We start from the raw sequence: 81,834 nt of genomic DNA on the forward strand, positions 1-81,834 counted from the left end.
GCGCCAACAAGCTCGAAAGCCTCTCAGCGGAGCTGGCAGCTTCTAGAGAAGCCACCAAATCCAGTCAAGCTCTTTTTCAAAAGAAACAGAAGCTTTTCCGGAGCCGAAATACTTGGAACACCTTGCGGAGTTCTTTGCATTTCGAGGAGCGCGGCTTCTAGCGAAACCGAATTCCAAGGTCAACCAACTTTCTTCTTTTTGTTTTCTTGGCGGCCAGGCCGCTTCAGAACGCAAAAGATGACCGGGACGCGCCAGACTGGAGCGCCGTAAGTCAGAAGAGATTCGATTGAGGCTGCGGAACCTATCGAACCACCATCAGAAACGCAAGCCCCGAAGGCCAAGGTTTCGTACGGCGGGCGGTGGCCCCGAAGCGAGGGGCGGCTTCTAGAGCCCCCTTCCCGGCCCGGCAAGCGCTGAATCCCCGATTCATCCCCAGGCGCCGCATTCCTCTGTGCATGAACTATGTCACGCCGGACTTGCACGCCGCCCTCGCCTCGCTCAGAAGGCTGGACGCGCTTCAGGCGCGAGGCCGTCCAAACTGGCCCGCCTCCATAAGGTGACCAGCGTCCATGCTATCCCAGAAGGCGCGCTATGCCCTGCGCGCGATGATCGAACTGGCCCGAGCCAACACCCAGGTCACCGCTGGGGAGTTGGCGGAACGCGCCGATGCGCCGCGCAAGTTCCTAGAGGCCATTCTTCTTTCGTTGGCGCGAGAGGGCCTGGTGATCAGCCGGCGGGGCAAGTTCGGCGGCTATGTGCTGGCCCGCCAGCCCGAGACGATCAGCTTCGCCGAGATTATCCGCCTGGTGGACGGCCCCCTGGCCCTGGCGCCCTGCGTCAGCCGCACCGCCTTCCGCCGATGCGAGGATTGTCGCGATCTGGCGACCTGCGCCCTGCGCGAGGCGTTGCTGCGCGCCCGCGACGCCACGGCCGCGGTGTTGGAAGGCTACAGCCTGGCGGATGCCGCCCAAGGCGCGGGCGCGGAGCTGATCGAGGGTTGAGCCTCTCTATATACAGCGGAGCATCTATATAGAGGCGCGCATATCCAAGAGACCAACCGCCTCCATAAGCGCCCGCGTCGCTTGCTCGCCCGCGACAAGCGCAAGGCTTCTAAATCAAATGTTTAGAGCGTGAGATAAGCTGAAACCGGTTCCGACTTTCAGCCTCACGCTCCAGGCGGATCAGCCCGCCGTGATGTAGGCCTTGAGTCCGTCCGCCTCGGCCTGAGCCTCGTGGATCTTGTACTTCACCAGGTCGCCGATCGAGATGATGCCCGCCAAGCGTCCGCCCTTCACGACCGGAAGGTGACGAATGCGGCGGTCGGTCATGCGCTCGAGCAGGGCTTCCACCGTCTCGTCCGGCTGGGCGAAGATCACGTTCGCGCTCATGCAGGCGCTAATCGGCTTGGTCAGCGCGCTGGCGCCTTCCTTGGCGATCACCCGCACGATGTCGCGCTCGGAGACAATGCCCACGACCGCTTCCTTGTCGTCGACCACCACCATGGCGCCGACCTTACGCGTATGAAGCAGCGCCGCGGCGGCGCCGACGGTCTCCTGGGGGGAGGCCGTGAACACGAGATCACCCTTGTCTTTCAGGATCTGAGAAACCAGCACTGCGCGTCTCCCTATGTTCTTATGGAACGAGGGTCTCGCAAAGCGTGCGACTGATCAATGGGGATTGACCCCGCGCGGGATATTTCCCGCCCAGGCCGCGAACGGGCCGATCAAGATCGCGCCCGCGACGAAGCCCACGAGGTGCGCCTCCCAGGCGATCTCGCCCGCGCCCATCGACAATAGGGTCCCGGTCACCGCCATCACCAGATTGACGATCAGCCAGCCCAGCCCCAACGAGATGACGCGCGGCCCCAGGATGGGCCCGACGCGCCCAGGCGTGTCCATCACCCGCGCCGCCGCGCCCATCAGGCCCGAGACCGCGCCCGACGCCCCGATCACCGCGGCGTCGGAGTCCGGATGAATCGCCGCGAAGCCGATCCCCGACAGGACTCCGCACGCCAGGTAGAACAGGCAGAAGATTCCCCCTCCCCGGCCGTTAAGTCCCAGCAGCCGGGCGACCGGCGCGCCGAAGGCCAGGGCGAAGGCGGCGTTCATCAGCGCGTGGACCCAACCGCCATGCACGAACATCATCGTGACGACGCCCGTCCAGCGCCCCGCCCAGAAGTCCTTGGGAACGAGGGCCAGCGACACCACGGTGGCGCCGTCCATGCGCAATAGAAGAATGAACGGCGCGAGGATCGAGGCCGCCGCGAGCACGGCCGGCCAGGGCGCGTTGAACACCGGCTCCTTCGGCGGGACCTGTTCGGGGCGTTCGGACGGGGCGTCGCTCATGGTTCCAACTTAGGGCCTCGCGCGACGATTCGAAGCCGATGGCCAGCGATTAACCAATTTTTCGAGACCTTGGGTCTACAGGTCAGTCTGTATCTTTTTGGCACGAGTGTTGCTTGACGCCCCGTGTCGACAGTTCGCGGAGCCTTTCATGGCCTGGCATCGGAATAAGCATAAGCGCGTCACGACCGTCGTCGCCATCGTCGCGCTCGGCGTCGGCGGCGCGGCCGCGGCGCAGACGATGACCACCAATTCGGCGTCGATGAACGCAGGCTATGGCCGCACCGCGGGCCAGGAAAATCGCATGGTCGAGTATTCGACCCGCGACGCCAACGGCAACCGGGTGATCGTCGACGGCATGATGCTGACCGGTTCCGACCAGAGCGTCTATGCGACCAGTCGCGCCACCGGGGCGCTGGACGCCTATGCCGGCGCGGGCGGCGTCGGCGGCTATGCCGGCTCGACCGCGATCGGCAACAACCTGACGGTCGTCACCCAGGGCAACTACAACACGGTGATCGTCAACTCCAACCAGGTGAACAACGGCGCCGTCACCGCCGGCTCCAAGGTGGTGAAGGGCGGCGTCGGTCAATGATCATCCAGCGCACAGGCCTGGCCCTGGCTCTGCTGGCCGCCACGGCGCTCAGCGGCTGCGGCGGCGTGCCGACGACGGCCTCGACGGCTGGCAACTACGCCACCCCGATCGGCAACGCCCCGGTCACGGCCAATCCAACCGACTATTCCCCGGCCCTGGTCTGCCTGAACCAATACGCCCGCGCCAACCACGTGGCCGCGCCGCGCATCGCCATCGGCCGCATCGCCGACTACACCGGCAAGGAAGAGTCCGACGGCTCGGGCCGCAAGATCACCCAAGGCGCCTCGCTGATGGCGTTCTCGGCCTTCGCCAAGGCCGGCATGCCGATGGTCGAGCGCTTCGACACCTCGGTTTCCGAGTTCGAGCTGAAATACGCCAACAACAAGCTGATCTCGGACAATCCCAATCCGCGCGCGGACATGCCGGCCGACTATCGCAAGATCCTGGCCGGCCAGGTGCCGGGCTCGGACTTCTATGTCGTGGGCGGGATCACCGAGCTGAACTTCAATATCCGCTCGGCCGGCGCCGACGCCTATGCCGGCGACAAGGACCCCGAGGGCGTGAAGGGCAATTTCCGCCGCCGCTCCTACATCATGAACGTCGCGCTGGACCTGCGGATGGTGAACACCCGCACGCTGGAGGTGGTGGACGTCATCTCCTATCAGAAGCAGGTCGTCGGACGCGAAGTCAGCGCCGGCGTCTTCGACTTCCTGGGCACCACCCTGGTCGACCTGTCGGCCGGCCGTGGAGCCCTGGAGCCCATGCAGCTGGCGGTTCGCGCCCTGATCGAACGCGCCGTCGTCGAGATGGCCGCCAACCTCTACGGCATGCCCGGTCCGCAAAGCTGCCTGCGCTATGATCCGCTGGGCGACGGCACCGTGGGCCAGACCGGCGCCTTCACGCCGGCCTACAACAATACGGGAACGAACAATGCGCAGACCCGCGAAGACCCGTCTCGCTGGAACGCTAGCCGCGATCCCGATATCCGTGATGCTAAGCGGGGTCGCTACTAGCCAGACGACCGCGCCCAGTCCGATCCTGAACAACCAGATCAATCTGGGCGAGATCTTCTCCGAACAGGCTCTCAACGTGCAAACGGTCACCGACGGCGTGACCGCCTCCACGACGGCCCAGGCCAACGGCGTCTCGATCGGCGTCGCCAACGCCGACGCCTCGGCGACCTCGAACCAGACCAACCAGGGCGCCGTCTATGCTCACGGCGTCGTCGGCATAGCCGCCGACGGCGGCGCGGCCACGACCGTCAACACGACGGCGGCGGGCAATTCCGGTACGATCGGCGCCGCGAGCGGCACGATCTCGGCCTTCGGAGTCCAGGTGAACAACGCCGCCGTCACCGCGCGGGGCCAGATCGAGGCCGGCGACGCCCAGGCCAAGGACGTCTCGGTCTCGACCCTGGCCATGGGCAACACCCAGGGCGTGAGCCTGGACAACGGCGCGGCGGGGCTACGGCTCAGCCAATCGAACACGGCCAACACGCTCGCGGACGGCGGCGCCCATGTGGGCGCGGTCACCGGCTCGATCTCGGTCAGCGCGACCACGGCCGGCAACAACATCAATATCAGCGGCGCCAACCAATCGGCCTCGCGCCTGATCACCGACCAGGCCAACACCGCCGACGTCACCCAGGCCAGCAAGTTCACGGCCTATGGCTCCAGCTATCTGTCGGCGACAACGGCCACGGCCACCGGCAACACGCTGTCGGTCGCCAACGAAGGCCCGCTGACGGACCTGACCTCCAACCAGTGGAACACGTCGTATGTGCGTGGCCAGGCCGAGGCGACCTCGTACCAGTTCGGCGGCGCCCAGACGAACGCCTACGCGGTCGGCAACGCCTCGCAGGTGGTCAATCTCGGCTCCGAACTGGCGCTGAACAACACCCAGACCAACGACGGCGGCGGCGTGGAGGCGATCGCGACCTTCGGCGGCCAGGACGGCTACGACGCGACGACCACCGCTACGGCGATGGGCAACGCGGTCAGCGGCACGGTCTGTTCGCGCTGCAACGGCCGCATGACGGTGAACAACAACCAGGTCAATAACGCCGACGTCGGCGCCAGCACGACGACCAACAGCTACTCGCCCGGTCGGCAGGTGACCGGCGTCTCGACGGCGGTCGGCAACAACGCCGGCTTCTACGTCCGCTCGCCCAGCGGCAACTGACCGCGCTCCGCCCAGGTGACACGAGCGCCTAGTCGCGCTCTATCATGGACGCGCGATCGCTTCGCGGCGGACGGAGGGGGCCCATGTACGAGAAGATCATTCTGGCGTTCGACGGCAGCCACGAAGCCAGGACCGCGCTGCGGGAAGGCGCCTTGCTGGCCCGGCGGTACGGCTCCCGCGTCTGGCTGCTGTGCGTGCTTTCCGACAGCTCGGCGATCACCATGGCCGAGGGCGTTCATCCCGGGGCGGCCGACCAGTTGACCGCCGCGAGCGCCACCCTGGTCGAGGAAGGCCTGGCCAAGCTGAAGGCGTTCGGGCTCGAGGCGACCGGCCATGTCGTGCGCGGCGACCCGGCGCCGATCATCAGCGCCTTCGCGCGCAAGGTCTCGGCGGATCTGGTCGTGGTGGGCCACCGCAAGCGCAGTTTCCTGGAACGCTGGTGGAGCGGCTCCTCGGGCGCCTATATCGTCGATGACGTCGACTGCAGCCTGCTGGTCGCCCGCCGTCCGATCAGCGACGCGGAGTTCGCCGCCGAGATGACGCGCCTTTCGGCCGAGTTCGCCGCCGGCTGACCCTTTCGCCCGCGACGGCGTCGCGGACGCGGCGGGCTTAGGGCCTGGAGCAGAGATTTTGGCGTTTCCTCGAGGCGCGCCCTGCTATACGCCGCACCTCTCCAAGACATTCCGCCGCCGCGAGCGGCGTCGAGAAGTATTTAGACGATCATGGCTCCTCCCGCCCGCGCGCCCGTACTCGCCCTCAAGGACGTCCGTCTCGCCGACGGCGCCAAGCCCCTGTTCGACGGTGTCGACCTGGCCCTGGAGCCGCGCGTGCGCGCCTGCCTGGTCGGCCGCAACGGCGCGGGCAAGTCGACCCTGCTGAAGATCCTGGCCGCCCAGGGCGTCGAGGCGGACAGCGGCGAGCGCGCCGTGCAGCCCGGCGCCAAGGTCGTCTATGTCAGCCAGGAACCGGACATCGTCGGCGAGACCCTGCTGGACTACGCCACCGCGGGCGGCGCCCAGGACTACGAGGCGCAGGCGGCCCTGGCCGACTTTGGCCTGGATCCGAACAAGAGCGCCAAGGGCCTGTCGGGGGGCGAGACCCGCCGCGCCGCCCTGGCCCGCGCCTTCGCCGAGCAGCCCGACGTGCTGCTGCTCGACGAGCCGACGAACCACCTGGACATCTTCGCCATCCAGACCCTTGAAGACGAACTGGCCGCCTCCAAGTGCGCGGCGCTAATCGTCAGCCACGACCGGGCCTTCCTGAACCGCGTCACCGAACGCTGCTTCTGGCTGGAGCACCGCAAGATCCGCCGCCTGGACAAGGGCTTTTCCGAGTTCGAGGCCTGGGCCGACTCGATCATCGCCGCCGACGCCGAGGAGGCTCGCCGCCTGGACAAGGTGCTGGAGCGCGAAAACGCCTGGCTGGCGCGCGGCGTTCAGGGCCGCCGGGCGCGCAACGAGGGCCGGCGCCGCGCCCTGCTGGCCCTCCGCGCCGAGAAGAAGGACCGTCAGAGCGAGATCCGCGGGGCGATGACCATGGCGGTCGAGTCCTCGGGAACCTCGGGCAAGCGCGTCGTCGAGGCCAAGGGCCTGACCAAGCGCTTTGGCGAGCGGACGATCGTCGAGAACTTCTCCACGCGCATCATCCGCGGCGACCGCGTCGCCCTGGTCGGTCCGAACGGCGCCGGCAAGACCACGCTGGTCAAGCTGCTGCTGGGCGAGCTGGCCCCGGACGCCGGCGCGGTGCAGCTGGGAACGAACCTGGAGGTGTCCTACATCGATCAGGCCCGCATGGCGTTGTCGGACAAGATCACCGTCTGGGACTTCCTGACGCCGGGCGGCGGGGACTCGATCATCGTGCGCGGCCACCCCAAGCATGTGGCCGGTTACGCCAAGGAATTCCTGTTCACCGACGCCCAGCTGCGCCAGCCGGTCACCAGCCTGTCGGGCGGCGAGCGCAATCGCCTGCTGCTGGCCCGCGCCCTGGCCAATCCGACCAACCTGATGGTGCTGGACGAACCGACCAACGATCTGGACATGGACACGCTGGACCTGCTGGAGGACCTGCTGGCCGACTTCGACGGCACGCTGATCCTGGTCAGCCACGACCGCGACTTCATCGACCGCCTGGCCAGCTCGACCATCGCCCTGGACGGCAAGGGCCGGATCGTCGAGACGCCCGGCGGCTGGACAGACCTGATGGACCAGAACCCGGACTTCTTCAAAGCCACCAAGAGCGGCGCGACGTTCGCGCCGGTGTCGAAGTCCGCCCCGGCCGCCCCGCCCGCGCCCCCGAAGAAAAGCGTCAAGCTGTCCTACAAGGACCAGCGCCGCCTGGAGGAATGCGAGGCCCTTATCGCCAAGAGCCCGGCCATCATCGCCAAGCTCGAGGAAACCCTGGCCGATCCCAACCTCTACAGCCGCGACCCGGCCGCCTTCGACAGGACCATGAAGGCTCTGGACAAGGCTCGCGCCGATCTGGAGCAGGCCGAGATGGAATGGCTGGAGCTGGAAGAGAAGAAGGAAAGCCTGGCGGGCTGACCCCGCGATCTCGGCGCGAACCTGCGGCGAAACGCCACAGCCGGCGATAGACCGGCAACGAAAGGCCCGAGGAGCGTATTGGTAAGCGCGCCAGCTTCATCGTCTGATTGAAAACTGGCGATGGTGTCGCGACGTCTCCCGGTCCCCCGGCGTTCGACCGCGACCCCATAGGTCACCGCCGAGCACGGGCGGAAGGGTTTGGGGGACGAAAGACGATGCCAAACGCGCTGGCGCGCCAGGAACTGAGACGGCAGAGCGTTCTGCTGCTGAGCCTCTCGGCCGCCATCGTCGCCAGCCTCGTCTTCAGCGATTACCTGACCCGCACGCCCCAGGGCGTCGCCGCCTTCTGGCCCGCCAACGCCCTTCTCGCGGCCGGCCTGCTGGCCTTGAGCGGTTCGCGACGGCTGTCCCTGACCCTCGTGTTCGTGGTGTTCCATCTGGCGGTCGGCCTGCTGGTCGGCGACACGCCCGGGCGCGCCCTGCTGTACACGGGGATCGACACCTTGGAGGCCCTGGCCGTCTGGCTGCTGAGCCTGCGCATCGGCGGCGGCCGCCATCGCATTCGCTCGATGCGCGCCCTGGCCCTGCTGCCGGCCGTGACCACCCCCGTCGCGGCGGCCTCGGCCCTGCTGTGCGCGGCCATTCTGACCGGCGCCTCAGGCGAGCCATTCAGAAAGGACCTGATGGACTGGTTCCTCCGGGACGCCCTGGGCCTCGCCGTGGTTCTGCCCGCGGCCCTGGTGCTGATCGACGCCGAGCACCGACGGGCCTTCCGCAGCAACTGGCGCGAACAGTTCCTGCTCATTTTCGCGGTGGCCGCCGTCACCCTGCTGTGCGCGCATCCCGTGTCGGGAGCGCCGCCGTTCCTGATCTTCCCCGTCGCGCTCGTGGCGGCTTATCGGCTGGGCGCGCGGGGCGCGGCCATGGCCTCGCTGGTGATCGCGGTCATCGTCATGCCGTTCGTGATCAGCGGCTCGTCCCCGCGCTTCAACGCGGTTCTGGGCCCGGTCGCCCAGGTGCGCACGGTGCAGGTTTTCCTGGCCGTCCTTTTCTACACTTGCCTGGCCGCCGGCCTGGCCCTGGCCCAGCAGGACCGCCTCAAGCGCCTGCTGGTGCGTCGTGAGCTGTTGACCCGCGCCGCCCGCGCCCGAGCCCAGGCGGCGACCGAGGCCAAGACCGAGTTCCTGGCCACGATGAGCCACGAGATCCGCACGCCGCTGAACAGCGTGCTGGGTTTCGCCCAGCTGCTGGCGACCCGCGACGACCTGCCGCCGGACGCCCGCCGTCAGGTCAACCTGATCGACAGCGCCGGCGCGGCCTTGCTGACGGTGGTCGACGACATTCTGGACTTCTCACGGGTCGAGGCCGGCCTGATCGAACTGCTGCCCCGCCCCACCTCGGCCGCCGGGCTGCTGAGCGACGCGGCCGCGATCATCGCGCCGGAAGCCCGCGCCAAGGGGCTGTCGATGAATGTCGAGGTCCACGACCCGGTCGGCGGCCTGCACGAACTGGACGCGGACCGTCTGCGCCAGGTGCTGATCAACCTCCTCAACAACGCCGTGAAGTTCACCGAGGAGGGGCGGATCGACGCGCGCCTCTCGGTCGAGCCCGGCGAAGCGGAGGATCGGCTGCGCTTCGAGATCATCGACACCGGCGTCGGCATCGAGCTCGACAAGCAGGCCCTGCTGTTCCAGCGCTTCTCCCAGGCCGACAGCTCGATGCGGCGGCTGCACGGCGGGGCGGGCCTGGGCCTGGCCATCTGCCGGACGTTGGTCGAAGTCATGGGCGGCCGGATCGGCGTCGACAGCGTGCCGGGACGGGGCTCGTGCTTCTGGGTCGAACTGTCGGCCCCGACCGCCGAGGAGCTTCCCCTCCCCGAGCGCCCCAAGGCCTCAGCCCCGGGCGGCGCCAAGATCCTGATCGTCGACGACCATCCCATCAATCTCGAGATCGGCCAGACCCTGCTGGCTCAGGTCGGCTGCGAGGTGGACGTCGCCGAGAACGGACGGGAAGCGGTCGAGCGCGCCCGGCGGGGCGACTACGACATCATCCTGATGGACATCCACATGCCTCAGATGGACGGCTTCGAGGCGACGCGCGCGATCAAGGCGCTGGGGGCGCCGGCCAGCGACGTCCCGATCATCGCGATGAGCGCCGACGCCCTGCCTCGCCAGGTCGAGCGCTGCTACGCCGCCGGCATGGTCGATCACATCGCCAAGCCCATCCAGCGTGACGCGCTCTACGCCAAGGTCGAGCGCTGGCTCAGAAAGCCGGGCGCGGCGTCCCGCGCCTGAACGGACGTCTTCCCGCGAACGCCGTGATGTCGGATTTGCGGTTCTGGGTTGGAAGAGCCCCCAACGCTGCTTACCTTGGCCGCGAACAAGGGGAACGCTCCATGCGCCGCCGCGCCTTCGCCGCCCTGGGCCTGATGGCCTTCATCGCCGCCTGCTCGCCCGCCCCCAAGAAGGACGCCGAGCCGACCGGCCTGACCAAGCTGAAGCTGGCCACCGACTGGCGGGCCGAGGCCGAGCTCGGCGGCTACTACCAGGCGCTGGCCACCGGCGAGTACAAGAAGCGCGGCCTCGACGTCGCCCTGGTGCAGGGCGGCCCGGCCGTGAACGTGCCCCAGCTTCTGGCCACCGGCGCGGTCGATGTCGGCGTCGGCTCCAACAGCTTCATCGTCATGAACCTGGCCAAGGAGAACGCTCCGGTCAAAGCCGTCGCCGCCTTCATGCAGAAGGACCCGCAGGTCCTGATCGCCCACCCCGGCCAGGGCGTGAACGGCCTGGCCGACATGAAGGGCCGGCCGATCCTGCTGGCCGACGCCTCGATCACCGCCTTCTGGGTATGGCTGAAGGCCAAGTACCATTTCACCGACGATCAGGTGCGCAAGTACAACTATTCGTCCGCGCCCTTCCTGGCCGACCAGCGCGTGATCCAGCAGGGCTACGTCACCAGCGAGCCCTATCTGATCGAGAAGGAAGGCAAGGAGAAGCCGGCGGTCTTCCTGCTGGCCGACAACGGTTATCCGGCCTACGCCTCGATGGCCCTGGTTCCGGACAGCCTGATCGCCAAGAACCCAGCGGCGGTGCGGGCCTTCGTGGAGGCCACGGCGGCGGGCTGGAAATCCTATCTCTACGGCGACGCCAAGCCGGGCGACGCGGCGATCCTGAAGGACAATCCGGAAATGACCCAGGACGTCCTCGACCAGGCCCGCGAAAAGATGCGGTCCTACGGTATCGTCGGCAAGGACGGCGAGATCGGCCAGATGAGCGACGCGCGCTGGGCCGAGTTCTTCAAGGTCGCCGCCGACCAGGGCGTCTATCCAAAGGACATGGATTACAAGAAGGCCTACACGCTGCAGTTCCTGCCCAAGGCGCAATGAAGACCCCCATCGCCAGCCTCAACGCCGTCGAGGTCGACTACGCCCGGGGCCGCGCCCTAGGACCGGTCGACCTGAGCCTCGCGCCCGGTGAGATCGTGGCCTTGGTCGGCCCCTCTGGCTGCGGCAAGTCCACGGCCCTGCGCCTGCTGGCTGGGCTGGAGGCCCCGACGCGCGGGACCGTGACCCGAGCGGCCGGTCGCGGCGAGACCTCGGTCGTCTTCCAGTCGCCCACCCTGGCCCCGTGGCTGTCGGCGCGGGACAATGTCGCCTTGCCGCTGGCGTTGGCCGGCGTGGCCAAGAAGGATGCGCTGCCGGCCGCCGACCAAGCCCTGCGCAAGGTCGGCCTGGGCGCCGCGCTGCGCGCGCGCCCCGCTCAACTGTCTGGCGGGATGGCCATGCGGGCCTCGCTGGCCCGCGCCCTGGTCACCCGCCCGCGCCTGCTGCTGCTGGACGAGCCCTTCGCGGCGCTGGACGAGATCACCCGCCGCGCCCTGGCCGACGACGTTCTGGCCCTGACCGACGAGCTGAAGCCCGCCGTCGTCTTCGTGACCCACAATGTCGAGGAGGCGGTCTATATGGCCGGCCGGGTGGTGGTCATGTCGCCTGGCCCCGGCCGCATCGTCGGCGAGATCGCCATCGACGGCCCCGTCGCGCGGCCGCCCGGCTTCCGCGCCACGGAAGCCTTCCGCGCCGCCGCCGAGGCGGTCTCGACCCTGCTGGCCCAAGCCCCGGAGGGGACGGCGTGAAGCGCGTTCTGCCTCCGCTGATCCTGATCGCCGTTCTGCTGGGCGGCTGGGAAATCGCCTGCCGCGCCCTGGCGGTTCCGCCCTATCTTCTGCCCGCGCCCAGCGCGATCGCGACGGCCTTCGTCGGCGCCTGGCCGCTGCTGCTGACCTCGGCCTGGACGACGCTCTCGACGGCGCTGGTCGCCCTGGTCATCTCCAGCCTGATCGCGTGCGCCCTGGCCCTGGCCGTCAGCCTCAACAGCCAGCTGGAGGACGCCGTCCGCCCGATCGCCGTGACCTTGCAGGTCACTCCGCTGGTCGCCATCGCGCCCTTGGTGACGATCTGGGCCGGCATCGACCATCCAGGCCGAGCCGTGACGGGTCTGGCCGCCGTCGTCGCCTTCTTCCCGATCTTCTCGGGCGCGCTCACGGGCCTGAAAGCGGCGGACCCGGATCTCGCCCGCCTGTTCGATCTCTATAGCGCGACGCCGTGGCAGCGGCTCGTCCGCCTGCGCCTGCCCTCGGCCGTTCCCGCGCTGCTGGAAGGCCATAAGGTCGCGACGGGTCTGGCCGTGATCGGCGCGGTCGTCGCCGAGTTCGTGGCGGGGTCCGGCGGAACCCAAGGCCTGGCTTGGCGGATCCTGGAGGCCTACAATCGCCTGCAGACCGCGAAGGTGTTCGCCGCCGTGCTGACCCTGGCCATTCTCGGCGTCGCCCTACACGCCCTGATGGAGCTGGCGGAGCGTCGTTTACTGCGCGCCTGGCGGGGTCGTTAGGCCAAGATTAAGCGGCCACGGGTATCATAGATATCCGTAGGAGCCGTAACTTGAACCGCCCCATGCGCGTCGTCGCCATCATCGCCGCTCTCGCCTGCGCCGCCACCGCCGCGCACGCGCGGGACGGCGCGCGCGAGAGCCGCTACGGCCCCGCCCCCGATCGCGCGCCGACGCCCGTCGGCGCCCAGGGCCCAGGCTTCACCGGGACTCCCTATGGCGGCGCCTTGCTGGGGTGGTCGGGCAAGCGGGAAGCCATCGCGCCGGTCGCCGTTCAGCAGGCCGTCCAACAGCCTTGGTGGGCGCGCCAGGGACAGGCGCCAACCGCCGCCCAGCCCATCGCGTCCCCGCCCCCGCCGGCCGTTCAGGCCAACGCCGCGCCGCCGCGCGCTCTGCCGCGAAGCCTCTACGACATCACCCCGACGCCGCCGGCCTATCCGTCCGCGCCCGAGGCGCAGCCCGCGCGGCAGGTCGCCTCGCAGTCCGGCCAGCTGACGGCCCGCACCTATTCCGTCGGCCGGCAGTTCGGGATGCAGCCGGACCCCATACCCGCCGCGGGCCCTTCGCGATTGGTCCTGATCGCCGATCCAGGCGGCGCCACGAAGGGCGCGTCGGAGGACGGCCCGCGCGACGACCGCGACTGGCCAGCCAAGAGCGAAAAGGATGGCCCGCAATGAGCGCTCTGCCGATGACCACGCCACAAGAGGCCATTCCGTCGCGCCTGTACGACCTGATCGCCCTGGCCAACGAACCTTCCAGCATCAAGCGTCGCGAACTCCTGCGCGGCGTCACCGACCTTTTCTTCCAGGGCGACAACCACAACCCGGTCGAGATGGGCCTGTTCGACGATGTCATGAGCCAATTGGCCGGCGACATGGAAGAAGCGGTCAAGGCCGAGCTGGCCCAACGCCTGAGCGAGGCGCCCTCCGCTCCTCGCGGCCTCTCCCGCGCCCTGGCCTCGGATTCGATCGCCGTGGCCGAGCCGATCCTGCGCGGCTCCAACACCCTGACCGACGATGACCTGCTGCACGTGGCCCGCACCCAGGGCCAGGACCACCTGCGCGCCATCTCCCAGCGAACCAGCGTTTCCAGCGTCGTGTCCGACGTGATCGTGGAGCGCGGCGACGACCACACCCTCGGCGTCCTGCTCCGTAACGAGGGCGCGGTGCTCTCCCGCGCCGCCCACGAAACCGTGGTGGACCGCGCCGCCGCCAATCCGGCTCTGCACGAGGCGGTCATCGACCGACACAGCCTGCCGGTCGACCTGCTCAACGAAATGTATTTCATGGTCGAGGCGCGTCTTCGCGACCGGATCATGGAAAAGAACGCCGAAATGGACCCCGCCGTGCTTGAGGCGGCGCTCTCCGCCGGCCGCAAGCGGGTCGCCGCCCAGGACGGCGCCTTGCCGCCCGACTTCGCCGACGCCGAGAAGGAATTCCGCGCCTTGCGCGCCAAGACGCAGATCTCGCCGCAGCTGCTGGCCAACATGCTGCGCGGCAAGAAGACGACGCTGTTCCTGGTCGCCCTGTCCGACCTGGCCGATGTCGACTTCCACACCGCCCGCAAGATTCTGGAGCGGCGCGAAATGGACGCCCTGGCGGTGATCTGCAAGGCCGCCGACTTCGACCGCTCGCTGTTCCTGACCTTCGCTCTCCTGATCCTCGAACCCTCGGACCAGGTGATGGTCAAGGCCAAGACCTATGGCGAGCTGTACGCCGCCTTGCCGCGCGACGCGGCCCTGCGCACCATCCGCTTCTGGCGCCTGCGCCGCAACACGGGCGATGTCGCCGCCGCCTGACACCGCGACGGATAGGGCTTAAAGCCGCCCTCCTCACGCCTTGCGTGCGCCACGCCGGACGGTCAAGGTGCGCGCCTTGTCTACTCCTGCCCTGGATTCTCGATGATCAGCGCTTCGCGCTTGGCGCTCGTCGCCGCCGCCGGCTTTTCGCTCGCCGCCTGCTCCCATCTTCCCAAGCCCGCCATGCCCTTCGTCAGGAAGGGCGAGACCTCGGCGCCGGCGCCCCGGTTTCCCGAAGCCCCGCCCGTCGCGGGTCCCAAGCTGGCCGCGTTGAAGCCGGGTCATTGGGCCCAGGAACTGTCGGATCTGGCGCCCGATCCGGCCTGGCGCTTCGGCGTGCTGCCCAATGGGATGCGCTACGCCATCCGGAAGAACGCCACCCCGCCGGGCCAGGCGTCCCTGCGCCTGTGGTTCGGCGCCGGTTCGATGATGGAGGCCGACGACCAGCAGGGCCTGGCCCACTTCCTGGAGCACATGGCCTTCAACGGCTCCAAGAACGTGCCCGAAGGCGAGATGGTCAAGATCCTGGAGCGCCACGGCCTGGCCTTCGGCGCCGACACCAACGCCCAGACCAGCTTCGACGAGACCACCTATCAGCTGGACCTGCCCAAGACCGACAACGATACGGTCGACGCCACCCTGATGCTGCTGCGCGAGGCGGCCGGCGAGCTGACCATCGCGCCGGACGCCGTCGACCGCGAGCGCGGCGTGGTGCTGTCGGAGGAGCGGACCCGCGACACCCCCGGCTATCGCGTCGCCATCCAGACTCTGTCGGCGCAGATGGAAGGCCAGCTGCCGCCCAAGCGGATCCCGATCGGCAAGACCGACATCCTCAAGACCGCTCCCGCCCAGAAGATCCGCGACTTCTACGAGGCCTACTACCGCCCCGAACGCGCGGTGCTGGTGGCCGTCGGCGATTTCGACGTCGACGCCATGGAGGCCAAGATCAAGGCCAAGTTCGGCGACTGGGCTGGCAAGGGCCAGCCGGGCAAGGACCCCGATGTCGGCCCGGTGATGAAGCGCGGCGAGACCGCCAAGCTGATCGTTCAGGCCGGCGCGCCTTGGTCGGTGCAGATGACCTGGCTGCGCAAGCCCGACGGCTTGATCGAGACCAAGGCCCTGGACGAGCGAGACACGCTGGAGAACCTGGCCTTCGCGGTGCTGAACCGTCGCCTGCAGGCCATCGGCCGCTCGGCCGAGCCGCCCTTCATCGCCGGTGGAGCCTTCAAGGGCGACCAATATGGCGCGGTGCGCGTCACCACCTTCGGCGCCACGGCGCAGCCCGGCCAATGGAAGCAGGCGATCTCCGCCCTCGACGCCGAGCAGCGCCGCGCGGTGCAGTACGGCGTGCGCCAGGACGAGCTGGATCGCGAGATCGCCAACATGCGCGCCGGCCTCGTCGCCGCCGTCGCGGGCGAGGCGACCCAACGCACGCCGGCCCTGGCCAACCAACTGGTCGGCACGCTGAACGACGGCGAGGTCGTCACCTCGCCCAGCCAGAACCTGGCCGCCTTTGACCAGATCGTGAAGGGCCTGACGCCCGAGCGCGTGTCGGGGGTGCTCAAGAGCGCCTTCGCCGGCTCCGGCCCCCTGATCGTCGTGGCCGCGCCCGAGAACATCGAGGGCGGCGAACCGGCGATCCTGAAGGCCTATGACGAGGTCAAGGCCCAGCCCGTGACCCCGCCCGCCGCGCCGGGCGTGACTGTCTGGCCCTATTCCAGCTTCGGTCCGACCGGCGAGGTGATAGAGCGCAAGGAGGTCACCGACCTCGACACCGTCTTCGTGCGCTTCGCCAACGGCGTGAAGCTGACGGTCAAGCCGACCAAGTTCCGCGACGACCAGATCCTGGTGAAGGTCCGCACCGGACACGGTCTGCTGGACCTGCCGTCAGATCAGCAAAGCCCGCTCTGGTCGGGCGCGGCCCTGGTCGAGGGCGGCCTCAAGCAGATCAGCGCCCAGGACATGGAGCGCGTCTTGACCGGCAAGATCATCGGGGCCTCGCTGGGGGTCGAGGATGACGCCTTCGTCCTGAACGGCCGCACGCGTCCGCAGGATCTGGAGACGGAGATGCAGGTGCTGGCCGCCTACGCCACCGAACCCGGTTGGCGCCCCGAGGCCTTCAATCGCGTCAAGACCAGCTACGGGACCCTGCACGACCAATTGCAGACCACCACCGGGGGCGTGCTGGGCCGCGACCTGGGCGGACTGATGCACGTCGGCGACAAGCGCTGGACCTTCCCCTCGCGCGAGCAGATCGCCGATACGTCGCTGGACCAGCTGAAAGCCGCCGTCGCCGAGCCGCTGGGCAAGGGAAACCTGGAGATCGTCATCGTCGGCGACACCACGGTCGAGAAGGCCATCGCCGCGGTGGCCGACACCTTTGGCGCCCTGCCGGCCCGTCCCGGTGAGCCCGAACGGCCCGACGCCCGAAAGGCGCCGTTCCCCGAGCCGTCGAAGACGCCGGTCGTCCTGACCCACAAGGGACGAGCCGATCAAGGCGCGCTGTTCATGACCTGGCGGACGGACGACCTCTTCGCCAATCTGCAGCGCTCGCGAGATGTCTCGATCCTGGGCCAGGTGCTGCAGCTGCGCTTGATCGACGAACTGCGCGAAAAGCAGGGCGCGACCTACTCGCCCAACGCCTCGTCGACGGCCAGCGTCGTGTTCAAGAACTGGGGCTATCTGGCCGTCAGCCTCGAGGTTCCGCCCGAGAAGCTGGACGGAGCGGTCGAGTCGATCCGAAAGATCGCCGCCGACCTGCGCGAACACCCCATCAGCGCCGACGAGCTGGAGCGGGCCAAGAAGCCGCGCATCGACTCGATCGAGAAGGCGCGCGTGACCAACGAATACTGGGCCGGCGTCCTGTCGGGCGCTCAGGACGACCCGCGCCTGCTGGACGCCACGCGCTCGGTGCTGGCCGGCCTGTCGCGCGTGACGCCCGAGGACGTCCAGAAGGCGGCCAGGACCTATCTGGGCGACGACAAGTCGTGGCTCCTGCTGGTGAAGCCTGAAGCGGCGGCCACGGCGGCGGCGAAGTAAAAAAAGAAGGCCCCGCCAACCGGCGGGGCCTTTTGCTTTCTATCTACCGACTATCTACCGACTTCCCCGGCGAAAGCCGGGGTCCAGATGGACGAGCGAGAGGTGGGTCTAGAAGCTCCGAGCCTCTCCAATGATCCCCGGCGCCTTGAGATCTGGATCCCGGCTTTCGCCGGGAAGATCGGGGTTTGTGCGTCCTAGTAGACCACCCCGCCCACGCCGCCATCCAGGCTGAAGCTGGTGGAGAGGCTCTGGCGCTCCTGCACCGTCTCCTCGCGATAGGCGGTGTAGGTCTCGGTGGTGATGATCGTCAGGATCTTCACGCCAGCCCCGAAGCGACGCAGCAGCGAGCGTTCGTTGCAGTCACGGGCAGGACGCTGCGGACGGCAGGCGATGCTGGCTTGGCCCTGGCCGGCGCCGGCGTGTGGTACAGCGCTTCGTTCTTCTGGCAGATGAAGGTCTGGCCGGCGCCGCCGGTCGAGATGTCGACCTGTCCCGCGTAGTCGGCGATCACATACTGCATCCGCGCTCCGGCGATGCAGCGATAGAGCTCGCCGTCATAGGCGTCGTCGATGTCGCGATCGGGCGTCACCTGCGAGGCCGGGTGCGGCACGTCGCGGTCGTCCAGGCAGACGGCGCGGATGATCACCCGGCGCGTGCGGCTGCGGGTGGCCTGATAGGCGTCGCGACGCAGTTGCCCGCCGCCCTCGACGTTCAGGCCTTGGATATAGCCGGTCGCCATCGGGCCGGAATAATAGCCCCCGTGGGTCCCGCCGCCGTAATAGATGCTCGTGCCGCCGCCCGCGCCGGCGCCCGCCGATGACCCCGCGTTCGCGCTGGCGGAGCCGCTGGCCGAGGCGTTGGCATTGGCGTTCACATTGACGTTGGTGTTGGCGTTGACGACCACCGTCGCGCCGATGTTCACGTTGACGCCGGGAATATTGACGTTGTGGCCGCCTCCCCCGCAGCAGTTGCCGGGCGGCCTGGGCGGGGGCGGCGGCGGGGCGCAGCAATTGCTCGACGGCTTGACGCAGTTGCAGTCGCCCGCCAGGGCCACGCCGCCGAAAAGGGCGCCCGCCAGCAGCGCCCCAACGGCGATCAGCCAGGTCCGCAAGGTCAATTTCGGCGCCCTCATCGCGGCGTTTCCCTTCACATCGGGTCGTTCCGCTTTTCGTTAAGCAAGAATCGGGCCGAGGCGCCGTCCCGGCCGGCCTGCGCCAGAATGGGACGGTCGAGCCTCTGGCCCGGTTCTCCCAGCAAGCTCCGTGCGGTCGAAAACAGCCGCGAAGAGCCCGCCAGGGGACGACGATGTTCCATCCAAGCACGGAACGGTTGATAGACTATTGGCGCGACAAGAAGGGCGGATCCGCCCTGCCCAGCCGCGCGGACATCAATCCGGCGGAGTTCCTGGAGCTGCTGCCGCAGGTGTTCATCCTGGGCCGGGACGGCGGCAAGCTGCCCTTCCGCCTGGCGGGGGGCTTCGTCTCCGAGCTGCACGCTCGCGACCTGCGCGGTCAGGACGCCCTGTCGCTGTGGGCCCTGGCCCATCGCCTGGAGCTGAAGAGCGCCCTGGACGTGGCCCGCAAGCGCCGCACGCCGGTCGTGGTCACCGCCGACATCCGGTCGCATGGCGTTCCCAGCGTCGGCATGGAGGTGCTGTTCGCGCCGCTGCGGGGGGCCTCGGGCGAGACCGATCGCTTTCTGGGCCTCTACCAGCCGATCGCCATGATGGCCCGCCTGATGGGCCGCCCCGCCTATGAGCTGGGCGTTCGCGAGATCCAGCCCCTGGGCGAGAGCAACGAGGACATGCCGCGCCTGCGCCTCGCCACGCTGGACGGGCGGCGGATCGCTTAGCGCCCCGTTTCGTCCAGCCGCCGCCAAACCTCACCCGGCAATTCCAGCCGGGCCGCGCCCATCAATTCGTCCAGCTGCTTGACCGAGGTGGCGCTGGCCAGCGGCGCGGTGATCGCGGGATGGGCCATGATCCAGGCCAGGGCGACCTGGGCCTGGGACGCCCCGACAGCCTCCGCCGCCTCGTCCAGCGCCGCCAGCACCGCCCGCCCCTTGTCGTTCCAGTAGTCGCGCCGGATGGTCGCCGCGCGCGCCTTGCCCTCGAAGTCATCCTCGGTCCGGTACTTGCCGCTCAGAAACCCCGCGGCAAGACCATAGAAGGGGATGATCCCCAGCCCCTCGGCCTGGGTCAGTTCGGTCATCGCGCCCTCGACCTGATCACGGTCGACGAGATTGAACTTCGGCTGGATCGTCTCGTAACGCGCCAGCCCCTTGGCCTTCGACGTCTCCAGGCTCGACGCCAAGCGCTCCGGCGAGAAGTTCGAAGCGCCGATCGCCCGCACCTTGCCGGCCCTCACCAGACGATCGAAGGCCTCCAGGGTCTCGTCCTGCGGGGTGTCGGCATCGTCGCGATGCGACTGGTAGAGGTCGATATAGTCGGTCTGGAGGCGCTTTAGCGAACCCTCGACCGCCGCCTCGATATTGGCCGCCGACAGGCCCGGCTGCTTGGGCCACATCGCCACCTTGGTCAGGATCAGCACCTTGTCGCGCTTGCCCGACGCCTTGAGCCAACGGCCGATGACGCCCTCCGACTCGCCGCCTTCGTGCCCAGGGACCCACGCCGAATAGACATCGGCGGTGTCGATGGCGTTGAAGCCGCCATCGACAAAGGCGTCCAGCAGGCGGTGCGAGGTCGCCTCGTCCGCCGTCCAGCCGAACACGTTGCCGCCGAACACCAGCGGCGCGGTCGAGAGGCCGGAGCGGCCGAGGGGACGATGCCGCATTTTTCGATCTCCTACTCCGCCGCCACCGCGCGGCCGTCCTCGAACACCGGAACATCCTGCGGCGCCAGGGTCGCCTTGCCCCGGATCAGGTCAGAGGCGCGCTCGGCGATCATGATGGTCGGGGCGTTGGTGTTGCCGCCCACCAGGGTCGGCATGACCGAGGCGTCGACGACGCGCAGACCGGCGATGCCCTGCACCCGCAGCTGGTCGTCGACCACCGCCAGCGGATCGCCGGCCACGCCCATGCGGCAGGTGCCCACCGGGTGATAGATCGTCTCGGCCTTGGCGCGGATCCAGGCGTCGAGGTCGCCATCGGTCTTCACGTCCGCGCCAGGCGCGTATTCGGCATCGCGATAGGGGTCGAAGGCGGCCTGCGCCACGGTCTCGCGGGCGATGCGGACGCCCTCGCGGATGGCGCGCCGGTCCTCGTCGGTGGACAGGTAGTTGGCCAGGATGGTCGGATCGGCGAACGGATCGGCCGAGCGCAGCCCCACGTGACCCCGGCTCTCGGGCCGCAGCTGGCAGACGTGCAGGGTGAAGCCGTCCTTCTCGACCACGACCTTGCCGTGGTCCTGCATGATGGCCAGCACGCCGTGGATCTGCAGATCGGGCCGGTCGAGGTCGGGGCGAGACTTCAGGAAAGCCCCGCTTTCCAGGAACTGCTGCCGCCCCAGCCCCTTGCCGAAGATCATGTAGTTCAGGCCAACGCCCAGCTTGTTCAGGCCCTTGTTGGCCGAATAGGCGGTCTTGAGGTTCTTGGCGGTCCACGAGACGCAGACGTCCAGGTGGTCCTGCAGGTTGGCCCCGACGCCCTTGGCTTCGTGGATGACCTCGACGCCGTGCGGCTTCAGGTCGTCGGGCGCGCCGATCCCCGACAGCTGCAGGATCTGCGGCGACTGCACGGCGCCGGCGCTCAGCAGCACCTCGGCGTCGGCATAGGCGATCCGCTTCTCGCCGCCCTTGCCGACCACGTATTCGACGCCGATGGCGCGCCGCTTCTCGATGACGATCCGGGTCGTGCGCGCCTCGGTCACGCAGGTCAGGTTCGGACGCGACAGGGCCTGGGACAGATACGCCATGGCCGCGCTCCAGCGCTGGCCGTCGCGGATCGTCAGGTCGTAGGGGCCGAAGCCCTCCTGCTGGAAGCCGTTGAAGTCGCGGGTCGTCTTGTGGCCTGCTTGGCGCCCCGCCTCGATCAGAGCGCCATAGAAGGGGCTATCGCTCTCGCCCTTCGACACGTGCAGCGGCCCCTGGTCGCCATGATAGGCGTCGCCGCCGCCGTGGTGATGCTCCGAGCGCTTGAAGTAGGGCAGCACGTCGGCATAGGACCAGCCGGTCAGACCCATCTGCCGCCACTGGTCGTAGTCGCGCGCGTGGCCCCGGATATAGATCATCCCATTGATGGCCGAGCTGCCGCCCAGCCCCTTGCCGCGCGGCCACCAGAGCTTGCGGTTGTTCAGGTGCGGCTCGGCCTCGGTCCAGAAACCCCAGTTCTGGTCGCCCTTGTCCTTGATCAGCTGGCCGACGCCCGCCGGCATCTTCACCAGGATCGAGGTATTCTTGCCGCCGGCCTCCAGCAGCAGGACCTTGATATTGGGGTCCTCGGTGAGCCGAGCCGCGAGCGTACAGCCGGCAGAACCGGCGCCGATGATGACGTAATCATAGCGTTCGCTGGCCATGGCCGGGACGCCCTCCCTCGAAGGTTATCATTGTTCAGGCAGAGAGTGATCCGGCTTTGGCCTCAACGCAAGGCGCCGACATACCGGATGATCGCGGCCAGACCGGTAAAAAGCCCGCGGTCCGGCGAGTTGCGCGTTCACACTCAACTCAAATCGCGGTAATGCTACCTATGGACGAACCTAGACCCGGTTCGCCCTCGCCGTCCCGTCGAGAGGCCGACGCCTCGCCCGGCGGGTCCTTCTCGCGTCGACGTGCCCTTCGCGCGAGAAGCGGGAGCGTCGCCCGCCCACCCCCCATGCGGCGGGCGGCGCTCCCAACGGGTCCCTAAGCCGGCGCCTATCCCTCGACCGCCGTCAGCTCGCGAGCATAGCGCTTCCAGTTCTCGACATAGTGCAAGGCCGAGCCTTGCAGGACCTGGGCGTGATGTTCGGAAACCTCGCGCACCACCTTGCCGGGCGCGCCCATCACCATGGAATTGTCCGGAATCTCCTTGCCCTCGGTGATCAGGGCGCCGGCGCCGATCAGGCAGTTCCTTCCGATCTTGGCGCCGTTCAGCACCACCGCGCCGATTCCGATCAGCGAGCCATCGCCGATCGCGCAGCCGTGCAGCATCACCATGTGACCAATGGTCACGTTCGCGCCGATGGTCAGCGGAAAGCCAAGATCAGTGTGGAGCACAGAGCCGTCCTGAACGTTGCTATTTTCGCCGATCGTGATCGGATCGTTGTCGCCACGCACCACCGCGCCCCACCAGATACTGGCATTCTTCTTCAGAATTACATTCCCCATCACGCTGGCTGTTGGCGCGATCCAGTATTCGTCTTGCGACGGCAGCGTCGGCGCCACGGCGCCCAGGGAATAGACAGTCATCCGTATGCCTCGTTTTCTTGGGCGCCATTTTCAAATTAACGACCCCGAAACCATGTTCGGCCATTGTAGTCGTGCGATTCGAGAGGGAAACATTCCCTGGCGGGAACCATTATCCTCTTGGAACGGGTCGCGAGCGCTTTTGCTCGGGATCCCCCGCGATCGAAGACGAGGTGTCGCATTTGGCGTTTCGGCGTACAGCACCGCCTATCGCAAGCTCCACCGAGCCGCCGGGCCGCGCACCCGACTTCGTTTCTATTCAGCTCACCGACAAGGACGACGCCTCACGGGCTCGTCCTTTTTTCATGCCTGCATGGAGGCTTTGATGACCAAGCGAGCCCTGAAGCGGATGGCGCGCGAAGGCGCGTACGAGATGACCGGCCCGAGCGACGACGCCAAGGTGCGTCGCCTGCCGGTCGATCACCGCGGCGGGTGGTCCCCTCTTCCCCAGGATGGGGGCGCGAGGGGCGATAGTCGGGATCAGAGCTACCTCAAAACGATAAAACCGAAATCGCCCGGCCAGGCCCAGTTGATGGAAGCCATCGACGAGAAGAACCTGGTCATGGCCCTGGGGCCGGCCGGCACCGGCAAGACCTACATCGCCATCTCCAAGGCCGTCGAAGCCCTGGAAGCGGGCCGCGTCAGCCGCATCGTCCTGTCGCGTCCCGCCGTCGAGGCCGGCGAGTCGATCGGCTATCTGCCCGGCGACATGGAAGACAAGCTGGCGCCCTATCTGCGCCCGCTCTACGACGCCCTGACCGATCGCCTGTCGGTCAAGCGGATGCGCGCCCTGATGGCCGAGGGCGCGATCGAGATCGCTCCGGTTGGCTTCATGCGCGGCCGCACGCTGAACAACGCCTTCGTGGTGATCGACGAGGCCCAGAACTGCACCTACATGCAGCTGAAGATGCTGCTGACGCGCCTGGGCTGGCACTCGACCATGGTCGTCACCGGCGACCCCAACCAGTCGGACCTCTTGCCCGGCATCTCGGGCCTTGCCGAGGTGGCGAACAAGTTCGAAGCCGTGTCCAACATCGCCGTGGTCCGCCTGGCCGACCGCGACATCGTCCGCCATCCTCTGGTGGCCGAGATGCTGGGGGTTCTGTGATTTAGCGACAACGGTTTGAACTGAACACTTGAGTTAGGGGCGGTCGGGCGTGCAAGGTCCGGCCGCCTTAATACTTTTTTGGACATGTTCATGGCCGACTCGACCGCGCCGCGCACGGAATTGACCCTTCGCGGGATCATCCTCGGCGTTCTGATCACCCTCGTCTTCACGGCGGCCCAGGTCTATCTGGGCCTGAAGGTCGGTCTGACCTTCGCCACCTCGATCCCCGCCGCCGTCATCTCCATGGCCCTGCTGCGGGCGTTCAAGTCGGCGACCATCCAGGAAAACAATATCGTCCAGACGATCGCCTCGGCGGCGGGCACGCTGTCGTCGGTGATCTTCGTGCTGCCCGGCCTGCTGATGATCGGCTGGTGGGCGCATATTCCGTTCCTGCCCACCTTCGGCGCCTGCGCCGTCGGCGGCATTCTGGGCGTGATGTACACCATCCCGCTGCGCCGGGCTCTGGTGACCAATTCCGACCTTCCCTACCCCGAGGGCGTCGCCGCCGCCGAGGTGCTGAAGGTTGGCACGGGCTCGCGCGAAGGCGCCGCCGAGGGCAAGGCCGGCCTCGTCGCCGTCTGCCTGGGCACCATCGCCTCGGCCCTGTTCGCGGCGGTCGCCGCCGCCAAGATCTTCGCGGCCGAGGTCGCCGGCTACTTCAAGGTCGGCAAGGGCGCGACCGGCCTGGGCGCCTCCAGCTCGCTGGCGCTGATGGGCGCGGGTCACCTGATGGGCATCACCGTCGGCATCGCCATGTTCGCGGGTCTGGCCATCGCCTGGGGCGTGCTGGTGCCCATCATGACCACGATTCACCAGATCCCCGGCGCCGACGCGGGCAAGCACGCCCTGACCGTCTGGAAGACCGAGGTGCGCTTCATGGGCGCCGGCGTCATCGGCGCGGCCGCCATCTGGACCCTCGGCAAGCTGGTCGGCCCGATCTGGAGCGGTCTGGTCTCTTCGCTGGAAGCCGGCAAGGTCCGCAAGGCCGGCGGCGACGTCCCCCGCATCGAGCAGGACATGCCGATCACCATCGTCGGCCTGATCTCGCTGCTTCTGCTGGCCCCGGCCGGCTGGTTCCTGGCCCAGTTCCTGGTCGGCGGTCCCATCGCATCGGAAACCGCGCCACTGGTCGCCATCGGCATCGGCTACGTGCTGATCGCCGGTCTGCTGGCCGCCGCCGTCTGCGGCTACATGGCCGGCCTGATCGGTTCGTCGAACAGCCCGGTCTCGGGCATCGCCATCCTGACCGTGCTGGGCGCCTCGCTGATGGTCGGCGCGGTCGGTCGCGGCGTCATCGGCCCGGACGTCACCAAGGCCTTGGTCGCCTTCGCCCTTTATGTCACCACCGTCGTGCTGGCCGTGGCCGTGGTCGCCAACGACAACCTGCAGGACCTGAAGACGGGCCAGTTGGTCGACGCCACCCCGTGGAAGCAACAGGTTGGTCTCGTCATCGGCGTCGTCGCCGGCGCCGTGGTCATCCCCTTCGTGCTGGAGCTGCTGAACCTGTCGAACGGCTTCGCGGGCGCTCCGAACCTGAACGCCGTCGCCAAGGACCCGCTCGCGGCGCCCCAGGCGACCCTGATCTCGACCCTGGCCAAGGGCGTGCTGGGCGGCGACCTGAACTGGAGCCTGTTGGGGATCGGCGCCCTGATCGGCCTGGGCCTCGTCGCCATCGACGAAATTCTTCGCAAGACCAGCGCCGGCCGCTACAGCCTGCCCGCCCTGGGCGTGGGTCTGGCGATCTACCTGCCGAGCACCGTCACCGCCCCCGTTGTGGTCGGCGCGGTGATCGGCTGGGTTTACGAGAAGCTCGTCGACCGCGACAGCACCAGCGAGGCCGCCAAGCGGATCGGCGTGCTGATCGCCTCGGGCTTCATCGTCGGTGAGAGCCTGTTCAACGTCGCGCTCGCCGGACTGATCGTCCTCACGCAGAAGGGCGAGCCCCTGGCCGTTCCCTTCGCCCCGTCGGAGCATGTCGGCATGATCCTGGCCCTGATCGCCGCGGCGGTCATCGTGGCCTGGCTCTACAGCTGGGCGCGGTCGGCGGCGAAGAAGACGGCGGAGGCTTGATGACGGATGTTGAAGGTCTGGGGTCGCCGCTCCGCCTTTAACGTCCAGAAGGTGCTCTGGCTGGTGGGGGAGCTTGGTCTTCCCCACCAGCACATACCCGCCGGCGGCGAGTTCGGCGGGCTGGATGATCCCCACTTCCGATCCCTGAATCCACATGGCCGGGTCCCGGTCATTGACGACGACGGCGTGGTCGTCTGGGAGTCCCACGCCATTCTCCGCTATCTCGCCGCGCGATATGGCCCCGCCTGGTGGCCCTATGATCCAGCCGCTCGCGCCGAAGCGGACGGCTGGATGGACTGGGCCCAGACCGCCTTGCAGCCTGACTTTCTGACCGGCGTCTTCTGGGGCTGGTATCGAACGCCCGAAGAACAACGCGACGTCCACGCCATCGAGATCGCACTCGCCGCCTGCGCGCGTCATTTTCGATTGCTGGATCGGGTGCTGGCCGACCGGCCGTTCCTGGGCGGGGCGGCGCCGAACCTCGCGGACATCCCCGTCGGAACGCACCTCTATCGCTACCATGAACTCGAGATCGACCGGCCGGACACGCCCAACGTCGAGGCTTGGTACGGCCGCTTGCGCGAACGCTCCGCCTATCGTCAGGCGGTCATGGTTTCGTTCGGCGAGATGGAGGGGCGGCCGACCTACTGAGCTCCCGCCAGGATCGTGAACACGACCTCCCGGCGCCCGCGATAGCCCAGCGACTCGTAGAGCCCGATCGCCGTCTTGTTGTCGGCGTAGCTATGTAGGAACGCCTTTTCGCCGCGCGCCAGGATCTTGGCGGTCACCTCGCGCAGCAGCCGGGCCGCGTAGCCCTTGCCGCGATGGTCGGGATGCACGCAGACGCCGCTGGCCTCGGTGTAGCCGTCGGGCCGCATTCGCTCGCCGGCCATAGCCGCCAATTGGCCATCGACCCGGACGCCGATGAAGTCGCCCAGCTGGTGGGTGCGCGCGAAGAACGGGCCAGGTTTGGTCAGGGTCGCCAGGGCTAGCATCTCGGCGGCGTCGGCGTCGCCCAGCGACAGCATGTCGAAGGCGACGTCCCAGCCCGGGGCCACGCGCTCGGCGACCATCTGCAGGCAGACGGCGCTGGACACGACCTCGGTTCCGGGAACCGGCGGCGGCGCGCTGGGCTCGATCAGGCCCACCGTCCCGCGCGCCCGCGTCAACGCCCCCAGGTCGGCCAGGCTCTCGGGGCTCTCGTCCGCGGTCCCGGCGAAGAGGCCGAAGTCCGGATCCATCCTCAGGGCGCCGCCATGGTGAACCGCCAAATGGCTCTGCCGGCCGGTCAGGGCGGAATAGGCGGGGCGGTCGAGGACGTGGGCGCTCATGCCGCCATTCAAGCGGGGCAATAGGCCGCGATCAACGCCTTGATCGCCCCCACCACCGCCAAGGCCGGTTTGTCGTCGCCGTCGAACATCTGGCTGGAGGTGAAGACGCCTTCGATCAGCAGCATCATGGCGTCGCCGAGGGCCTTGGGGTCCGAAGCGCCCATCTCGGTCGCCTTGGCGCGCAGGCGCTCGCGAAGCTCGTGCTTATGCGCCTGGGCGACCTGGCGGCCAGCGTGCTGGCGGTCGGGATATTCCACGACGGCGTTGGAGAGGTTGCAGCCGCGATAGTCGTCGCCGCGCGAACGTCGGGCCAGGACCTCGAAATAGGCGATCATCTGCGCCTTGGGATCGTTCGGATGCAGGGCCTCGGCCGCCTCGAACCGCGCCCAGAAGCCGGTCTCCACCTCGCGCAGCACGGCGGCGACCAGATCGTCCTTGGACTTGTAGCTGCGATACAGGCTGGGCTTGGTGACGCCGGCGCGGGTGACGATCTCGTCCACGCCCACGGCCCGAATGCCCTCTCGGTAGAACAGCTCGCGCGCCGTGTCGAAGATGCGTTCGGCGGCGCGTGGAGCGGGTCCGTAAGGGCCTTTGAGAATTTCTTCTGGCGTTCTGTCGGTCATGTCGCTTGACGATGTTACTTACCGGTACGTATGTAGCTGAACAACCCCGTACCGATCGGTTACATTCCGAAGAGATCGAGAGACGACATGCCCGCCGCAAGCCGCCGCCCCTTCGGACAGAATTACGCCTTTGTCGTCGCCGGCGCCATTTTCCTCGCGCTGCTGGCGGCCGCCGGCCTGCGCGCCGCGCCCGGCGTGCTGATCCTGCCGCTGGAGAAGGCCTTCCACTGGGATCGCGCCTCGATCTCGACGGCGGCGGGCGTCGGCATCTTTCTCTATGGACTGACCGGTCCGTTCGCGGCGGCGCTGATGCAATCGTTCGGCGTGCGGCGGACCGTGACCCTGGCCCTGCTGCTGATGTCCGTGTCGACGGGGCTGTCGGCCTTCATGACGGCCTCCTGGCAGTATGTCGCCACCTGGGGCGTCCTGGCCGGGCTGGGCAGCGGCGCGGTGGCCATGGTGCTGGGCGCGACCGTGGTGAACCGCTGGTTCGTCGCCCAGCGCGGCCTGATGCTAGGTCTGCTGACCGCCTCGACGGCCACCGGCTCGCTGATCTTCCTCCCTGGCATGGCCTTCATCGCCGAGCACGGCGGCTGGAAGCCGGTCGTGATCACTGTCGCGCTCGGCTGCCTGATCCTGGCGCCGGTCATGTGGCTGTTGATCCCCGAGCGTCCGGCCGATGTCGGCCTCCAGCCCTACGGCGCGCCCGAAGACTATGTCCCGCCAGCGCCGATCCACGCGGGAAGCGCCCTGACCTATGCGTTCGGCGCCCTGGGACGCGCCGCCAGGACCCGAACCTTCTGGCTGCTGTTCCTGGGCTTCTTCATCTGCGGCCTGACCACCAACGGCCTGGTCGGCGTGCACATGATCGCATTCTGCGGCGACCGAGGCCTGCCCGAGACCCGCGCCGCCGGCCTGCTGGCGCTGATGGGCCTGTTCGACCTGTTCGGCACCACCGCGTCTGGCTGGCTGACCGACCGCTACGACAGCCGAAAGCTGCTCTTCATATATTACGTTCTGCGCGGCCTCTCGCTGATCTACCTGCCCTTTTCGGACTTCTCGATCGTCAGCCTGTCGGCCTTCGCGGTGTTCTACGGCCTGGACTGGATCGCCACCGTGCCGCCCACCGTGCGCCTGGCCACCGAGGCCTTCGGCGAGCGCGACGGTCCGATCGTGTTCGGCTGGATCGGCGCGGGCCACCAGCTGGGCGCGGCGACGGCGGCCATCGGCGCGGGGATCCTCCGCGCCAGCCAAGGCCAGTATGTGGAGGCCTTCATCATCGCGGGCTCGGCGGGCCTGGTCGCCGGCGTCGCTTCGCTGATGATCCGCCGCAGGGCCGCCGCGGCGGTGGCCGTCCCAGCCTAGAGCGTGATAGCCGAAAGTGTGAGCGGTTTCGGCGGTTATCACGCTCTAAATATTTGATTTAGAGCGCGTTCGAGCGGTTTAACCGCTCACACTTAAACCTAACGCGCTCTAGTTGACGGCGAAACGGCGGCGGCGCGGACCTAAGCCCGCCTCCGCCGCCGTCTCTGTTTCAAGCCAGAAAGGCTGAAGGCCTACTCCAGGTCTTCGCCCAGGATGGCCATCTCGAACATGAACGAGCCGTCCTCGTCTTCGTCCTGGAAGACGACGCCGATGAATTCGCCGGCGACTTCGACCTCGGCCGAGTCCTTCTGCTTGGGGCGCGGCTTCACCTGGATGTGCGGGTTGCCGAAGGTGCGCTTCAGGTGCTTTTCGATCTTGGCGATGGTCGTGGCGTCCACGGGAAGTCCTCGTGCTTGGCTGGAGCGCCCGGGGCGCTGATCGACGCGAAACTAGCGCCCGCCGCGAGAGTCGCAAGCCGCTTGCGGTGGAAGAGGTGTGGACGCGCCCTCGGCCAGCAGCCAATCGCGGAACGCCAGGGCCCGCGGGCTGCCCCCCTCGATCGGCGTCAGGGCCACGATGCGGGACCGGCCGGGAATGAATCCCAGCGGCGCGACCAGGCGGCCGCTGGCCAGATCGCGCTGTACGAAGGCCCATGGCCCGATGGCCACGCCCAGACCGGCCGCGGCGGCCTCCAGCATGTAGAAATAGTGGTCGAACTCCTGCTCGCTGGCGGGCGCGGGCAGATCCTCGACCGCTAGGCCGAGCGCCCAGTCCGACCAGCTCTCCACGAAAGTCCGGGTCAGCAGGCGCGGCAGGGCGAGGACCTCGGCCAGGTCCATGCCGGCGCGCGCCCGTTCCGGCGCCATGACCGGCCCGTGGAAATGGTCCATGAACGGCGTGACCTCGGAATCGTCGGAACGATCATCACCGATCGGGCGCATCCGGATGGCTAGGTCCACGCCGTCGGCCTTGAAGTCGAAGGGCCCGTTCGACTCGGCCACCCGCACCGGGATCTCGGGATGGGTCGCCTGAAATCCCGGCAGGCGCGGGATCAGCCACTTCATCGCGAAGGTCGGCAGACACGACACGACCAGCGGGCGCGGACCGTCCGGGGCGCGGCGCGGCGAGGCGGCGGCGATCTGGTCGAAGGCGGGGGTGAGCGCCTGGGCCAGCTTCAGTCCCGCCTCGGTCATCCGCAAGCGCGAGCGCGGCCCTTCGGTCAGGGCCACGCCCAGGTGGTCTTCCAGCTGGCGGATCTGGCGGCTGACCGCGCCGTGGGTCACGCACAGCTCTTCGGCGGCCAGGGTCATGCGACCGTGCCGACCGAACGCCTCGAAGGCGCGCAGGGCGTTGAGCGGCGGCAGCTGTCGGCGGGCCATGTGAAGAAACCTCACAGAGACCTGTCCGATAAGTCGTTATTCGAAGCGGCGCAACAAAGGGATAGTCGCGTCCATGCCCGCGCCAGCCCCCAGACGCATCACCCTTCCCCAGGTCCTGACCCTGATGGCGATCTGGACCGCCGTGATCTACGGCCTGACCAACGCCAAGCCACGCGCCGAACGGGAACGCATTTCGTTGAAAAGCAGGCCCGCCGCCGTCGCCTGCGCCAAGCAAGGCTGATCGAGCGGAACAAGATTGTGGAGAACCGACCCCAGATAAGGGTCGGGCCCCAGCGGCGTCTCGCGACTGGGGCCCGTGTCCGCCCACTAGGTCGGGGGGGCGTAGGGGGGCGGACCCTGCATTAACGTCACGGCTCGAAGGCGGTTCCGCGCTACTGGGAAGGCGTGAGCTTTATCTCGAAGATTTTCGGCCATAGCTTGCCGGTGACGAAAAGGCGGTCGCCCTTCGCGTCGTAGGCGATGCCGTTCAGCACGTCGTCGCCGTTGCCGCTGGCCCCCGCCGCCTTGGCCAGGCCCGCCAGTTCGATCCAGCCGGTGACCTGGCCCGTCGTCGGATTGATCCGGGCGATGCGCGTGGTCTGCCAGACATTGGCCAGCAGTTCGCCCTTCACATATTCCAGCTCGTTGAGATTGCGCACCGGCACGCCGTGGTCGGTCACCTCGATCCGGCCGGTCTCCTTCAGGGTGTCGGGATCCAGGAAACGGATGAACGAGGTGCCGTCGCTCATATACAACCGCTTGTCGTCGCGGGTCAGGGCCCAGCCCTCGCCCGAATAGCTGAACTCGCCGATCTTCTCGAAGGTGTCGATGTCGTAGATGAAGCCGACCTCGTCGGTCCAGGTGAGCTCGTAGAGCCGCTTGCCCCAGTCGACGATGCCCTCGCCGAAATAGCGGCTGTCGACGATGCGTTCGGCCTCTGAGAAGCCCGTCTCCAGATTGACCTTGCGGATCAGCGACCGACCCTTGAGGCCCGTGCTCTCGTACAGAAAGCCGTCGCGATAGAAGAGGCCCTCGGTGAAGGCCGTCGTGTCGTGGGGATAGGCCTTGACCAGCGTGTAGCCGCCGACCGGCGCGGACGCGGCCTGGGCGCAGCCGGTCAGGCCCGCCGGCGCGACCAAACCCAGGCCAAGAACGACGGCCGCCAGCAGGCCGCCCAAGCTGCGCCGAAGAAGGGTCACTCAGATCTCGTAATTGTCGTGCGCATAGACGGTCTCGGCCAGGGTATGATCCATGGTCTTGGCCGGCTCCTCGCAGGTTGGGCAGTTCACAAGGCGAGCCGGCACGCCGGCCGCCGTGCAGTGCGCCGGCACGGGCCGCAGGACCACCGAGCCGGACGCCACCTTGGCGTAGTCGCCGATGGTGATGTTGCCCAGCACCTTGGCCCCCGCGCCCAGGAGCACGCCATTGCCGATCTTGGGATGGCGGTCGCCGCGCTCGGCGCCGGTGCCGCCCAGGGTCACGCCGTGCAGCATCGAGACGTCGTCGCCGACCACCGCCGTCTCGCCGATGACGATGCCGGTGCCGTGGTCGATGAAGACGCCCTTGCCGATCCGCGCGGCCGGATTGACGTCGACCTGGAAGATCTCGCTGGCGCGGCTCTGCAGGTAGAAGGCCAGGGTCTCACGGCCCTGGTTCCACAGCCAGTGCGATACGCGATGGGTCTGCAGGGCCAGGAAACCCTTGAAGAACAGGAACGGCTGGACATAGCCCTTGCAGGCCGGATCGCGCTCGAACACAGCCCGCAGGTCGGCCTCGGCGGCTTTCACCAGGGACGGGTCGCTGTCGAAGGCGTCGGCGGCGAACTCGCGCGCCGTCATCGCCCGCATCTCCTGATCGCCCAGCTTGCGCGCCAGCTGGAACGTCAGGGCGTCGGCCAGGTTGTCGTGGCTGAGGATCACCGCGTTGAGCAGCGAGGCCAGGGCCGGTTCGGCCTTGGCCGCGTGCTCGGCCTGATTGCGCAGGGCGACCCATACAGGGGTGTCGGTATCCGACGTCACCACTTCGAGGTGCTTGGCCATCGGGCTCTCCCTTCCCAGCTGGCTTACTCATAGAGCATCTTCAATGAAGATGCTCCTACTCAGAGAATGAGAGCGGCCAGATCGGCCGGCAGTTCACCTCGGACCGCCATATGGTGTGTCCGGAGCAAGAGCGCCACCGTAATTGCGTCTGGCATATGGCCGGCCACCGCCGCGTCCAGCGCTTCGCCGAACGGAACACGGGCCACGGCCAGGTCCTCGGTCTCGTCGGGCGCCGTCACGGTCGGCGAAAGATCCATAGCCAGGAAGCCATAGGCGACCTCGTCGGTGACCGAGTTGGAAAGCTCCATCCGCAGGATCTGGCGCCAGTCGGCCGCCTGGAGCCCCACCTCCTCGGCCAGTTCGCGCTTGGCGCCGTCCAGCGGGTCCTCGCCGCGCGGCGCGCCGCCTTCGGGGACTTCCCAGCTATAGTTGGCCAGCGAGAAGCGGTTCTGGCCGACCAAGGTCACCGTGCCGTCCTCGTGCAGTGGCAGGACGCCGGTCGCTTGGTTCTTGAACCCGATCTTGCCGTACAGCGCGGGTCGACCGGTCGGCGCGATGGCCTGATATTCCGTGAGCGTGATCCACGGATTGTCGTAGACGACCTTGCTGGACGAGACGCCCCACGGCTTGCCGTGCGGCTTCAGCCAGGCGGGTTTGCGGTCGGGGTCGTCGGACATCGGCGCCATCCCTTGTCGCGGCCGGGCCTCGGCCATAGGTGTGCGCCTTACAGTGTTTCGGAGAGATCGTCTTGGCCGGTTCCGTCCCCCCGCCCCCGAGTTCGGCGAGACCCTGCCGCTCGAGGCTTCGCCCGAGGTCGTGGCCTTCCTGGCCCGGCGCCGTTCGGCCAGCGCCATGAGCTTGGCCGCGCCCGGCCCCGATCCCGAACAGCTTTCCGAAATTCTGCGTCTGGCGGCTCGCGTGCCCGACCATGGCAAGCTGGCGCCCTGGCGGTTCGTGATCCTGCGCGGCGCGGCCAAGGACGCCTTCGCCGAGCGGATTACCGCCCTGGCCGACAGCCAGGCCAACCCGGCCAAGGCCAACGCCGCGCTGCGCAAGCTGACCCGTCCGCCGGTGTGCGTGGCGGTGATCTCGCGCTTCATCCCCGGCGACATTCCCGAATGGGAGCAGCGCCAGAGCGCCGCGGCCGTCTGTCACCAGATGCTGCTGGCCGCTTCCGCGCTAGGCTGGGGCGCCAACTGGATCACCGACTGGTACAGCTACGATCCGCGCGCCACGGCCATTCTGGGCCTTGCGCCGGACGAGAAGGTGGCGGGCTTTGTCTATCTCGGCACGTCGACCGAACAGCCGCAGGAGCGGGTGCGTCCCGACGTGGCGGCGATCACCACCGAATGGAGCCCCGCCTAGGCGTTCCGCGTTCAGACCCTTCGGAGAAGGAGGACGCGATGACACGCAGGGACCCTTGGACCAGCCTGGCCTTCGACACATGGGCCCTGGGAATCGAGGCGTCGTCGGTGATCGGCTTGAGGATGCTCAAACTCGCCGCGGGCGGCGCCGAGGCCCAGTCCGAGGCTCAGCTGATGATCGGCGAGAAGGTGGCGGCGGGCATGGCCCTGCCCATGTTGGCGATGACCGGACAGTTGGGCGCGTCGCCCCCGGCAATCGCCAAGGGCGCTCTGAAGCATCTGCGGAGGAAGGTGCGAGCCAATCGCCGAAGGCTGACCCGGCTCTAGGATCTCCGCCCCCAGTTCAACCCCGGCCGCGATAAGGCTGGACGCCTTGGTCGGGGACCCAAAGCCCCTCCGGCGCCGGGCCGGTCTGCCAGAAGACGTCGATCGGGATGCCGCCGCGCGGATACCAGTAGCCGCCGATGCGCAACCAGCGGGGCTGGGCGACCTCGACAATCTTGCGTCCGACCTTGACCGTGCAATCCTCGTGGAACGAGCCGTGGTTGCGGAAGCTGGTCAGATAGAGCTTCAGCGACTTGCTCTCGATCAGCCAGTCGCCGGGGGCGTAGTCGATCACCAGGTGGGCGAAATCCGGCTGGCCGGTGACGGGGCACAGCGAGGTGAACTCCGGCGCGACGAAGCGGGCCAGATACAACACGTCATGCTGCGGATTGGGCACGCGCTCGAGAACGGCGGCTTCGGGGCTGGCGGGCGCGTCGACGACGCGGCCCAGCTGGGTGACGTTGAGATCGGTCATCGCCGCGATTTAGGCCCGACGAGCCCGAGAGACAAGCCGCGCGAGGCTCGCTACAACATCCCAAACAAATGTTTGGGAGAGCGACATGTCGGGACGGGACTTCGAAGGTTTCACGGTGGTGATCACCGGCGCGTCCACGGGCCTTGGCCGCGCGATCGCGGTCGAGGTGGCCCGGCGCGGCGCGGGTCTGGTGGTCGTCAACTACGCCCGTAGCGCCGAGGAGGCCCAGGAGACCGCGCGCCTGGTCCAGGCCGAAGGCTCCAAGGCGGTTCTCGTGCAAGGCGACGTCGCCAAGGACGAGGACTGCCAAAAGATCGTCGCGGCCGCCGCGCCCACCGGCCGCATCGACGCCCTGTTCAACAACGCCGGCATGACCAAGTTCGCGCCGAACCACGCCGACCTGGACGCGGTGAACGCCGAGGACTTCCTGAAGCTCTATTCAGTCAATGTGGTCGGCGCCTTCCAGATGGTCCGCGCGGCGCGCGCGCTGCTCGAGGCCGCGCCGTCCCCCGGCGCGGTGGTCAACACCGCCTCGATCGCCGGCGTGATGGGCAACGGCTCCTCGGTGCCCTACGCCGCCTCGAAGGGGGCGATGACCACCATGACCTTGTCGCTGGCTCGGGCCTTGGGACCGCGCATCCGGGTCAACGCCGTCAACCCCGGCTTCATCGACACGCCCTGGTTCAAGAACATGCCCGAGGACTCGATGGAGCGCTTGCGCGCCGGCGCGGCGGCCGCCACGCCGCTGAAGGTGGCCTCGACCGCCGAGGACATCGCCGGGGCCGCGGTGTTTCTCGCCTCGCCGGCCTCGCGCCACATCACGGGCGAGACCCTGCTGGTCGACGCTGGCCTGCACCTCGGCGGCGCCAGCCTGAGTATGCGCTAAACGCCACAGGACAAGCGGGTTTCGCGAAACCGCCACCTGTGGCCGCGTTGCGTACATATTGAAGCAAAATCGTCACACTTCGCCCAAACTTTGTGCGCCCGCTGCCCTAACCGCTGGCGCTTTTCCCCTCCGGATTGCAACTAAAGACGGGTCGACAGCTAATTGGCTGGGGACGCGACGCGTTTGCAGACGCGGTCTCGGGCGCTGGGCCAACCAGAGCCTCGACACAGAAAAGGGGATAGGACTATGAAACTGCTGAAGATCATGCTGGCCTCCGCGGCCGCCACGGTCGCTCTGAGCGGCGCGGCCATGGCCGACGAGCTGAAGCTGGCCTACAACATCGGCGTCACCAGCGATTACGTGTTCCGCGGTGTCAGCCAGACCCAGGAAGACCCGGCGGTCCAAGGCGGCGTCGACGCCACCTACGGCATGGGCTATGCGGGCGTCTGGGCCTCGAACGTCGACTTCGGCTCGAAGAACCCGTCGACGGAAGTCGACTTCTACGCCGGCGTGAAGCCGACCGTGGGCGACACCAGCCTGGACCTGGGCGTCATCTACTACAGCTACACCAAGGACAAGGGCCTGACGCCCGGCGCCTACAGCTACCTGGAACTGAAGGCCGCCGCTTCGCGCACCTTCGGTCCAGCCACCCTGGGCGCGGCCGTCTACTACTCGCCGGAATTCCCGGGCAAGACCGGCCACGCCACCTATGGCGAGCTGAACGCCTCGGTGCCGGTCGCCAAGAAGCTGACCCTGAGCGGCGCGATCGGCCGTCAGAACATCCAGAAGGCTTCGGACTACACGACCTGGAACGCGGGCCTCACCTACGCCATCAACGATAAGCTTTCGGCCGACGTCCGCTACTCGGACACCGACGAGCACTCTTTTGGCAAAATTTATGGCAGCCGCGTGGCGGTTAGCTTGAAGGCCGCTTTCTAAGCGCCAAGGCTTAGCAAGAAGACGAAGCCGCCCTGGCTCCCCCGGGGCGGCTTTTTCTATGCCAGATCGCCCCTCTATGTCCCGATAAGCTCGGCCGGCGCCTTGGGCGGCCGCATGACGAGCACCGCCAGGAAGATCACGGCCGTGACGCCGGCGAACAGCTGGAAGGTCGGCGCGAAGCTGCCCAGGCGGTCGCGCATGGCGCCGCCGATGAACGGTCCGGCCGCCGACACGGCCCCGACCAGGCAGGTCAGGGAGAACAGCTCCAGGTTCGACTGGCGCCCATAATAGTTCAGCAGCAGCACGGTCACGGCCAGCACGGTCAAGCCAAAGCCGACGCCGGTGCCGATCGCGTACAGCAGCATCACCGGCGGCGTCGCGGCCTTGGACAGCGCCAAGAGGCCCGCGACCAGCATCCCTTGCGCGAAGACCAGCAGCCAGCGCGGATCGACGCGGTCGCCCAAGGCGCCGCCGGCCAGACGCGCCAGGGTCTGCATCAACGATTCCAGGCTCAGCATCTTGGCGGCCAGGGCCCCGGCGGCCACCGCGCCGACGCCGGCGGCGACGCCCAGCTCGGTCAGGTGCGTCACCGACAGGCTGGCCACCGTCACGCCGACCAGCAGGTGGCTGAAATAGGCGGCGACCAGGATGTAGAACTGCGGCGTGCGCAGGGCTTCGGCCACGGTCCATTCATAGGGCGTGCGATAGACCCTGGCGTTGGCCGGCGCCGCGCGCGCTTCCTGCTCGACCTCCAGATCGACCTCGTGCGCGGCCTTGGCCAGCCAGGCCGAGCCGCCGACCATCAGGGCGCAAACCAGGCCGAAGACGACCGCCAGCACCGCCTGGGTCAGCCAATAGGCGCGCCAGTCGTTGTGGCTCATGCCCATCAGGGTCAGCACCATCCAGGGTCCGGCCGCGCCGCCAAGGGAGCCGAAGGTGAAATAGATCCCGAACGGCAAAGCCCGCTTGCGAAACAGCGAGGACAGCACGTGCGTGCCCGGGATCAGCGCCGCCATCTGGAAGCCAACCCCGCACGCGGCGGCGCCGACATAGTAGCTGGACAGACTCTGGGCGTTGGCCAGACCCACGAAACCGCCCGCCAGCACAGCCGCGCCGGCCAGCAGGGTCGCGCGAACGCCGATGCGGCGGATCAGGATGGCCGGCAGCCACGATGACGCGCCGGTGAAGACGCCCAGCACCGAAAAGCCCGCGAACGCCTTCTCGAAGCTCCAGTTCAACTCGCCGATCATCGCCGGCAGCACCACGCCCAGCGAGCCATAGGTCGAGGCGGTGATCAGAAAGAGCAGCAAGCTGAAGCCCGCCAGCAGCAACCAGGGGCGAAAGCGGTCTTGGGTCTCGGTCATTGAAATCCTTCTCCTCCCCCGCGCGGCGGGGGAGGTGGCGCGATGCGAATACGCATCGTGACGGAGGGAGCGTCGCGCGGCGGTCGCGCCCCCTCCACCGCTTCGCGGTCCCCCTCCCCCGTTGCGCGGGGGAGGATGAAGCCGGTCATGGCCCGCATCAGAACGTCCGCTTCAGGGTGGCCCGCCACTCGCGCCCCTTGCCCGGCAGGGCGCCGAGGTTGGCGTAGGTGTCGGCGTCGGGCGTGAAATAGACCTTGTCGAACAGATTATCGATGTTGATCGACACCGTGTAGGACCCGCGCGTCACATATGCCGACGCATTGACCAGGCTGTAGGCGGGATAATGCACGGCGTTCTGCACCGTGCCCGCCGTGCGGCTGGTGTGGCTGACGCCCAAGGTCGCGCCGGCCTGGCCCCAATCACGGGCCTTGCTGGTGTAGGTTCCGTACAGGCTGACCACGGACTTGGGGATCAGGGTGTAGAGGTAGTCACCGCTCCGCCCCGGCAGGCTGGCGAAGCTCCACACCACATAGGACCCGCCATAGGCCTGCTGGCCCGGTACGCCCGCCGTATAGGCCGGGATGTATTGGAACGACGTGTCCGGCCCCTTCACCTCGGTCCGTTGGCTATTGCCGGCGAAGGTGAACGACAGACGCTCGGAGGCCAGCCAGCGAACCTCGACCTCGACGCCCTTGGCGCGCGTGCCCTGGACCGTCGGCGGCGAGATCGCGCCGGTCACCTGGGTGCGGTTCTGGCGATAGGCGGCCAGCGAGCCGATCAGGGTCCCGCGCAACAGCTGGACCTTCACGCCGGCCTCGGTCAGGTCGGAGCTGGACAGCCAGGAACCGTCGGCGATCAGGTTTGGGGCGACGTCGCCCGCCTGGCTCATCTCCAGCGCGGCGGCCTTGGCATAGCTGACATAGGGCATCAGCCCGATCGGCAGCCTGTAGGTCGCGCTGGCGCTATAGGTCGCCTTGTCGCGATGGTCCTTTTTCAGGCCCGACGGGACATAGCTGAGAATGCCCGTGTCCTGGCTCTCGACGCTGTAACGATCCCAGCGGCCGCCCAGAACCAGGTTCAGCCGCCCGACGTCGATGTCGGAGGTGACGAACACCCCGGTCTGCTTCCAGCGCGAGCGGTTGTCGTTTTCCCACTGGAGACCGCCGGGATCGTTGTCGAAAGGGCTGTCGATGGTGTCGGTGGGCGTCGGACCGAAGCTGATGTCGCGACGGTCCAGGGCGATCAGGCCGCTGTTGAAGCTCTCGCGTCGCCGGCCTTCGAACCAGCGATGCGAGCCGCCGACCAGCGCCTTGGCGCGGACCCCGCCCAGATCGGTCGGGAAGGCGTAGGTCACGCGCGCCTCGCTGACCTTGGCGTCGGTCGTGGCCGGATAGCCGTAGCTGACGAAGCGGCGGTTCTGAAGGCGGTCGTGAAACAGCTGCAGCTTGATGGACCGATCCCCGCCCAGGTCCTTGGCCAGGTCGAAATAGAGGGTCTGGGTGTTGGTCCGCGAGAAGTCGGCCGGGCTGATATAGACGGTGCGGCGGTCCAGCTTGGTCGTGCCCACGCCCGTGTCCAGGGTGTGAATCGCGTCGGTCGTCGGGAAGCCGTAATAGGGCAGATAGAGCGCGCTGGCGTAGGGGTACTTGCCGATCTCTCCCGGCGACAGTCGGCCGTTGTGATCGGCGTCGATCAGGCTGGTGTCCCGGCCCGTGATGTAGACGCCGTGGTCGATCAGGTCCTGGGTCAGACGGTTCCAGCCAGGCGTCTGCACGTCGCCGTCCGAGTGGTAGACCATGCCGCCGACGGCCGTGCTCCAGCCACCGCCCAGGTCGAAGTCGGACGACAGCTCCAGCGTCTGGTGACGCGGATAGACGCCCTTGTAGTAGCTGTGGCTGTCCTCGGCCTCGCCATAGACAAAAATGCCGCCCCGCGCCTGGCCCAGGGTCACGGGCGCGCCGAACTGACCGGTGACGAGCTTCTTGTTGTAGTCGCCGACGGTGGCGCTCACCTCCCCTTCCGGCTCGGCCAGGAGGCGGCCCTCGTCGCGGGCGGACTTAGGGATGAAATTGACCAGCCCCCCGACCTTGCCAGCGCCATAGACCGGGGTCGGCGGGCCGCGCAGGATCTCGATGCGCGAGGCCCCGCCGATCGGAGTCGAATAGGTCCCGCGGTTCTCCACCCGCTTGAAGCCGCGGAAATAGTTCTCGGCCAGGGTGCCGCGAATATTCAGCGACCCGGGCACGCCGTAGAAGCTGGCGGTGTTGGTCCCTGGCGAGACCTTGGTGACGCCGTCCAGGGTCAGGACGCCGTATCGTTCCAGCGTCACGTCACTGACGAGGCTGGCCGAGCGGGGCGTCTCGATCAGCGGCTTGGCGATGCCGAACACGGTTTGGCTGGGCTGCCTTTCCAACAGGCCCGCCTTGTCCCGCGCCACGATCACCACGGCGTCGACCTGATCGGCGACCTGATCCTCGGCGCGCGCGGCCGTGGCGATCGAGAGGCTCAGCACACTGGCGGACAGCAGGGCGATCTTGGACGGCATGTCTTCGGCTTTCCCGCGCCGTCCGGACGGGGAAGCCGGGCGGTCGCGTCGCCGATATCTGGTGACGGCTTGATCTTCGTCAAAATGCCTTCTGACATTTTAGACCAGATTTTGAAGCCTCTGTGGCGGGAAAGCAGCACGTGACGCTACGTCCGGACGACGTCAGGTTTAGGTAGGCGCGGAAGAGCGGCGCCGCGAAGGCTTCAAGCGGCCCCGACGTGCGGCCGGGTCTGGGCCTCAGGCTGGACGTTCAGGATCTTGAGCATCGCGGCGCGAGAGGCCGCCGCGTCGCCGCCGGCGATGACCCGGGCGACCTGCCGGTGCTCCTCGATCTCGTCCAGCAGCTCCTGCTCGGTGGCGCCGTTGAACGAGAACACCCAGAAGCGAGCGGCCTTGTGCTGCAGGGGGATCAGGATGCGGGCCAGGGCGAGATTGCCCGAGGCCCGCGCCACCAGGGCATGAAAGCGCAGATCCATGGCCACCAGGGCCGGCAGATCGCAGGTCCGCGCGGCCGCCTCCCCCTCGGCGAACACGTCGTACATGGCCTGGGCCTCGGCCTTGGAGGCGTTCCGCGCCGCCAGGCACGCGCAGTGCGGCTCGATCAGCACGCGGGCTTCGTAACCCTGGCGCAGCTCCACCAGATCCAGCGGCGCGACCATCGTGCCCGAGCGGGCGCGGCGGATCACAAGGCCTTCCAGCGCCAGGCGCCCCAGGGCGTCGCGCACACCCGCCAAGCCCATGTCGTAGCGCGCGGCCAAGGACTGCTCGTCCAGGCGCGCCCCGGCGGGCAGCTCGCCCAGGATCAGGTCCAGCAGGATGCGCTCATAGACCTTGGTCTTCTGCAGCTCCGGCGCCCAATCCTCCAGCCCCGAGGAATTGGCGACGTCCAGCACCAGCGTGCGCGCGGAATTCAACGAGGGCGAGACCATGAGCGATCCATCAGCGACCATCGCTGATAGGTAATGTGAAATTTCAGACATGACTAGGCGGATCCCGCCCCTAAGGGGCGGAACTCAAAACCTAGAACGCCGGGATCACCGCCCCGCCGTATGTCTTCTCGATGAAGGCCTTCACCTCCGGCGAGGTCAGGGCCGCGGCCAGTTTCTTGACGCGCGGATCGTCCTTGTTGTCCGGACGTCCCACCAGATAGTTCACATACGGGCTGGTCTTGTCCTCGATGATCAGGGCGTCCTTGCCGGGGTTCAGCTTGGCGTCGAGGGCGTAGTTGGTGTTGATCACCGCCAAGTCCACCTGATCCAGCACGCGCGGCAAGGCCGGCGCCTCCAGTTCCTTGAACTTCAGGTTCCTCGGATTGCCGGTGATGTCCTTCAGGCTGGAGAGCGCGTTCTTAGGGTCGCGGAGGGTGAGGACGCCGTTCTTGGCCAGCAGGATCAGCGCCCGCCCCTCGGTGCTGGCGTCGTTGGGGATCGCCACCGTCGCGCCGTTCGGGACCTCGCCGATCGTCGTCCACCGACGCGAATAGGCGCCGATCGGCTCGACGTGCACGCCCTGGATCGCGACCAGGTTCGTTCCCTTGTCGTGGTTGAAGCTCTGGAGATAGGGCAGAGTCTCGAAATAGCTGACGTCGATGCGCTTTTCCGCGACCTGGGTGTTGGGCTGGACGTAGTCGTTGAAGACCTTGACCTCGATCTTCAGGCCCTCGGCGGCCAGCTTCGGCTTGATGAACTCAAGCACCTGCGCGTGCGGGATCGCCGTCGCCGCCACCGTCAGGGTGTCCGGCGCGCTGGCCTTCGGCGTCCGGGGACCGCAGGCGGCGAGCGACATCGCGGCGAGGCCGAGAACGAGGAAAGCACGACGAGCGGCCATGAAAGGCTCCGATAAGGCGATCTGACGGGTAGGCTTTTGCCCTGATACGCGGCGAGCCGGAAATCAGATTTCCTGGCGGCCTCGTCAGTCGAGACCACGCCCTTCTAGGAGCACGGGCCGAGGGCGAAGGGAGATGCCCCTAAACGTCGTCGTTCGCCGCCTCCGGGACGTCGGGCGGACCGTGGATGATCCAGCTGACGACGAAGTCGGGCTTGTCGCCGGCCAGGCTGGTCACGCCTTCCGCCGCCGGCTGGATAGCCGAGGTCTGGGGCGGCAGAGTGTAGGTGTCGCCGTCATGCTCGCCCATCAGGTCCAGAACGACGCCCTCGTCCTCGGTGGCGTCGATGACCACGCCGAAGAACTGCTGGCGCTCGACCACCTCGCCGTCGTCGTCGAGGAAGGTCAGGTTCATCAGCAGCGTCTTGCCCAGCAGCGCCTCGGCGAAGACGGGATCCCAGTGGAGATCGATGGGTTCGTCGGTCATTTGTGGGACACCTTTCGCACCACCGCGTCGCCAATCATCTGCAGCGCCTGGACCAGCACCAGCATCAGCACGACGGTGACGACCATCACGTCGGTCTGGAAACGCTGATAGCCGAAACGGATAGCCAGGTCGCCCAGCCCCCCCGCCCCGACCACGCCGGCCATGGCCGTGTAGGAGACCAGGGCCACCGCCGTCACCGTGCCGGCGGCGACCAGCCCCGGCAGCGCCTCGGGCAGCAGCGCGTTCAGCACGACCTGGCGACGCTTGGCGCCCATGGCGAAGCTGGCCTCGATCACGCCCTTGTCGACCTCGCGCAGGGCCGTCTCGACAAGGCGGGCGAAGAACGGCGCCGCGCCGACGACCAGAGGCGGAATGGCGCCGGCCACGCCCAGCGAGGTGCCGACCAGCGCCACGGTCAGCGGGATCATCACGATCAGCAGGATCACGAACGGCACCGAGCGCAGCACATTGACCAGCAACGACAGCGCGCCATTGGCCAGCCGGTTCTCCAGCATCTGTCCTCGGCCGGTCAGGAACAGGATGACGCCCAGCGGCAGGCCCAGGACGATGGTCAGGACCAGCGAACCGCCCAGCATGGCCAGGGTGTCCAGCGTGGCCTGGCCGATCTCGCTCCAGTCGATGTGTTCCATCACGCGCCCTCCCCGCTCGACAGGTCGTCGACGCGCACGCCGGCCGCCTGGAACCGCGCGATCGCCGCGCCAACGTCGCCGCCGGTCAGGGCCAGGGTCAGCTGGCCATAGGGCGTCTCGCGAAGCCGGTGGATTCGGCCGCCCAGGATCGAATAGTCGACGCCGGTGGCGCGGGCGACCTCGCCCAGCACCGGCTTGTAGGTCGCCTCGCCCTTGAAGGTCAGGCGCACCAGGCGACCGCCAACGCCCGGCGCCGCGGCGGCCTCGCCATCGGCTTCGCGCACAAAGCGCGCGGCGGTGTCGCTGGCCGGATGCAGGAAGACCCGCTCGACCGGCCCGGTCTCGACGACGCGCCCGGCCTCCAGCACCGCGACGCGGTCGCAGACGCGGCGGACCACGTCCATCTCGTGGGTGATCAGCACGATGGTCAGGCCCAGTTCGCGGTTCAGGCCCGAGATCAGGTCCAGGATCTGCTCGGTCGTCTCGGGATCGAGCGCGCTGGTGGCCTCGTCGCACAGCAGGACCTTGGGATGGGTGGCCAGGGCGCGGGCGATGCCGACGCGCTGCTTCTGACCGCCCGACAGCTGGGCCGGATACTTGTCGGCGTGAGCCGTGAGCCCGACCCGATCCAGCAGCTCGGCCGTGCGGGCCTTGACCTCGGCGGCGGGACGACCGGCCAGCTTCAGCGGGAAGGCGACATTCTGGGCCACCGTCTTGCCCGACAACAGGTTGAAGTGCTGGAAGATCATGCCGACCCGTCGGCGCAGGGCGCGCAGCCCTTCGACGCCCAGGGCCGCCACGTCGTCGCCGTCGACGATGACCTTGCCGCCGGTCGGCGTCTCCAGGCCGTTGATCAGGCGGATCAGGGTCGACTTGCCCGCCCCCGACGCGCCGATGACTCCGAACACCTCGCCGGCGGCGACGGAGAGAGAGACGTCGCTGAGCGCGGCGTGACCGCCGGCGGCGTAGGTTTTCGAGGCGTCCTGGAAGGTGATCACGCGGCCAAGTCCAACAGGGTTTCGAGCGACCCAAGGCCGCGAGCCGCCCGATTTAGGCGCTTGGTCGACAAAGGTGAAGGGAAACCGCCTCGGTCACTCCACGCGGCGCGGGTCGGCCGCGATCACCTGCCCGATTCCCTCCAGCAGCGCCGCCATGGTGACCGGCTTGGCGACGTGCAGATCCGCGCCGGCCGTCAGGGCGTCCTGCCGATGTCCGGCCATGGCGTTGGCGCTGAGCATGATGATCGGCGTGCGTCGCCCGCCCGCCTCCTGGGCCCGGATCGCGCGGGTGGCCGCCAAGCCGTCCATGACCGGCATCTGCATGTCCATCAGCACCACATCGTAGCGGCGCGCGGACACGGCCTCGACCGCCTGCGCGCCGTTCTCCACCACGGTGACGGCGGCGCCGTAGGGCTCGAGCATCAGCTGAACCACGCGCTGATTGATCGGATGATCCTCGGCCAGCAGCACGCGCAAACCCTCGGCCTGAACGCCGGGTTCGGTCGGGTCGTCCTCGCCCCCGACCACCTCGGCGCGATGCAGCGGCAAGACCACGCGGAACAGACTGCCCAACCCCGGCTTGGACCGCGCCGTGATCTCGCCGCCCATCATCTCGACCAAGGTCTTGCTGATCGACAGCCCAAGACCAGATCCGCCGAACCTCCGCGTGATCGTGCTGTCGGCCTGGCTGAAGCGCTGGAAGATCATCTCGGCCTTCGCCGCGTCGAAGCCGACCCCGGTGTCCTCGACCTCGACGCACAGACGGGAGGCCTGGCCGGCGCCCTGGTCGGCGACGTCGATACGGACGGCGACCTCGCCGCGATCGGTGAATTTCACGGCGTTCGACAACAGATTGCTCACGACCTGACCGATCCTCACGCTGTCGCCAACGAAGCCGCCGCTGGCGGCCGCCCCACGTTCGACGCGAACACCGACCCCTTTCTCCTTGGCGCGCAGGCGCGTGACGTCCAGCAAGCCGTTCAGCACGGCGTCGAGGTCGAAGACCCGCGGCTGGAGGGTCATCTGACCGGCCTCGATCTTCGAGACGTCCAGGATGTCGGAGACCAGCCGCTCCAGGGTCTCGCCGGAGCGCTGGATCAGCGCGACCATCTCGGCCTGCCGCGGGGTGAGCGCTGTCTCGCCGAGCGCCGCGGCGATGCCGATGACGCCGTTGAGCGGCGTGCGGATCTCGTGGCTCATATTGGCCAGGAAGTCGTTCTTGGCCTTGTTGGCGGCCTCCGCGGCGTCTCGGGCCTCCGCCATCTCGGCCTCGATCCGGCGACGCTCGGTGACGTCGCGGGCCACGCCGAACACGAGGTCGCCCCTTCGCCGCGCGCGCCATTCCAGCTGGCAGTAGGACCCATCCGCGCGGCGATAGCGGTTAACTAGGCCGTTGACGTCGCCTTCGCTCTCGGCGCGGTCCATGTTGGCGCGCGTGGCCTCAATGTCGTCCGGATGCAGCAGCGAGAGCAAGGGCGCCCCTTGCAGGGTCTCGACCGGATGGCCCAACAGGGTCTCCCAGGCGCGATTGACCTGGACGAAGCGTCCGTCCAGGTCGCGAATGCACATCAGGTCCGCCGAAACGTCGAAGAAGCTCGAGAGATTCTGCGCTGTCTCCATGGCCTGCTGGGCCGAAAGGCGCGCGCGCGCCTCGCTGGCCGCCAGCTCTTCCTCGGCGCGGCGCCGGTCGATGGCGATCGCCGCCAGCTGCGCGGCCGCCTCGATGAAGGCGATGTCCTCCTTATTCGGTTTGCTGATCTGGCGATGGTAGATCGCGAAGGTGCCGACCACGGCGCCGTCCAACGCCCGGATCGGCTCGGACCAGCACGCCGCCAGGCCCGCCTCCGCCGCTAGCTCCCGGAAGTCGGTCCAGAGCGGATTGGACTGGATGTCGTCGACGGTCACCCGCCGCCCCAGATAGGCCGCCGTGCCGCAGGAACCGACAGACGGGCCGATCTCCAAGCCTTCGATGGCCTTGTTGTAAAAGTCCGGCAGGCTGGGCGCGGCCCCCAGCGTCAGCCTGCGGCGTTCGGCGTCGAGAAGAAGCACGCTGCAGAGGATCTCGGGGTCCTCGGCTTCGACCGCCTGGACGATGGCCTTCAGAGCCAGTCCCAGCGGCTTGCCCCCGGCGATCAGATTCATCGTCCGCCGAAAGGCCCGATGGGCGGTTGTGCGACTCATACTTGTGTCTCCCGGTCGCCGACCTTGCCATCAGCGGCGAAGGCGGGCGATCCGGCCGAACAACACCAAGCCGACGAAACCGCGCGGCATATTGGCGCGGCGATGACCCCGGGGCGCGCTCGCTTCCCGGGGTCCCTCCACGCAGGGCGCCTTACTTGGCGTCGCGTTTCGGCGCGTTCTTCACGTACTTGTCCATCCACTGGGTCATTTCCCACAGCGTATGCTTGGTCGATTCCAGCGCCCGATAGCCGTGCGGCTCGTTGGGCAGAGTCACATAGCGGACCGTCGCGCCGGCGCCTTTCAGGGCGGCGTAGAAGCGCTCGCTCTGGATGGGGAAGGTGCCCTGGTTATCGTCCGCCTCGCCATGGATCAGCAGGATCGGGTCCTTGATGTTCGGGGCGTAGGTGAACGGGCTCATCTTCGTGTAGGTGTCGGTCGCTTCCCAGTAGGTGCGCTGCTCGGCCTGGAAGCCGAAGGGCGTCAGGGTGCGGTTATAGGCACCCGAGCGGGCGATGCCGGCGCGGAAGAGCCGCGTATGGGCCAGGAGGTTGGCGGTCATGAACGCGCCGTAGCTGTGGCCGCCGACCGCGATCCGGTCGCGGTCGGCCACGCCCAGCGCCACCACCGCGTCGACCGCCGCCTGGGCGTCGGCGACCAGCTGCTCGACATAGGTGTCGTTCGGCTCGGCGCCATTCCGCCCGATGATCGGGAACGCCGGATTGTCCAGCACCGCGTAGCCCTGGGTCAGCAGGAAAAGATGGCTGATGCCCGCCGGTCGGGTGAAACGGTTGCCCTCGTCCACCGTCTGGCCGGCGACGGCGGCGTCGGTGAACTCGGCGGGATACGCCCACATCAACAGCGGCAGCGGGCCGTCCTTGGCCTTGTCGTAGCCGGCCGGAAGATAGAGCACGCCCGATAGCTTCACGCCGTCGGCGCGCTGATAGGTGATGGTCTGCTTGGTCACGCCCGCGAACTGCGGCGCGCGGTCCGGGAAGGCGGTCAGCGCGCGAGCCTTGGCGCCGGCGGCCAGGGCGTGGACGTAGTAGTTGGGCGGATCCTTGGCGCTCTCGCGGCGCGTGATCACGCTCTTGCCGGCCTCGTCGGCCAGGGCGATGGGCTGCTCGTAATAGGCGGCGCCCGATTGCCAGAGCCTGCTCACCTTGCCATCGGCCAGAGCCATGCGGCCGATGAACGGGAACTCGCCCTTGGCCGAGGCGCCGTCGCCGTACACGAAGACCGCCTTGCCGTCGGGGGTGAAGTGAAGGAGGGCCTGGCCCCGCGCGTCGCGACGGACCAGGGCCTCGCCCGGATCATTGTAGCGATCCTGATAGTTGCGCTCGAGCAGCAGGCGGCCGGTTCCGGGCTTGGCGGGATCGATGGCGATGCGCTTTTCCATGCGCGTCTGCCACCAGCGACTCTGCACCAGGGCGAAGTCCGGACGGCCCCAGGTGACGCCGCGATAGCGTTGGTCCAGGTCGATCAACTTGGTCGGGCCGGCCGAGAACGGCGCGGCCAGGGTGTAGACGCTGTCATGGATGGCGACCTTCTTGCGCGGCTCGCCGCCGTCCTGGGCCTCGGCCCAGACCAGGGTCGCCGGGGCGTCGCCGCGCCAGTTGACGGACCTCGGGCCGGTCGGGACCGCATCGAAGGCCGCGGGCAGGTTGTCGCCCAGGGGACGGTCGGCCACCATTTTCACTGGCGCGCCGTCGAGGGTCGTGACCACGATCTCGGTCGGGAACAGATTGGCCGGCACAAGATAGCTGTAGGGCCGCTTGAGCCGGTTGATCAGCAGGTATTGGCCGTCGGGCGAGATCGACACGCCCGAGATGATCCCAGGCTTGCCGACGGCGCTGGTCTTGCCGTCCAGCGACACCCGCGTCAGCTGCGAGGTGAAGTAGTAGTCGAATAAGGCCTCGTCATGGGCGTTGGCGAGCAGATCCTGATAGGTGCGGATCGCCGCGGCGCGGCCCTTGGACTCCTGGATCGTGGGTCCGGTCGGCGTCGCGGCGGCGGCCGGCGGGGCGCCGCGCCCGTCGACGATGGTCTGGACCATCAGGCCCGACCCGTCCGGCAGCCAGTCGAAGCCGGCGCCGAAGGTGGCGTTGACCACGGGGTCGGTGACCTTGCGGGCCGTGGCGGTCTTCACATCGGCGACCCACAGCTCCAGGCCCGTCTTGGCGTCCATGACGAAGGCCAGCTTGCCGCCGTCCGGCGACCAGCTGGGTCCGAAGAAGCGCGCGCCGGCCGGCAGGCTCACGGGGCGCGACTTGCCGGTGGCGACGTCCTCGAACGACAGAGCGTTCAGCCAGTTGGCGCGCGCCTCGATCGGCCCGTTGTTGCGCGGATTGATACGGTAGCCCGCCAGCCGCAGGATCGGCTCGGAGACCGCGGCGATCGAGGGCAGGTTCTCGCGGCCGAGCTGAGCCAGCACCTTGCGGTCGGGGCTTAGCGTGACGCCGGGCGTCGGGGCCGAGTCGAGGATCTGGGCGATCGGGGCTGGCGGCGTCTGATAGCCGTCGGCGGCGAACGCCAAGCTGGTCGAAAAGGCGGCGAGGGCCACCGAAGTCGCCAGCGCCAGCGCGCGACGACGGCAGGAAGACTGGAACATGATACGCGAACCCCTTGCTTGCCCCACGCCGCCCTCTCGCCGGCGACGCTCAATCATGGCGAAATTAAGCCCATCCCGTCCGCCAAGGAAACCGGAACGGTAGCCCTACGGCTGACGCACCACCTGGCCGCCCTTCATCACGAACACCGGGTGCTCCAGCAGGGTGACGTCGGCCAGCGGATCGCCGCCGACCGCGATGATGTCGCCATAAAGGCCGACGGCCACCTGGCCGACATCCTTGGGACGGCCCAGAGCCTCGGCGGCGGTGATGGTCGCCGACTGAATCGCTTGCAGCGGCGTGGCGCCATAGCGGACCATGACGGCGAACTGCTTGGCGTTGTCGCCGTGCGGATAGACGCCCGCGTCGGTGCCGAAGACCATCTTGACCCCGGCCTTGAGCGCCTTCTTGAAGTTCTGGCGCTGGATCTCGCCGATGTCGCGGTCCTTGCGCAGGTTGTCCTCCAGCACGCCGTTCTTCTTGCCTTCGGCCTGGGTGTAGTCGGTGTTGTAGATATCCATCGAGAAGTAGGTCCCGTGCTGGATCGCCAGCTTGATGCCCTCGTCGTCGACGAGGCTGGCGTGCTCGATGGTGTCGATGCCAGCGCGGATGGCGTCCTTGATGCCGGCCGCCCCGTGGGCGTGGGCGGCGACGCGCAGGCCGGCCATGTGGGCTTCGTCGGCGACGGCCTTCATCTCGTCCAAGGTCAGCTGCTGCTGGCCCGGCTCGTCGCCGTGCGAGAACACCCCGCCCGTCGCGCAGATCTTGATCACCTGGGCGCCGTACTTCTTCAGCGTGCGCACGGCCTTCCGCGCCTCGTCGGGGCTGTCGATGTTGTACGGGCCCTTCTGGTCCATCGAGGGCGGGAAGAAGGTCGAGTCGCAGTGCCCGCCGGTCGCGCCGATCGCGTAGGTGGCGGTGACGATGCGCGGACCCACCACATAGCCCGCGTCGATCGCCTCGCGCAGGCCCACGTCGTCGAAGGCGTCCGAGCCGACGTTGCGGATGGTGGTGAAGCCGGCGTTCAGCGTCTTCTTGGCGTTGGCGGTCTGGACCACGCTCCAGAACCGGTCGCTGTACTGCAGGCTGTTGTAGCCGCCGATCTCGGCCAGGGCCGAGATGTGGGTGTGCATGTCGATCAGCCCTGGCAACAGCGTCGCGCCGGGCAGATCCACGACCTTCGCGCCCGCCGGAACGGCGTCGCCCTTCTTGCCGATGCTGGTGATGCGGCCATCGGTGACGATCACCAGCGGGTTGTCGACATACTTGCCGCTGGCCACGTCCAGCAGGCGCGATGCGCTGACGGCCTCGACCTGGGCGGCGCTGGCCGCCGAGCCCAGAGCCAGACCCAAAACGAGCGCGCTGGCCACGATCCCCTTACGCATGGTGTTCCGTCCCCATCCTATTGAGCACGGCGACGCTATCACGCGGTCGGGGAACGTCGAGGTCTATTGCGGGACCAGGCTGGAGCCGCCTTGCATCGTCTGCTGCGCGCGCTGGACGTTGCTGCGTTCGGCCTTGCGCTGCTCGGCCGTGGTGCAGACCTTCACCGGGAAGTGGCTGCCGGTCGGGGTCTCCCGATGGCAGATGATCCCATCGTCCTTCTTCTTCTCGACGGCGACGGGCTTGGGCTGGACAGCCGTCGCGTCGGTGGCCGTCGACGCCGGCGAGGCGCTTTGCGCGTGGACTGGCGCTGTCAGAATCAGGGACAGCACGGCGGCGGATGCGAACAGACGCATGACGACCTCGAGTTGGAACGGAGGCGCGATAGGGCGGACTTGGCTTTAGAGGGTCAAGTTAAGATGTCTTCACCCGCGATGAAGTCGGGCATCGAGCCGCCGCCCCGTCGCCGTCGCGCCGGGAGGGCTCAGGCCGGATTGAGTTGCATCCGGACGAAGCGGCGACGCTCGCGCTCCGCCTGTCCGGTCCCATCGGCGGATGAGACGTGGTTGTCGATCAGCGGATCGGGCGCGGCCAGCCGCGCCAGGGCCAGGGGCTCGCTCAGCGTGATCTGCACGCCGTCGATTTCCACGCCATAGGGAACGAGGCTGGCCAGGGCGCGTGAAAGGTTCTCGGGCGTCATGCCCAAAAGCGACGCCAGACGCCGCTTGCGACAGGGCAACCGCAGCGTCGGCCCGCCGCCCTGGCGCTGCTGCTGGGTCAGCAGGTAACTGGCCAGACGTTCCTGCGCCCCGCGCAGCCTGTGGTTCTTGAAGGTTCGGACCAGGCCGCTGAAGCAGCCGGCAAGCTCCTCCGCCACCGCGCGCCCGAACCCCGCGTCGCGGCCCAGCGCCTGGCGGACGGCCTGACCCGGGATCGCCAGCACCGCGCTGGAACTCAGCGCCCGCGCGGTCACCAGGTTCGGCCCGCCCAGGACCGCCGACGCCAACATCAGGGTCGCGGGCGGTTGCAGCAGGGCAAGATCGGCCTCGCGTCCGTTCCACGCGCCCTCCAGCAAGATGGCGCCCTCCAGCAGAAGGTACAGCTGGTCGTCGCTCTCGCCCTGCGCCGCCAAGAGTCCGCCGGGTTCGAGATGGGCGATGGCGGCCTCGCGGGTCAGAAGCGCGAAGGTTTCGGCCGAAGCGCCGTCCAACAGAGGCAGTCGCCGGATGCGGGGCAGATCGATTTCGGTGCGGGTCATGGGCGGCCTGCTGACGATGACCGCCATGCTTGTGTCCGTTCGCGGGCCAAGGCCTTGACTCTGGTCAATCCGATCGAAGGTTTCCGCGGGCGCCGATCGCGCTCTCAGCGCTCGGGATCGGCCGGTGGCTTGTCGTCCAGATGGTCGTAAAGGATGCGGGCGGCATCGCCCTCGGGGTCGTCGTACTGGCCCGCGTTCATCGTCCAGAGAAACGCGGCCAGGCCCAGCGCGCCCAGACCGATCGAGGCCGGCGCCAGGATGAGAATGATGTTCATGCCCGTCTCCCCAGACGCGGACGCGCCGCGTTCAGCAACACCGCGATCGACGACCCCGACATGGCCAGGGCCGCGACGAACGGATTGACCAGCCCCAGCACCGCCGCCGGAATGGCGACCAGGTTGTAAAGGCCCGAGAAGCCGAAATTCTCCAGCGCGCGACGCCGAGATTCCCGCGCCGTCTCGACGGCCTCGACGACCGCGCCCAGGCCTTCTCCGGTGAAGACCAGATCGGCGGCCGTCTGCGCCGCGTCCACCGCCGCGCCGGGCGCCATGGACACATGCGCCTTGGCCAGGGCGGCGGCGTCGTTGAGCCCGTCCCCCACCATCAGCACCTTGCGGCCCTCGCTCTTGAGACGGTCGACGATCTCGGCCTTCTCGAACGGCGTCAGACCGGCGCGCCAGTCGCTGACGCCGAGCGCGCCAGCCACGTCGCCGACGGGTCCGGCCAAGTCGCCGGACAGGACTTCGACCGACATCCCGAGCCGACGCAGGCGCGCGATCGTTTCGGCGGCGTCGGCGCGAGGGCGGTCCTCGAAGACGAAGCGGATCTTCAGGTCGCCCTCGAAGCCGAACCACAGTTCGGTCTCCCGCGCGTCGCCGCCGCGGACGCCGACGAACGCCGCGCGGCCCAGGCGCGCCCGACGCCCGTCGATGACGCCCTCGACGCCCTGGCCGGCGGTCTCCACGCAGTCGACGGCCACCGGTCCCGCCCCCGCCGCCGCGCTCAAGGCGCGGGCCAGCGGATGGCGCGAGGCGCGCGCCAGCGGGGCGGCCAAGGCGACGAGTTGGTCGGGCGCGCCGATCAGGGCGGGCTTTCCCTCGGTCAGCACCCCCGTCTTGTCGAAGACCACGTGGTCGGCCTCGGCCAGGCGCTCCAGCGCCGCGCCGGACTTGACCAGCACGCCCTTGCGGAAAAGGCGGCTGCTGGCGGCGATCTGAACGGCCGGCACGGCCAGGCCCAGGGCGCAGGGGCAGGTGACGATCAGCACGGCGGCCGCGCGCAGCAGCGCCTCGCGGACGCCCAGGCCCAGGACCCAGCCGCCGACGAAGGTCAAGGCGGCGGCCGTGTGGACGACGGGCACATAGAGCGCCGCCGCCTTGTCGGCCAGGCGCACATAGGACGAGCGAGCCTGGGCGCCGGCCTCCATCAGGCGGGCGATCGCGGCCAGGGTCGAGTCCTCGCTGCGCGCCGTGGCGGCCATCACCAGACGGCCCGACAGGTTCAGCGCGCCCGCGTGAAGACGCGCGCCCTCGGCGACCGGGACCAGGGCGGTCTCGCCGGAGATCAGGGCGTTGTCCAGTTCGGAGCGGCCGGCCTCGACCACCCCGTCGACCGGAACGCGTTCGCCGGGCGCGACCACCAGGCGGTCGCCGACCTTGACCTCGGCCACGGGAACGCCCTGTTCGACGCCGTCGACCAGGCGCAGCGCCACCGGCGCCTGCAGCGCCAGCAGATCGCGCGCGGCCGAGCGGGCGCTGGCCCGAAGCCGGTGGTCCAGATAGCGACCGATCAGCAGCAGGAACAGCAGGGTCACCGCCGCATCGAAATAGGCGTGCTTGCCGCCCAGCATGGTCTCGGAGTAGCTGACGATCAGCGTGAGGATGACGCCGATCGAGATGGGCACATCCATGTTCGCCTTGCCGCGCTTCAGCGACGCCCAGGCCGAACGGAAGAACGGCCGGCCGGCGAACAGCGCGCACGGCGTCGCGACGATGGCGGCCATCCAGTACATCAGCGTCAGCGTCGAGGCGTTCAGCTCCTGGCCAAACAGCCCGGCCCACGCCGGCACCGTGAACATCATGACGTTGCCGGCCCCGAAGCCGGCGACCCCCAGGGCGATCGCCAGCTCCTTGCCTTCGCGATCCTGGGCCGCGCCGGCCTCGGCCGGATCGAACAGGCAGGCGCGATAGCCCAGCCCCTCGACAGTCTCGACCACGCGCTCGGGATCGGCCTTGCCCGGCTCCAGGTCCACGGCCAGCTTGCCCGTGGTCAGGTTCAGGCGCGCGGCGCTGACGCCTGGCATGGCGCGCACCGCCTTCTCGATCTTGCCGATGCAGCCGGCGCAGCGCGCGCCGGTGACCAGCAGCTCCAGCCGGCCGCGTCCCGCGTCGTCGCGCTGGACGAAGGCCTCGAGATCGCGATGCAGCGCCAGGCCCTGGCTCATGGCGTCACCAGCCTCGTCTCGATCTCGACCATATCGCCCGAATTGCGGGCCGCGCCGCGCAGGTCCCAGGCCCCGTCAAGACGCGCCGGCGCTTCGTAGCGCCCCTGCCCGATCGGGCGGAAGTTCAGAACCTGACGCCCCGTCTCGGTGGCGGGACGCTCCAGCACGCCGGTCACCGACAGATGATCCAGGGGTTTACCAGCGCGATCCTCGACCGTGACGACCACGCTTTGGCCGCCCGCCGTGCTGACGCCCGTCTTCCAGCCCAGCGCCGTTTCGCGGCGGCGCTGATCCAAGGTCTTGTTGAAGGCCAGGCCCGCCTCATAGGGGTTGGAGGCGACCTCGCCCGAGAAGGTGCTGTAGGCCTTCACCATGAACACGGTGTCGACCCCGATCACCACGCCGAAGAACAGCACGACGGCGATCAGGACATGCCATCCCGTGATGCGGCCCTTTTCAGGCCCGGGCTTGGCCACGGAAGAGACGGCGGCGGTCATTGTGGGTTCGCGGCTCCTGAGAGGAAGACGGTCTTGGCCTCGGCGCGGATATCGCCCGCGCGAATGACGAAGCGTGCGGGAACGCTGGGCTCCAGCTCGGCGTCCTTGGGCGCGGTGACGAACACGCGCACCGGGACGACCTGGTCGGGCGGGACGACGATGCTGACATGCTCGCCGACGGTGCCGGGCTGACTCAAACGCGCGCCCTGCACGCCCTCGAACGAAACGTCGTAGCGCTGCTGGACATAGGTGCGGTTGGCGATCTTGAGCGTATAGCCATCCCTCACCGCCCCATCATGCATCCGCACGAAGATCGGATTGCGGTCGCGAATGACGCCGAGATCGGCCTTGGGCCGGTCGATCAGCGACCACAGCGTCAGGCCGCCGACCACGGACATGGCCAGGGCGTAATAGACGGTCCGCGAGCGGATCGGCTTGTAGACGGCCTTTTCGCCCTTGGTCCGCGCGCACACCGCCTCCTCGGAGTCATAGGCGATCAGACCGGTCGGCCGACCGACCTTGACCATCATCTCGTCGCAGGCGTCGACGCAGAGGCCGCAGTTGATGCATTCCAGTTGCGAGCCGTCGCGGATGTCGATGCCCATCGGGCAGGCCACCACGCACTGATTGCAGTCGATGCAGTCGCCGCGTCCCTCCCAGCTCTGCCCCTTCTTGTGCGGCCCGCGGGTCTCGCCGCGATAGGCCAGATAGGTCACCTGCAGCGAATGGTCGTCCAGCATGGCGCCCTGGATACGCGGCCACGGGCACATGTAGGTGCACACCTGCTCGCGCATCCAGCCGGCGAAGATGTAGGTGGTGCAGGTCAGAAGCAGGCACGACACATAGGCCGTCATCGGCGCGTCGCCGGTCCAGAAGGTCCGGATCAGGGTCGGCGCGTCATGGAAATAAAAGATCCACGCGCCGCCGGTGCCGAAGGCTATGGCCAGCCAGACCAGGTGCTTGCCGGTCTTGCGCCAGATCTTGTTGAAGGACAGCGGCGCGGCGTCCAGGCGCATCCGGGCGTTGCGGTCGCCCTCGAACAGGCGCTCGACCACGATGTAGAGATCGGTCCACACGGTCTGCGGGCAGGCATAGCCGCACCAGAGCCGGCCAAACAGCGCCGTCACCAGGAACAGCGCCAGGGCCGCCATCACCAGCAGGCCGGTGAAGATATAGACCTCCTGCGGCCACAGCTGGATGTCGAAGAAATAGAAACGCCGGCCGGTGAAGTCGACCAGCGCGGCTTGCTGAGGGAAACCCTCGGGGCGATGCCAGCGGATCCACGGGGTGACGTAGTAGACCGCCAGGGCGGCGATCAGCAGCGCCCATTTGATGGCCCGCCACTTGCCATGGACCAGCTTGGGATAGATGGGCTGGCGAGGCTTGTAGAGATGACCGTTGGCCTCGCCCTTCCCCTTCGCCCGGGCGGCGGCCGAAACCGCCGTCCGGGCGTCGGATCTTGGACGCGTATTATCGATAACTCGAACCATCGGGCTTATTGACCGCCCGCGTTGGAGTGGACGTAGACGGCCAGGGCCTTGATGGTTTCAGGGCTCAGGCGGCCGCCCCAGGTGGGCATCACCCCGCCGTTGCCGGCGAAGATCTGTCCGCGGATGGACGCGCGATCCGCGCCGTACAGCCAGTCGGAGTCGGTCAGGTTCGGCGCGCCGACTTGCTGATTGCCCTTGCCGTCCAGGCCGTGACAGGCCGAGCACTGGGCCTCGAACAGAGGCTGGGCCCGGGCCACGGCGGCGGCGTCGGCCGGCCGCTTCGACAGGTGCACGACGTACTCGGTCAGGTCGTCGATCTGGTCGGGCTTGAGCAGTTCGTCACGACCGAAGGCGGGCATCTGGGACATCCGCGCGCCCTCGACGCCGGTGCGGACGCCGTGGGTGATCGTGTACTGGATGTCCTCCAGCTTGCCGCCCCACAGCCAGACGTCGTCGCGCAGGTTGGGATAACCCTTGCCCCCAGTGCCGCCGATGCCGTGACAGGTGGCGCAGTTGTCGCCGAAGACGGACTGGCCGACCTGCTGGGCGTAGGCGTTGAGCTTGGGATCCTTCTCGATCTGCTCCAGGCTGGCGGTGCGCAGCTGAGCCGCGCCTTCGCCGCGCTTGATATCGAGCGCCTTGAGCTCCTTGGTGACCTCGGCTCGGTCGGACTTGTGCAGCAGGCCCTTGGTGTAGCCGTGCAGGCCCGGCCAGGCCGGCATCAGGATCCAGTAGACGATCGCGAAGGCGATCGTCCCGTACCAGACCCACAGCCACCAGCGGGGCAGCGGGTTGTCCAGCTCCTTGATCCCGTCCCAGCTGTGGCCGGTGGTTTCAACGCCCGTAGCGTGGTCGGTTTCGCGTTGGTCAGCCATCAGACCAGCTCCTCGTCGTCGAGCGGAATGCGCGCGGCGTGTTGGAATTCAGCCTTCTTGGAAGGCTTCAGGGCGTAGAGGACGCCCGCCAGGAAGATCAGGCCGAAGTAGATCAGCCCGCCTTGCTGCGCGAAGCGCGCCACGGTTTCGTAGCTGAGGCCGCTCATCTTTGGTTCTCCGGAGCCTGGGCCTTGTACGACTTGAAATCGACCATGGTGCCCAGCATTTGCAGGTACGCGATCAGGGCGTCCATTTCGGTGATCTTGTCGGGATTACCGTCGAAGTCGCGGTTGACGACCTTGGCGCCATAGCGGGCGCGCAGGCCCACCGCGTCGGTGGAGAACGGATCGGCCTGGGCCTCGAGATCCTTCTTGGCGTTGGCGATCATGTCGGCGGTGTAGGGCACGCCCACGGTGTGGAGCGCCTTCATCCGATCGACGATGTCGCTGTAGTCCAGCTCCTTTTCGGCCAGGAACTTGTAGGGGGGCATCACCGACTCCGGCACCACCGAGCGCGGATCGGTCAGGTGGTCGCGGTGCCAGCTGTCGGAGTACTTGCCGCCCACGCGCGCCAGGTCGGGACCGGTGCGCTTGGAGCCCCATTGGAACGGGTGGTCGTACATGCTCTCGGCGGCCAGGCTGTAGTGGCCGTAGCGCTCGACCTCGTCACGCAGCGGGCGGATCATCTGCGAGTGGCAGAGATAGCAGCCTTCGCGGACATAGATGTCGCGGCCGGCCTGTTCGAGCGGGGTGTAGGGACGAACCCCCTCCACCTTCTCGATCGTGCCCTGCAGCCAGAACAGCGGGGCGATTTCCACGAGGCCGCCGATCGAGACCACGAGGAGGATGCCGACGAGGAGCAGCAGCGAATGCCGCTCGAGCTTGGCGTGTTGTTTCCAGAGAGACATCGGAACCTCAGGCGATCGCGGTTGCGGGGGCGGTCGACGCGTCGTCGGCCAGCTCGGCGGCCAGATCGGCCCCGGATGCTTCGGGAGACGGGGTCGCGATCGTCTTCCAGACGTTGACGATCATGATCAGGGCGCCGGTCAGGTACATCAGGCCGCCAACCGTCCGGATGACGTTCTCGATGTGCTTGGCCGAAACCGTCTCGATGAAGCTGTAGGCCAGGAACCCTTGCGGCGTGTATTCGCGCCACATCAGGCCTTCCATGATGCCCGACACCCACATCGCGGCGATGTAGAGCAGGATGCCGGTGGTCGCGATCCAGAAGTGCCACTCGATCATCTTGGTCGAGTACATGGCCTTCTTCTTCCAGAGCCACGGCACCAGGCAGTAGACCGCGCCGAAGCTGATGAAGCCGACCCAGCCCAGAGCGCCGGAGTGCACGTGACCAATGGTCCAGTCGGTGTAGTGGCTGAGCGCGTTGACCGCGCGGATCGACATCACCGGACCTTCGAAGGTCGACATGCCGTAGAAGGCGATCGAGACGACCATCATGCGGATCACGGGGTCGGTGCGCAGCTTGTCCCACGCGCCCGACAGCGTCATCAGGCCGTTGATCATGCCGCCCCAGGACGGCATCCACAGCATGATCGAGAAGGTCATGCCCAGGGTCTGCGCCCACTGCGGCAGGGCCGTGTAGTGGAGGTGGTGCGGACCGGCCCAGATGTAGATGAAGATCAGGGCCCAGAAGTGCACGATCGACAGGCGATAGCTGTAGACCGGACGCTCGGCGCGCTTGGGCACGAAGTAGTACATCATGGCCAGGAAGCCGGCGGTCAGGAAGAAGCCCACCGCGTTGTGGCCGTACCACCACTGGGTCAGCGCGTCCTGGACGCCGGACATCACGCCGTAGGACTTGTGGTTCAGCAGGCCGACCGGAACGGCGGCGTTGTTGACCAGGTGCAGCACGGCGATGGTGACGATGAAGGCCAGGTAGAACCAGTTGGCCACATAGATGTGGGGTTCCTTGCGCTTCCAGATCGTGCCCAGGAAGACCAGCAGATAGGCCACCCAGACGATCGTCAGCCACAGGTCGGTGTACCATTCGGGCTCGGCGTATTCCTTGCCCTGGGTCGCGCCCATCAGATAGCCGGTCGCGGCCAGCACGATGAACAGCTGATAGCCCCAGAACACGAACCACGGCGTGATGCCGCCGGCCAGACGCGCCTTGCAGGTGCGTTGGACGACCCAGAACGACGTCGCGATCAGGGCGTTGCCCCCGAAGGCGAAGATCACGGCCGAGGTATGCAGCGGACGCAGCCGGCCGAAGTTCAGCCATCCCGCCTCGGGGAAGTAGAAGATCCTCGGCCAGGACAGTTGGGCCGCGATCACGACGCCGACGAGAAGGCCGGCCGCCGCCCAGAACATCGTGGCGATCACACCCGCCTTGATGACGTTGTCGGAATAGCGGTCGGGCTGATCCCGCAGCTTTCCGCCCGACAGGCCGGAGGCCAGGGCGAAAGCGGCGAGGACGCCGGCCAGGGAGATGGTCTCGGCTTGGAGCCTGAAAATCGGGTCATGCGTCAGACCGGCGCCTAAAATCGCCAGAAACGCTCCCAAGACTGAGATGATGAGAAGAACGCTCGACCCCGCTGGGGGACTTGCGTTGACTTTGGACGGGGCGGACATGCGGACTCCGTGCGGCGAACCTTGCGCCCTGCGTCTCACGTCCCCGATGGCCCGGCTTTGATGCGCATCAAAGCCGGGGTTGCGATCTGGAGCGATCCTGTTGATCGGTTCAGGAGCATTCCATGTTGGCTAGGTCTCAAGCGATCGCGCGCGTTCTCACCCCCGCCGTCGGCGCGACGGCGTTGGTCAGTTGGGCGATCGCGGTCGGTCAGGCGGTTCCGCGATTGATGGCGGGCCCGATCTGCAGTTCGCGGACGGACAGCTGGTCCCTGGCTGGCCACTGCCCGGCCTGCTTCGCGGCGGTGGCGTTCACCGTGCTTTTCGTGGTGCTGGCGGCGGCGACCCCGCGCGTGAACGCATCCGCCGCAGCCTGCGCGGCGGGCCAACGTAAATAGCCTTACGCGCGTTCGTCCGCCGAACGCCGTCGCGCGAATCGCGGCAAGTTGCTCCCGACGCCGTCGGCGATCCGGTCCGCTTGTCGCGATTGTAAAAGCGGTCCTGTCCAAGAGATCTCAACGCCAAACGCATCCAGGCTTGGCGCCGAAAGGCGTCGGTGCTCTCCTATAGGATGTGGCGCGTTGACGGACTCACACGTGGGGAGAGGCGCTTTGCCGCAGCCGGACGGACGTCCTGTTCAGAGCTTCGACCAGAAGAACACCCTGCTCGAGGCCCATGCCGCGCGCGTGAATGGGGCCGGCGATCCCGCCCTCGTGCTCCTGCACGGCTTCGGGACCGACCAGACGATCTGGGGCGCGCTGACGCCCCGTTTGCCGCCGGCTCGGCGGATCGTCCTCTACGACCACATGGGCAGCGGCGCCTCGAACCTGGCGCACTATGACCCCGCGCGTTACGCGACCCTCGAGGGCTACGCCGACGACCTCGCGGACATCCTGGAGGCGCTCGATCTGCGCGACGCCACGATGGTCGCCCATTCGGTCTCGGGCATGATCGCGCTGCTGGCCAGCCTGCGCACCGATCGCATCGGCCGCCTGATCATGATCGGCGCCTCGTCGCGCTACCTGAACGACGGCGACTACGAGGGCGGCTTCGAGCGCGCCGACGTCGAGCAGCTGCTGGACCTGATGGCCCTGGACTTCCAGGGCTGGGCGCGGACCCTGGCGCCTCAGGTGATGGACCAGCCCGAGCGGCCGGGCCTGATCCAGGAGCTGGTCTACAGCTTCAGCCGCTCCAATCCCGAGATCACGCGCGGCTTCGCCCGAGCCACTTTCATGTCCGACCACCGCTCGGCCTTGGGCGCTTGCCGGGTTCCCACCCTCGTGCTGCAGGCCAGCGCCGACATGGTGGTTCCTCTGGCCGCCGCGCGCTTTCTCGCCGACGGCATCCCGAACGCGCGCCTAGAGATCATGGCGACGCGCGGCCACTATCCGCACCTCAGCGCGCCGGACATCGTGGCCGAGGCCATCGCGCGCTTCCTGGCGGAGACGGAGGCTTGAGCCCAGGCGACGGAGAAACCCTGGCGCTGACGGCGCCGGTGGGACTTTTCGAGGCGGATCGCGACATGATCCTGCGCCAAGTCAATCCGGCCATGACCGCGATGACGGGCCGGGCGCCGACCGATCTGGCCGGACGATTCTTCCGCGACCTGCTCACCCGATCGTCTCAGTTGATCTACGCGCTGAAGGCCGAACACGCGCTGGTCGGTGCTGGATCGGTCCAGGAGATTTTCCTGGAGCTCGCCCACACCGACGGACGGCCTCGTCCCGTGCTCCTGACCGTTTCCGCCGACGGCGACACGCGGCGCGGGGTGCTGTTCGCCGCGCCGGAACGACGGGCCTACGAGTTGGAGCTGGTCGCCGCGCGACAGACCATGCTCGAAAGCCTGAAGGCTTTGGAGAGCGCCAACGAAAAGCTCGAGCAACTGGTCGCCGACCGCACCGCCGCCCTCGCCCAGCGCGACCTGCTGCTGCGCGAGGTCTATCATCGGGTGAAGAACAATCTTCAGGTCGTCGACGGCCTTTTGCTGCTGCAGTCGCGCAAGCTGGCCGATCCGGCGGCCCTGGCGGCGATCGAAGGCCTGCGCAAGCGTGTCTATGCGATCGGCCTCGTGCATCACCAACTGATGGGATCGGCCAATCTGAAGACCTTCGATGTCGGCGCGTTTCTGCGGGATCTCGTCGCCCATCTGCAGAAGGGGGCGCCTGACAGCATCGCGCTGCGCATCGACGCGGCGCCCCTGAACGTTGATCTTGACTTCGCCGTCCCCCTGGGACTGCTGGTCACGGAACTGACGACCAACGCCCTGAAGCACGCCTTCCCCAGTGGCGCGGGCGAGGTTCGGGTCGTCTTGGAAGCGCCAGCGGAGGGAGAGGTCGTGTTGCGGATCGCCGACAACGGCATCGGGTTTTCCGACGCGACCGGGACCCCGACGCCGTCGCTGGGGCTGACGATCGTCAATGGCCTGGTGCGCCAGCTTCACGGACGCATCCGCGCCGTCCAGGACAACGGGGTCGCTTGGGAAGCGCGCTTCCCAGCCCCGGACGCGGCGTGACCATGCTGCACCGCGACCGCGTCCTGATCGTCGACGACGAATTCATCATCGCCCAGACCCTTTGCGTCTATGTTGAGGACCTTGGCCTGACGGTCTGCGGCACGGCCGCCTCCGCCGACGAGGCCGTCGCCCTGGCCGTGGACCAGCGGCCCTTCATCGTGCTGATGGACATGCGGCTTCAAGGCGACCGCGACGGCGTCGACGCCTCCCAGGAGATCCACGAGCGGGTGGGCTCCAAGGTCGTCTTCATCACCGGATCGAGGGAGCCGGCCACCCTGGCGCGGATCGAGGGCGATCATCCGTCGGCCGTGCTCTTCAAGCCCATTTCGGAAGGGCAGCTGGTCGCCGTGATCCGCCGGCTGCTCGAGGAGGATCCTGGCGCTTGACATTAAATCTACCTAGGTAGATTTATCGCTCATGGCTCGCGCGCGATCTCTTTCGACTCATGCCCGCACGGTGTTGGCCGCCCTGCTCGAAGCGGGCGGCGCGTGGTCCCACGGCTATGATTTGGCGCGTCGCGCGGGAATCAAGTCCGGGACCCTGTACCCGCTTCTCATTCGGCTTGAGTCTCAAGGCTATCTCGAAGCCGAGTGGCAGCAACCCGCCGAGGGCGGTAAGCCGCCTCGGCACGCCTATCGGCTGACCGACGAGGGTCTGCGGCTGGCCCGCGACAACCCGGTTCAGGCCGCGCCGCTGCCGTCTCTCGCCCAGGCCTCGGAATCATGAGGCCGCGGCGTCGCCTGGCCGTCCTGGTCTGCGATCTGCTGGCCGCCAGCCTGCCCGCGCCCAATCGGGATTGGGCGCGCGCGGCCAGGGCCGAGGTCGCGGCGATCGATGATGACGCCGAGGCTCTGGCCTTCGCGCTGGAGACCCTCTGGGGCCTGGGCCTCGCGGGCGTGCGATGCCGGCTTCTGCAACTCGCGGTCTGGGTCGGCGGCTGCGACCGCGAGGACCAGGCCATGGTCCGGCTAGGCGGTCTCGACAGAGCCCGACTGTGGCCCCGCGCCCTCGGCGTATTCAGCGCGATCGGCGCGGGAGCCGTGGGCCTGGCCTATCTGGCGGCGGCGGGCGCTCCGGGCCGGTATCTGGCGATCAACGTCGCCGCGCTGCTGGTCGGGCTTGCGGCGCTGGCGATCGTCGGAAGACTCCTGTCGACGAAGCGGGCCCGATCGGAGTCCGTCATGCTTTGGCTGGGGCTGACGCTGTTTGGCGTCGCGGCTTACGGCGTGGGACTAGGCGGCGCCACGCGCTGGCTGCGGCTGGGCGGCCTGGCGGTGCAGCCCAGCCTCGTCATCCTGCCGATGATGACCGTCAGCTTCGCCCGATCGCGGACGACGGCGGGAACCCTGGCGATGGTCTTGGCCGCCGCCGCGCTGGCGCTGCAGCCAGACCCCGCCATGTCCGGCGCGCTCTGCGCGGGCCTCGCGGCGGCTCTGGCGCTCCGCCCCGACCGGCTCGGCCTGATCGCCCTGCTGGGCGGCGTGGCGGGTTTCGACGTCGCGGTGACTCGCGCCGAGGCCCTGCCCGCGACGCCGTTCGTCGACGATGTTCTGACGTCGGCGTTCGAGCTCCATCCGCTGCTGGGGCTGACAGTGCTGGGCGCGACGGGCCTGCTCCTGACCCCAGGCCTGCTGGGCGGCCTACGCGATGGCCGAGCGCAGGCCGCCTATGGGGCGTTCGGCGCCGTCTGGGGCTCGACCTTGGCCGCCGCCGCCATCGGTCCCTACCCCACCCCCGTCATCGGCTACGGCGGCAGCGCGATCATCGGCTATCTGCTGAGCCTGGCCATGCTGCCGCCCAAGGTCCCCTGGCCCGCGGGGGCGGACATCAACGCCGCCGTCGACGAGCCGACGCCGACCAATCTCCACCCGCGCCTGTCGGCCTCTTAAGGCCCCAAAGCCAGGGTCCCCGCCGCGCACGATTCAACCGCGAAATCCGCGCGGATCGCGGCCCCGCGTCTTCCCCCTCCCCCGAAAGGACTAACTCGTGAAAGCACCTCGCCTCGAAAAGCGGGCTCGCTACCTGCTGTCCGCGCTCGCGGTCGTCGCCCTGCTCTGGTTAGGCTGGACCGAACTGACCCGCACGCGCGGCGACCAGAAGGTCGTCTTCCAGCCGGCCGCCAAGACCTGCGGCGTCGACGGCCCGCTGCGCTATTGCGTCTACCGGGCGGTCGGCGGCGTGAACGGCGACATCGTCTATCACCTGCACGGGCGCGGCCTGGACGAAGGCGTCTGGAACGACGACACCTATTTCACCGCCATGCTCCAGGCGCGCTGGCAGGCCCAGGGCGCGACGGCGCCGACGGTCGTCACCCTGTCCTACGGCCCCACCTGGCTGCTGACCCCGAAGGGCGGCAAGGCCGACAGCGGCCTGCTGGACGACATGATGCGCCGGTTGCCCGCCATCGAAGCCCGGATCGGCCAGCCCCGGCGACGAATGCTGCTGGGCGAGTCGATGGGGGGGCTGAACGTGCTCGTGGCCGGCCTTTCGCACCCTTCCGAGTTCGCCAAAGTCGCGGCGCTTTGCCCGGGCGTCTATGTCGACTCGCCGTTCGCCAGCCTGCCGACCCTGGCCGCCGCCCTGCGCCGCACCGGCGCGAACCCGAAGATCGCGTTCGGCGTGCGAACCCTCGCGCGAACCTATGTCGCCGACGAGGCCGAATGGCGTCGCGTGTCCCCGCTGGCGCTGATCGACCAAGCCACGCCGCGCTATCCCAAGCTCTACCTGTCCTGCGGCCTCTACGACGCCTACGGCAATTTCGAGGGAACCGAGCGACTGGCCCGCGCGGCCCGCGAGCACGGCGTCGAGACCGAATGGACGCCCCTGTATGGCGGCCACTGCGCGACGGACGTCAACTCGGTCGCGGACTTCCTGCTGAGGTGAGTCTGGTTTCAATGGGCCATAGAAACCGGACAAATAGGCCTAACCTTCAGCGGTTTAGAACATCGGAAAGAGCCTAGATCGTGATAGCCGAAAGTGTGAGCGGTTTCGGCGGTTATCACGCTCTAAATGTTTGATTTAGCGCCTTATTCTTCCGCTCGAATGATTCCGTTCGAGCGGATAAGGCTCTAGGCCGCCTCCGAAGACGCGATCTCATGATCCTCTGATAGCTTGAAGACCGAGACCTTGCTCATGAGACGGCTGGCCTCGGCGCGAATGGAGTGGCTTGCCGCGGTGCTCTCTTCAACCATCGCGGCGTTCTGCTGCGTGAACCGGTCCATCTGATTGACCGCGATATTCACCTCGTCCAACCCACTGGTCTGTTCAACGGCCGACCGGGCGATCTCGGACACCAAGCGGGAGACCTCGCGGACCTGATCGACGACCTTGCCCAGGGCCGCGCCGGTTTCATTGACCAGATCGGCGCCCAGCGAGACTTGCTGGCTCGAGCTGGAAATCAGACCCTTGATTTCCCGAGCCGCGCCCGCCGACCGCTGGGCCAACGCGCGCACTTCCTGGGCGACCACGGCGAAGCCCCGTCCGGACTCCCCGGCGCGCGCCGCCTCGACGCCGGCGTTCAGCGCGAGAAGGTTCGTCTGGAACGCGATCTCGTCGATCGTGGCGATGATCAGTTCCATCTGGCGCGCCGAGGCTTCGATGCGCCCCATGGCGTTCACGGCTTCGATCATGGTTTGCCCGCTGCGCTCGACATCGCCATGAGCGATGTCCACCGCCGTCTTGGCCTGACCCGCGCCCGCCGACGTGGCGCGAACGGTGTTGGTGATCTCGTTCAGCGCCGCCGCGGTCTGTTCCAGGCTGGCGGCCTGCTGCTCGGTGCGATGGGCCAGCTGATCCGCCGCGCTGCTGATGTCGCGCGCGCCTTCGCTGAGGCTTCCGACGCCGCCCGATATCTCGGCGATCAGATTACGCAGGCTCTCCAAGGTGGTGTTGTAGTCGCTGCGCAGCTTTTCATATTCCGCCGGAAAGACGGCCTTGATCGGCATCGACAGGTCGCCTCGCGCCAAGCGCTCGAGGGCCGCCGAGAGACCTTCCACGACGAGGCGCTGTTCAGCCGCGACCGCCTGGCGGCGCGCCTCTTGCTGGCGACGCAGATCCTCGGCCTCCTGGCGCTGCACGATGGCGTCGCGCGCCGTGTCGGCTTGAGTCTTGGCGGAGCGCTGGAGCGCCAGCAGGGCGCGATTCACCGCTTCGGCGGCGCCGGCCGAACCCAGGTCGTCCCCATGCTGAGCCGCGAATTCGGCCTTTCGAACCCCGACATAGAGAATGCCGACCACTTTCCCGTCGCTCAGAATGGGCTCGTAGATCGTGTAATAGGCCTCGCCCAGGATTTCCGCTTCGCCGCGAAACACCTTGCCTTGCTTCAGCACGGTCTCGATGACCTTCTCGGCCGTGAGGCGCGTGCCCACCGCGCGAGACCCGTCTGGCTTCAGGACGTTCGTGGCGATCCGAAGATCGCCCAGGAAAACGGTCGCCGTGCCGCCGGCGCTCTGCCGAACGGAATCGACGATCTCGACGTCGTCATTGATCCGGCGCTGACCATAGTACAGGACGCCATTGACCACCCGGGCTTCACCGCACTCGCGCAGGGCGGTCTGAAGAATCTGCAGGTTCTTATCCAGGCTATGCTGCGCCAAGGTCAGCATTTCGGCTTCGGTCGCTTTTTCAGCGGTCTCGATCAGGGTCGCCGCGATCCTGTCCAAGGACGCGTTGCCGCCCACGACGCCCGTCGAGAACCGCCGCGCGACGACCAGCAGCGCGGCCGTGGCGATCGCCGCCGCGGCCAGGCCATAGGGTTCGCCGAACCCGAGTTTCCGGGCGGCTAGGGGGACCAGAACACACACGCCGACGCCGAGCGCCATGACGGCCCCGGACACAACTCCCGAAAAGGAAGAGCCCTTGTCCTTTCGGCCGACCGTTTTCGACATGCGTCCCCCCACAGAGCTTTTCACCCCGAGCCCTCGCTCAAAGAGATCCAACCGCGATTTGAAGGCTCAGTTTGATGTATAGTGGTTAATAGAGCAGTTAAGAGGAGAGTGTCAGATTGCCACACCGGGAAATTCGAGCCCACTTTGAGTAATATGGACCACCAAAGCACCCAGGATTGCAAGATAGACTCACGCCAACCGATACGACCAAAAATCCGAAAATCTGTTTATTTTTACAGACCTATAGAGACTTCCGGATACGGACTGGTGCCGACTTATAGGCCGGTGTTCCGCTGAATTGATCTCGGTCCTCTAGGACGATGACCCGATTGACCTCGGGATAGTAAGCGGCAATGGATCCCGCCGGGAGATCCTTCGAAACCACTGTGAATCCAGAAACGCAGCGCTCAACGCCATCGTCCGGCGTGAAGGCAGCAACTATATCAACCTTGTCACCCTGCTTCAGGCCCAACGCATTTTGGTCTTCGGGAGACATGAAGACGACATCTCGACGCGAAAAGACGCCGCGATATCGATCACTATTTCCATATATCGTCGTATTATATTGATCGTGACTGCGGATAGAGCTCAGGAGAAGCACAGACGGGTCGCCGCGCCGGGGGTCCTCGCCGTCGGCCTTGAAGGCGGCGAAGTGCGCCTTGCCCGACGCGGTCTTCCAGTTCCGCTCGGCGTGCGGCAGAGGCAGACGGAAGCCGCCCGGCTGGAGAACCCTGGCGTTATAGTTAGCGAAGTCGACCGGGAAGACCGCCTCGATCAAGTCCCGGATCCGGCTGTAGTCGGCGACGCACCACTCCCAATCGACCGGATGATCACCCAGGGCGGCCTTGGCGATGCCGGCGACGATGGCCGGCTCCGACATGAGATGCTCCGACGCCGGCGTGTTCGTGCCGCGGGAGGCGTGCACCATCGCCATGGAATCCTCGACCGTGACGGCTTGAACGCCCGTGGCCTGGACGTCCGACTCGGTGCGCCCCAGGCAGGGCAGCAGAAAGCTCTCGCGGCCGAAAAGCAGGTGGCTTCTGTTGAGCTTGGTGGCGATGTTGACGGTCAGATCAAGCTTCTGAAGCGCCGCGTGCGTGACTTCCGGATCCGGGGCCGCGGCGGCCAGATTGCCGCCCAGGCTGATCAGCGCCTTGACGGCGCCGCTCCGGGCGGCCGCGATCATCTCGACCACCGTATGGCCATGAGCGCGCGGCGATTTTAGCCCAAAGACGCGATCCATCGACGCCAGCAGCGCCTCCGACGGCTTCTCGGCCACGCCGACCGTTCTGGCGCCTTGGACGTTGGAATGGCCGCGCACGGGACAAATGCCGGCCCCGGCGCGCCCGATGTTGCCGCGCATCAGCAGAAGATTCGCGATCTGCTGGATCACGCTGGAACTGCTGCGATGCTGCGTGATCCCCATGCCGTAGCAGACGATCACCGATTTCGCCCGCCGATAGATCAGCGCGGCCTCTTCAAGCCTGGCTCGCGTCAGGGCCGAGACGGCTTCGATCTCCGACCACTCCAGGGCTTCCAGGTGAGCGCGCAAGGCGTCGAAGCCAAGCGTGTGCTCGGCTATGAAATCGCGATCCAGGAAGCCCGGGCCCCCGCTGGCGATATCCGCCCGATCGGCTTCCAGCAGCGCCTTCATGATCCCCTGAAGGGCCGCGCCGTCGCCCCCAACGCCAACTTGGTAGTAGTGGGAGGCGATGGGCGTCGATCCGCCCGTCGTCATCTCCACCACGCTCTGCGGCGAGGTGAACCGCTCCAGCGCCCGCTCCTTGAAGGGATTGAACACGACGATCTTGCAGCCGCGCCGCGCCGCCTCCCGCAGGGTGCTCATCATCCGCGGGTGGTTGGTGCCGGGATTATGCCCGAAACTGAAAATGGCGTCGCAAGTCTGGAAATCGTCGAGACTGACCGAGCCCTTGCCCATGCCGATCACCGGCGGCAAGGCGACGCTCGTCGGCTCGTGGCACATGTTCGAGCAGTCGGGGAAATTGTTGGTCCCAAAGGCCCGCCCCATCAGCTGGAACAGGAAGGCCGCCTCGTTGGACGCGCGGCCCGACGCATAGAACTCGGCCTTGTTGGGATCATCGAGCGCGCGCAAATTCTCGCCGATGCGCGCGAACGCGGTAGCCCAGTCGATCGGCACATATTTGTCGGTCGCGGCGTCGTAGACCATCGGGTGAGTCAGCCGGCCGAAATCCTCCAGCGCGTGATCGCTCCACGTCCGCAGCTCGGAAACGGTGTGCTGGGCGAAGAAGTCCGGCGTCACGCGCTTGGGCGTCGACTCCCAGGCGACGGCCTTGGCGCCGTTCTCGCAGAACTCGAAGGACGACGTGTGCTTCGGATCGGGCCAAGCGCACCCTGGACAGTCGAAGCCCTCGGGCTGGTTGGCGCGGAGGAGGGTTTTCGCCCCGGCCAGGACCACCTCCTGCCGATTGAGGACGCTGGCGACGCTGGCCAGCGCGCCCCAGCCGCCCGCGGCCTTGTCGTACTCCCCGACCCCTTCCACGGAAGACGTTTGCGACTTCGCGGCCTTTTGCTCTTCGGTCATCGTTCAGCCCGCTGCTCTTCTTCTAGGATCGATGAGTGTTCGAGTATGCCTGGAGGCCAGGACGGGGAACTCGCGACAATCCGTCGCGGATGGGAGAACACCTCGAAGCCGTCCTCGCGCACGACGGCCGCCAGGGTTATGCCGGCCGCCTCGGCCATGCGAACGGCCAAGGCCGTGGGCGCGGAAACGGCCGCGATGAAATTGGCGCCCATGGCGGCGGCCTTTTGGACCATCTCCACCGAGACCCGACTGGTCAGCAGGACAACCCCCTCGGCCGTCTCCCCAGCGCGCGCCAAGGCTCCCGCGAGCTTGTCCAAGGCGTTATGGCGCCCGACATCCTCACGCACGGCGACCAGGCCGCCGACGGGCCGCCACAGCGCCGCGGCGTGAGCGGCCCGGGTCGCCGCGCCCAGCGCCTGCGCCCGCGCGAGCCCCGTCATGGCGGCGATGAGGTCGTCGGCGGTGACCGAAAGATCGCCCGTCGGCGCGAGCCTCGGCGGCCGCATGGCCTCCTCAAGGCTTTCAATTCCGCATAAGCCACAGCCCGTCGGGCCGGCCAGCCGACGTCGGCGCGCCGTCAGAAGGCTCTGAAGTTCGGGGGGGAGCCATAGGCGAGCCTCAAGGCCGAAAGCGGTCTCGACCACCTCGAGCCGCTCCACATCGGCCGGCGACGAGATCACGCCTTCGGTCAGGCTAAAGCCGATCGCGAAATCCTCGACATCGTCAGGGGTCGCCATCATCACGGCGTAGGTCGAGGCGTTGTGAACGATCGCGATCGCGGTTTCCTCGGCCAGGCGACGCGGAGCGCGCGCCGTCTCGCCAGCTCTCACGCGCAGCGGCTCCGAGTCGACGGTCGCCGAGAACCGCCGGGGCGGCTCAGCGGCCGCCATGGTCGTCGCCCTAGCCCGCCGCGACACCCCAAGGCCCCTTCCCGACCGCGATATGGCCCAGCACCTTGAAGGTGACGGGGTCCACCAGCGTTATGTCATTCGAGGATCCATTGGCGGTGACCGCCAGCTTCCGGTCGGGCGAAACCGCCAAGCCCCAGGGCCGAGGCCCCACGGCGGCGGACGCCACGACAGACTCTCCGGAAGCGTCCAGGTCGACCCGAACCAGCCGACCACCGCGCCCGGTGGTGACCAGAATGGTGTGATCGTCCCACTTGACCACGCCCATCGGCCGATCGGACTTGGGCAAGGCGATCGTCCGAAGGCGCTTGGCCGCCGCGAGATCCACCACGCTCAAGGAGGCGTCGTTTTCGCCGGGCACGACCGCCTTTGTATCGTTCACGAAGACCGCGTTGCGCGGCCGCGCGCCGACCTCGACCCGCGCCACGGCCGCCAAGGGCTGCCCGCGAAGGATCGAAACCGTATGCTCCTCCTCGGACGTCGCCAAGATCGTGTCGCCTTTGGGCGAGACCGAGAGGCCTTCGGGTTCGCCGCCCACGGCGATCTCGGACAGGATCTCTCCGCCGCGCGAAATCACCAGCAGCTTGCCGGAATCCTCGCTCGCGACATACAGGCGTTCGCCGTCCGGGCTGATCGCGATCTGCTCGGGATCGGAGACGCCGCGCAGGGTCTTCACGACCTGACGACTGGCCAGATTGATGACCACGATCCCATCGGCGGCCTTGTCGGGGGGCGGCAAGGCGGACTCGTCGACGCCAGGCCCACCGATCGGCGAGCCGCTCACCGCGACATAGAGGAAGCGCTTGTCGGGGCTTATGACCAGACCGCGCGGGCGCTTGCCGATGGCCATCCGGCCAACTTCGCGCCGGGTCTCGGGATCGATGATGCTGACGTCGCCCGAACGCTCGTTGGTGACATAGATCAGATAGGCGGGCGCCGCTGGCGACGACGGCTTCGGGCCGCAGCCGTAGGCCGACAGCAAAGCCAGAGCGCTGATCAAGATCTTACGCATTTCCAAGCCCCTCCCCATGACGCCGCCCCGTTTTCAGGGCTTGGGCGTGGATTTCAAAGCACTGATCAAGGCGCCAAGGCGAGCCTCGAGGACGGCGGGTTGCCGACAAATGACCGGCAGCATCTTCTGCCGATCCTCGAAGATTCGCGTGTCCCATTCGGCCTGCTCCTCGAGCGCCGCCTTGCTGGCCTCGACCGGCGCGCCCTTCGGCGCTTCCAGCTGGGCGTAGCTGCTTTCGATGCGCGTCGCCAGCAGGGCCTGCCGAGCGTTGAAACGCTTTATGCCCACGATGATCGAATGCCGTTCGGCGTCGATCGTCTCCACCAAGCCCGCGGCGACGAGCCCGCGAAACGCCGCCGGACGCGTCGCGAGGGCGGAGAGCCGCGCGACGGCCTCGTCCTGCGCGACCCGTCGCGGCGCGACGTCCGAGACCAGCGACGCGACCTCGGCGTTCGATCGCCAGGCCTCCGACGCGACCGGCTGCTTCCAGTAATCGGACAGCTCAAGCTTGGCCTTCGGCTCGACGTCACAGGGCCATCCCGCATCGGTCGAGGCGGAAGACTGGGCCCAAGCGGGCCCCGCCATCAACAAAAGCCCGGCGGCGACGAAACCGATAGGTCTCATTTCACGGCGTCCGGCTTCTTGAGATAGGCGATGATATTGGCGCGATCGGCCGCCGAGGGCAGGCCCGGGAAGATCATCTTGGTGCCCGGCACGACATCTTGCGGCTTGGTCAGATATTTATCGAGAACGGCGGGCGTCCACGTGACGCCGCTGCCGGCCATCGCGGTGGAGTAGTTGTAGCCGGCGAGCGTTCCCGCCTTGCGCCCGACCACGCCCGCCAGGCTTGGCCCGATCTTGTTCTTGCCGACCTCGACGGTGTGGCAGATGCCGCAGCGGGCGAACGTCGCCTTGCCCTGGACCGGATCCCCGGCCGCTTGAGCCGCCGCGGTTTCCGCGCCCAGAAGACCTGAAGCCAGGCCCGCCAACGCGATAACGCCCAGCTTGCGCGCCGACGCGAGGCCAAAGATCGCGGTCGTGAATTTCATGGTCTCACTTCGCTCCAGGATTGAGAATGGGCGGGATGCCCGAGATTTCAAAAGCATCGGAAGTCGGCCTCGACCTGCGCCGCGCGCAGACGATCGACCACGTCCTTCAGCGCGGGCGTTTCTCGAAAGAGGCTGGCGGCCTGGCCCGTGGCCTGGCGCATGCGCAGGATCGTCTCGGCCTGTTCGTAGGTCTCGAACGGCACGACCGCCGCGATTGTGTCGATGCTGCAGGCGCAGCGCCGAAGCATGTCCTGCGTCTGCCCATTGGCGGCCATGCAGCCCAGGACGTAGTCGGCCGACACCTCGGTCGGATAGCCATTGCCTTGAAGAGGCTTGGCGGCGGGCGCCGCGACGGCGATGGCGGCGATCATGAGGGGCCAGATCATGGCTTGGTCTCCGGGATCGGCAGCAGCGGGAAGTTGTAGCTGGTCAGGATCTGGGCGATGGGCTCGCGGTTCGCGCGGATGAACTGCTCCACGCGACGCTTCCATTTCGGCTCGCCGAAGCGCACGGACATCCCGATGTCAAAGACGAGGGGCGGCTGTCCAGGACGCGCCGCCAGCTGTGTCACGCGGAATTGCCCGGGGCGCAGACCCGCGAAATACCCCCCGATCGGCCCCCAGATCACGACGGCGTCGACCTTCTTGTCGGCCAGATCCTTGATCATGCGCTCGCCGACCGAATCCAGGCGCTCATCGACGACGAGGTCGTAGACGCGAGCGGTATCCATCAGCCCCGCCGCCAGGACGAGGTCGGCGCCCGGCGTCAGGGACTGCACGCCGACGCGCTTGCCGCGCAGGGCCGCGTCGCTGAGGTCGGACGCCGCGATGTTATCGGACGACCGCGTCACCACGACATAGCTCGAACGATAGTAGGGAATGGTCGACTGGGCGGTCTCGAGGCCGACGGCGGCGCCCATGACGATGTCGCAGCGCCGCGCGTTCAGGGTCCGGCGATAGAAGCCGATCCCGCTGGGGAACCAAGTATACTGGACCTCGACGCCCAGGTCCTTGGCGAACAGCGCCGCGATCTTGTTCTCCACGCCGTCGCCGTCTTCGCTGGCGAACGGCTTGGATCCCGGGCTGGCGCAGACGCGCAAGGCCGTGCGATCGAGCGCCTCGACCCGATCCGCCGCCGAGACCAACGACGGCGTCGTCAGCATCAGCAGCAGCCCGAGCGCCGCGAAGCGAGAGACCTTGGGCACGGCTACAGGCCCAAGCAGGCGTTTTCCGCCGCGGCGACATCCGCCGGCTTCTTGGGTTGCGGCGAAGGCCGACCCCGACCGAGCTTGTCGTCGGAGCGGGCCTTCAGATAGGTGTAAATGTCTTCGGCGAAACACATCACGTTCGGGTCGGCGCCGAACGCGGGCATCGCGAGATTTCCGTTCTGACGACCGTTGACCAGGACCTCCATGAAGGCGTCGTGGTCGAGCGTCTTGAGGGATTTCGTAAGGTTCGGCGCGAAGGTGCCGCCGAGGCCGTCGAAGCCGTGACACACCGAACAGTTGCCGTGATACCGCTTGTAACCGCTGAACTCCGGCCATGACGCCGTGGGCGCGCTCTGCGCCGCCGCGTCGGCCGTCGCCGCGGCCTGCGGCGCGCGCGCGAAACTTGGATTGGCTCCCGACAAGAAAATCAGCGCCGTCGCCGCGCTAGCCGTCAACTTCAGAAAAGGCTTCATGACGCTCCCCAACTTCACAAGAACCAAGCAAACGGCGACCTCTCAAGGATCGCGAAGACCCCGCGCGTCGCCAGCCGCGACACGCGGGGCAAGGGTCGAGACCTAGGGCAGTTCGAACACCGTCAAGGCGCCGCCCAGGTTGGTGTATTGGGACAAGCTGCGGTAAGCGCCGACCGCGCCCAGGCCTTCCTGGTCGCCCGACAGGCCCGCGGCCATGCCGATGGCCGCCCAGCCGCCGACGCCGGAAAGCACCGCCACGTACTGCTTGCCGTTATAGGTATAGGTGTTGATGTTGCCGATGATGCCCGACGGCGTCTTGAACTTGTAAAGCTCCTTGCCGGTCTTGGCGTCGACCGCCTTCAGATAACCTTCCATGGTGCCGTAGAAGACGATGTCGCCGGCCGTGGCCAGGGCGCCGCTCCAGACCGAGAAGGGTTCCTTGGCTTCCCAGACGACCTTGTTGCTTTCGGCGTCGAAGGCCGCGAAGCGACCGAGGTTCGTCTCGCCCTTCGGCGGGAACATGGTCAGGTTGGCGCCCACATAGGGCGACCCCGCCACGTAGGCGACCTTGGTCGGCTCGTAGTTCATGCAGACATGGTTGCCGGGGATGTATAACAGGCCGGTCTTCGGGCTATAGGCGGCCGGTTGTTGGTCCTTCGAGCCAAGCGCGGCGGGGCAGACGCCCTCGGTGACCACATCTTCGCCATTCCCCTCGGTCGAGTACTTGGCGACGCGTTGCGGCAGACCGGTCTTGATGTCGATGGACGAGGCCCAATTGACGGCGGGATCGAACTTCTCGCCGCTGATCAGCTCGCCGGTCACGCGATCGAGCGTGTAGGCGAAACCATTGCGGTCGAAGTGGACCAGGAGGTTGCGCGTCTTGCCCTTGATGGGCTTGTCGACCAGGATCATTTCGTTGACGCCGTCGTAGTCCCACTCGTCGTGGGGCGTCATTTGATAGATCCACTTGGCCTTGCCGGTGTTGGCGTCGCGCGCGAAGATCGACATCGACCAGCGGTTGTCGCCGGGGCGTTGCACCGGGTTCCAGGCGCCGGGGTTGCCCGAACCGTAGTAGATCAGGTTGGTCTTGGGGTCATAGCTGGTCCAGCCCCAGGTCGTGCCGCCGCCGAGCTTCCACTGGTCGCCCTTCCAGCCGGCCATGCCGGAGTCCTTGCCGACCGGCTTGCCCATCGACGTGGTCTTGACCGGATCGATCAGGGTGTCGGCGTCGGGTCCCGACGAATAGGCGCGCCAGATCAGCTTGCCGGTCTTGAGGTCGTAGGCCGTCATGTGGCCGCGGACGCCGAACTCGCCACCGCTGTTGCCGATCAGAACCTTGTCGCCCACGACGAACGGCGCGGCGGTGCCGGTCTCGCCCTTGGTGGGATCGCCGTTCTTCACCGACCAGACGACAGCGCCGGTCTTGGCGTCGAGCGCCACCAGAGTCGTGTCGGCTTGATGAAGGAAGATCTTGCCATCGGCGTAGGCGACGCCGCGGTTGACGGTGTCGCAGCACATCACCGCGATCGTCTTGTTGTCCTGCTTGGGCTCGTAACTCCAGGCGATGGCGCCGTTACGAGAGAGGTCGAGCGCGAAGACCTTGTTCGGGAACGGCGAGTGCACGTACATCATATTGCCGATGACGAGCGGGCCGCCCTCGTGCCCGCGCAGCACGCCCGTGGAGAAGCTCCAGGCGACGCGCAGGTCCTTGACGTTGTCCTTGTTGATTTGAGCCAGCTCGCTGTAGCGCGTGCCTGAATAGTTCCCCAGCGGCATCACCCACTGGTTGGCGTCTTTTTGCAGCGCCTGAAGCTCATCATTCGCGAACGCGGCGGATGCGGTGGCGGCTGAAAACGCCAGGGCCAAGGCCAGACGTGAAAAGGTTCCGTTTCTCATGAGCGTTTCCCTAGATCGGTTTTTTTCTGATCTACGCCAGTACAGTTTTACTTCACCTCAGTCGTAACGCCGTGGCCCGCAACCACAATACCCCCCTTCGGTGGCATTTTGCCGCAGACAAGAATAAAGCCGGAAAAGTCTAAATTTCCAAAAGAGTAAAGGAGACCCTAAAGCTAGCTTCGCGCACCATGGATTGCACGAATCAAGCGCTCACAACTATGAATTTATATTCATGTAGGATGTAGCTTCTAGAAACAATGCACAAGGTAAATACAATGTGAAAAAAATTCAAACTTTGGATCAGGTAAAAATTACAAAATTAATATAAATTTCAAATCGAAATAATGGTATGCTTTATATTTTCAATCTTTAGTGAATTCAAGATCCACCCCACCCTCCCTAATATGAGTATCCGATTCCCATTCTCACGGTTCGCGGCGCGTCGAGGCCAGCTATGCCATCCACCGTGCGCGAAACCTCGACATTCTTATCCAACAAATTATCGGCCGCTAGATAGATCCGCGCATGAGGCGTGGGCCGCCATTCCAGGCGGGCGTCGATCTTGGCGGCCGGCGACAGGACCCTGCTATTGAGATCGTCCTCGAACCGTTTGCCTTCGTAGGTGACGTCCAGATCCAAGGAGAGCTTGGCGGCGAGCGGCGCGGTAAGCCCCGCCGTGGCGCTCCAGATCGGCGCCTGCGCAGGACGCTTTCCTTCCAGCTGAGGCGCCAGGCCAGCGCCCACGACCCGGGCGTCGGTGACCGCGAAAGCCGCTCTTAAGACAACGCCGGCCACTTCGCGCCGAGCTTGCCCCTCCACCCCGACAGCCTCGATGGCCGATATGTTGAGGCGCTGGCGCAGGACCCCGCCGGCGGGAATGAAGCCCGCGCGGGGGAAGGTCCCCGGTCCAACGCCGATCGTGACATTGGCGATCGCGTCCTCGATGCGGTTCCAGAACACCGTCACCTCGCCTCGGCCCGTCGCGCCGTCGCGCCCAAAGCCGAGTTCAAGGCCCTTCAGCGCCTCGGGCTTCAGGTTCGGATTGGATTCGGTCACATCGTTGCCGACCCGAAAGGGCCGGTGGAGTTCGTTGAGGGTCGGAGGCCGAAATCCGCTGTAGGCGGCGGCCCGCAAGGTCGCGCCGCCCTCCAGCGTCTTGCGCGCGCCCAGACGGAAACTCATCAAGTCGCCTTGCCGATCGGCGGGCGTCTCGTTGAGGAGAAGCGCGCCGGTGATCAGCGAGCGCTCGACGCGGTAGCCGCCTCGGCTCTCCCAGTGATCGGCGCGCAACCCGCCGGCCACGAGCCAGGTTCCCGCCTGCCAGGCGCCGTCGACATAGACCCCGGCCACGGAGGTCTCGCCGCCCGCCGTGCGCTGACTGTTGTACGCGCCATTCAGATAGCGAAACCGCTCGCGCTCCTCGCCCTTGTTGCGTCGCGCGTCCGCCCCGACTTCCCATTGCAGCGCGCCGGACTGAAGGCGGATAGCCAGATTGGCGCCCTCGCCGACGGCCGGCGTCCTGTCCTGGCTGTTGGCGGGCGTCGTCGAGGCGCGATTGGCGGCGACCGCCACCGAGCTGTTGAAAAGATCGCTGGCCTGACGCCAGACCTGCAGCCGCCAGCCCGGACGACGGCCTCGCGGAGCCTGGGCCAGGGTGGCGCTTAGAATATCGCCCGAAGCGTTGGCGTTGGCCCCAGCCAAACCCGCGCCGCGCTTGTCGTCGAACGTGCTGGCGCGGACCGACAGGGTTCCCAGCCCGGTGGGCGCGTCGACCCGCACGGAAGCGCTTCTTGTCGTCAGGGAGGTCTTGGTGTCGGCCGCGCCCCGAGCGGGGCCTCGCACCGGCGTGTACCCATCGGAGTCCTGAAAAGACAGCGCGCCATACACCTGGGCCTGACCCAGCTTGACCACGCCGTCGCCAGAAGCATCGACCTCGCCGCGTTGCGCCCGCGCCAGTTCGAACGCCCCGCCGGCGTCGCGTTCGCGCAGGCTGATGACGCCCGTGAGCGCCCCCGCGCCATAGGGCCCCGCGCCCGCGCCCCGGACGATATCGGCGCCCGAAACGGCGGACGGGGCCAGCTGCGACCAGATCACCCAGCCGCCGAAGGGATCGTTTAGAGGAACGCCGTCCAGCAAGACCAGCGCGCGACCGGCGCCAGACGGCGCGATGCCACGCAGGCTGACGCCCTGGGTCGTGGGATTGGCCGAGAGACTGGAGGTGCGCCGGAACAGCGACACGCCGGGCGTGGCGGTGATCGCTTCGTCAACGCGGGACGCCCTGGCCAGATCTTCGCCATCAACCCGCGCGATCGAGAACGCCGCGTCCGCGAGCGGCGCCGGTAAACGCGCGGCTGTCACGACCACCGCGTCGACGGGCGGCGGGATGTCCAGAGGCATCGGGTACTCCACATAACGACGCTATTTGGTAGTTCGATTTCAGACCGCTCTCAAAGCGTGAGAATGTCGCACCCTGGCGGCGCGGAGGTGTGCGTGAAGAGGGCATCAGCCGCCCGTCACGGACATGTGCCGCGCGAGGGCGGGCTTTCGGTCGGCGATCTGGAACGCGTGCCCCAGAGCCTTCGCGCCGATGGCCTCTAGGATCGCCTCGCGCAGCGCCCGATCGTCCTCGCTCGTTCGCAGCACCGCCCTGAGGTCGCTTGCGTCTTCCCGGCCCAGGCACGTGTGCAGGACGCCCGTGCACGTCAGGCGCACGCGGTTGCAGTCCCCGCAGAAATTGTGGCTGAGCGGCGTGATCAGACCCAGTCGGCCGCCGGTTTCCTCGACCCGAACATAGCGCGCGGGACCGCCCGTGGCGTAATCCAGATCCGTCAGGGTCCAGAAGGACGCGAGATTGTCTCGCACATCTCTCAAGGACAGATGCTGATCCACGCGGCTGACGTCCACCTCGCCCAGCGGCATGGCCTCGATCAGCGTGATGTCCGCGCCCAGGCCATGGGCCCACTGGATCAGACGCGGCAGCTCCTCGGCGTTGTCGCGCTTGAGCGCCACGGTGTTGATCTTGATCCGCAGACCACAGGCCAAGGCCGCGTCGACGCCCGCCAGCACCTTGGAAAGGTCGCCGCCGCGCGTCAGTCGCCGAAAGAGGTCTGGCCTTAGCGTATCCAGGGACACGTTGATCCTCTTGACGCCGAAGCGGGCTAGGTCTGACGCGAAACGGGCCAGTTGGGTGCCGTTCGTGGTCAGGGTCAGTTCGTCCAGATCGCCGCTGGACAGATGTCGCGAGAGGCGCTCGACCAGGTCCATGGCGCCGCGCCTCACCAGCGGCTCGCCGCCCGTGAGCCGCAGCTTGCGCACGCCCAGATCGATGAAGGTCGAGGCGACCCGATCCAGCTCCTCGATGTCCAGAACCTCCGACCTCGGCAGGAAGGTCATGTGTTCGGCCATGCAGTAGGTGCAGCGTAGGTCGCAGCGGTCCGTGATCGAGACGCGCAGATAGGTCACCGCCCGACCAAGACCATCGATCAGTCTTGGCGTTCGGGAAGACCGCCCCGACAAACGCGTTACGCCGAAGGGGGAGTCTTCAGGCGATAGCCGGACATCTTGATTTCCCATCCCCACCCTATCGCCGTTCTGGTCCGCGTCTTGGCCGTCGAACCGCTCCGCCGCGCAAGGCCCGCCGCCCCTAGAGCGTGATAGCCGAAAGTGTAAGCGGTTTCGGCGGTTATCACGCTCTAAATGTTTGATTTAGAGCCTTATTTTTCCGCTCGAATGATCCCATTCGAGCGGATAAGGCTCTAGGCCTTCAAGCCCTTGCCCGCGTGCCAGGCCACGTGGTCGCCGATGAAGGTGGTCATGAAGAAGTAGCTGTGGTCGTAGCCTTCCTGGCGGCGGACCGTGACCTTGCGGCCGGCCTTGGCGGCGGCGGCTTCGATCAGTTCGGGCTTCAGCTGGTTTTCCAGAAAGCTGTCGGCCAGGCCCTGGTCGATCAGGATGTCGTCGAAGGCGGTCCCCTGGCCGTCCTCGATCAGGGCGCAGGCGTCATGGGCCCGCCAGGCCGCGCGGTCGGGGCCGAGATAGGCGCTCATCGCCTTGTCGCCCCACGGACAGTTCAGCGGCGAGACGATCGGGGCGAAGGCGCTGACCGACTTGAAGAGCTCCGGGTTGCGCAAGGCCAGGGTCAACGCCCCGTGCCCGCCCATCGAGTGGCCGAAGATCCCGCGCCGGCCCGCGTCCAGCGGGAAGGCGCCGTCGACGGCCGCCAGCAGGTCCTTGGTCACATAGGAATACATCTTGAAGTGCGGCGCCCACGGAGCCTGCGTGGCGTCGACATAGAAGCCCGCGCCCTGCCCCAGGTCATAGGCCGGATCGTCGGCGACGCCTTCGCCGCGCGGCGAAGTGTCGGGCGCGACGATCGCGACGCCGTGCTGGGCGGCGTGTTGGTAGACGCCCGACTTCACCGTGAAATTGTCCTCGGTGCAGGTCAGGCCCGACAGCCAGACGAGATAGGGGAACGGCCCCTGGCCGTCCGGCGTCCACACCGTGAACTTCATCGGCGTGCCGGTGCTGGCGCTGTCGTGCTTGCAGTACCGCAGGGTTCCGCCATGGACGCGGTGGGTGGCGAGGGTTTCGACGCTGCTCATGTAAGGGAAATTCCGACCTGCTGGTTCCCGGATAAATCAAAGACGCCGGCCGCCGAGAAACGCTTGGCGACACGCATGTCGCCAAGCTTCGATGCGAGAAAAACAGCGCGCCTGGAGCGTGAGGCTGAAAGTAGGAACCGGTTTCGGCCTCACGCTCTAAACATTTGATTTAGAGCCTTTTTGGCGCCTGAAATCGATTCCGATTTCGGGCTAAAGGCTCTAGGCTGGCAACACGCCGGAGGCTTTCGCCACGTGAGTGGCGATGTAGTCCATCAGCGGCGGGTTCAGGCAGTCATAGGGCTCCAGGCCCAACTCCCGGAGACGGGCGCGCACGCCGGCCATCTTGTCGGGGTGAACCCCGCCCTCGATCACGGACGACACAAACGCCGCGAAACCGGGCTCGGCCGCGCCGTCCTCGACGAAGCGTTCCGGGTGGACGAACGTCAGGCCAAAGAAGGGATGGCCTTCCTTCTCGACCGGGCCATGCATGTGAACGCCGCAGACCTTGCAGGCGTGACGCTGGATCACCGCGCTGGGATCGACAACGGCCAGCTTGTCGCCGTTGGCCGTCACGGTGACCGTGCTGGTCGGCGCCACGGCGACGACCGAGAAATCCGCTCCGGCCGGCTTCCAGCACTTGGTGCAGCCGCAAGCATGGTTGTGCGCCACCTGGCTGGCCACGGCGACCGTCACGGGCCTGTCGGCGCAGAGGCAGGTCAGCGTCCCGCCGGCGAAATCCGCCGAGCCGGGCTTTACTCCGTCATCGACCAGTGGGTGGATGAGAACCTTGGTCATTTCAGCGTTCCTCCAGGATGTCTCGCATCCGCTCGTCCGGGGCTTGATCGCCCTCGACACATCGGACCTTTGGAGCGCCCCGAGACCGGGCCGCCCCAACGTCCCGTTTTCTAGAATTCGATG

At 67.4% G+C, this 81,834-nt stretch carries 77 protein-coding genes and 3 pseudogenes; 30 read left to right on the forward strand and 50 right to left on the reverse strand.

Translation table 11 applies throughout. The features are described 5' to 3' along the window. Positions 1 to 569: 569 nt before the first annotated feature. A complete protein-coding gene (locus OR37_RS13825; RefSeq protein ID WP_004621075.1) occupies positions 570 to 1,001 on the forward strand; it encodes an RrF2 family transcriptional regulator in 432 nt (143 codons plus the stop codon). A gap of 180 nt (positions 1,002 to 1,181) precedes the next feature. On the opposite strand, the gene OR37_RS13830 is transcribed toward OR37_RS13825, so the two are convergent. Both OR37_RS13830 and OR37_RS13835 read right to left on the reverse strand, forming a co-directional pair. Beyond that, complete coding sequence (locus OR37_RS13830) at positions 1,182 to 1,613, reverse strand: CBS domain-containing protein (RefSeq protein ID WP_004621077.1); 432 nt, start codon at positions 1,611 to 1,613, stop codon at positions 1,182 to 1,184. 54 nt (positions 1,614 to 1,667) lie between these two features. After that, positions 1,668 to 2,345, reverse strand: coding sequence for a rhomboid family intramembrane serine protease (locus OR37_RS13835; protein ID WP_004621079.1), 678 nt, complete (start codon positions 2,343 to 2,345; stop codon positions 1,668 to 1,670). A 148-nt stretch (positions 2,346 to 2,493) separates the two neighbouring features. Between OR37_RS13835 and hfaA the strand changes: the two genes are divergently transcribed. From hfaA to OR37_RS13895, 12 genes are all read left to right on the forward strand, one after another. Next, complete coding sequence (gene hfaA / locus OR37_RS13840) at positions 2,494 to 2,937, forward strand: holdfast anchoring protein HfaA (RefSeq protein ID WP_004621081.1); 444 nt, start codon at positions 2,494 to 2,496, stop codon at positions 2,935 to 2,937. Continuing rightward, the gene (gene hfaB / locus OR37_RS13845; RefSeq protein ID WP_004621082.1) at positions 2,934 to 3,950 is read left to right on the forward strand and encodes a holdfast anchoring protein HfaB; all 1,017 of its coding nucleotides are present in this window, start codon (positions 2,934 to 2,936) and stop codon (positions 3,948 to 3,950) included. Before hfaA ends, hfaB begins: the two co-directional genes overlap by 4 nt. Continuing rightward, a complete protein-coding gene (gene hfaD, locus OR37_RS13850; RefSeq protein ID WP_004621084.1) occupies positions 3,928 to 5,118 on the forward strand; it encodes a holdfast anchor protein HfaD in 1,191 nt (396 codons plus the stop codon). The genes hfaB and hfaD overlap by 23 nt, the downstream gene beginning before the upstream one ends. An 83-nt stretch (positions 5,119 to 5,201) precedes the next feature. Beyond that, complete coding sequence (locus tag OR37_RS13855; RefSeq protein WP_004621087.1) at positions 5,202 to 5,690, forward strand: universal stress protein; 489 nt, start codon at positions 5,202 to 5,204, stop codon at positions 5,688 to 5,690. Between the two features lie 150 nt (positions 5,691 to 5,840). Beyond that, the gene (locus OR37_RS13860) at positions 5,841 to 7,658 is read left to right on the forward strand and encodes an ABC-F family ATP-binding cassette domain-containing protein (protein WP_004621089.1); all 1,818 of its coding nucleotides are present in this window, start codon (positions 5,841 to 5,843) and stop codon (positions 7,656 to 7,658) included. A gap of 215 nt (positions 7,659 to 7,873) precedes the next feature. Continuing rightward, on the forward strand, positions 7,874 to 9,952 hold the full coding sequence (locus tag OR37_RS13865; protein ID WP_004621091.1) for a hybrid sensor histidine kinase/response regulator: 2,079 nt from the start codon (positions 7,874 to 7,876) through the stop codon (positions 9,950 to 9,952). 101 nt (positions 9,953 to 10,053) lie between these two features. After that, entirely contained in the window at positions 10,054 to 11,043 is a 990-nt protein-coding gene (locus OR37_RS13870) for an ABC transporter substrate-binding protein (RefSeq protein WP_004621094.1), read from the forward strand. After that, entirely contained in the window at positions 11,040 to 11,789 is a 750-nt protein-coding gene (locus tag OR37_RS13875; RefSeq protein ID WP_004621096.1) for an ABC transporter ATP-binding protein, read from the forward strand. Before OR37_RS13870 ends, OR37_RS13875 begins: the two co-directional genes overlap by 4 nt. Next, complete coding sequence (locus OR37_RS13880) at positions 11,786 to 12,544, forward strand: ABC transporter permease (RefSeq protein ID WP_004621099.1); 759 nt, start codon at positions 11,786 to 11,788, stop codon at positions 12,542 to 12,544. The genes OR37_RS13875 and OR37_RS13880 overlap by 4 nt, the downstream gene beginning before the upstream one ends. A 50-nt stretch (positions 12,545 to 12,594) precedes the next feature. Further along, positions 12,595 to 13,218 (forward strand): hypothetical protein, encoded by a 624-nt coding sequence (locus OR37_RS13885; RefSeq protein ID WP_004621100.1) that lies wholly within the window; start codon positions 12,595 to 12,597, stop codon positions 13,216 to 13,218. A gap of 32 nt (positions 13,219 to 13,250) precedes the next feature. Next, positions 13,251 to 14,339 carry a DUF2336 domain-containing protein gene (locus OR37_RS13890; protein WP_081612952.1) on the forward strand — a complete coding sequence of 363 codons (1,089 nt, stop codon included), beginning with the start codon at positions 13,251 to 13,253 and terminating at the stop codon, positions 14,337 to 14,339. Positions 14,340 to 14,441: 102 nt separating this feature from the next. Next, positions 14,442 to 17,378 (forward strand): M16 family metallopeptidase, encoded by a 2,937-nt coding sequence (locus OR37_RS13895; RefSeq protein ID WP_004621104.1) that lies wholly within the window; start codon positions 14,442 to 14,444, stop codon positions 17,376 to 17,378. A gap of 194 nt (positions 17,379 to 17,572) precedes the next feature. Here the strand turns inward: OR37_RS13895 and OR37_RS22350 are convergent, their stop codons facing one another. Next, positions 17,573 to 17,698 carry a hypothetical protein gene (locus OR37_RS22350; protein ID WP_004621106.1) on the reverse strand — a complete coding sequence of 42 codons (126 nt, stop codon included), beginning with the start codon at positions 17,696 to 17,698 and terminating at the stop codon, positions 17,573 to 17,575. Next, on the reverse strand, positions 17,695 to 18,495 hold the full coding sequence (locus tag OR37_RS13900; RefSeq protein WP_235046581.1) for a hypothetical protein: 801 nt from the start codon (positions 18,493 to 18,495) through the stop codon (positions 17,695 to 17,697). The genes OR37_RS22350 and OR37_RS13900 overlap by 4 nt, the downstream gene beginning before the upstream one ends. A 188-nt stretch (positions 18,496 to 18,683) precedes the next feature. On the opposite strand from OR37_RS13900, the gene OR37_RS13905 reads away from it, so the two are divergent. Further along, complete coding sequence (locus OR37_RS13905; protein ID WP_004621110.1) at positions 18,684 to 19,229, forward strand: PAS domain-containing protein; 546 nt, start codon at positions 18,684 to 18,686, stop codon at positions 19,227 to 19,229. Here OR37_RS13905 and OR37_RS13910 read toward each other — a convergent pair. The 3 genes from OR37_RS13910 to OR37_RS13920 all read right to left on the reverse strand — a co-directional run bounded on the left by OR37_RS13910 (position 19,226) and on the right by OR37_RS13920 (position 22,720). Continuing rightward, positions 19,226 to 20,170, reverse strand: a complete 945-nt coding sequence (locus OR37_RS13910) for an aldo/keto reductase (RefSeq protein ID WP_004621113.1) — start codon at positions 20,168 to 20,170, stop codon at positions 19,226 to 19,228. The genes OR37_RS13905 and OR37_RS13910 overlap by 4 nt on opposite strands. An 11-nt stretch (positions 20,171 to 20,181) precedes the next feature. Then, the gene (locus OR37_RS13915; RefSeq protein WP_004621114.1) at positions 20,182 to 21,849 is read right to left on the reverse strand and encodes a choline dehydrogenase; all 1,668 of its coding nucleotides are present in this window, start codon (positions 21,847 to 21,849) and stop codon (positions 20,182 to 20,184) included. Positions 21,850 to 22,186: 337 nt separating this feature from the next. Further along, a complete protein-coding gene (locus tag OR37_RS13920) occupies positions 22,187 to 22,720 on the reverse strand; it encodes a gamma carbonic anhydrase family protein (RefSeq protein WP_004621117.1) in 534 nt (177 codons plus the stop codon). Positions 22,721 to 23,030: 310 nt separating this feature from the next. Here OR37_RS13920 and OR37_RS13925 point away from each other — a divergent pair, with 310 nt between their 5' ends. From OR37_RS13925 to OR37_RS13935, 3 genes are all read left to right on the forward strand, one after another. Then, positions 23,031 to 23,825 carry a PhoH family protein gene (locus tag OR37_RS13925; protein WP_081612947.1) on the forward strand — a complete coding sequence of 265 codons (795 nt, stop codon included), beginning with the start codon at positions 23,031 to 23,033 and terminating at the stop codon, positions 23,823 to 23,825. 84 nt (positions 23,826 to 23,909) lie between these two features. Next, positions 23,910 to 25,895, forward strand: a complete 1,986-nt coding sequence (locus tag OR37_RS13930) for an OPT family oligopeptide transporter (RefSeq protein WP_035017435.1) — start codon at positions 23,910 to 23,912, stop codon at positions 25,893 to 25,895. Between the two features lie 6 nt (positions 25,896 to 25,901). Next, complete coding sequence (locus tag OR37_RS13935; RefSeq protein ID WP_004621122.1) at positions 25,902 to 26,546, forward strand: glutathione S-transferase family protein; 645 nt, start codon at positions 25,902 to 25,904, stop codon at positions 26,544 to 26,546. Here the strand turns inward: OR37_RS13935 and OR37_RS13940 are convergent. After that, on the reverse strand, positions 26,540 to 27,226 hold the full coding sequence (locus OR37_RS13940; protein WP_004621125.1) for a GNAT family N-acetyltransferase: 687 nt from the start codon (positions 27,224 to 27,226) through the stop codon (positions 26,540 to 26,542). The two genes, OR37_RS13935 and OR37_RS13940, sit on opposite strands and share 7 nt — an antisense overlap. 8 nt (positions 27,227 to 27,234) lie before the next feature. Continuing rightward, entirely contained in the window at positions 27,235 to 27,849 is a 615-nt protein-coding gene (locus OR37_RS13945) for a TetR/AcrR family transcriptional regulator (protein WP_004621126.1), read from the reverse strand. An 87-nt stretch (positions 27,850 to 27,936) separates the two neighbouring features. Here OR37_RS13945 and OR37_RS13950 point away from each other — a divergent pair, with 87 nt between their 5' ends. Then, positions 27,937 to 29,214, forward strand: coding sequence for an MFS transporter (locus OR37_RS13950; protein WP_004621127.1), 1,278 nt, complete (start codon positions 27,937 to 27,939; stop codon positions 29,212 to 29,214). A gap of 191 nt (positions 29,215 to 29,405) precedes the next feature. On the opposite strand, the gene OR37_RS13955 is transcribed toward OR37_RS13950, so the two are convergent. Together OR37_RS13955 and OR37_RS13960 are read right to left on the reverse strand one after the other, a co-directional pair. Next, the gene (locus tag OR37_RS13955; protein ID WP_004621129.1) at positions 29,406 to 29,612 is read right to left on the reverse strand and encodes a DUF3126 family protein; all 207 of its coding nucleotides are present in this window, start codon (positions 29,610 to 29,612) and stop codon (positions 29,406 to 29,408) included. Between the two features lie 51 nt (positions 29,613 to 29,663). Beyond that, positions 29,664 to 30,593, reverse strand: coding sequence for a LysR substrate-binding domain-containing protein (locus OR37_RS13960; protein WP_004621130.1), 930 nt, complete (start codon positions 30,591 to 30,593; stop codon positions 29,664 to 29,666). Positions 30,594 to 30,666: 73 nt separating this feature from the next. Between OR37_RS13960 and OR37_RS21850 the strand changes: the two genes are divergently transcribed. Next, positions 30,667 to 30,834, forward strand: a complete 168-nt coding sequence (locus OR37_RS21850) for a hypothetical protein (protein WP_004621131.1) — start codon at positions 30,667 to 30,669, stop codon at positions 30,832 to 30,834. Positions 30,835 to 30,985: 151 nt separating this feature from the next. On the opposite strand, the gene OR37_RS13965 is transcribed toward OR37_RS21850, so the two are convergent. The 3 genes and pseudogenes from OR37_RS13965 to OR37_RS13975 form a co-directional block, all read right to left on the reverse strand. Further along, positions 30,986 to 31,792, reverse strand: coding sequence for a glutaminyl-peptide cyclotransferase (locus tag OR37_RS13965; protein ID WP_004621132.1), 807 nt, complete (start codon positions 31,790 to 31,792; stop codon positions 30,986 to 30,988). After that, the gene (gene cysE / locus OR37_RS13970) at positions 31,793 to 32,632 is read right to left on the reverse strand and encodes a serine O-acetyltransferase (RefSeq protein ID WP_004621133.1); all 840 of its coding nucleotides are present in this window, start codon (positions 32,630 to 32,632) and stop codon (positions 31,793 to 31,795) included. 59 nt (positions 32,633 to 32,691) lie between these two features. Next, positions 32,692 to 33,376, reverse strand: a pseudogene (locus tag OR37_RS13975) (NUDIX domain-containing protein). Between OR37_RS13975 and OR37_RS13980 the strand changes: the two are divergent. Further along, a complete protein-coding gene (locus OR37_RS13980; protein WP_004621135.1) occupies positions 33,362 to 33,997 on the forward strand; it encodes a nitroreductase family protein in 636 nt (211 codons plus the stop codon). The pseudogene OR37_RS13975 and the gene OR37_RS13980 sit on opposite strands and share 15 nt — an antisense overlap. A gap of 38 nt (positions 33,998 to 34,035) precedes the next feature. Then, positions 34,036 to 34,323: a hypothetical protein gene (locus OR37_RS13985; RefSeq protein ID WP_004621136.1), complete on the forward strand. Its 288-nt coding sequence runs from the start codon at positions 34,036 to 34,038 to the stop codon at positions 34,321 to 34,323. Between the two features lie 16 nt (positions 34,324 to 34,339). Here OR37_RS13985 and queF read toward each other — a convergent pair whose 3' ends face one another. Continuing rightward, complete coding sequence (queF, locus tag OR37_RS13990) at positions 34,340 to 34,795, reverse strand: preQ(1) synthase (protein ID WP_004621137.1); 456 nt, start codon at positions 34,793 to 34,795, stop codon at positions 34,340 to 34,342. Between the two features lie 68 nt (positions 34,796 to 34,863). Here queF and OR37_RS13995 point away from each other — a divergent pair. Together OR37_RS13995 and OR37_RS14000 are read left to right on the forward strand one after the other, a co-directional pair. Then, positions 34,864 to 35,681, forward strand: a pseudogene (locus OR37_RS13995) (SDR family NAD(P)-dependent oxidoreductase). Between the two features lie 246 nt (positions 35,682 to 35,927). Then, positions 35,928 to 36,620, forward strand: a complete 693-nt coding sequence (locus tag OR37_RS14000) for a TorF family putative porin (protein ID WP_004621139.1) — start codon at positions 35,928 to 35,930, stop codon at positions 36,618 to 36,620. Positions 36,621 to 36,694: 74 nt separating this feature from the next. Here OR37_RS14000 and OR37_RS14005 read toward each other — a convergent pair whose 3' ends face one another. From OR37_RS14005 to ccoN, 21 genes and pseudogenes are all read right to left on the reverse strand, one after another. Beyond that, entirely contained in the window at positions 36,695 to 37,984 is a 1,290-nt protein-coding gene (locus tag OR37_RS14005) for an MFS transporter (RefSeq protein ID WP_004621140.1), read from the reverse strand. 10 nt (positions 37,985 to 37,994) lie between these two features. Further along, a pseudogene (locus OR37_RS21485) lies at positions 37,995 to 38,133 on the reverse strand (hypothetical protein); the annotation flags it as partial. 8 nt (positions 38,134 to 38,141) lie between these two features. Next, complete coding sequence (locus OR37_RS14010) at positions 38,142 to 40,529, reverse strand: TonB-dependent siderophore receptor (protein WP_004621143.1); 2,388 nt, start codon at positions 40,527 to 40,529, stop codon at positions 38,142 to 38,144. Between the two features lie 203 nt (positions 40,530 to 40,732). Next, positions 40,733 to 41,458 carry a GntR family transcriptional regulator gene (locus OR37_RS14015; RefSeq protein ID WP_004621145.1) on the reverse strand — a complete coding sequence of 242 codons (726 nt, stop codon included), beginning with the start codon at positions 41,456 to 41,458 and terminating at the stop codon, positions 40,733 to 40,735. 91 nt (positions 41,459 to 41,549) lie between these two features. Continuing rightward, a complete protein-coding gene (locus OR37_RS14020) occupies positions 41,550 to 42,356 on the reverse strand; it encodes a MetQ/NlpA family ABC transporter substrate-binding protein (protein ID WP_004621146.1) in 807 nt (268 codons plus the stop codon). 139 nt (positions 42,357 to 42,495) lie between these two features. Beyond that, positions 42,496 to 42,840: a hypothetical protein gene (locus OR37_RS14025; RefSeq protein ID WP_004621148.1), complete on the reverse strand. Its 345-nt coding sequence runs from the start codon at positions 42,838 to 42,840 to the stop codon at positions 42,496 to 42,498. Beyond that, positions 42,837 to 43,490 (reverse strand): methionine ABC transporter permease, encoded by a 654-nt coding sequence (locus tag OR37_RS14030; RefSeq protein WP_004621150.1) that lies wholly within the window; start codon positions 43,488 to 43,490, stop codon positions 42,837 to 42,839. Before OR37_RS14030 ends, OR37_RS14025 begins: the two co-directional genes overlap by 4 nt. Continuing rightward, positions 43,490 to 44,488, reverse strand: coding sequence for a methionine ABC transporter ATP-binding protein (locus tag OR37_RS14035; RefSeq protein WP_004621152.1), 999 nt, complete (start codon positions 44,486 to 44,488; stop codon positions 43,490 to 43,492). The genes OR37_RS14030 and OR37_RS14035 overlap by 1 nt, the downstream gene beginning before the upstream one ends. 93 nt (positions 44,489 to 44,581) lie before the next feature. Further along, entirely contained in the window at positions 44,582 to 46,669 is a 2,088-nt protein-coding gene (locus OR37_RS14040) for an ATP-binding protein (protein ID WP_004621154.1), read from the reverse strand. Between the two features lie 151 nt (positions 46,670 to 46,820). Then, positions 46,821 to 49,277, reverse strand: a complete 2,457-nt coding sequence (locus OR37_RS14045) for a S9 family peptidase (RefSeq protein WP_004621156.1) — start codon at positions 49,275 to 49,277, stop codon at positions 46,821 to 46,823. Positions 49,278 to 49,382: 105 nt separating this feature from the next. Further along, positions 49,383 to 50,660 carry a Xaa-Pro dipeptidase gene (locus OR37_RS14050; RefSeq protein ID WP_004621158.1) on the reverse strand — a complete coding sequence of 426 codons (1,278 nt, stop codon included), beginning with the start codon at positions 50,658 to 50,660 and terminating at the stop codon, positions 49,383 to 49,385. Between the two features lie 63 nt (positions 50,661 to 50,723). After that, positions 50,724 to 51,014 carry a hypothetical protein gene (locus tag OR37_RS14055; protein WP_004621160.1) on the reverse strand — a complete coding sequence of 97 codons (291 nt, stop codon included), beginning with the start codon at positions 51,012 to 51,014 and terminating at the stop codon, positions 50,724 to 50,726. A 128-nt stretch (positions 51,015 to 51,142) separates the two neighbouring features. Beyond that, complete coding sequence (ftrB, locus tag OR37_RS14060; protein ID WP_291841878.1) at positions 51,143 to 51,943, reverse strand: transcriptional activator FtrB; 801 nt, start codon at positions 51,941 to 51,943, stop codon at positions 51,143 to 51,145. A gap of 77 nt (positions 51,944 to 52,020) precedes the next feature. Continuing rightward, positions 52,021 to 52,191 (reverse strand): cbb3-type cytochrome oxidase assembly protein CcoS, encoded by a 171-nt coding sequence (gene ccoS, locus OR37_RS14065; protein ID WP_004621165.1) that lies wholly within the window; start codon positions 52,189 to 52,191, stop codon positions 52,021 to 52,023. Then, positions 52,188 to 54,359, reverse strand: coding sequence for a heavy metal translocating P-type ATPase (locus OR37_RS14070; protein WP_004621167.1), 2,172 nt, complete (start codon positions 54,357 to 54,359; stop codon positions 52,188 to 52,190). Before OR37_RS14070 ends, ccoS begins: the two co-directional genes overlap by 4 nt. Then, on the reverse strand, positions 54,356 to 54,856 hold the full coding sequence (locus tag OR37_RS14075; protein WP_004621170.1) for a FixH family protein: 501 nt from the start codon (positions 54,854 to 54,856) through the stop codon (positions 54,356 to 54,358). Before OR37_RS14075 ends, OR37_RS14070 begins: the two co-directional genes overlap by 4 nt. Beyond that, positions 54,853 to 56,346, reverse strand: a complete 1,494-nt coding sequence (gene ccoG, locus OR37_RS14080; RefSeq protein ID WP_004621172.1) for a cytochrome c oxidase accessory protein CcoG — start codon at positions 56,344 to 56,346, stop codon at positions 54,853 to 54,855. The genes OR37_RS14075 and ccoG overlap by 4 nt, the downstream gene beginning before the upstream one ends. A 5-nt stretch (positions 56,347 to 56,351) precedes the next feature. Next, positions 56,352 to 57,221 carry a cytochrome-c oxidase, cbb3-type subunit III gene (gene ccoP, locus OR37_RS14085; RefSeq protein WP_004621173.1) on the reverse strand — a complete coding sequence of 290 codons (870 nt, stop codon included), beginning with the start codon at positions 57,219 to 57,221 and terminating at the stop codon, positions 56,352 to 56,354. Continuing rightward, entirely contained in the window at positions 57,221 to 57,388 is a 168-nt protein-coding gene (locus OR37_RS14090; protein WP_004621176.1) for a cbb3-type cytochrome c oxidase subunit 3, read from the reverse strand. The genes ccoP and OR37_RS14090 overlap by 1 nt, the downstream gene beginning before the upstream one ends. Then, positions 57,385 to 58,128: a cytochrome-c oxidase, cbb3-type subunit II gene (gene ccoO / locus OR37_RS14095; RefSeq protein WP_004621178.1), complete on the reverse strand. Its 744-nt coding sequence runs from the start codon at positions 58,126 to 58,128 to the stop codon at positions 57,385 to 57,387. Before ccoO ends, OR37_RS14090 begins: the two co-directional genes overlap by 4 nt. Positions 58,129 to 58,135: 7 nt before the next feature. Then, positions 58,136 to 59,812, reverse strand: coding sequence for a cytochrome-c oxidase, cbb3-type subunit I (ccoN, locus tag OR37_RS14100; RefSeq protein WP_004621181.1), 1,677 nt, complete (start codon positions 59,810 to 59,812; stop codon positions 58,136 to 58,138). Between the two features lie 122 nt (positions 59,813 to 59,934). Between ccoN and OR37_RS14105 the strand changes: the two genes are divergently transcribed. The 7 genes from OR37_RS14105 to OR37_RS14135 all read left to right on the forward strand — a co-directional run bounded on the left by OR37_RS14105 (position 59,935) and on the right by OR37_RS14135 (position 65,204). Next, positions 59,935 to 60,207, forward strand: a complete 273-nt coding sequence (locus OR37_RS14105) for a hypothetical protein (protein ID WP_004621182.1) — start codon at positions 59,935 to 59,937, stop codon at positions 60,205 to 60,207. 213 nt (positions 60,208 to 60,420) lie between these two features. Then, positions 60,421 to 61,266, forward strand: a complete 846-nt coding sequence (locus OR37_RS14110; RefSeq protein WP_004621184.1) for an alpha/beta fold hydrolase — start codon at positions 60,421 to 60,423, stop codon at positions 61,264 to 61,266. Next, positions 61,263 to 62,321 (forward strand): sensor histidine kinase, encoded by a 1,059-nt coding sequence (locus OR37_RS14115; RefSeq protein WP_004621185.1) that lies wholly within the window; start codon positions 61,263 to 61,265, stop codon positions 62,319 to 62,321. Before OR37_RS14110 ends, OR37_RS14115 begins: the two co-directional genes overlap by 4 nt. 2 nt (positions 62,322 to 62,323) lie before the next feature. After that, positions 62,324 to 62,707, forward strand: coding sequence for a response regulator (locus OR37_RS14120; RefSeq protein WP_004621188.1), 384 nt, complete (start codon positions 62,324 to 62,326; stop codon positions 62,705 to 62,707). A gap of 31 nt (positions 62,708 to 62,738) precedes the next feature. Next, complete coding sequence (locus OR37_RS14125) at positions 62,739 to 63,047, forward strand: PadR family transcriptional regulator (RefSeq protein WP_004621189.1); 309 nt, start codon at positions 62,739 to 62,741, stop codon at positions 63,045 to 63,047. Continuing rightward, positions 63,044 to 64,210, forward strand: a complete 1,167-nt coding sequence (locus OR37_RS14130) for a hypothetical protein (RefSeq protein ID WP_004621191.1) — start codon at positions 63,044 to 63,046, stop codon at positions 64,208 to 64,210. The genes OR37_RS14125 and OR37_RS14130 overlap by 4 nt, the downstream gene beginning before the upstream one ends. 97 nt (positions 64,211 to 64,307) lie before the next feature. After that, positions 64,308 to 65,204: an alpha/beta hydrolase-fold protein gene (locus tag OR37_RS14135; RefSeq protein WP_004621194.1), complete on the forward strand. Its 897-nt coding sequence runs from the start codon at positions 64,308 to 64,310 to the stop codon at positions 65,202 to 65,204. Positions 65,205 to 65,389: 185 nt separating this feature from the next. Here OR37_RS14135 and OR37_RS20795 read toward each other — a convergent pair whose 3' ends face one another. The 14 genes from OR37_RS20795 to gfa all read right to left on the reverse strand — a co-directional run bounded on the left by OR37_RS20795 (position 65,390) and on the right by gfa (position 81,711). Next, complete coding sequence (locus OR37_RS20795; protein ID WP_235046582.1) at positions 65,390 to 67,156, reverse strand: methyl-accepting chemotaxis protein; 1,767 nt, start codon at positions 67,154 to 67,156, stop codon at positions 65,390 to 65,392. A gap of 292 nt (positions 67,157 to 67,448) precedes the next feature. After that, positions 67,449 to 69,770 (reverse strand): FdhF/YdeP family oxidoreductase, encoded by a 2,322-nt coding sequence (locus tag OR37_RS14145; protein WP_004621198.1) that lies wholly within the window; start codon positions 69,768 to 69,770, stop codon positions 67,449 to 67,451. Then, positions 69,767 to 70,660 (reverse strand): formate dehydrogenase accessory sulfurtransferase FdhD, encoded by an 894-nt coding sequence (gene fdhD, locus OR37_RS14150; protein WP_004621200.1) that lies wholly within the window; start codon positions 70,658 to 70,660, stop codon positions 69,767 to 69,769. Before fdhD ends, OR37_RS14145 begins: the two co-directional genes overlap by 4 nt. A 10-nt stretch (positions 70,661 to 70,670) precedes the next feature. Continuing rightward, the gene (locus OR37_RS14155) at positions 70,671 to 71,690 is read right to left on the reverse strand and encodes a YVTN family beta-propeller repeat protein (RefSeq protein WP_004621203.1); all 1,020 of its coding nucleotides are present in this window, start codon (positions 71,688 to 71,690) and stop codon (positions 70,671 to 70,673) included. 33 nt (positions 71,691 to 71,723) lie between these two features. Next, the gene (locus OR37_RS14160; protein WP_131368828.1) at positions 71,724 to 72,275 is read right to left on the reverse strand and encodes a hypothetical protein; all 552 of its coding nucleotides are present in this window, start codon (positions 72,273 to 72,275) and stop codon (positions 71,724 to 71,726) included. A gap of 35 nt (positions 72,276 to 72,310) precedes the next feature. Next, positions 72,311 to 72,739: a c-type cytochrome gene (locus OR37_RS14165; RefSeq protein ID WP_004621207.1), complete on the reverse strand. Its 429-nt coding sequence runs from the start codon at positions 72,737 to 72,739 to the stop codon at positions 72,311 to 72,313. Positions 72,740 to 72,786: 47 nt separating this feature from the next. Continuing rightward, a complete protein-coding gene (locus OR37_RS14170; protein ID WP_004621209.1) occupies positions 72,787 to 73,125 on the reverse strand; it encodes a hypothetical protein in 339 nt (112 codons plus the stop codon). Beyond that, positions 73,122 to 73,943: a quinoprotein dehydrogenase-associated putative ABC transporter substrate-binding protein gene (locus OR37_RS14175; protein ID WP_004621211.1), complete on the reverse strand. Its 822-nt coding sequence runs from the start codon at positions 73,941 to 73,943 to the stop codon at positions 73,122 to 73,124. Before OR37_RS14175 ends, OR37_RS14170 begins: the two co-directional genes overlap by 4 nt. Positions 73,944 to 73,945: 2 nt before the next feature. After that, positions 73,946 to 74,419, reverse strand: coding sequence for a c-type cytochrome (locus tag OR37_RS14180; RefSeq protein WP_004621212.1), 474 nt, complete (start codon positions 74,417 to 74,419; stop codon positions 73,946 to 73,948). Between the two features lie 102 nt (positions 74,420 to 74,521). After that, positions 74,522 to 76,315, reverse strand: a complete 1,794-nt coding sequence (locus tag OR37_RS14185) for a methanol/ethanol family PQQ-dependent dehydrogenase (RefSeq protein ID WP_004621214.1) — start codon at positions 76,313 to 76,315, stop codon at positions 74,522 to 74,524. A 399-nt stretch (positions 76,316 to 76,714) separates the two neighbouring features. Next, a complete protein-coding gene (locus tag OR37_RS14190; protein WP_004621216.1) occupies positions 76,715 to 78,712 on the reverse strand; it encodes a TonB-dependent receptor in 1,998 nt (665 codons plus the stop codon). A gap of 105 nt (positions 78,713 to 78,817) precedes the next feature. Further along, positions 78,818 to 79,888 carry a GTP 3',8-cyclase MoaA gene (gene moaA / locus OR37_RS14195; RefSeq protein WP_081612951.1) on the reverse strand — a complete coding sequence of 357 codons (1,071 nt, stop codon included), beginning with the start codon at positions 79,886 to 79,888 and terminating at the stop codon, positions 78,818 to 78,820. A 182-nt stretch (positions 79,889 to 80,070) separates the two neighbouring features. Next, positions 80,071 to 80,916, reverse strand: a complete 846-nt coding sequence (fghA, locus tag OR37_RS14200; RefSeq protein WP_004621220.1) for an S-formylglutathione hydrolase — start codon at positions 80,914 to 80,916, stop codon at positions 80,071 to 80,073. Between the two features lie 219 nt (positions 80,917 to 81,135). Beyond that, positions 81,136 to 81,711: an S-(hydroxymethyl)glutathione synthase gene (gene gfa / locus OR37_RS14205; protein WP_004621222.1), complete on the reverse strand. Its 576-nt coding sequence runs from the start codon at positions 81,709 to 81,711 to the stop codon at positions 81,136 to 81,138. Between the last annotated feature and the right edge of the window lie 123 nt (positions 81,712 to 81,834).

Origin of the sequence: Caulobacter vibrioides OR37 (assembly GCF_000372645.1) — a bacterium.
GTDB lineage: Bacteria > Pseudomonadota > Alphaproteobacteria > Caulobacterales > Caulobacteraceae > Caulobacter > Caulobacter vibrioides_E.

Bases quoted from the DNA above. Each gene is read 5' to 3' on its own strand.
- OR37_RS13825 (WP_004621075.1), top strand. From the start codon at position 570: ATGCTATCCCAGAAGGCGCGCTATGCCCTGCGCGCGATGATCGAACTG.
- OR37_RS13835 (WP_004621079.1), bottom strand. From the start codon at position 2,345: ATGAGCGACGCCCCGTCCGAACGCCCCGAACAGGTCCCGCCGAAGGAG.
- hfaA (WP_004621081.1), top strand. From the start codon at position 2,494: ATGGCCTGGCATCGGAATAAGCATAAGCGCGTCACGACCGTCGTCGCC.
- hfaB (WP_004621082.1), top strand. From the start codon at position 2,934: ATGATCATCCAGCGCACAGGCCTGGCCCTGGCTCTGCTGGCCGCCACG.
- hfaD (WP_004621084.1), top strand. From the start codon at position 3,928: ATGCTAAGCGGGGTCGCTACTAGCCAGACGACCGCGCCCAGTCCGATC.
- OR37_RS13855 (WP_004621087.1), top strand. From the start codon at position 5,202: ATGTACGAGAAGATCATTCTGGCGTTCGACGGCAGCCACGAAGCCAGG.
- OR37_RS13860 (WP_004621089.1), top strand. From the start codon at position 5,841: ATGGCTCCTCCCGCCCGCGCGCCCGTACTCGCCCTCAAGGACGTCCGT.
- OR37_RS13865 (WP_004621091.1), top strand. From the start codon at position 7,874: ATGCCAAACGCGCTGGCGCGCCAGGAACTGAGACGGCAGAGCGTTCTG.
- OR37_RS13870 (WP_004621094.1), top strand. From the start codon at position 10,054: ATGCGCCGCCGCGCCTTCGCCGCCCTGGGCCTGATGGCCTTCATCGCC.
- OR37_RS13875 (WP_004621096.1), top strand. From the start codon at position 11,040: ATGAAGACCCCCATCGCCAGCCTCAACGCCGTCGAGGTCGACTACGCC.
- OR37_RS13895 (WP_004621104.1), top strand. From the start codon at position 14,442: ATGATCAGCGCTTCGCGCTTGGCGCTCGTCGCCGCCGCCGGCTTTTCG.
- OR37_RS13905 (WP_004621110.1), top strand. From the start codon at position 18,684: ATGTTCCATCCAAGCACGGAACGGTTGATAGACTATTGGCGCGACAAG.
- OR37_RS13910 (WP_004621113.1), bottom strand. From the start codon at position 20,170: ATGCGGCATCGTCCCCTCGGCCGCTCCGGCCTCTCGACCGCGCCGCTG.
- OR37_RS13915 (WP_004621114.1), bottom strand. From the start codon at position 21,849: ATGGCCAGCGAACGCTATGATTACGTCATCATCGGCGCCGGTTCTGCC.
- OR37_RS13920 (WP_004621117.1), bottom strand. From the start codon at position 22,720: ATGACTGTCTATTCCCTGGGCGCCGTGGCGCCGACGCTGCCGTCGCAA.
- OR37_RS13925 (WP_081612947.1), top strand. From the start codon at position 23,031: ATGGAGGCTTTGATGACCAAGCGAGCCCTGAAGCGGATGGCGCGCGAA.
- OR37_RS13930 (WP_035017435.1), top strand. From the start codon at position 23,910: ATGTTCATGGCCGACTCGACCGCGCCGCGCACGGAATTGACCCTTCGC.
- OR37_RS13935 (WP_004621122.1), top strand. From the start codon at position 25,902: ATGTTGAAGGTCTGGGGTCGCCGCTCCGCCTTTAACGTCCAGAAGGTG.
- OR37_RS13940 (WP_004621125.1), bottom strand. From the start codon at position 27,226: ATGAGCGCCCACGTCCTCGACCGCCCCGCCTATTCCGCCCTGACCGGC.
- OR37_RS13945 (WP_004621126.1), bottom strand. From the start codon at position 27,849: ATGACCGACAGAACGCCAGAAGAAATTCTCAAAGGCCCTTACGGACCC.
- OR37_RS13950 (WP_004621127.1), top strand. From the start codon at position 27,937: ATGCCCGCCGCAAGCCGCCGCCCCTTCGGACAGAATTACGCCTTTGTC.
- OR37_RS13960 (WP_004621130.1), bottom strand. From the start codon at position 30,593: ATGGCCCGCCGACAGCTGCCGCCGCTCAACGCCCTGCGCGCCTTCGAG.
- OR37_RS21850 (WP_004621131.1), top strand. From the start codon at position 30,667: ATGCCCGCGCCAGCCCCCAGACGCATCACCCTTCCCCAGGTCCTGACC.
- cysE (WP_004621133.1), bottom strand. From the start codon at position 32,632: ATGGCCAAGCACCTCGAAGTGGTGACGTCGGATACCGACACCCCTGTA.
- OR37_RS13985 (WP_004621136.1), top strand. From the start codon at position 34,036: ATGACACGCAGGGACCCTTGGACCAGCCTGGCCTTCGACACATGGGCC.
- queF (WP_004621137.1), bottom strand. From the start codon at position 34,795: ATGACCGATCTCAACGTCACCCAGCTGGGCCGCGTCGTCGACGCGCCC.
- OR37_RS14000 (WP_004621139.1), top strand. From the start codon at position 35,928: ATGAAACTGCTGAAGATCATGCTGGCCTCCGCGGCCGCCACGGTCGCT.
- OR37_RS14005 (WP_004621140.1), bottom strand. From the start codon at position 37,984: ATGACCGAGACCCAAGACCGCTTTCGCCCCTGGTTGCTGCTGGCGGGC.
- OR37_RS14010 (WP_004621143.1), bottom strand. From the start codon at position 40,529: ATGCCGTCCAAGATCGCCCTGCTGTCCGCCAGTGTGCTGAGCCTCTCG.
- OR37_RS14015 (WP_004621145.1), bottom strand. From the start codon at position 41,458: ATGGTCTCGCCCTCGTTGAATTCCGCGCGCACGCTGGTGCTGGACGTC.
- OR37_RS14020 (WP_004621146.1), bottom strand. From the start codon at position 42,356: ATGGCCGCTCGTCGTGCTTTCCTCGTTCTCGGCCTCGCCGCGATGTCG.
- OR37_RS14025 (WP_004621148.1), bottom strand. From the start codon at position 42,840: ATGACCGACGAACCCATCGATCTCCACTGGGATCCCGTCTTCGCCGAG.
- OR37_RS14030 (WP_004621150.1), bottom strand. From the start codon at position 43,490: ATGGAACACATCGACTGGAGCGAGATCGGCCAGGCCACGCTGGACACC.
- OR37_RS14040 (WP_004621154.1), bottom strand. From the start codon at position 46,669: ATGAGTCGCACAACCGCCCATCGGGCCTTTCGGCGGACGATGAATCTG.
- OR37_RS14045 (WP_004621156.1), bottom strand. From the start codon at position 49,277: ATGTTCCAGTCTTCCTGCCGTCGTCGCGCGCTGGCGCTGGCGACTTCG.
- OR37_RS14050 (WP_004621158.1), bottom strand. From the start codon at position 50,660: ATGCGTAAGGGGATCGTGGCCAGCGCGCTCGTTTTGGGTCTGGCTCTG.
- OR37_RS14055 (WP_004621160.1), bottom strand. From the start codon at position 51,014: ATGCGTCTGTTCGCATCCGCCGCCGTGCTGTCCCTGATTCTGACAGCG.
- ftrB (WP_291841878.1), bottom strand. From the start codon at position 51,943: ATGGCGGTCATCGTCAGCAGGCCGCCCATGACCCGCACCGAAATCGAT.
- ccoS (WP_004621165.1), bottom strand. From the start codon at position 52,191: ATGAACATCATTCTCATCCTGGCGCCGGCCTCGATCGGTCTGGGCGCG.
- OR37_RS14070 (WP_004621167.1), bottom strand. From the start codon at position 54,359: ATGAGCCAGGGCCTGGCGCTGCATCGCGATCTCGAGGCCTTCGTCCAG.
- OR37_RS14075 (WP_004621170.1), bottom strand. From the start codon at position 54,856: ATGACCGCCGCCGTCTCTTCCGTGGCCAAGCCCGGGCCTGAAAAGGGC.
- ccoG (WP_004621172.1), bottom strand. From the start codon at position 56,346: ATGGTTCGAGTTATCGATAATACGCGTCCAAGATCCGACGCCCGGACG.
- ccoP (WP_004621173.1), bottom strand. From the start codon at position 57,221: ATGGCTGACCAACGCGAAACCGACCACGCTACGGGCGTTGAAACCACC.
- OR37_RS14090 (WP_004621176.1), bottom strand. From the start codon at position 57,388: ATGAGCGGCCTCAGCTACGAAACCGTGGCGCGCTTCGCGCAGCAAGGC.
- ccoO (WP_004621178.1), bottom strand. From the start codon at position 58,128: ATGTCTCTCTGGAAACAACACGCCAAGCTCGAGCGGCATTCGCTGCTG.
- ccoN (WP_004621181.1), bottom strand. From the start codon at position 59,812: ATGTCCGCCCCGTCCAAAGTCAACGCAAGTCCCCCAGCGGGGTCGAGC.
- OR37_RS14105 (WP_004621182.1), top strand. From the start codon at position 59,935: ATGTTGGCTAGGTCTCAAGCGATCGCGCGCGTTCTCACCCCCGCCGTC.
- OR37_RS14120 (WP_004621188.1), top strand. From the start codon at position 62,324: ATGCTGCACCGCGACCGCGTCCTGATCGTCGACGACGAATTCATCATC.
- OR37_RS14125 (WP_004621189.1), top strand. From the start codon at position 62,739: ATGGCTCGCGCGCGATCTCTTTCGACTCATGCCCGCACGGTGTTGGCC.
- OR37_RS14130 (WP_004621191.1), top strand. From the start codon at position 63,044: ATGAGGCCGCGGCGTCGCCTGGCCGTCCTGGTCTGCGATCTGCTGGCC.
- OR37_RS14145 (WP_004621198.1), bottom strand. From the start codon at position 69,770: ATGACCGAAGAGCAAAAGGCCGCGAAGTCGCAAACGTCTTCCGTGGAA.
- fdhD (WP_004621200.1), bottom strand. From the start codon at position 70,660: ATGGCGGCCGCTGAGCCGCCCCGGCGGTTCTCGGCGACCGTCGACTCG.
- OR37_RS14155 (WP_004621203.1), bottom strand. From the start codon at position 71,690: ATGCGTAAGATCTTGATCAGCGCTCTGGCTTTGCTGTCGGCCTACGGC.
- OR37_RS14160 (WP_131368828.1), bottom strand. From the start codon at position 72,275: ATGGCGGGGCCCGCTTGGGCCCAGTCTTCCGCCTCGACCGATGCGGGA.
- OR37_RS14165 (WP_004621207.1), bottom strand. From the start codon at position 72,739: ATGAAATTCACGACCGCGATCTTTGGCCTCGCGTCGGCGCGCAAGCTG.
- OR37_RS14170 (WP_004621209.1), bottom strand. From the start codon at position 73,125: ATGATCTGGCCCCTCATGATCGCCGCCATCGCCGTCGCGGCGCCCGCC.
- OR37_RS14180 (WP_004621212.1), bottom strand. From the start codon at position 74,419: ATGAAGCCTTTTCTGAAGTTGACGGCTAGCGCGGCGACGGCGCTGATT.
- OR37_RS14185 (WP_004621214.1), bottom strand. From the start codon at position 76,315: ATGAGAAACGGAACCTTTTCACGTCTGGCCTTGGCCCTGGCGTTTTCA.
- OR37_RS14190 (WP_004621216.1), bottom strand. From the start codon at position 78,712: ATGCCTCTGGACATCCCGCCGCCCGTCGACGCGGTGGTCGTGACAGCC.
- moaA (WP_081612951.1), bottom strand. From the start codon at position 79,888: ATGGGAAATCAAGATGTCCGGCTATCGCCTGAAGACTCCCCCTTCGGC.
- fghA (WP_004621220.1), bottom strand. From the start codon at position 80,916: ATGAGCAGCGTCGAAACCCTCGCCACCCACCGCGTCCATGGCGGAACC.
- gfa (WP_004621222.1), bottom strand. From the start codon at position 81,711: ATGACCAAGGTTCTCATCCACCCACTGGTCGATGACGGAGTAAAGCCC.